Annotated in this window: 116 protein-coding genes and 1 tRNA gene (1 of these 117 running past the window's edge); 56 read left to right on the forward strand and 61 right to left on the reverse strand. The window is 73.2% G+C overall.

Features of this window, described 5'->3' with window-relative positions:
* The 3 genes in view from AC3ANM_RS11415 to AC3ANM_RS11425 are tightly spaced (at most 13 nt apart) and all read right to left on the reverse strand, a layout consistent with a single transcriptional unit that may run on beyond the window.
* On the reverse strand, positions 1–1,743 hold the 5' portion of the coding sequence (locus AC3ANM_RS11415; protein ID WP_488284533.1) for a heavy metal translocating P-type ATPase. 441 nt of this gene lie to the left of the window's left edge; only the first 1,743 of its 2,184 coding nucleotides appear in the window; its start codon is at positions 1,741–1,743; the stop codon falls past the left edge of the window.
* Positions 1,740–1,958 carry a cation transporter gene (locus AC3ANM_RS11420; protein ID WP_488284534.1) on the reverse strand — a complete coding sequence of 73 codons (219 nt, stop codon included), beginning with the start codon at positions 1,956–1,958 and terminating at the stop codon, positions 1,740–1,742. Before AC3ANM_RS11420 ends, AC3ANM_RS11415 begins: the two co-directional genes overlap by 4 nt.
* Positions 1,959–1,971: 13 nt before the next feature.
* The gene (locus tag AC3ANM_RS11425; RefSeq protein ID WP_488287947.1) at positions 1,972–2,253 is read right to left on the reverse strand and encodes a metal-sensitive transcriptional regulator; all 282 of its coding nucleotides are present in this window, start codon (positions 2,251–2,253) and stop codon (positions 1,972–1,974) included.
* Between the two features lie 248 nt (positions 2,254–2,501).
* Between AC3ANM_RS11425 and AC3ANM_RS11430 the strand changes: the two genes are divergently transcribed.
* Positions 2,502–4,217 (forward strand): NAD(P)/FAD-dependent oxidoreductase, encoded by a 1,716-nt coding sequence (locus AC3ANM_RS11430; RefSeq protein ID WP_488284535.1) that lies wholly within the window; start codon positions 2,502–2,504, stop codon positions 4,215–4,217.
* A gap of 7 nt (positions 4,218–4,224) precedes the next feature.
* The gene (locus AC3ANM_RS11435) at positions 4,225–5,598 is read left to right on the forward strand and encodes an adenylate/guanylate cyclase domain-containing protein (protein WP_488284536.1); all 1,374 of its coding nucleotides are present in this window, start codon (positions 4,225–4,227) and stop codon (positions 5,596–5,598) included.
* Here the strand turns inward: AC3ANM_RS11435 and purB are convergent.
* Both purB and AC3ANM_RS11445 read right to left on the reverse strand, forming a co-directional pair.
* Positions 5,595–7,004, reverse strand: a complete 1,410-nt coding sequence (gene purB / locus AC3ANM_RS11440; protein ID WP_488284537.1) for an adenylosuccinate lyase — start codon at positions 7,002–7,004, stop codon at positions 5,595–5,597. The genes AC3ANM_RS11435 and purB overlap by 4 nt on opposite strands.
* Before the next feature lie 72 nt (positions 7,005–7,076).
* On the reverse strand, positions 7,077–7,871 hold the full coding sequence (locus tag AC3ANM_RS11445; RefSeq protein WP_488284538.1) for a VOC family protein: 795 nt from the start codon (positions 7,869–7,871) through the stop codon (positions 7,077–7,079).
* A 161-nt stretch (positions 7,872–8,032) separates the two neighbouring features.
* Between AC3ANM_RS11445 and AC3ANM_RS11450 the strand changes: the two genes are divergently transcribed.
* Positions 8,033–9,346 (forward strand): amidase, encoded by a 1,314-nt coding sequence (locus AC3ANM_RS11450; RefSeq protein WP_488284539.1) that lies wholly within the window; start codon positions 8,033–8,035, stop codon positions 9,344–9,346.
* Here the strand turns inward: AC3ANM_RS11450 and AC3ANM_RS11455 are convergent.
* The 6 genes from AC3ANM_RS11455 to AC3ANM_RS11480 form a co-directional block, all read right to left on the reverse strand.
* Entirely contained in the window at positions 9,343–9,651 is a 309-nt protein-coding gene (locus tag AC3ANM_RS11455; RefSeq protein WP_488284540.1) for an EamA family transporter, read from the reverse strand. The genes AC3ANM_RS11450 and AC3ANM_RS11455 overlap by 4 nt on opposite strands.
* A 48-nt stretch (positions 9,652–9,699) precedes the next feature.
* Entirely contained in the window at positions 9,700–10,311 is a 612-nt protein-coding gene (locus AC3ANM_RS11460) for an EamA family transporter (RefSeq protein WP_488284541.1), read from the reverse strand.
* Positions 10,312–10,324: 13 nt separating this feature from the next.
* Positions 10,325–10,837 (reverse strand): low molecular weight protein-tyrosine-phosphatase, encoded by a 513-nt coding sequence (locus AC3ANM_RS11465; RefSeq protein WP_488284542.1) that lies wholly within the window; start codon positions 10,835–10,837, stop codon positions 10,325–10,327.
* A gap of 4 nt (positions 10,838–10,841) precedes the next feature.
* Positions 10,842–11,543, reverse strand: coding sequence for a dethiobiotin synthase (bioD, locus tag AC3ANM_RS11470; RefSeq protein WP_488284543.1), 702 nt, complete (start codon positions 11,541–11,543; stop codon positions 10,842–10,844).
* On the reverse strand, positions 11,536–12,666 hold the full coding sequence (locus tag AC3ANM_RS11475; RefSeq protein ID WP_488284544.1) for an 8-amino-7-oxononanoate synthase: 1,131 nt from the start codon (positions 12,664–12,666) through the stop codon (positions 11,536–11,538). The genes bioD and AC3ANM_RS11475 overlap by 8 nt, the downstream gene beginning before the upstream one ends.
* A 66-nt stretch (positions 12,667–12,732) precedes the next feature.
* Positions 12,733–14,067: an adenosylmethionine--8-amino-7-oxononanoate transaminase gene (locus AC3ANM_RS11480; RefSeq protein ID WP_488284545.1), complete on the reverse strand. Its 1,335-nt coding sequence runs from the start codon at positions 14,065–14,067 to the stop codon at positions 12,733–12,735.
* Positions 14,068–14,187: 120 nt separating this feature from the next.
* On the opposite strand from AC3ANM_RS11480, the gene AC3ANM_RS11485 reads away from it, so the two are divergent.
* The 5 genes from AC3ANM_RS11485 to AC3ANM_RS11505 all read left to right on the forward strand — a co-directional run bounded on the left by AC3ANM_RS11485 (position 14,188) and on the right by AC3ANM_RS11505 (position 17,664).
* Positions 14,188–14,967: a hypothetical protein gene (locus AC3ANM_RS11485; protein WP_488284546.1), complete on the forward strand. Its 780-nt coding sequence runs from the start codon at positions 14,188–14,190 to the stop codon at positions 14,965–14,967.
* A complete protein-coding gene (locus AC3ANM_RS11490; RefSeq protein ID WP_488284547.1) occupies positions 14,964–15,335 on the forward strand; it encodes a GntR family transcriptional regulator in 372 nt (123 codons plus the stop codon). The genes AC3ANM_RS11485 and AC3ANM_RS11490 overlap by 4 nt, the downstream gene beginning before the upstream one ends.
* Before the next feature lie 183 nt (positions 15,336–15,518).
* Positions 15,519–15,869, forward strand: coding sequence for a YciI family protein (locus AC3ANM_RS11495; protein WP_488284548.1), 351 nt, complete (start codon positions 15,519–15,521; stop codon positions 15,867–15,869).
* A gap of 4 nt (positions 15,870–15,873) precedes the next feature.
* The gene (locus AC3ANM_RS11500) at positions 15,874–17,118 is read left to right on the forward strand and encodes an RNA polymerase sigma factor (RefSeq protein ID WP_488284549.1); all 1,245 of its coding nucleotides are present in this window, start codon (positions 15,874–15,876) and stop codon (positions 17,116–17,118) included.
* Positions 17,119–17,244: 126 nt separating this feature from the next.
* Positions 17,245–17,664 carry a hypothetical protein gene (locus tag AC3ANM_RS11505; protein WP_488284550.1) on the forward strand — a complete coding sequence of 140 codons (420 nt, stop codon included), beginning with the start codon at positions 17,245–17,247 and terminating at the stop codon, positions 17,662–17,664.
* A gap of 7 nt (positions 17,665–17,671) precedes the next feature.
* Here AC3ANM_RS11505 and AC3ANM_RS11510 read toward each other — a convergent pair whose 3' ends face one another.
* The 3 genes from AC3ANM_RS11510 to bioB all read right to left on the reverse strand — a co-directional run bounded on the left by AC3ANM_RS11510 (position 17,672) and on the right by bioB (position 20,038).
* Positions 17,672–18,625 (reverse strand): magnesium transporter CorA family protein, encoded by a 954-nt coding sequence (locus tag AC3ANM_RS11510; RefSeq protein WP_488287948.1) that lies wholly within the window; start codon positions 18,623–18,625, stop codon positions 17,672–17,674.
* Between the two features lie 178 nt (positions 18,626–18,803).
* Positions 18,804–19,025, reverse strand: a complete 222-nt coding sequence (gene bsaP / locus AC3ANM_RS11515) for a biotin synthase auxiliary protein BsaP (protein ID WP_488284551.1) — start codon at positions 19,023–19,025, stop codon at positions 18,804–18,806.
* A gap of 5 nt (positions 19,026–19,030) precedes the next feature.
* The gene (gene bioB, locus AC3ANM_RS11520) at positions 19,031–20,038 is read right to left on the reverse strand and encodes a biotin synthase BioB (RefSeq protein WP_488284552.1); all 1,008 of its coding nucleotides are present in this window, start codon (positions 20,036–20,038) and stop codon (positions 19,031–19,033) included.
* A gap of 85 nt (positions 20,039–20,123) precedes the next feature.
* Here bioB and AC3ANM_RS11525 point away from each other — a divergent pair, with 85 nt between their 5' ends.
* Positions 20,124–21,062 carry an MBL fold metallo-hydrolase gene (locus AC3ANM_RS11525; RefSeq protein ID WP_488284553.1) on the forward strand — a complete coding sequence of 313 codons (939 nt, stop codon included), beginning with the start codon at positions 20,124–20,126 and terminating at the stop codon, positions 21,060–21,062.
* 86 nt (positions 21,063–21,148) lie between these two features.
* On the opposite strand, the gene AC3ANM_RS11530 is transcribed toward AC3ANM_RS11525, so the two are convergent.
* From AC3ANM_RS11530 to AC3ANM_RS11540, 3 genes are all read right to left on the reverse strand, one after another.
* Positions 21,149–22,351 (reverse strand): ABC transporter permease, encoded by a 1,203-nt coding sequence (locus AC3ANM_RS11530; RefSeq protein WP_488284554.1) that lies wholly within the window; start codon positions 22,349–22,351, stop codon positions 21,149–21,151.
* Positions 22,348–23,304, reverse strand: a complete 957-nt coding sequence (locus AC3ANM_RS11535) for an ABC transporter ATP-binding protein (protein WP_488284555.1) — start codon at positions 23,302–23,304, stop codon at positions 22,348–22,350. Before AC3ANM_RS11535 ends, AC3ANM_RS11530 begins: the two co-directional genes overlap by 4 nt.
* Before the next feature lie 69 nt (positions 23,305–23,373).
* A complete protein-coding gene (locus AC3ANM_RS11540) occupies positions 23,374–23,604 on the reverse strand; it encodes a hypothetical protein (protein ID WP_488284556.1) in 231 nt (76 codons plus the stop codon).
* A gap of 244 nt (positions 23,605–23,848) precedes the next feature.
* Here AC3ANM_RS11540 and AC3ANM_RS11545 point away from each other — a divergent pair, with 244 nt between their 5' ends.
* Positions 23,849–24,457 (forward strand): biliverdin-producing heme oxygenase, encoded by a 609-nt coding sequence (locus tag AC3ANM_RS11545; protein WP_488284557.1) that lies wholly within the window; start codon positions 23,849–23,851, stop codon positions 24,455–24,457.
* Entirely contained in the window at positions 24,454–26,748 is a 2,295-nt protein-coding gene (locus AC3ANM_RS11550; protein ID WP_488284558.1) for a SpoIIE family protein phosphatase, read from the forward strand. The genes AC3ANM_RS11545 and AC3ANM_RS11550 overlap by 4 nt, the downstream gene beginning before the upstream one ends.
* 19 nt (positions 26,749–26,767) lie before the next feature.
* Here the strand turns inward: AC3ANM_RS11550 and AC3ANM_RS11555 are convergent, their stop codons facing one another.
* The 11 genes from AC3ANM_RS11555 to AC3ANM_RS11605 form a co-directional block, all read right to left on the reverse strand.
* Entirely contained in the window at positions 26,768–27,670 is a 903-nt protein-coding gene (locus tag AC3ANM_RS11555) for a M56 family metallopeptidase (protein ID WP_488284559.1), read from the reverse strand.
* A gap of 3 nt (positions 27,671–27,673) precedes the next feature.
* Positions 27,674–28,090 (reverse strand): BlaI/MecI/CopY family transcriptional regulator, encoded by a 417-nt coding sequence (locus AC3ANM_RS11560; protein WP_488284560.1) that lies wholly within the window; start codon positions 28,088–28,090, stop codon positions 27,674–27,676.
* A 1-nt stretch (position 28,091) separates the two neighbouring features.
* The gene (gene cydC, locus AC3ANM_RS11565; protein ID WP_488284561.1) at positions 28,092–29,732 is read right to left on the reverse strand and encodes a thiol reductant ABC exporter subunit CydC; all 1,641 of its coding nucleotides are present in this window, start codon (positions 29,730–29,732) and stop codon (positions 28,092–28,094) included.
* Entirely contained in the window at positions 29,729–31,294 is a 1,566-nt protein-coding gene (gene cydD, locus AC3ANM_RS11570) for a thiol reductant ABC exporter subunit CydD (RefSeq protein WP_488284562.1), read from the reverse strand. The genes cydC and cydD overlap by 4 nt, the downstream gene beginning before the upstream one ends.
* Positions 31,295–31,317: 23 nt before the next feature.
* Entirely contained in the window at positions 31,318–32,397 is a 1,080-nt protein-coding gene (cydB, locus tag AC3ANM_RS11575; RefSeq protein WP_488284563.1) for a cytochrome d ubiquinol oxidase subunit II, read from the reverse strand.
* A 30-nt stretch (positions 32,398–32,427) separates the two neighbouring features.
* A complete protein-coding gene (locus tag AC3ANM_RS11580; protein ID WP_488284564.1) occupies positions 32,428–33,870 on the reverse strand; it encodes a cytochrome ubiquinol oxidase subunit I in 1,443 nt (480 codons plus the stop codon).
* Between the two features lie 233 nt (positions 33,871–34,103).
* A complete protein-coding gene (gene galE, locus AC3ANM_RS11585) occupies positions 34,104–35,120 on the reverse strand; it encodes a UDP-glucose 4-epimerase GalE (RefSeq protein ID WP_488284565.1) in 1,017 nt (338 codons plus the stop codon).
* Positions 35,121–35,242: 122 nt separating this feature from the next.
* Positions 35,243–36,082: a hypothetical protein gene (locus tag AC3ANM_RS11590; RefSeq protein WP_488284566.1), complete on the reverse strand. Its 840-nt coding sequence runs from the start codon at positions 36,080–36,082 to the stop codon at positions 35,243–35,245.
* 140 nt (positions 36,083–36,222) lie between these two features.
* Positions 36,223–37,536 (reverse strand): phenylacetate--CoA ligase PaaK, encoded by a 1,314-nt coding sequence (paaK, locus tag AC3ANM_RS11595; protein ID WP_488284567.1) that lies wholly within the window; start codon positions 37,534–37,536, stop codon positions 36,223–36,225.
* A gap of 4 nt (positions 37,537–37,540) precedes the next feature.
* Positions 37,541–37,951 (reverse strand): hydroxyphenylacetyl-CoA thioesterase PaaI, encoded by a 411-nt coding sequence (gene paaI / locus AC3ANM_RS11600; protein ID WP_488284568.1) that lies wholly within the window; start codon positions 37,949–37,951, stop codon positions 37,541–37,543.
* Positions 37,948–39,150: a 3-hydroxyacyl-CoA dehydrogenase NAD-binding domain-containing protein gene (locus AC3ANM_RS11605; RefSeq protein WP_488284569.1), complete on the reverse strand. Its 1,203-nt coding sequence runs from the start codon at positions 39,148–39,150 to the stop codon at positions 37,948–37,950. Before AC3ANM_RS11605 ends, paaI begins: the two co-directional genes overlap by 4 nt.
* Positions 39,151–39,207: 57 nt before the next feature.
* Between AC3ANM_RS11605 and paaN the strand changes: the two genes are divergently transcribed.
* Together paaN and AC3ANM_RS11615 are read left to right on the forward strand one after the other, a co-directional pair.
* The gene (gene paaN, locus AC3ANM_RS11610; RefSeq protein WP_488284570.1) at positions 39,208–40,917 is read left to right on the forward strand and encodes a phenylacetic acid degradation protein PaaN; all 1,710 of its coding nucleotides are present in this window, start codon (positions 39,208–39,210) and stop codon (positions 40,915–40,917) included.
* A 205-nt stretch (positions 40,918–41,122) separates the two neighbouring features.
* Positions 41,123–42,142, forward strand: a complete 1,020-nt coding sequence (locus AC3ANM_RS11615; protein ID WP_488284571.1) for a type IV toxin-antitoxin system AbiEi family antitoxin domain-containing protein — start codon at positions 41,123–41,125, stop codon at positions 42,140–42,142.
* Positions 42,143–42,214: 72 nt separating this feature from the next.
* Here AC3ANM_RS11615 and AC3ANM_RS11620 read toward each other — a convergent pair whose 3' ends face one another.
* A complete protein-coding gene (locus AC3ANM_RS11620) occupies positions 42,215–42,604 on the reverse strand; it encodes a phage holin family protein (protein ID WP_488284572.1) in 390 nt (129 codons plus the stop codon).
* 161 nt (positions 42,605–42,765) lie between these two features.
* Here AC3ANM_RS11620 and hisC point away from each other — a divergent pair, with 161 nt between their 5' ends.
* The 5 genes from hisC to AC3ANM_RS11645 all read left to right on the forward strand — a co-directional run bounded on the left by hisC (position 42,766) and on the right by AC3ANM_RS11645 (position 48,687).
* On the forward strand, positions 42,766–43,860 hold the full coding sequence (gene hisC / locus AC3ANM_RS11625) for a histidinol-phosphate transaminase (protein WP_488284573.1): 1,095 nt from the start codon (positions 42,766–42,768) through the stop codon (positions 43,858–43,860).
* Positions 43,861–44,040: 180 nt separating this feature from the next.
* Entirely contained in the window at positions 44,041–44,646 is a 606-nt protein-coding gene (locus AC3ANM_RS11630; RefSeq protein ID WP_488284574.1) for a hypothetical protein, read from the forward strand.
* A gap of 296 nt (positions 44,647–44,942) precedes the next feature.
* On the forward strand, positions 44,943–46,151 hold the full coding sequence (gene pdhA / locus AC3ANM_RS11635; protein WP_488284575.1) for a pyruvate dehydrogenase (acetyl-transferring) E1 component subunit alpha: 1,209 nt from the start codon (positions 44,943–44,945) through the stop codon (positions 46,149–46,151).
* 2 nt (positions 46,152–46,153) lie between these two features.
* Positions 46,154–47,131, forward strand: a complete 978-nt coding sequence (locus tag AC3ANM_RS11640; RefSeq protein WP_488284576.1) for an alpha-ketoacid dehydrogenase subunit beta — start codon at positions 46,154–46,156, stop codon at positions 47,129–47,131.
* Between the two features lie 20 nt (positions 47,132–47,151).
* Entirely contained in the window at positions 47,152–48,687 is a 1,536-nt protein-coding gene (locus tag AC3ANM_RS11645; RefSeq protein WP_488284577.1) for a dihydrolipoamide acetyltransferase family protein, read from the forward strand.
* Positions 48,688–48,828: 141 nt separating this feature from the next.
* On the opposite strand, the gene AC3ANM_RS11650 is transcribed toward AC3ANM_RS11645, so the two are convergent.
* The 3 genes from AC3ANM_RS11650 to AC3ANM_RS11660 all read right to left on the reverse strand — a co-directional run bounded on the left by AC3ANM_RS11650 (position 48,829) and on the right by AC3ANM_RS11660 (position 52,194).
* A complete protein-coding gene (locus AC3ANM_RS11650) occupies positions 48,829–50,544 on the reverse strand; it encodes an MDR family MFS transporter (RefSeq protein WP_488284578.1) in 1,716 nt (571 codons plus the stop codon).
* Positions 50,544–51,050 (reverse strand): MarR family winged helix-turn-helix transcriptional regulator, encoded by a 507-nt coding sequence (locus AC3ANM_RS11655; protein WP_488284579.1) that lies wholly within the window; start codon positions 51,048–51,050, stop codon positions 50,544–50,546. Before AC3ANM_RS11655 ends, AC3ANM_RS11650 begins: the two co-directional genes overlap by 1 nt.
* Positions 51,051–51,330: 280 nt before the next feature.
* The gene (locus AC3ANM_RS11660; protein WP_488284580.1) at positions 51,331–52,194 is read right to left on the reverse strand and encodes a maleylpyruvate isomerase family mycothiol-dependent enzyme; all 864 of its coding nucleotides are present in this window, start codon (positions 52,192–52,194) and stop codon (positions 51,331–51,333) included.
* A gap of 27 nt (positions 52,195–52,221) precedes the next feature.
* Here AC3ANM_RS11660 and AC3ANM_RS11665 point away from each other — a divergent pair, with 27 nt between their 5' ends.
* From AC3ANM_RS11665 to AC3ANM_RS11685, 5 genes are all read left to right on the forward strand, one after another.
* Positions 52,222–54,336 carry a bifunctional copper resistance protein CopD/cytochrome c oxidase assembly protein gene (locus AC3ANM_RS11665; protein WP_488284581.1) on the forward strand — a complete coding sequence of 705 codons (2,115 nt, stop codon included), beginning with the start codon at positions 52,222–52,224 and terminating at the stop codon, positions 54,334–54,336.
* A gap of 1 nt (position 54,337) precedes the next feature.
* Positions 54,338–55,162 carry a carbon-nitrogen family hydrolase gene (locus tag AC3ANM_RS11670; protein ID WP_488284582.1) on the forward strand — a complete coding sequence of 275 codons (825 nt, stop codon included), beginning with the start codon at positions 54,338–54,340 and terminating at the stop codon, positions 55,160–55,162.
* A complete protein-coding gene (locus tag AC3ANM_RS11675; RefSeq protein ID WP_488284583.1) occupies positions 55,159–57,003 on the forward strand; it encodes an NHL domain-containing thioredoxin family protein in 1,845 nt (614 codons plus the stop codon). Before AC3ANM_RS11670 ends, AC3ANM_RS11675 begins: the two co-directional genes overlap by 4 nt.
* Before the next feature lie 119 nt (positions 57,004–57,122).
* On the forward strand, positions 57,123–57,785 hold the full coding sequence (locus tag AC3ANM_RS11680) for a GNAT family N-acetyltransferase (RefSeq protein WP_488284584.1): 663 nt from the start codon (positions 57,123–57,125) through the stop codon (positions 57,783–57,785).
* 145 nt (positions 57,786–57,930) lie between these two features.
* Entirely contained in the window at positions 57,931–58,374 is a 444-nt protein-coding gene (locus AC3ANM_RS11685; RefSeq protein ID WP_488284585.1) for an SRPBCC family protein, read from the forward strand.
* 152 nt (positions 58,375–58,526) lie between these two features.
* Here AC3ANM_RS11685 and AC3ANM_RS11690 read toward each other — a convergent pair whose 3' ends face one another.
* The gene (locus AC3ANM_RS11690; RefSeq protein WP_488284586.1) at positions 58,527–59,792 is read right to left on the reverse strand and encodes an HNH endonuclease signature motif containing protein; all 1,266 of its coding nucleotides are present in this window, start codon (positions 59,790–59,792) and stop codon (positions 58,527–58,529) included.
* A 404-nt stretch (positions 59,793–60,196) separates the two neighbouring features.
* Complete coding sequence (locus tag AC3ANM_RS11695; RefSeq protein WP_488284587.1) at positions 60,197–61,807, reverse strand: phytoene desaturase family protein; 1,611 nt, start codon at positions 61,805–61,807, stop codon at positions 60,197–60,199.
* A gap of 139 nt (positions 61,808–61,946) precedes the next feature.
* Here AC3ANM_RS11695 and AC3ANM_RS11700 point away from each other — a divergent pair, with 139 nt between their 5' ends.
* Together AC3ANM_RS11700 and AC3ANM_RS11705 are read left to right on the forward strand one after the other, a co-directional pair.
* On the forward strand, positions 61,947–62,174 hold the full coding sequence (locus AC3ANM_RS11700; protein WP_488284588.1) for a DUF6458 family protein: 228 nt from the start codon (positions 61,947–61,949) through the stop codon (positions 62,172–62,174).
* Positions 62,175–62,411: 237 nt separating this feature from the next.
* Positions 62,412–63,074 (forward strand): ParB N-terminal domain-containing protein, encoded by a 663-nt coding sequence (locus AC3ANM_RS11705; protein ID WP_488284589.1) that lies wholly within the window; start codon positions 62,412–62,414, stop codon positions 63,072–63,074.
* 98 nt (positions 63,075–63,172) lie between these two features.
* Here the strand turns inward: AC3ANM_RS11705 and AC3ANM_RS11710 are convergent, their stop codons facing one another.
* Positions 63,173–65,047: an acyl-CoA dehydrogenase gene (locus tag AC3ANM_RS11710; RefSeq protein ID WP_488284590.1), complete on the reverse strand. Its 1,875-nt coding sequence runs from the start codon at positions 65,045–65,047 to the stop codon at positions 63,173–63,175.
* Between the two features lie 306 nt (positions 65,048–65,353).
* On the opposite strand from AC3ANM_RS11710, the gene AC3ANM_RS11715 reads away from it, so the two are divergent.
* A complete protein-coding gene (locus AC3ANM_RS11715) occupies positions 65,354–65,869 on the forward strand; it encodes a YcxB family protein (RefSeq protein WP_488284591.1) in 516 nt (171 codons plus the stop codon).
* 61 nt (positions 65,870–65,930) lie between these two features.
* On the opposite strand, the gene AC3ANM_RS11720 is transcribed toward AC3ANM_RS11715, so the two are convergent.
* On the reverse strand, positions 65,931–66,356 hold the full coding sequence (locus tag AC3ANM_RS11720; RefSeq protein ID WP_488284592.1) for a hypothetical protein: 426 nt from the start codon (positions 66,354–66,356) through the stop codon (positions 65,931–65,933).
* 92 nt (positions 66,357–66,448) lie between these two features.
* On the reverse strand, positions 66,449–67,039 hold the full coding sequence (locus AC3ANM_RS11725) for a hypothetical protein (protein ID WP_488284593.1): 591 nt from the start codon (positions 67,037–67,039) through the stop codon (positions 66,449–66,451).
* A 277-nt stretch (positions 67,040–67,316) separates the two neighbouring features.
* Between AC3ANM_RS11725 and AC3ANM_RS11730 the strand changes: the two genes are divergently transcribed.
* A complete protein-coding gene (locus AC3ANM_RS11730; protein WP_488284594.1) occupies positions 67,317–67,640 on the forward strand; it encodes a YciI family protein in 324 nt (107 codons plus the stop codon).
* A complete protein-coding gene (locus tag AC3ANM_RS11735; RefSeq protein WP_488284595.1) occupies positions 67,637–68,869 on the forward strand; it encodes an RNA polymerase sigma factor in 1,233 nt (410 codons plus the stop codon). The genes AC3ANM_RS11730 and AC3ANM_RS11735 overlap by 4 nt, the downstream gene beginning before the upstream one ends.
* A gap of 89 nt (positions 68,870–68,958) precedes the next feature.
* Here AC3ANM_RS11735 and AC3ANM_RS11740 read toward each other — a convergent pair whose 3' ends face one another.
* Both AC3ANM_RS11740 and AC3ANM_RS11745 read right to left on the reverse strand, forming a co-directional pair.
* Positions 68,959–70,749: a GAF domain-containing sensor histidine kinase gene (locus AC3ANM_RS11740; protein WP_488284596.1), complete on the reverse strand. Its 1,791-nt coding sequence runs from the start codon at positions 70,747–70,749 to the stop codon at positions 68,959–68,961.
* A gap of 64 nt (positions 70,750–70,813) precedes the next feature.
* Entirely contained in the window at positions 70,814–71,257 is a 444-nt protein-coding gene (locus AC3ANM_RS11745) for a universal stress protein (protein ID WP_488284597.1), read from the reverse strand.
* 185 nt (positions 71,258–71,442) lie between these two features.
* Between AC3ANM_RS11745 and AC3ANM_RS11750 the strand changes: the two genes are divergently transcribed.
* The 3 genes from AC3ANM_RS11750 to AC3ANM_RS11760 all read left to right on the forward strand — a co-directional run bounded on the left by AC3ANM_RS11750 (position 71,443) and on the right by AC3ANM_RS11760 (position 73,478).
* Positions 71,443–72,102 (forward strand): response regulator, encoded by a 660-nt coding sequence (locus AC3ANM_RS11750; RefSeq protein WP_488284598.1) that lies wholly within the window; start codon positions 71,443–71,445, stop codon positions 72,100–72,102.
* 37 nt (positions 72,103–72,139) lie between these two features.
* Positions 72,140–72,601: a DUF4396 domain-containing protein gene (locus AC3ANM_RS11755; RefSeq protein ID WP_488284599.1), complete on the forward strand. Its 462-nt coding sequence runs from the start codon at positions 72,140–72,142 to the stop codon at positions 72,599–72,601.
* Between the two features lie 118 nt (positions 72,602–72,719).
* Positions 72,720–73,478, forward strand: a complete 759-nt coding sequence (locus tag AC3ANM_RS11760; protein ID WP_488284600.1) for a biosynthetic peptidoglycan transglycosylase — start codon at positions 72,720–72,722, stop codon at positions 73,476–73,478.
* Positions 73,479–73,511: 33 nt separating this feature from the next.
* Here AC3ANM_RS11760 and AC3ANM_RS11765 read toward each other — a convergent pair whose 3' ends face one another.
* The gene (locus tag AC3ANM_RS11765) at positions 73,512–73,982 is read right to left on the reverse strand and encodes a MarR family winged helix-turn-helix transcriptional regulator (protein WP_488284601.1); all 471 of its coding nucleotides are present in this window, start codon (positions 73,980–73,982) and stop codon (positions 73,512–73,514) included.
* 97 nt (positions 73,983–74,079) lie between these two features.
* Between AC3ANM_RS11765 and AC3ANM_RS11770 the strand changes: the two genes are divergently transcribed.
* Genes AC3ANM_RS11770 through AC3ANM_RS11800 form a run of 7 tightly spaced genes read left to right on the forward strand, consistent with a single transcriptional unit; the run spans position 74,080 to position 79,452 of the window.
* Complete coding sequence (locus AC3ANM_RS11770; RefSeq protein WP_488284602.1) at positions 74,080–74,970, forward strand: DMT family transporter; 891 nt, start codon at positions 74,080–74,082, stop codon at positions 74,968–74,970.
* Positions 74,971–74,989: 19 nt separating this feature from the next.
* On the forward strand, positions 74,990–76,201 hold the full coding sequence (locus tag AC3ANM_RS11775) for an acyl-CoA dehydrogenase family protein (protein ID WP_488284603.1): 1,212 nt from the start codon (positions 74,990–74,992) through the stop codon (positions 76,199–76,201).
* A 46-nt stretch (positions 76,202–76,247) separates the two neighbouring features.
* Positions 76,248–77,441 carry a low temperature requirement protein A gene (locus AC3ANM_RS11780; protein WP_488287949.1) on the forward strand — a complete coding sequence of 398 codons (1,194 nt, stop codon included), beginning with the start codon at positions 76,248–76,250 and terminating at the stop codon, positions 77,439–77,441.
* 40 nt (positions 77,442–77,481) lie between these two features.
* On the forward strand, positions 77,482–77,754 hold the full coding sequence (locus AC3ANM_RS11785) for a DUF7218 family protein (protein WP_488284604.1): 273 nt from the start codon (positions 77,482–77,484) through the stop codon (positions 77,752–77,754).
* Between the two features lie 29 nt (positions 77,755–77,783).
* Positions 77,784–78,107 (forward strand): divalent-cation tolerance protein CutA, encoded by a 324-nt coding sequence (gene cutA, locus AC3ANM_RS11790; RefSeq protein WP_488284605.1) that lies wholly within the window; start codon positions 77,784–77,786, stop codon positions 78,105–78,107.
* The gene (locus AC3ANM_RS11795) at positions 78,107–79,006 is read left to right on the forward strand and encodes a CHAD domain-containing protein (protein ID WP_488284606.1); all 900 of its coding nucleotides are present in this window, start codon (positions 78,107–78,109) and stop codon (positions 79,004–79,006) included. The genes cutA and AC3ANM_RS11795 overlap by 1 nt, the downstream gene beginning before the upstream one ends.
* 11 nt (positions 79,007–79,017) lie before the next feature.
* Positions 79,018–79,452, forward strand: a complete 435-nt coding sequence (locus AC3ANM_RS11800) for a nitroreductase/quinone reductase family protein (RefSeq protein WP_488284607.1) — start codon at positions 79,018–79,020, stop codon at positions 79,450–79,452.
* Between the two features lie 7 nt (positions 79,453–79,459).
* On the opposite strand, the gene AC3ANM_RS11805 is transcribed toward AC3ANM_RS11800, so the two are convergent.
* Genes AC3ANM_RS11805 through AC3ANM_RS11815 form a run of 3 tightly spaced genes read right to left on the reverse strand, consistent with a single transcriptional unit; the run spans position 79,460 to position 81,325 of the window.
* Positions 79,460–80,023: a hypothetical protein gene (locus AC3ANM_RS11805; RefSeq protein WP_488284608.1), complete on the reverse strand. Its 564-nt coding sequence runs from the start codon at positions 80,021–80,023 to the stop codon at positions 79,460–79,462.
* Positions 80,024–80,034: 11 nt separating this feature from the next.
* Entirely contained in the window at positions 80,035–80,700 is a 666-nt protein-coding gene (locus AC3ANM_RS11810; protein WP_488284609.1) for a TasA family protein, read from the reverse strand.
* Complete coding sequence (locus AC3ANM_RS11815) at positions 80,690–81,325, reverse strand: signal peptidase I (RefSeq protein WP_488284610.1); 636 nt, start codon at positions 81,323–81,325, stop codon at positions 80,690–80,692. The genes AC3ANM_RS11810 and AC3ANM_RS11815 overlap by 11 nt, the downstream gene beginning before the upstream one ends.
* 175 nt (positions 81,326–81,500) lie before the next feature.
* Between AC3ANM_RS11815 and AC3ANM_RS11820 the strand changes: the two genes are divergently transcribed.
* Positions 81,501–82,046, forward strand: coding sequence for a hypothetical protein (locus AC3ANM_RS11820; RefSeq protein WP_488284611.1), 546 nt, complete (start codon positions 81,501–81,503; stop codon positions 82,044–82,046).
* A gap of 86 nt (positions 82,047–82,132) precedes the next feature.
* Positions 82,133–83,101, forward strand: coding sequence for a non-homologous end-joining DNA ligase (ligD, locus tag AC3ANM_RS11825; protein ID WP_488284612.1), 969 nt, complete (start codon positions 82,133–82,135; stop codon positions 83,099–83,101).
* A gap of 94 nt (positions 83,102–83,195) precedes the next feature.
* Here ligD and AC3ANM_RS11830 read toward each other — a convergent pair whose 3' ends face one another.
* A complete protein-coding gene (locus AC3ANM_RS11830; RefSeq protein ID WP_488284613.1) occupies positions 83,196–83,342 on the reverse strand; it encodes a hypothetical protein in 147 nt (48 codons plus the stop codon).
* A 208-nt stretch (positions 83,343–83,550) separates the two neighbouring features.
* Positions 83,551–84,162, reverse strand: coding sequence for a class I SAM-dependent methyltransferase (locus AC3ANM_RS11835; protein ID WP_488284614.1), 612 nt, complete (start codon positions 84,160–84,162; stop codon positions 83,551–83,553).
* Positions 84,163–84,309: 147 nt separating this feature from the next.
* On the opposite strand from AC3ANM_RS11835, the gene AC3ANM_RS11840 reads away from it, so the two are divergent.
* The 5 genes from AC3ANM_RS11840 (at position 84,310) to AC3ANM_RS11860 (ending at position 87,449) form a co-directional block, all read left to right on the forward strand.
* A complete protein-coding gene (locus AC3ANM_RS11840; RefSeq protein WP_488284615.1) occupies positions 84,310–85,131 on the forward strand; it encodes an isocitrate lyase/PEP mutase family protein in 822 nt (273 codons plus the stop codon).
* A gap of 220 nt (positions 85,132–85,351) precedes the next feature.
* Positions 85,352–85,777, forward strand: a complete 426-nt coding sequence (locus AC3ANM_RS11845; protein WP_488284616.1) for a phage holin family protein — start codon at positions 85,352–85,354, stop codon at positions 85,775–85,777.
* Entirely contained in the window at positions 85,758–86,057 is a 300-nt protein-coding gene (locus tag AC3ANM_RS11850) for a DUF3618 domain-containing protein (RefSeq protein ID WP_488284617.1), read from the forward strand. The genes AC3ANM_RS11845 and AC3ANM_RS11850 overlap by 20 nt, the downstream gene beginning before the upstream one ends.
* The gene (locus AC3ANM_RS11855) at positions 86,054–87,163 is read left to right on the forward strand and encodes a YihY/virulence factor BrkB family protein (RefSeq protein ID WP_488284618.1); all 1,110 of its coding nucleotides are present in this window, start codon (positions 86,054–86,056) and stop codon (positions 87,161–87,163) included. The genes AC3ANM_RS11850 and AC3ANM_RS11855 overlap by 4 nt, the downstream gene beginning before the upstream one ends.
* Entirely contained in the window at positions 87,135–87,449 is a 315-nt protein-coding gene (locus tag AC3ANM_RS11860; protein ID WP_488284619.1) for a DUF4235 domain-containing protein, read from the forward strand. The genes AC3ANM_RS11855 and AC3ANM_RS11860 overlap by 29 nt, the downstream gene beginning before the upstream one ends.
* 119 nt (positions 87,450–87,568) lie before the next feature.
* Here AC3ANM_RS11860 and AC3ANM_RS11865 read toward each other — a convergent pair whose 3' ends face one another.
* Together AC3ANM_RS11865 and AC3ANM_RS11870 are read right to left on the reverse strand one after the other, a co-directional pair.
* Positions 87,569–88,354: a 3-hydroxybutyrate dehydrogenase gene (locus AC3ANM_RS11865; RefSeq protein WP_488284620.1), complete on the reverse strand. Its 786-nt coding sequence runs from the start codon at positions 88,352–88,354 to the stop codon at positions 87,569–87,571.
* Between the two features lie 11 nt (positions 88,355–88,365).
* Positions 88,366–89,103 (reverse strand): acetoacetate decarboxylase, encoded by a 738-nt coding sequence (locus AC3ANM_RS11870; RefSeq protein ID WP_488284621.1) that lies wholly within the window; start codon positions 89,101–89,103, stop codon positions 88,366–88,368.
* 148 nt (positions 89,104–89,251) lie between these two features.
* On the opposite strand from AC3ANM_RS11870, the gene AC3ANM_RS11875 reads away from it, so the two are divergent.
* Both AC3ANM_RS11875 and AC3ANM_RS11880 read left to right on the forward strand, forming a co-directional pair.
* Positions 89,252–90,112: a LysR family transcriptional regulator gene (locus AC3ANM_RS11875; protein WP_488284622.1), complete on the forward strand. Its 861-nt coding sequence runs from the start codon at positions 89,252–89,254 to the stop codon at positions 90,110–90,112.
* A 72-nt stretch (positions 90,113–90,184) separates the two neighbouring features.
* Entirely contained in the window at positions 90,185–90,361 is a 177-nt protein-coding gene (locus AC3ANM_RS11880) for a hypothetical protein (RefSeq protein ID WP_488284623.1), read from the forward strand.
* A 15-nt stretch (positions 90,362–90,376) separates the two neighbouring features.
* Here AC3ANM_RS11880 and AC3ANM_RS11885 read toward each other — a convergent pair whose 3' ends face one another.
* Positions 90,377–91,222, reverse strand: a complete 846-nt coding sequence (locus tag AC3ANM_RS11885) for an acyl-CoA thioester hydrolase/BAAT C-terminal domain-containing protein (RefSeq protein ID WP_488284624.1) — start codon at positions 91,220–91,222, stop codon at positions 90,377–90,379.
* A gap of 261 nt (positions 91,223–91,483) precedes the next feature.
* On the opposite strand from AC3ANM_RS11885, the gene AC3ANM_RS11890 reads away from it, so the two are divergent.
* Positions 91,484–92,638 (forward strand): alkaline phosphatase family protein, encoded by a 1,155-nt coding sequence (locus AC3ANM_RS11890; RefSeq protein ID WP_488284625.1) that lies wholly within the window; start codon positions 91,484–91,486, stop codon positions 92,636–92,638.
* Between the two features lie 73 nt (positions 92,639–92,711).
* On the opposite strand, the gene AC3ANM_RS11895 is transcribed toward AC3ANM_RS11890, so the two are convergent.
* The 6 genes from AC3ANM_RS11895 to efeU all read right to left on the reverse strand — a co-directional run bounded on the left by AC3ANM_RS11895 (position 92,712) and on the right by efeU (position 96,655).
* Positions 92,712–93,404, reverse strand: a complete 693-nt coding sequence (locus tag AC3ANM_RS11895; RefSeq protein WP_488284626.1) for an SRPBCC family protein — start codon at positions 93,402–93,404, stop codon at positions 92,712–92,714.
* Between the two features lie 4 nt (positions 93,405–93,408).
* Positions 93,409–93,681, reverse strand: a complete 273-nt coding sequence (locus AC3ANM_RS11900) for a Smr/MutS family protein (protein ID WP_488284627.1) — start codon at positions 93,679–93,681, stop codon at positions 93,409–93,411.
* On the reverse strand, positions 93,678–94,730 hold the full coding sequence (locus AC3ANM_RS11905) for a class I fructose-bisphosphate aldolase (protein ID WP_488284628.1): 1,053 nt from the start codon (positions 94,728–94,730) through the stop codon (positions 93,678–93,680). The genes AC3ANM_RS11900 and AC3ANM_RS11905 overlap by 4 nt, the downstream gene beginning before the upstream one ends.
* 145 nt (positions 94,731–94,875) lie before the next feature.
* Positions 94,876–95,241, reverse strand: coding sequence for a VOC family protein (locus AC3ANM_RS11910; RefSeq protein WP_488284629.1), 366 nt, complete (start codon positions 95,239–95,241; stop codon positions 94,876–94,878).
* Positions 95,242–95,343: 102 nt separating this feature from the next.
* Entirely contained in the window at positions 95,344–95,760 is a 417-nt protein-coding gene (locus tag AC3ANM_RS11915; protein WP_488284630.1) for a cupredoxin domain-containing protein, read from the reverse strand.
* 52 nt (positions 95,761–95,812) lie between these two features.
* Positions 95,813–96,655, reverse strand: coding sequence for an iron uptake transporter permease EfeU (gene efeU, locus AC3ANM_RS11920; RefSeq protein ID WP_488284631.1), 843 nt, complete (start codon positions 96,653–96,655; stop codon positions 95,813–95,815).
* Positions 96,656–96,751: 96 nt separating this feature from the next.
* Here efeU and AC3ANM_RS11925 point away from each other — a divergent pair, with 96 nt between their 5' ends.
* A complete protein-coding gene (locus AC3ANM_RS11925) occupies positions 96,752–97,039 on the forward strand; it encodes a DUF1905 domain-containing protein (protein WP_488284632.1) in 288 nt (95 codons plus the stop codon).
* 12 nt (positions 97,040–97,051) lie between these two features.
* On the forward strand, positions 97,052–97,522 hold the full coding sequence (locus tag AC3ANM_RS11930; RefSeq protein ID WP_488284633.1) for a Cif family virulence factor: 471 nt from the start codon (positions 97,052–97,054) through the stop codon (positions 97,520–97,522).
* 66 nt (positions 97,523–97,588) lie between these two features.
* On the opposite strand, the gene AC3ANM_RS11935 is transcribed toward AC3ANM_RS11930, so the two are convergent.
* From AC3ANM_RS11935 to AC3ANM_RS11950, 4 genes are all read right to left on the reverse strand, one after another.
* On the reverse strand, positions 97,589–98,629 hold the full coding sequence (locus AC3ANM_RS11935) for a phosphotransferase enzyme family protein (protein ID WP_488284634.1): 1,041 nt from the start codon (positions 98,627–98,629) through the stop codon (positions 97,589–97,591).
* A 100-nt stretch (positions 98,630–98,729) separates the two neighbouring features.
* The gene (locus AC3ANM_RS11940) at positions 98,730–100,877 is read right to left on the reverse strand and encodes an acyltransferase family protein (RefSeq protein ID WP_488284635.1); all 2,148 of its coding nucleotides are present in this window, start codon (positions 100,875–100,877) and stop codon (positions 98,730–98,732) included.
* A gap of 153 nt (positions 100,878–101,030) precedes the next feature.
* Positions 101,031–101,414, reverse strand: a complete 384-nt coding sequence (locus AC3ANM_RS11945; protein WP_488284636.1) for a nitroreductase family deazaflavin-dependent oxidoreductase — start codon at positions 101,412–101,414, stop codon at positions 101,031–101,033.
* 17 nt (positions 101,415–101,431) lie between these two features.
* Positions 101,432–102,397 (reverse strand): RNA polymerase subunit sigma-70, encoded by a 966-nt coding sequence (locus AC3ANM_RS11950; RefSeq protein ID WP_488284637.1) that lies wholly within the window; start codon positions 102,395–102,397, stop codon positions 101,432–101,434.
* Between the two features lie 107 nt (positions 102,398–102,504).
* Here AC3ANM_RS11950 and AC3ANM_RS11955 point away from each other — a divergent pair, with 107 nt between their 5' ends.
* Complete coding sequence (locus AC3ANM_RS11955) at positions 102,505–102,897, forward strand: SgcJ/EcaC family oxidoreductase (protein WP_488284638.1); 393 nt, start codon at positions 102,505–102,507, stop codon at positions 102,895–102,897.
* Positions 102,898–102,983: 86 nt separating this feature from the next.
* Here the strand turns inward: AC3ANM_RS11955 and AC3ANM_RS11960 are convergent, their stop codons facing one another.
* Positions 102,984–103,373 (reverse strand): (R)-mandelonitrile lyase, encoded by a 390-nt coding sequence (locus AC3ANM_RS11960; RefSeq protein ID WP_488284639.1) that lies wholly within the window; start codon positions 103,371–103,373, stop codon positions 102,984–102,986.
* Positions 103,361–104,284, reverse strand: coding sequence for a helix-turn-helix transcriptional regulator (locus AC3ANM_RS11965; RefSeq protein WP_488284640.1), 924 nt, complete (start codon positions 104,282–104,284; stop codon positions 103,361–103,363). The genes AC3ANM_RS11960 and AC3ANM_RS11965 overlap by 13 nt, the downstream gene beginning before the upstream one ends.
* 100 nt (positions 104,285–104,384) lie before the next feature.
* On the opposite strand from AC3ANM_RS11965, the gene AC3ANM_RS11970 reads away from it, so the two are divergent.
* The 5 genes from AC3ANM_RS11970 (at position 104,385) to AC3ANM_RS11990 (ending at position 109,598) form a co-directional block, all read left to right on the forward strand.
* Positions 104,385–105,806, forward strand: coding sequence for an MFS transporter (locus AC3ANM_RS11970; RefSeq protein ID WP_488284641.1), 1,422 nt, complete (start codon positions 104,385–104,387; stop codon positions 105,804–105,806).
* Between the two features lie 167 nt (positions 105,807–105,973).
* On the forward strand, positions 105,974–107,020 hold the full coding sequence (locus AC3ANM_RS11975) for a zinc-binding dehydrogenase (RefSeq protein ID WP_488284642.1): 1,047 nt from the start codon (positions 105,974–105,976) through the stop codon (positions 107,018–107,020).
* Positions 107,021–107,194: 174 nt separating this feature from the next.
* Entirely contained in the window at positions 107,195–108,019 is an 825-nt protein-coding gene (locus AC3ANM_RS11980) for an ABC transporter ATP-binding protein (protein WP_488284643.1), read from the forward strand.
* Entirely contained in the window at positions 108,016–108,789 is a 774-nt protein-coding gene (locus AC3ANM_RS11985; protein ID WP_488284644.1) for an ABC transporter permease, read from the forward strand. The genes AC3ANM_RS11980 and AC3ANM_RS11985 overlap by 4 nt, the downstream gene beginning before the upstream one ends.
* 35 nt (positions 108,790–108,824) lie before the next feature.
* On the forward strand, positions 108,825–109,598 hold the full coding sequence (locus AC3ANM_RS11990) for a MerR family transcriptional regulator (RefSeq protein WP_488284645.1): 774 nt from the start codon (positions 108,825–108,827) through the stop codon (positions 109,596–109,598).
* Positions 109,599–109,812: 214 nt separating this feature from the next.
* Here AC3ANM_RS11990 and AC3ANM_RS11995 read toward each other — a convergent pair.
* Positions 109,813–109,886, reverse strand: a tRNA-Gly gene (locus tag AC3ANM_RS11995).
* Positions 109,887–110,208 lie beyond the last annotated feature (322 nt).

A 110,208-nucleotide genomic window follows, 5' to 3' on the forward strand; every position in this document is an offset into this window, starting at 1 on the left:
GACGCGCGCGGTCTGCGCGTTGTCCCCGGTCAGCAGGTATGCCGTGAGCCCCAGCTCCCCGAGGTCGCGCACCGCCTCGTGGGAGGACTCGCGGACCTCGTCGGCGACGGTCAGCGCGGCCCGCGCCGCGCCGTCCCAGCCGACGTAGGTCGTCGTGCCGGGGGTGCTGATCCGGGTGATGTCCTCCGGGACGGTGTCGAACAGCTCGGCCTTGCCGACCGTGACCAGGGTGTCCTTGATGAAGGCGCGGGCGCCGGACCCGGCCAGGGCCTCGAAGCCGGTCACGCGGGGCACGACCAGGCCGCGGTCGCGGGCGGCGGTGACGATGGCGTGGGCCACCGGGTGCTCGCTGCCGGCCTCGACCGCCGCGGCGGCTCGCAGGGCGGCCGTCACCGACAGCCGGCCGGAGGCCCGCACATGGGTCAGCCGCGGGGCGCCGACGGTGAGGGTGCCGGTCTTGTCCAGCAGGACGGTGTCGATCCGGCGGGTGCTCTCCAGCACCTCCAGGCCCTTGATGAGCACGCCGAGCTGGGCCCCCCGGCCCGTGCCGGCCAGCAGCGCGGTCGGCGTGGCCAGGCCCAGGGCGCACGGGCAGGCGATGATCAGCACGGCGACGGCGGCGCTGAGCGCGTCGGTCACGGCGTGGCCGGTCAGCATCCAGCCGGCGAAGGTCAGCGCGGACACGGCGAGGACGGTGGGCACGAAGACCGCCGAGACCCGGTCGGCGAGCCGCTGCACGGGCGCCTTGCCCTGCTGGGCGCGCTCGACCAGGCGGGTGATGCCGGCCAGGGTCGTCTCGGCGCCGACCCGCTGGGCCTGCACCACCAGGCGGCCGCTGGTGTTGATGGTGCCGCCGGTGACCTCGTCGCCGGGGCCGGTGTCCACCGGCATCGACTCGCCGGTGACCAGGCTGCGGTCGACTGCGCTCGTGCCGTCCACGACGACGCCGTCGGTGGCGATCTTCTCGCCGGGACGCACGATGAAGTGGTCGCCGACGGCGAGCTCGCCGATCGGGATGCGCACCTCGGTGGTCACCCGCGAGCCGGGGTCGATCCGCTGCACGGCGACGTCCTTGGCGCCGAGGTGCAGCAGCGCCTGGAGCGCCGACCGGCCCGAGGCCCGGGCCCGCGACTCCGCCCAGCGGCCGCCGAGCAGGAACGTCGTCACGACGGCGGCCACCTCGTAGTAGAGGTGCATCGTGTTGCCGGTGACCGTGGCGACCACGGACCAGCCGTAGGCCGCGAGGACGCCGAGGGAGACCAGGGTGTCCATCGTGGAGGCGCCGTGCCGGGCGTTGACGGCGGCGGCGCGGTGGAACGGCCACGCGGCCCACGCCACCACCGGGGTGGCCAGGACCAGCTCCAGCCAGGGCCACAGCGCCGACTCCGGCAGCGGCGCCATCGCCAGCACGACGATCGGCACGGTCAGCGCCAGGGACACCAGCGCGCGCGTCCGCAGCTGGCTGGTGCGCAGCAGGTCGTGGCCGGCGTGGTCGTGGCCGCCGGGCCGCTCGGGCTCGAGGACCGTGGCCGTGTAGCCGGTCTGCTCGACCGTCGCGACGAGGTCCGCGGGGGTGAGGGGCACGGCATACCGCACGTGGGCCCGCTCGGTGGCGAGGTTGACGCTGGCCTCGACGCCCTCGAGCCGGTTGAGCTTGCGCTCGATCCGGGCCGAGCAGGAGGCGCAGGTCATCCCGCCGATGGCGAGCTCGACCTCGTGCGCGTGGTCCGGGGCGGTGGTCATGTCCGGACCGCGTAACCCGCCTCCTCGACGGCGGCCTGGACGGCAGCGGGGTCGAGGGAGGTGGCGCTGGTGATGGTGACCGGCGAGTCGGCGCCGGCGTGGAGGTCGACCGCGACGTCGGTGACGCCGGTGAGGGCGCTGAGCTCCTCGGTCACGGCGTGCACGCAGTGGCCGCAGGTCATCCCGGTCACGGTGATCGTGGTGGTCTGGGTCATCTCGTGTCGCTCCTCAGCTGCGGACGAGTCGGGCGATGGCGGCGGAGGCCTCGGCGACCTTGGCTGCGGCGGCCTCGTCGGACTCCCGGGCCGCGTCGACGACGCAGTGGCCGACGTGGTCCTCGAGCAGGCCCAGGCTGACCGCGTGCAGGGCCTTGGTGATCGCGCTGACCTGGGTCAGGACGTCGATGCAGTAGGTGTCGTTCTCCACCATCTTGTGGACCCCGCGGACCTGGCCCTCGATCCGGCGCAGCCGCTTGAGGTAGTCGTCCTTGCTGCCGGTGTAGCCGGCCATGGCGCCTCCCGTGCCCGTGTGGTTCGTGTCCACGAGAACGCTATACCCCTATGGGGTATTTCCCCGAGGCCAAGGTCCCGACGTCGGCGGGCGTGTCGCGGCGGCCGCCGGTGCGACAAACGGCCGAGGCCCGGCAGGGGGCGGCGAACCTATCCTGACCGCGCCCCGGCGACCACGACCCCGCCCCACCCCCGACCCCGCCCCACCTCCGACCCCGCCCCCGTCCCGTCGCCGGTCCGGGAGGACGCATGACCCGACCCCTGCTGCTGGCCGTGGACCCGGACCCGGGCTCGCTCGACCGGATCGAGACCGCCCTGCAGCGCCGGTTCGGGGCGGACTTCCGGGTGCGGGGGGAGCTGACCTCGGCCGACGCCCTGCGCCAGCTCGAGGGGGCGCTCGAGCGGGGGGACCCGGTCGCCGTGGTGCTCGCCGACCAGTGGCTGCCGGGGCTGTCCGGCACCGAGCTGCTGGCCCGGGCCCGGGTGCTGCACCCCGACGCCCGGCGGGCGCTGCTGGTGGAGTGGGGCGCGTGGGCGCACCGGCCCACCGCGGAGGCGATCCTGCGGGCGATGGCCCTGGGGGACATCAACTACTACGTGCTCAAGCCGTGGACCAGCCCCGACGAGCTGTTCCACCGCGCCGTGGCCGAGTTCGTCCAGGAGTGGTCCCGCTCGGCGGTGACGGCCGAGCGGGAGGTGGTCGTCGTCGCCGGGCGGCACGACCCCCGGGCGCACGGCGTGCGCAGCCTGCTCACCCGCAACGGCATCCCGCACGCCTTCCTGGAGCGGGGCTCGGCCGAGGGCACCGCCACGCTGCGCCGGCTGGAGGTGGAGTCCGCCGGGGACCCCGACGGGCCCACCGTGGTGTGGATGGCCGCGCTCGGCGGGAGCGTGCTGGAGGACCCCACCGACGCCGAGATCTGCGAGGCGTGGGGCATCCGCACGACCCTGCCCGAGGACGAGCCGCGGTATGACGCGCTCATCGTCGGCGCGGGGCCAGCGGGTCTGGCGGCCTCGGTCTACGGGGCGTCGGAAGGGCTGCGGGCGCTGACCGTCGAGCGGGAGTCCCTGGGCGGGCAGGCCGGGTCGAGCTCGCTGATCCGCAACTACCTCGGCTTCTCCCGCGGCCTCAGCGGCGCCGAGCTCGCCCAGCGCGGCTACCAGCAGGCGTGGGTCTTCGGGGCGCGGTTCGTCCTCACCCGCGAGGTGCGGTCGGTGCGCCCGGCGCCGGACGGCGGCTTCGTCGCGACCCTCGCCGACGTCGGGGAGGTGGCCGCGACGTCGGTCGTGCTCGCCACCGGTGTCTCCTACCGTCGCCTCGGCATCCCCGACCTCGAGGCCCTGGCCGGCGCCGGGGTCTACTACGGCGCCAGCGTCTCCGAGGCGCACGGCCTGACCGGCCTGCACGCCGTCGTCGTCGGGGGTGGCAACTCCGCCGGCCAGGCCGCCCTGCACCTGCAGCGGTATGCCGCGCACGTCACCCTCGTGGTGCGCTCCGCGGCCCTGTCGGACGGGATGTCGGCCTACCTCGCCGACGAGATCGGCGCCAGTGCCCGGATCACCGTGCGCACCGACGCCGAGGTCGTCGGGGGCGGCGGGGCCGGCTGGCTCCAGGAGGTGCGGGTGGCCGACCGGTCGAGCGGGGAGGCCGAGACGGTGCGGGCCGACGGCCTGTTCGTCATGATCGGCGCCGAGCCGCACACCGACTGGCTGCCGCCGCAGGTGGTGCGGGACCGGCGCGGCTTCGTGCTCTGCGGGGCGGACGCCCTCGGCGCGGGGGCATGGCCGCTGGAGCGCCCGCCCCTGCCCTACGAGACCGGCCTGCCGGGCTTCTTCGCCGTCGGCGACGTCCGGGCCGGGTCGGTCAAGCGGGTCGCCAACGCCGTCGGCGAGGGGTCGGTCGTGGTGTCCCAGCTGCACGAGTACCTCGCCGGGCTGCGGGCGGCCGCAGCGACCCCACAATGAGCCCGCGGTGAGCACGGTCCTGCGCGGGGCCGCCACCCGGCGGGTCGCGGTGGCGGTAGCGCTGGTGCTGCCCCTGGCCGGGCTGCTCCTGCTGCTGCGCCGCCCGAGCCTGGACCTGGTGTGGGAGCACCACCCGTCGCACTTCTGGCTCGTGCTGGGCGCGGCGGCGGTCAGCGCGGTGATCGCCTACGGCACCGGGGCGGCGGCGCTCAACCGCGGCGACGCCCGGGTGATGCTCGTGTCGCTGGCGTTCCTGTCCGCGGCCGGCTTCCTGGGACTGCACGCGCTCGCCACCCCGGGGGCGGTGCTGGACCACCCCAACGCGGGGTTCGTCCTCGCCACCCCGGTCGGCCTCGCGATCGGCTCGGGCTTCGCCGCCTGGTCCAGCGCCGACCTGGAGGGCGAGCGTGGCGTCCGGGTCATGGCCCGCGCGCGGGTCCTGCGCCTGGTCCTGCTGGCCGTGATGCTGCTCTGGGCGGTGGCCTCCCTCGCCCAGCTGCCCCCGCTGAGCGCCCACTCGGCCCCGGAGCGGGCCTCCGGCCCGCTGGTGGTCACCGCAGTGCTGGCGATCGCCCTGTATGCCGCGGCGGCCGCGCGATACCTGTCGTTGTGGCGCCACCGGCGCGTGGTGATGCTGCTGGCGATGTCGGCCGCGTTCGTGCTGCTGGCCGAGGCGATGATCGCCGTGGTGTTCGCGCCCAGCTGGCACCTGAGCTGGTGGGAGTGGCACGTGCTGATGCTGCTGGCGTTCGCGCTGGTGGCGTGGGGCGCGCAGCTGCAGTGGCACGAGGAGCGCTTCGCCGACCTCTACCTGGACCAGACGCGGTCGGGGGCGCGGCAGATGAGCATCCTGTTCGCCGACCTGCAGGGCTTCACGACGTTCTCCGAGAAGCACGAGCCGCAGGACATCACCGCCATGCTCAACGCCTACTTCGAGGTGGCGATCCCGCCGGTGGTGCGCCAGCACGGCGGGGAGATCGACCGGATCATCGGCGACGCGCTCATGGTCACGTTCAACAAGCGCGGCGACCAGCCCGACCACGCCCGGCGGGCGGCGCAGGCGGCGCTGGCCCTGCAGGAGGCCACCGGCCGGGTCGCCGACGCGCACGGGGACTGGCCCCGATTCCGGGTCGGGGTCAACAGCGGCGAGGTCTCGGTCAGCCTGCTCGGGGCCTCCGGCGGGCGCACCCACACCGTCATCGGCGACACCGTCAACGTCGCCTCCCGGCTGGAGGGCAAGGCCCCGGTCGGCCGCGTGGCGATCGGGTCGGCGACCCGGGACCTGCTGCCCGGGGCGGTGACCGAGCGACTGGGGTCCCTGGAGCTCAAGGGCAAGAGCGCGCCGGTCGAGGCGTGGGTGCTGGTGTCCCTGGAGGACTAGCCGTCCAGGTAGTCGACCAGCTGCGGGGCCAGCCCGACGTAGGTGGCCGGGGTCAGGTCGAGGAAGCGCTTCTCCACCTCGGCCGGCAGGCCCAGGCCGCGGACGAACTCGCGCAGGTCCTCGCCGGTGATCCGGCGGCCGCGGGTGAGCTCCTTCAGGCGCTCGTAGGGGTTCTCCATGCCGGCGACACCCTGCGCGGCGAGGGCGCGCATCGCCGACTGCACCGGCTCGCCGAGCACCTCCCAGTTGGCGTCGAGGTCGGCGGCCATGGCCTCCGGCACGGCGTCGAGACCGGCCAGGCCGCGGGCGACGTTGTCGATCGCGAGCAGGCTGTGCCCGAGGGCCGTGCCGATGTTGCGCTGCATGCTGGAGTCGGTCAGGTCCCGCTGGAGGCGCGACTGCACCAGGGTCGAGCCGAGCACGTCGAGCAGGGCGTTGGAGACCTCGAGGTTGGCCTCGGCGTTCTCGAAGCGGATCGGGTTGACCTTGTGCGGCATCGTGCTCGAGCCGACGGTGCCCTGGCCGCGCACCTGGGCGAAGTAGCCCATCGAGATGTAGGTCCAGACGTCGGTGCACAGGTTGTGCAGCACCCGGTTGAAGCGGGCGACGTCGGCGTAGAGCTCGGCCTGCCAGTCGTGGCTCTCGATCTGGGTGGTGAGCGGGTTCCAGGTCAGCCCCAGGCCCTCGACGAACGCCTTGCTGACGGCCGGCCAGTCGGCCTCGGGCACGGCGGCGAGGTGCGCGCCATACGTGCCGGTCGCGCCGTTGAGCTTGCCGAGGAACTCGGCCCGGCCGATGCGGGCGAGCTGGCGGCGCAGGCGGTGCGCGAGCACTGCCAGCTCCTTGCCCATGGTCGTCGGCGTGGCCGGCTGGCCGTGCGTGTGGGCCAGCAGCGGCACGTCGCGCAGGTCGTGGGCCATCGCGGCGATCGCGTCGACCAGGGCCGTGGCGCGGGGCAGCCACACGTCGGTGATCGCGCCCTTGACCATCAGCGCGTAGGAGAGGTTGTTGATGTCCTCGCTGGTGCACGCGAAGTGGACCAGCTCCGAGAGCTGCGCGACGTCGGACTCGGCAGCCTCGGTCAGCCGGCGCTTGAGGTAGTACTCGACCGACTTGACGTCATGGACGGTCTCCCGCTCGATCGCGGCGAGCTCGGCCACGTCGTCCGGGCCGAACTGCTCGACGACAGCCCGCAGCCGGGCCTGCTCGCCCTCGCTGAGGGCGCGCACGCCCGGGATCACGCCGTGGGTGGTCAGGTGGATCAGCCACTCGACCTCGACGCGCACGCGCTCGCGGTTGAGCGCCGCCTCCGAGAGGTGGTCGACGAGGGGGGCGACGGCTCCGCGGTAGCGGCCGTCGAGGGAGCCGAGGGCGATGGGCGGGGTCGCGTCAGCAAGCGAGGCCATGGTGGCCATCCTCCCAGACGCCTGAGGGCGCCCGGGACGACGGCCACCTGCCGGCCCCCTCGGCGGTGCGGCTCAGGACTGCGAGGCGTCCGGCACCGGCACCGGCCTGACCAGCGCGAACATCTCGCCCTGGCCGCCCTGCACGACGGCCATCCGGCCGTAGGGGGTGTCCCACGGCGCCATGGCGATCCGGCCGCCGAGCTGCTCGACCCGCTGCGCCGCGCCGTCGGGGTCGTCGACGGCGAAGTAGGTCATCCAGTGCGCGGGCACCTCGGCCGGCGTCTGGTCGGGCAGCTGGCCGACCCCGGCGACGTTGTCCTGGTCGCCGTTCCTCACCACGGCGTAGTGGAAGTCGCCCTCGCCGATCTCGGTGTAGGTCCAGCCGAAGACGGTGGCGTAGAACGCCTTGGCCGCCTCGTAGTCGCGGCTCATCGCCTCGTGCCAGGCCATGCTGCCGGGCTCGCCCACGAGGCCGGAGCCGAGGTGGTTGCTGCCCTGCCACAGGCCGAAGTGGGCGCCGGTGGGGTCGATGCCGAAGGCGAAGCGGCCCACGTCGAGGACGTCCATCGGCTCGATGGTGATCGTCGCGCCGGCCTCCCGGGCCCTGGCCGTCGCGGCGTCGACGTCGTCGACGGCGAGGTAGAGCGACCACGCGGCGACCGGCACGCCCTCGGGCTTGGGGGCGATGCCCGCGACGGGGCGGCCGTCCAGCAGGGCCATGGTGTAGCCGCCCGCCTCCGGCGGACCGTCGTGGGTCTCCCAGCCGAACAGGGCGCCGTAGAACTCGCGGGCCTTCGGGACGTCGTCGACCATCAGGTCGACCCAGTTCGGGGTGCCGTTGGGGTAGCGGCCCTCGTGGACGGGCATGTCGCGCTCCTTGGGTCAGGGCCCGCGCCGGTATCGCGGGCCGCTGGCGAGGGTGCCCCCTCGCCGGCAAGCCAAGCAGGGCGGACCGGGCGCCGCCACCGACACGGCATACCGGGTCCGGCGTCCCTGACCGTCGACGGCCGCGGGCCTAGCCTGCGGGGATGACCCCACCCTTCCCGCCGCCGCGGAGCCTGACCGACGACGCGGCGCACCTGCGCTGCGGGACGCTGGACCCGGTGGCGCACGCCGCCGGGACGGTGGACCTGCTGGAGCGGCACGACCCGGTGCTCCAGGCGTTCGTGCGGGAGCCCGACGTCCGGGCCCGGCTGTGCGCGGAAGCCGTGGCCGTCGGCCGGCGCTGGAGCGACCCGGCCCGGCGGCCCTCGCTGTTCGGCGTGCCGGTCGGGGTCAAGGACGTCATCCGGGTCGACGGCCTGCCGACGAGCGCGGGGTCCCGGCTCGACCCGGCCGTCCTCGCCGGACCGGAGGCGGGCGTGGTGCGGCGGCTGCGGGCCGCCGGCGCCGTGGTCGCGGGCAAGACCGTGACCGCCGAGTTCGCCCACGCCGCACCGGGGCCGACCCGCAACCCGCACCACCTGGACCACACCCCCGGCGGCTCCAGCAGCGGGTCGGCGGCAGCCGTGGCCGCCGGGATGGTGGCGCTGGCCGTCGGGACGCAGACGGTGGGCTCGACCATCAGGCCGGCCGCCTACTGCGGGGTGGTCGGGTTCCGGCCGACGCACAGGCGCATCCCGGTCGACGGGGTGGTCGCCAACGCGCCCAGCTTCGACACCATCGGCCTGTTCACCCGCTCGGTCGCCGACGTGGCCCAGGCCGCGGCGGTCCTCGTCGACGACTGGACCCCGCCGGCTCCGCCCGGGCGGCCGCTGGTGGTCGGCGTCCCGGAGGGCCCTTACCTGGACCTGGTCAGCTCCGAGGGCGCCGCCGCCTTCGCCGCCCAGCTGCGCGTCCTCCAGGCGGCCGGGGTGGAGGTACGCGTGGTGCCGGTGCTCGACGACCTCGAGGCGGTAATGGACCGGCAGATCTCGGTCGGCCGGTTCGAGCTCGCGCGGACCCACGAGCGCTGGTTCGCCGAGCACGGCAGCCGCTACCACGAGCTCACGGCCGCGGCGGTGCGCCAGGGGCAGACCGTGCGGGTGGAGGAGTACGACGCGGCGCGGGTGGCCTGCGGGGTGTTCCGCGCCGGGCTCGTCGCCCGGATGGACGCCGAGGGCCTGGACGCGTGGGTGGCCCCGTCGGCGGTGGGGTCGGCACCCGAGGGCCTCGCCGGCACCGGGAGCCCGGCGATGAGCCTGCCCTGGAGCCAGGCCGGGCTGCCGGCGGTTGGCGTGCCGGCAGGCGTGACGGCGGCGGGGCTGCCGCTGGGGCTGCAGTGCGTCGGGCGCCCCCGGGGTGACGAGCGGCTGCTCGCCCTGGCGGTCGTCGTCGAGTCAGCCCTGTCCGGGGCAGGTTAGGGGGCGACGCCCTCGGGGAGGGGAGCCTCCTCGGTCGGCGGGGCGACCTGCTGCCGGGCCGTCTCGGCGAGCACGATCCCGACGAGCACCACCACCGAGCCGACCACCTGCACCGGCGCGAGCGCCTCCCCGAGCACCACCCACGCGATGATGCCGGCGCCGACCGGCTCGAGCATGCCGACGAGCCCGACCCGCGCCGCGCCCAGCCGCGTCACGGCCAGGAGCACCAGCAGGAACGGCGCGACGGTGCCCAGCAGGATCACCCACAGGACCAGCGCCCACAGCGGCGCCGAGCCCGGCACCACACCCGGCAGCTCCACCGCCTGGCCGAGCCGGTCCGCCGGGAAGAGCCATCACGGCTGCACCACGGCCCACAGCACCGCCGAGAAGCCGAAGCTGAAGCCCATCAACGAGATCGGGTCGCGCCGGCGCTGGCCGGCCTCGCCCATGAGGTAGTACGTCGCCAGCGCGGCGCCGGCGCCCACCGCCGAGACCAGGCCGAGCGGGTCGAGGACCAGCCCGCGCCAGAACTGCGCCACCAGGGCCAGCCCGCCGAGGGCGCAGGCCAGCCCGAGCCAGAGCCGGGAGCGCACCGGCTGCCGCTGCACGAACCGCACCCACAGGGCGACCATGAGGGGCGCGGTGTACTCGAACAGCAGGGCGATCCCGACCGGGAGCCGTTGCAGCGCAACGAAGTACAGCCATTGCACCATGGCGATGCCGGTAACGCCGTAGGCGACGAGGAAGCCCAGCTCGCGCCACGACACCCGCAGGGCCGAGGGGCGGGTGGCCGCGGTGATCGCCAGCAGCACCAGGGCGGTGCCGGCGCTGCGCACGGACACCAGCTCCAGCGAGGACAGCCCGTGCAGCAGCACGACCTTGCTGACGTTGCCGTTGACGGCGAACAGCACCGCCGCCAGGACGGCGATGAGCAGGCCGGAAGACGCGCGCGACGCCACCCTCATCGACGTGGCGCCCTCACCGGCGCGCAGCCGACAGCTCGCGGCTCAGGTGGGCGACCAGCCCGCGGCAGGCCGCCTCGACCTCGGCCAGGCAGCGCTGGAACTCCGCCTCCCCGCCGTGCCACGGGTCGTCGACCTCGACCGTCCCGGCGGCGACGGCCGCCTCGTCGAACTCCCGGATGAGCCGGATCTTGTCCGCGTCGGCGGCACTCGGCGCCCAGCGGTGCAGCTGGCGGACGTGGCCGAGGTCCGCGGCGAGCACCAGGTCCAGCCCCGCGAACCACTCGGGGAGGAACTCGTGCGCGACGTGGGCCGACCCGTCATACCCGTGCTCGTCCAGCATGCGCACGGTGCGCGGGTCCGCGCCCTCCCCCTCGTGCCAGCCGCCGGTGCCGGCCGAGGACACCTCGACCGCGCCGTCCAGCCCGGCCTCCTCCAGCAGCGCGCGCAGGATGACCTCGCCCATCGGCGAGCGGCAGATGTTGCCGGAGCAGACGAAGCAGATGCGGTATGCCGTGGCGTGGGTCATGCGGTCATTCAACCCTGAGCCAGGCCGGGGCCTCGGCGCGGAACCGCTCCGGCTCCCAGCCCCCGGCGCCCGCGGGGACCCAGCCCAGCAGCGGGGCGTCGGTGACCGACGGCAGGTCCTCGAGGTTGCACCGCATGGCCAGGTCGGGGTGCTCCGGCCACGAGCCGATGACGAAGCCGAGGCAGTCCAGTCCGCGGTGGCGCAGCGCCTCGGCGGTCAGGGCGCTGTGGTTCAGCGTCCCGAGCCCGGCCGGGGCCACGACGATGAAGCCCACCCGCGCGCCGCGCGCCTCCAGGGCGGTGCCGAGGTCGGCGATCGTCCCGCCCTCGGCGTCCATCCGCACGAGCAGCCCGCCGGCGCCCTCGAGCAGCACGACGTCGGCGCCGCCGTCCCTGACGATGTGCATCACGTCGTCGGCGTGCTCGCTCACGGTGGGGATCTCCACGCCGGCCACGCGGGCGGCGGCGTCGGGGGCCAGGGGGTCGGGCAGCCGGAGCAGCTCGCGGGTGCGCACGTCCCCGGCGAGCGCGGCGACCTCGTCGACGTCGCCGGGCTCGCCGGGCTGAAGGCCGGTCTGGGTGGCCTTGACGACCGTGACGCGAAGTCCCTGGTGCCGCAGCGAGACCGCCAGCGCGGCGGTGACGACGGTCTTGCCGATCTCGGTGCCGGTGCCGGTGACGACGATGACGGGGGGCAGGTCAGCCACGGGTCACCTCGCGCAGCACCTTGGCGGCCAGGTCCATCTCCTCGGGGGTGTGGTGCGCGTGCGCGGTCAGTCGCAGCCGGGAGATGCCGTCCGGGGTCGACGGCGGACGGAAGCAGCCGATCCGTATGCCGTGCTCCGCCGCCTCCGCGACGGCGGCCAGGGCCTCGAGCGGCCCGGGCATCGGCACCGACAGGACGGCGCCGGCCGGGGCGTCGACCCCGCACGCCTGCGCCAGCGTCGCGGCGTTGGCGCGCACGCGGGCCGGCAGGACGGGGTCGTGGTCGAGCGCCCGGAGCGCGGCGAGGGCGGCGCCGGCGGAGGCGGGGGCCAGCCCGGTGTCGTAGATGAAGGTGCGCGCGCTGTTGACCAGGTGCTCGCGGACCGCGGCGTGGCCGAGGACGACCCCGCCCTGCGCCGCCAGGGACTTGGACAGGGTGGCCGTGAGGACGACGTGGTCGAGCCCGGACAGGCCCAGGCTGGCGGCCAGGCCCTCGCCGCGCTCGCCGACCACGCCCAGGCCGTGGGCCTCGTCGACGAGCAGGACCGCCTCGTGGCGGGCCGCGAGCTCGGCCAGCTCGGCCAGCGGTGCGGCGTCGCCGAGCACGCTGTAGACGGACTCGACGACGACCATCGCCCGGGCCTGGGTGCGGCCGGCCAGCAGGCGCTCGACGTCGGCGAGGTCGTTGTGGGCGGCGACGGCGACGCTCGCGCGGGAGAGCCGGGCCGCGTCGATGAGCGAGGCGTGGACGTGGGCGTCGGAGACGATGAGCGTGTCGGCGTCGGTCAGCGCGGTGACCGCGCCGAGGTTGGCGGCGTAGCCGGTGGAGAACACCAGCGCGCTCGGGGAGCCCATGAGCGAGGCCAGCGCCTGCTCGAGCCGCTCGTGCACGGCCAGGGAGCCGGTGACCAGGCGGGAGGCGCCCGCGCCGCCGCCGTACTGCCGGGCCGCGGCCACCGCGCCGGCGACCACGTCGTGGCGGTGCAGCAGGCCGAGGTAGTCGTTGCCGGCCAGGTCGAGCAGGCCGCCCTGGCTCGCCGGGGTGTGCGACACCAGGCGCCGGGTCAGGCCCCGGCGCTCCCGCTCGGCGGCCCGGGCCGCCAGGTCATCGAGGAACCAGCTCACCACCCAAGGTTGCCGCACCGTGGCCGCGGCGCCGCCGACGGGGTCAGCCCGTGGACCGGCTGCCGGTCAGGCGGGGTGGACCTCGGCGACGGCGCCGACCAGGGCCGAGCAGATCGCCGCGACGTCCTCGGCGGTGCTCACGTAGGGCGGCATCGTGTAGACGAGGTCGCGGAACGGGCGCACCCACACCCCGCGCTCCAGCGCCGCCGCAGCGACCTCGGCGGTGCGCACCGGCTCGTCGAGCTGGATGACGCCGACGCCGCCGAGCACGCGCACGTCCCGGACGTGCGGCAGGTCGGCGGCCGGCTTCAGCCCCCGGGTGAGGCCGGCCTCGAGCCGGGCCACCTGCGCCGTCCAGTCGTTGGCGTCGAGCAGGTCCAGGCTCGCCAGGGCCACGGCGCACGCCAGCGGGTTGGCCATGAACGTCGGCCCGTGCATCAGCGCGCCGGATGCCCCGCCGCTGACGCCTCGAGCCACCTCCGGGGTGCACAGCACGGCGGCCAAGGTCAGGTAGCCGCCGGTCAGCGCCTTGCCGACGGTCATCACGTCCGGCACCACGCCGCAGCGCTCGGCCGCCCACAGCGTCCCGGTCCGCCCGAAGCCGGTCGCGATCTCGTCGAAGATCACCAGCGCGCCGTGCTCGCGGGCCAGGCTCGCGAGCACCTGCACGGCATACGGGCTGTAGACGTGCATCCCACCGGCGCCCTGGAGCAGCGGCTCGACCACGACGGCGGCGATGTCCTCGGCGAACTCGGAGTAGAGGGCCCGGGTCGTGCGCTCCCACGCGACCATCGCGGGGTCGTCCGGGCCGACGTCGAGGCCGGCCGGCGGGCGCGGGGCGAAGACCTGCTCGGGCAGCACCCCGGTGAACAGCGTGTGCATGCCGCCGACCGGGTCCGTGACGCTCATCGGCGCGAACGTGTCGCCGTGGTAGCCGCCGAGGATCGTGAACATCTTGCGGCGCGGGCGCCCGGCGTTGACGTGGAACTGCCAGGCCATCTTCAGTGCGACCTCGACCGAGACCGAGCCGGAGTCGGCGAAGAACACGTGCTGCAGCGGCGACCGCGCGGCCCCCTCGGGACGCGGCGCCATCTCGATGAGCCGCCGGCCGAGCTCCACCGCCGGCTCGTGGGTCAGCCCGCCGAACATCACGTGGCTCATCCGCGACAGCTGCTCGTGGGCCGCGGCGTCGAGCTGCGGCACGGCATACCCGTGGACCGCGCACCACCACGACGACATCGCGTCCACGACCTCGCGGCGCTCGCCGGACGGCAGGCGAAGCCGCAGCCGCACGCCGGAGGCCGACTCGACCAGGTGCGGGGTCGAGGGCGTCAGCGCCGAGGAGTACGGGTGCCAGAGGTGGTCGCGGTCGAAGGCGAGCAGGGCGTCGAGGTCACTCATCGCCCCCGATTCTCCTGCATGCCGTACCGCCCCCAGTTTGTGCCACATGGTTGACACAAGCATTCCGACGACGGAGACTCCATCTTGTATCAGTGACTTGACACAAGCTGGGGGATGGCGATGGGGCGGACGATGGTCGGGGCACGCTGGGCGGGCCTGCTCGTCGGGGTGGTCGCGGCGGTGCTGGTGCTCGGCTCGGGGTCCCTCGGGGTGGGCGTCCTGCTGAGCGCCCCGGCGCTCGGGCTCGGCGTCCTGCTCGGCGTGGTCGTGGGGGAGCTGATCGGCTCGCGCGTCTCCCGCGATCGGGTCCGGGTGGCCGCACTGGAGGTGCGCCGGGTCCGGGACTACCTGCCGCGGGGCCTGACGGCGACGGTGGCCACGGCCGGCAGCCTGCTCGCGGCCCTGCTGGCGCTCACGACGGCCATGGCAGCCCCGGATGACATGGGCCGGTCCGGGCGCGCGCTCTTCCGGCGCTGCTCCGCCGCGATGGGCGAGAGCCACGGCCCCTGGCCCGGCAGCTTCTACAGCCTGCCGCTGGCCGTGGTCCTGCTGGTCGGCGCCGGCATCGCCCTCGTCGCGCTCCGCGTCGTGGTCCTCCGCCCGCGCAGCTCCGGCCCGGGTGACCCCCTGGAGGATGACGCCTGGCGCCGCCGGTCGGTCACCGCGGTGGTCGGCTCGCTCGGCGTGCTGGTCGCGCTCCCGCTGGCCGGCGTGGCCTTCCTGGCGGCGGCCGGCCTGGGCGGCATCGGCTGCCGGCCCGTGGCGTGGACCGTGGGGGCCTGGGTGCTGGGACTCACCGTCCCGGCCGCGCTCGCCGTCGCGACCTGGTCGGCCCTGGCGATCGTTGCCCCCGGGATGGTCGGTCGCGGTGTGGTCGGCAGCGGGCCAGGGCCGCGGTGACGGCCACGCTGCGGGTGGCGGCCGAGGACCCACTGCCGCCCTACGAGCAGCTGCGCCGGCAGCTCGCTGCCCTGATCGAGGGGGGCGAACTGGTCGCCGGGGATCGCCTGCCGCCGCTGCGCCAGCTGGCGGCTGATCTCGGCCTGGCGGTGGGCACCGTGGCCCGCACCTACCGCGAGCTCGAGGCCGCGGGCCTGGTCCGCTCGCGGCGCGGCGGCGGCACCACCGTGGTCGGCGGCGCCGTGCTCCCGGTGTCGGAGCGGCGCCACCGGCTGGAGGAGCTGGCCGCGGACTTCGTGGGTCGCGCCCGGACGCTGGGCGTCGAGCCCGGCGACATCGCGGCCGCCGTGGACCGGCAGCTGCGCTGAGACCTCCGATGCCGACGGCCTGACCTCGCCGGAGCGCCCGGATCATGGACCTGCCGGAGTGGTGGCATCCGGCGCCCCGCGCGCCGAGACTGGGGTCGTCGACTGCCTTCGGGTGCTGTCGATTCCGGCGCGGCCCGTTCGTCGAGGTCATGTCCGAGCAGCTTCGAGCGGAGGAGAACCGCGATGGCTCAGTACCTGGTCCTGATCTACGAGAACGAGTCCGGCTACGACAACCCCGACCCGGCGGTGTGGGAGCAGGCGATGAAGGCGCACAACCGGTTCGCCGAGCAGGTGGGCGAGCTCGGCGGGCAGATCCTGGGCGGCAACGCCCTCCAGCCGACCGCGACGGCCACCTCGATCCGCGGCGACGTCGTCACCGACGGCCCGTTCGCCGAGACCAAGGAGGCCCTCGGCGGCTTCTACCTCATCGAGGCACGCGACCTCGACCACGCGCTCGAGATCAGCAAGCTGTGCCCGGCGCCGTTCGGCGGGGTCGAGGTCCGCCCCGTCATGGAGTTCCCCGAGGAGAGCTGAGCGCTTGGCTGCCGAGCGGGACCAGGTCCGGGCGGCCCTGGCCGAGGCGCACCGGCGCGAGTGGGCAGCGGTGCTCACGGCGACGGTGCGCCTCACCCGCGACCTCGACCTCGCCGAGGAGTGCGCCCAGGAGGCGTTTCTCACCGCGGTCGAGGCGTGGGAACGGGACGGGGTGCCGCGCAACCCGGGCGCGTGGCTGACCACGACGGCCAAGCGCAAGGCCCTCGACGCGCTGCGCCGGGCCACCACCCTGCGGGCCAAGCTGCCGCTGCTCATCGAGCCGGACGTGTCCCCCGAGGAGGAACCGGGCGGCGCCGGCGTCATCGCCGACGACCGCCTGCGGCTGGTGTTCACCTGCTGCCACCCGGCACTGGCCCGGGAGGCGCAGGTCGCCCTGACCCTGCGCCTGGTCTGCGGGCTGACCACTCCGGAGATCGCCCGGGCCTTCCTCGTCAGCGAGCCCACGATGGCCGCGCGGGTCACCCGGGCCAAGAAGAAGATCACCGCAGCCCGGATCCCCTACCGGGTGCCCGGGGCCCACGAGCTGCCCGAGCGGCTCGACGCCGTGCTGACCGTCGTGCACCTGGTCTTCACCACCGGGCACACCGCGCCCTCGGGCGACACCCTCGTGCGGGCCGACCTGGTCACCCGCGCCCTGGACCTGGCTCGCGTCCTGCTCGACCTCATGCCCGACGAGCGCGAGGCGCGGGGGCTGCTCGCGCTGATGCTGCTCACCGACGCCCGACGGGCCACGCGGGTCGACGAGCACGGCGCCCTCGTGCTGCTGGAGGACCAGGACCGCCGCCGCTGGGACGAGGCGGAGGTCGCCGACGGCCGCACCCTCGTCGTCGAGTCGCTGCGGGGCGGGCGGCCGGGCCGCTTCGCGCTCCAGGCGGCCATCGCGGCCCTGCACGCCGAGGCGCCGAGCTGGGCCGACACCGACTGGGGCCAGATCGTCGGCCTCTACGACCTGCTGCTCCTGGCCTGGCCATCGCCGGTCGTGGCGCTCAACCGGGCCGCGGCGCTCGCCATGCGCGACGGGCCCGCGGCCGGGCTGGCCGCCCTCGACGAGCTCGACGCCGCCGCCCTCGCCGGCTACCCCTACCTGCCCGCCGCCCGGGCCGACCTGCTGCGGCGGCTGGGCCGCGCGCCCGAGGCGGCCACGGCATACCGGCAGGCCCTGGAGCTGACCGGCAACGCCACCGAGCGCGCCTTCCTGCAGCGGCGGCTCACCGAGGTCGGTGGCTGAACCGCTCGGCGGCGCTGGTGAAGACTTCACCACACCCGGGTGTGGTCAACCCTTCACCGAGGCCGGGGTGCACCGGTCGTCCTTGTGGTTGATCCGCGCTCCGGCCGCCGTGCCGAGGCTGGCCCCATGGTCGTGCGACGACGGCACACGGTGGCGTTCGGCGGGGCGGTCGGCCTGGTCGCGGTCTGCGGCCTCGGGGGCTACCTCGGCGGCTGGGCGTGGACCGGCTTCCGCGGCAACACCCTCTGGGACTGGCTGCACCTGCTGGTGCTGCCGGTCGTCCTGGCGCTGCTGCCGCTGTGGCTGCGCACCCACCGCCGGCTGGAGATGGTGTGGCTGCTCGGGCTCGGCGTGGCCGCGCTGGTGTTCGTCGTCCTCGTCCTCGGCGGCTACGTCCTGGGCTGGGCGTGGACCGGCTTCCGCGGCAACACGCTGTGGGACTGGCTCGAGCTGCTCGTCGTGCCGTTCGTGCTGCCGGTGGTGCTGCTCCAGCTGAGCCGCGAGGAGGAGCGTGGCACCGTCCCCGGAGCGCCCCGCACCGGGTGAGGACCGCTCACCACCAGCCCTGGCGCTTGGTCCAGCGCAGCAGCCAGCCGCTGATCGCCAGCATCACCGCGAGCACGGCGAGCAGCTGGCCGACGTGGGTGCTCTGGTTGACGATCATGTTCATGCCGTAGACCGAGGCGATGGCGGTGATCGGCAGGGTGATCGCGGCGATGACCGCGAGCCGCTCCATCGCGACGGTCATCTTCGTGGTGACCCGCGTCTGGTAGAGGTCGATGACCCCGAAGAGGAACTGGCTCTCGCCGTCGGCGACGCTGCGCACCCGGTCGAACTGCTCGGTCAGGTCCCTGGCCAGGTCGCGGTCCTCCTCGGCGATGAACCGCGACAGCGACTGGACCCGGGCGTAGATGTCGGCCGACTGGGCCGCCATGGTGCGGGCGATGAGCAGCTCGTGACGCAGCAGGAACAGCTTGTCCAGCAGCTCCTCGGGCCGGCGGAAGTTGGAGTCCATGACCTCCTTCTCCAGCTCGGGCAGCCGCTCGGCGACCGCGCTGACCAGCGCCCGCTGGCGTCGGGCGATCGCCGAGCCGACGGCGTAGGACAGCTCGGCCGGGCTGCCGGGGTGGAACCGCCCGCGCGCCACCCGGTAGTGCACGGACACCGTCTCGCGGGTCACCTCGTCCTCGGCGACGACCGGGTTGCGCGGGCCGTGCACGGTCACGAGGTAGTTGGCGCCGATGACCTGGTCGAGCTCGAGCAGGTGGACGTGGCCGCCCTCGCCCTGCAGCGGGGCATGGATGACGACGAAGAGGTGCTCCTCGTAGCGGTGCACCGTCGGCACGTGGTTGCGCGTCCGGCACGCGTCGAGCACCAGTGGGTGGCAGTGCAGCACGTCGCGCAGCAGGTGCTCGGCCGCCTCGTCCCACTCCGGCACGTCCACCCAGACGAACCCGTCGTCCTTGGCCAGCAGCGCCTCGACCTCACCGGCGTCGTGGTCGGTGATGCCGTCGCTGCGGACGACGACACGTCCATGCGCTCAGGGTGACACGCGGCCCGCCGTCCGGGGACGCCTCCCGCCGACACGACGGCCGACACGGGGCCGACACGATGGCCGTCACGATGGCCGACACGGTGAAGGGTTGACCACACCGGAGTGTGGTCAACCCTTCACCGGAGCCCGGTCAGCTCTGCCAGGTCGAGGCCTGGCTGACCCCGTGCTCGACGCACGAGGCGCTCCAGCCGCCCGGGGTCACCTGCACCTTCATCCGTCGCCGGCAGGCCACGCAGTATCGCGGTGGCTCCAGCTCCAGCGCCCGTCGGCACACGCCGTGGTCACCCTCGGCCACCGCGGCACCGCAGTGGCCGCACCAGACGGGGGCACCCGTCATACCGGTCGTGGTCACCGCGGTCAGAGGGTGGCGTTGAGCGCCTTGATCGGCATCTTGAGGTCGTCCAGCAGCGACAGGTCGTCCTTGGGGTCGCGGCCCAGGGTCGTCAGGTAGTTGCCGACGATGACGGCGTTGATGCCGCCGAGCAGGCCGTCGCGGGTGCCCAGGTCGCCCAGGGTCAGCTCGCGGCCGCCGGCGTAGCGCAGGATCGTGCGCGGCAGGGCCAGGCGGAACGCCGCGATGGTGCGCAGCGCGTCGTTGGCCTCCATGATCGGCAGGTCGCCGAACGGCGTGCCGGGGCGCGGGTTGAGGAAGTTCAGCGGCACCTCGTGCGGCTCGAGCTCCCCGAGCTGGGCGGCGAGCTCGGCGCGCTGCTCGACCGTCTCGCCCATGCCGACCAGGCCACCGCAGCACAGCTCCATGCCGGAGTCCTTGATCATCTGGCAGGTCTCCCAGCGCTCCTCCCACGTGTGGGTGGTGACGACCTGGGGGAAGTAGGACCTGCCGGCCTCGAGGTTGTGGTTGTAGCGGTGCACACCCATGTCGCGCAGGTCGTCGACCTGTTCCTGGGTGAGCATGCCCAGGCTGGCGGCGACCTGGATGTCGACCTCGGCGTGGATCGCCTTGACGCCCTCGCGCATCTGGCTCATCAGGCGCTCGTCCGGCCCGCGCACGGCGGCGACGATGCAGAACTCGGACGCACCGGTCTCACGCGTCTGCTTGGCGGCCTTGACCAGCTCGGGGATGTTCAGCCACACCGAGCGCACCGGGGAGGTGAACTGGCCGGACTGGCTGCAGAAGTGGCAGTCCTCGGGGCAGCCGCCGGTCTTGAGCGAGACGATGCCCTCGACCTCGACGTCGGGCCCGTTGTACTTCATCCGGACCTCGTGGGCGAGCGCCAGCAGCGCCTCGAGCTGCTCGTCCGGGGTGTTGAGCACCGCGAGGATCTGCTCGTAGCGCAGCGCCTCGCCGCGCTCCAGCACCTGCTCGCGGGCGACGGCGAGAATGTCGGTCTCAACTGCAGTCATGGTCACCGATTGTGGACCACGCCGCCGGTATGCCGTGCCGCAGGTCCGCTGGATGGCCACCCCGAGGGGGTGGCGAGGAGGTCGCGTGGAGCCCGGACGGGTCGACTTCACGGCCGGGACACCGGTCCCGACGGACCTCGACGTGGCGTGGGTGCACGGGTCGCGGCGGGGGCACACGGACCCTCCGGTGCAGGTGCACTGGGCCGACCGGCACACCGCGGTGCTGCGCCAGAGCAAGGACGTGCACTTCGAGGGGCCGTTCCTGTTCCTGCTGTTCGGCAACGAGCGGGCGGTGCTGTTCGACACCGGCGCGACAGCCGACCCGGCGCGGTTCCCGGTCGCCGACACCGTCGAGGCCCTGGTCGTGGCGTGGCTGCGCGAGCACCCGCGCGAGGACTACGAGCTGGTGGTGGCGCACACCCACGCCCACAGGGACCACGTCGCCGGCGATGCGCAGTTCCTCGGCCGGCCGGGGGTGACCGTGGTCGCCACGGACGTGGACGCGGTGCAGGCCTTCTTCGGGTTCACGTCCTGGCCGGCGCAGGTCGTCCCGTTCGACCTGGGCGGCCGGGTGCTGGAGGTGACCGGGATCCCGGGCCACCAGGAGACCTCCGTCGCGGTCCACGACCCGTGGACCGGGTGGCTGCTGACCGGCGACACCGTCTACCCGGGGCGGCTCTACGTGCGGGACATGCCCGCGTTCCTCGACAGCCTGGACCGGCTGGTCGACCTGAGCTCGAGCCGGCCGGTCACCGCAGTGCTGGGCTGCCACGTCGAGATGACGTCGACCCCGGGCCGGGACTACCCGGTCGGCGCGACGTGGCAGCCGGAGGAGGCGCCGCTGCCGATGACAGTGGGGCAGCTCGTGGCGGTCCGGGACGCGGCCCGCTCGGTCGCCGACCGGCCGGGGGCGCACGCGTTCGAGGACGTGGTGATCTGGAACGGGCCGTGCCGGGGAGCCGCGCTGCGGCACCTGGCCCGGCTCACGGCATACCGGCTGCGGACCGCGCTCTCGCGCGGCTGAGGGCCCTTTGCGCAGGGTGGTGTCGCTGCGCTCCCCTGGAACGGCCCCTCCAGCGACCACTGCTTGCGTAAGGCGCGGACGTCAGGTCAGTGGGCCGCGGAGCCGCGCCAGGCGTCGGTGAGGTGGACCCGGGCGCCGGTGCGCAGGATGGCTCCGCGGTAGAGCCGGCCGCCGACCCGCACGAGCAGCACCGTGCCGGCCAGGGTGCTCGCCACGGCCGCGGCGACCTGCCAGACCGGCACGACGGTCAGGCTGGCGCGGACCGGCATGAACAGCGGCGCGGTCGGCGGCAGGAAGGACAGCACCGTGGCCCACGGGGCGTCGGGGGTCGCAGTGGCGGCGAACGCCGCGAGGTAGACCCCGATCAGCAGCATCGACAGCGGCATCACCGCGGCTTGGGCGTCCTCCGGCCGTGAGGCCAGTGACCCGAGGGCGGCGTAGAGCACGCTGTAGAACGCGAACCCCAGGACGAACCACAGCAGCACGCCGGAGATGGTCCAGCCGGTCGTCGACGGCAGGTCCGCGGGCTTTGTCAGCCGCAGCGTGATGCCGGCGGTGAGGGCCAGGACCAGCAGCTGGGCCAGCCCGAGCAGGCCGATGCCGAGGACCTTGCCGGCCAGCAGCTCGGTCGGGCGCAGCCGGGCAAGGAGCACCTCGACGACGCGGTTGGACTTCTCCTCCACGACGCCGCCGAGCACCTGGGCGCCGTAGACGTTGATCGCGGTGAACAGCAGCACGACCCCGACGAGGGCCACGAAGTACGCCGGTCCGCCCTCCCGCCCGGCGTCGAGACGGGTGGCCCGTGGCGCGACCGGTGCCAGCAGGGCGGGGAGCCGGCCCGGGTCGATCCCGAGCGCGGTGGCCCGGCGCACGATCGTGACCTGGGTGAGGGCGGAGGTCAGGACCGGGCCCAGGGTCCGGTCCTCGGGGCCCTTCCAGACGACCTCGGCGGTGCCGACGAGCGCGGCGGCTGCCCGGTCCGAGCGCACGGCCGCCACCGCGGCGGCCCGGTCGACGGGGTCGCTGACCCGCACGCGCACCCCGGCCGCCGAGGCGGCACCGTGCAGGGCGGAGACGAGGGAGGCCCGGTCCGGGCCCGGGGTCACGGCCACGGTGTAGGTCGTGCGGCCGCCGCTGAGCGCCGCCGGCACGGCGATCGCGGCGGCGACGCCCACCATGAGCAGGATGGTCGTGACCCGGAAGGCCGTGGTCCTGGCCCGGGTGACCATCTCGCGGCGGGCGACCACCAGCGCGCGCACGGCCGACGCGCGGGCACCCCGCCCGGTCACCGCCCCACCGCCTCGCGGAACAGTTCCTCCAGGGAGGGGGCGTCGAAGGTGAACCGCACCAGCTCGCCGGCGCCGCGGGCAGCGCCCAGCAGCGGACCGAGGTCGGCGTCGCGGTCCACGAGCAGGCGCACCCCGTGCCCGTCGGCCTGCTGCACCACGGCTCCCTCGGGCACGGGCCAGGCCACCGGAGCGGGGGCGTCGTCCCGGGCGAGGACGACCTCGACGTGTCGGCGGCGGGTGGCGGCGCGCAGGTCGGCGAGCGCGCCGGAGAGCACCACCCGGCCCGCGTCCAGGATCACGACGTCCTCGCAGAGGTCCTCCACGAGGTCGAGCTGGTGGCTGGAGAAGACCACGGTGCGGCCGTCGCGGGCGAGCTCCTGCAGCACCTGGCCGAGGTGGTCCACCCCCAACGGGTCCAGCCCGGCGAACGGCTCGTCCAGCACCAGCAGCGCCGGGTCGTGGGCCAGCGCGACGGCGAGCTGGGCACGTTGCTGGTTGCCGTGCGAGAGCTGGTCCACCCGCCGGTCGCCCTGGTCGGCCAGGCCCACCCGCTGCAGCGTCACGGCGGCGGCCACCCGCGCCTCGTGGTGGCCCAGCCCGGACAGCCGGGCGAAGTGGACGACCTGCTCACCCACCCGCATCGCCGGGTAGAGCCCACGCTCCTCGGGCATGTAGCCGACCCGCCGCCGGGCCTCGTCGTCGATCGGGCGCCCGTCCCAGCTGATCGCGCCCGCGTCGGGCCGGACCAGGCCGAGGACGGCGCGCATCAGGGTGGTCTTGCCGGCGCCGTTGGGGCCGAGCAGCCCGAGCAGGCGCCCGGGGACGGCCCGCAGCGAGCAGGCGTCCAGGGCCACGGCGGCGCCATACCGCTTGGTCAGGGCGATGGCCTCCAGCACGCCCGTGGCGGGCGGCGGGGTGGCGACCGGTGGCGAGGACGCCGTGGTGGACGTCATGTCCGCAGGGTCGCGGCGCGGGCGCTTCGGGGTCAGAGGCGAAGGTCCCCGCGGTGCGGAGCGCCCCGGTCACTCCGGCTCGGCGGCCGCTCCGGCGTAGAAGTCCTCGTCGTCCGGCAGGCCCTGGCTCTGCTCGATCACGTCGGCCTCGTTGGCGTCGTCCGGCACGCTCGTCAGCGGGCGGTCGGCGTCGGCCTCGGCCTCCTCGTCCTCGGGCTCCTGGCGCCACGGCTCCTGCTGCTCGGCGGCGTCGGGCTCGGGGACCTCCTGCTCGACGTTGTCGTCGGGGGACGGGCTCACGGTGACTCCTTCCGTCGGCGTAGCGGTGAGGCGCTCCGACCCATCGTGCGCCCGGGCGCGGGTGCACGCCACCGGCCGATCGTCCCGTCCTGCCGCCGGGACCATTGGCCCGTGGTGCCACCCGCGGGGACCGCCGATGGTTGAAGGTGTCGGTTCCCGCCTGGGCCGTGGGCCGCCACCGCCGAGGCGGGGGCGTGGCAGCACGTGCGGCGGTCGACGGCGGCCCGCGTGCACGGACCCTGACGTGACCTGGCCTGACTGCGACGTCCTCGCGCCGGTGACGCTGCGCCTGAGGGAAGAGACGCGCGAGGCCCACGAGCGCGTCGACACGGGCCTCCACCTCCTGGACGGCTCGCTCTCGCGGGAGCGTTACCGCCACGTCCTGGGCCGGTTCCGTGGTTACTACGCCCTCCTGGAGCCGGCGCTGGACACCTGGCACGAGAGGGAGGGGCTGCTCGACTGGCCGGCCCGTCGCAAGCTCCACCTCATCGACTCCGACCTGCGGGCGGTGGGATGCGGCCCGCGGGACATCGGCCGGCTGCCCCTGTGCCCGGACGTCCCTCCGGTCGCGACGACGGCACAGGCGTTGGGAGCGCTGTACGTCGTCGAGGGCGCCACCCGGGGCGGCGCCGTGATCGCGGCACGGCTGCGCGGGGGCCAGGTCCCGGTCGCCGCCCTGTCGTTCTTCTCCTGCTACGACGGCGACGTCAACCGTCAGTGGCGCCGGTGGGCGGCGGTCACGACGGCGTGGGTCGGGGACGACGTCGAGCGCAGCGATGCCGTGCTGGTGTCGGCCCGTGCGGTGTTCCACGGGTTGGGTGAGTGGCTGCTGGGTCCCCGGGCGGGACCATGAGCGAGCTGCTCGACCCGTCGCAGGCGGTCGACCTGTCCAACTGTGAGCGGGAGCCGATCCACATCCCGGGGTCCATCCAGCCCCACGGGGTGCTGCTCGCCTGCTCCGAGCCGGGACTGGTGGTGCAGGTCGCGTCCGGGAACTGCGCAGCTCTGCTGGGGCTCGGGCCGGGTGACGTCCTCGGGCGGACGCTCGGGGAGGTCATGCCCGGCGCGCTCGCCGGCGCCGTGGCCTTCGCCGCTGCCGCCGGCGGGACGGCGGAGCCCCGGCAGGTGTCCGGAGCCGTGAGCATGGGTGGCGAGCCGGTCGAGGTCGATGCCGTGGTGCACCGGTCCGACGGCCTCCTCGTGCTCGAGATCGAGCCGGCCGACGGACCACTGACCGTCCCGAACAGCTTCGGCCTGACGCGTGCGGCCCTGGCACGGATCACCCGCACCACGGACCTGCACGAGCTCTGTGCGATCGCGGTGGAGGAGGTGCGACGCCTCACCGGCTTCGACCGCGTCATGGTCTACCGCTTCGACGGGGACTGGAACGGGGAGGTGGTTGCCGAGGACAGGGCCGAGGGCCTGAACACCTTCCTCGGCCTGCGCTACCCGGCCTCCGACATCCCCTCGCAGGCCCGGGCGCTGTACCGGCGCAACTGGCTGAGGCTGATCGTGGACGCCGGCTACCGGCCCTCCCCGCTGGTCCCGGCGCAGAACCCGCTCACCGGCACGCCCCTGGACCTGAGTCGTTCGATGCTGCGCAGCGTCTCGCCGATCCATCTGGAGTACCTGCGCAACATGGGCGTCCGTGCCTCGATGTCGATCTCGCTGCTGGACCGGGACGAGCTGTGGGGGCTGATCGCCTGCCACCACTACGCGGGCCCGCACCGGCCGCCGTACGAGACCCGGGTGGCTGCGGAGCTGCTCGGCCAGTCGCTCTCGCTGCGCCTCGCCGAGGCCGTGCGCCTGGCGGAGGGCAACCGGGTCCGCGAGGCCCGGGCGGTCCAGGTGCGCCTGACGGCCGCGGCGACCAACGAGACCCGGCCGGCGGCGCTGTCGCTGACCGAGGACCCCGTCACCGTCCTGGACCTCATCCCGTCGGAGGGTGCCGTCGTCTCGCTGGAGGGGATCGAGGCCTCCGTCGGCACCGTCCCGCCCACGTCGGCGCTCGGTCCTCTGGCGGGGTACCTGCTGGCCGCGGAGACCGACGTGCTGCGGCTGGACTCCGTCCCCGGGGTGCTGGCCGGGCTGGCGGCGTACAAGGACACGATGTGCGGGGCGTTGATGGTGCGCCTGCCGGGACGCCAGTTCGTGGCGTGGTTCCGGCCGGAGCTGGTGCACACCATCAGCTGGGGCGGGGACCCGCACAACAAGGCCCTGGCCATCGCCGAGGGTGACGAGGTGCGGATCGGCCCGCGCCGGTCCTTCGAGCGGTGGCAGGAGATCGTCCAGGACCAGGCTGAGCCGTGGACCCCCACGGACGTGGTGCTGGCCACGGACTTCCGCAGGGACCTGGTGAACGCGCTCTACGCCCGCTCGCGCCACCTCGCCTCGATCGCCGCGACGCTGCGGCGCAGCCTGCTGCCGGACTCCCTACCGCGCGTGCCGGGCTGGAGCCTCGCGGGGGAGTACCGCCCGTCGCTGGACGGGGACGTGGGCGGTGACTGGTACGACGCCATCCTCCTGCCCTCGGGCCGGATCGCCTGCGTGATGGGGGACGTCGCCGGGCACGGCCTCGATGCGGCGGGCCCCATGGGGCAGCTGCGCAACGGGCTGCGTGCCTACCTGGTCGAGGAACCCAGCCCCGGACGGGTGCTCCAGCGGTTGAGCCGGCTTGCGGGCGAGCTGCTCCCGACGGTGTTCGCCACCGCCACCATCGCGGTCGTCGACCCCGCGACGGGAGAGGCGAGGATCGCCTCGGCGGGCCACCCTCCCGTCTGCCTCGCCCCACCGGGCCGGGACGCCGTCATCCTCCCGGTCGAGCCCAGCCCGCCGCTGGGGGCCCTGGCCGAGATGCCGGTTCCTGCCGAGGTCCGGGTCCAGGTCGCGCCGGGAGCGGCGCTGGTGCTCTACTCCGACGGCATGGTCGAGCGACGCGCGGAGCCGCTCGAGACCGGGCTGGCCCGTCTCGTCGCCGTCGTCCAGGGCGGTGGGGAGGCCACTCGCCTGTGCGCGAGCCTGATCCAGGACTGCCGGGACCCCTCCGCCGAGGACGACGCCACCGTGCTGGTGCTGCGCCGCGACCCCGGCACGGGGATCGGCGTGGGCGCGCGCGGCAGCCGCCACGGCGTCGCCGTGCGGTGACCGCGGCAGGCGCCGCCGGCTAACCGCTGAAGGCCACCGCCACGAGCACCACCGGCAGGGCCAGCACGGCCGCCCCGAAGGCGTACATCACGACCGGCAGCCACGGCCCGGGCCGGTGGGCGTCGACGAGCAGCTCCATCCGGGCCCGCGCCGTCGAGCCGCCCGCGGCCATCGCCGCCTCGGGGTGGCCGCCCTGCGCCAGCGTGAGCAGGGCCCGGGCCACCGGGGCCACCCCGGCGGCGCGCACGGCCACCCGGTCGGCGAGCACCTCCACGAGCAGGCGCACCTCCGCCAGGGCGGCCTCCGAGCGCAGGAACCCGGGCACCGCCTGGTGCAGCACGGTGAAGAACTCCAGGACCAGGTCGTGCCGCGCCCGCAGGTGGGCGCGCTCGTGCGCCAGCACCGCCGCCAGCTGCTGCGGCGGCAGGGAGCGCAGCGCGCCCTCGGTCAGCACGACCCGCTGGTGCAGGCCGGGCAGGCAGTATGCCGTGGGCGTGGGGTGCGCGAGCACCCTCACCGAGCCGTCCTCCCACCCCGGGGCGGAGGGGTAGGTGTCCCGGCCGCCGGTGTCCCGGCCGCCGGGCGTCCCGAGCAGGTCGACCAGCTCGCGGTGCTCCCGGCGCACGGCCCGCAGTCGCGTGCCGACCCGGTGCCCGGCGTAGAGCAGCCGCAGCACCATCCCCGCCGACACGGCCAGGGCGAGGACGGTCACCAAGGCGCGACCGGCACCGGTGCGGGTCGTCGCCGGGAGCAGGGCCGGCCCGGCCGCGACGGCGGACAGGACGGCGGCCAGGGACACGCACTGCCAGACCACCAGGGCCGCGCGGGGCGAGCGCCGGAAGCCGGTGCGCCGGGCCATGACGCGAGGTGCCGGCCACGCCAGGGTGACGGCCAGCAGGACCAGCGCGCCGACGACCAGCACCGGTCAGGCCGGCGCGGCGCCGGGTGCCTGGCGCGCCTCGAGCTGGGCGAGGGCGGCGCGCAGGTCGTCGACCTCCTCGGGGGAGGCCTCGTCGAGGAAGTGCAGCATCGCGGCGCGGCGGTCGGGGGACTCCAGCCCGCCGAGGGTGTCCCGCAGCGCCCGGGCGGTGAGCTGCTCGCGGGAGCCCACGGGTGCGTAGCGCCACGCCCGGCCGTCGCGCTCGCGCTCGACCATGCCCTTCTTGGCCAGGCGGTCCAGCACGGTCATCAGCGTCGTGTAGGCCAGCTCGCGCTCGGCGCCGACGTGGTCGTGCACCTCCCGGACGGTGACCGGGCCGGCGCCGGCCTCGGCGTGCGCCCACAGGTGCTCCATCACGGCGCGCTCGAGCTCGCCGAGCCGCGGGGTGGGGGACGTGGCCATGTCAGGAACCTACCTCGGCCCGGTGGGCGCTCCCGCTGAGGTCGACGACCCGGTCGAAGCCCTCGATCCCGTCCGGGCGGTGGCTGACCATCACCACGGTCCGGTCCCGGGTCGCGTCGAGCAGGTCCGCGACGACGGCCACCGCGGTCGGGTGGTCCAGGTGCGCCACTGGCTCGTCGAGCAGCAGCACCGGACGCCCGGACAGCAGGGCGCGCGCCAGGCCGAGCCGGGCCCGCTCGCCGCCGGAGACCCCGCGCCCGCCGGCGCCGAGGAGGGTGTCGAGGCCCTCGGGCAGCCCGGCCAGCCAGTGCCCCAGCCCGGCGTCGAGCAGCGCCCGGCCGACCTCGTCGTCGGTGCAGCCGGGGCGGGCCAGGCGCAGGTTCTCCCGCAGGGTCGTGGCGAACACGTGCGGGTTGTCGTCGACCACGGCGAACAGCGCCCGGGTCTGCTCCAGGTCGAGCCCGCGGACGTCGTCCCCGCCGAGGGTGTAGGTCCCCGAGCGCGGGTCCAGGGCGCGGGCCAGGACCGCCAGCAGCGTCGACTTCCCGGAGCCGTTGGCGCCGACGACGGCGACGTGCTCGCCGGGCGGCAGCTCCAGCTCGACCGGGCCGAGGTGGCAGTGCCGTCCCTCGGTCCACGAGGCGGTCACGTGCTGCAGGCGCAGCCGGGGGACCGTGCCGGGCGCCGTCGGCACCGGCCAGTCTCCCTTGGCGTCGACCGCGGGTCGCTGGTCGAGCAGCTCGGTGAGCCGGACGCTCGCCGCGTCGGCGCGCGCCCGGGCGCCCATGGCGTCGGGCAGGACCCCGAGCGCGTCGCCGACGGCCAGCGGTGTCAGCACCAGCAGGGCGGCGACGGGGGCCCCGAGGCCTGCCGGCACGACGAGGGCCGCGGTCCCGACCGTGGCTGCGGCGGTGAGCAGCAGCATCGAGCCGGCGCCGAGCGCGCGCACCCGTGACTGCCGGGCGGTGGCCCGGGCGAGGTCGCCGTGGGCCGCCCGCAGCCACGCCGCGGACTGTGCGGTGCCGCCGATCGCCTGCAGCTCCAGGGCGTTGCCGGTGACCAGGGCCGCCACCCGGGCGACCTCGGCGCGGGCCCGCAGCGACACGACATACGTGTCGCGCTCGGCCCGCCACAGGAGCTGGGCGAGCAGGGCGGCGAGGCCCACCTCGGCCGCCACGGCCAGCCCGGCGCCGGTGTCGACCAGCGCGGTCAGGGCCGCCGCGAGCACGCCGGCGACCATCGTGGAGACCACCGGCACGGTGACCCGCACCTGGGCGTCGACCTCGTCGTCGAGGTCGTGCACGACCCCGGTCAGCACCTCCGCGCGTCCGCGCCTCCCGAGGCGGGCAGGCGTGAGGGGGACCAGCCTGCGGTATGCCGTGGTGCGCCGGTCCGCGAGGTCGGCCAGGGCCGCGTCGTGGGAGCGCAGCCGCTCGAGGTAGCGGAAGGCGGGGCGGGCGATGCCGAACGCGCGCACGGCGACGATGGCGGTCAGCAGGGTGAGGATGACGGGACGGGCGCTGGCCGAGACGATCAGCCACCCGGCCGTCGCGGTCAGGGCGATGCCGCAGGCGGTGGCGGCGGCACCGATGAGGGCCGCGCGGATGATCGCGCGACTCGGGGCCTGGCGGCGCTCGGTCACCGGGCCACCTCCAGCGGCTGCGGCCGCAGCGTGACGTGCTGGTCCGCCTGGGCCAGCAGTTCGGGGCGGTGGGTGACCGCCACGACCGCCCGGGTGTCGGCCAGCTCGCGGATCGCCTCGTGCACGAGGGCGCTGGCGCCGGGGTCCAGGTGAGCGGTCGGCTCGTCCAGCAGGACCAGCCGCGCAGGGCTGAGCAGCGCGCGGGCCAGGGCGAGCCGGGCCCGCTGGCCCGCGGACAGGCCGAAGCCGTCGTCCCCGATGCGGGCCGCGAGCCCGTGGGGCAGGCCGGCGACGAGGCCGTCGAGGCCAACGGCCCGCAGGGCCTCCCACAGCCGCTGGTCGCCCTGGCCGGGCAGAGCGCCGAGGAGGAGGTTGTCGCGGACGGTGCCGGCGGCCAGGAACGGGGTCTGGGTGACCAGGTGCGCCGCCGGGGCGGAGAGCTCGCCCGCGGTCGGTGTGCGCAGCCCGGCGAGCAGCTCCAGCAGGGTCGACTTGCCGCAGCCGGAGGGCCCGGAGACGACGGTCAGCCCCCGGCCGACGGCGAGGTCGAGCCCGGCCAGCGTGTCGTGCGCGGCGCCGGGGTGGCGGTAGGCCAGGTGGGTGGCACGGGCGGCGGGGCCGCGGCCGGCGGGGGCGTCCACCCGACCCGCGGGGCGTTGCAGCTCGCCGAGGGACTCGGCCAGCGCGGCGGCGCCGTCGGCGGCGGTGTGGAACTCCGCGCCGACCCGCCGGATCGGCCAGTAGGCCTCCGGGGCGAGCAGGATCACGGTCATGGCGACGCCCAGCGGCATCGACCCGCCGGCCAGCCGCAGGCCGACCGTCACGGCGACGAGCGCGACCGAGATCGTGGCCAGCAGCTCCAGCGCCGCCGAGCTGAGGAAGGCCAGCCGCAGCGTCTGCACCGTGGCCCGGCGGTGCCGCTGGCTGACGGCGCCGATCGTCTCGGCCTGCGCCTCGGCGCGGCCCCACGCGACGAGGGTCGGCAACCCGCGCACGACGTCGAGGAAGTGCCCGGACAGGGTGGCCAGCGCCCGCCACCGGGTGGCGGTCGCGTCGGCGGTGGTCCGGCCGATGAGGGCCGCGAAGAGCGGCAGCAGCGGCACCGTCAGCACCACGACCACCGTGCTCGGCCAGTCGACCACCGCCATCGTCGCGATGGCGAGGACCGGCAGGACGGCTCCCTGGACCAGGGCCGGGAGGAAGCGCGCGACATACGGCTCGATGCTGGTGGCGCCCTCGGTGGCGAGGGTGTGCGCGCGGGCCGCCTCGGGCCGGTCCTCGGCCGGCCGGGTGAGCCAGGTGGCGAGCAGCTTCTCGCGCAGCCCGGTCGAGACCGTCGTGCCGGCCCGCCCGGCGGTCGCCTCGATGGCGGCCGCGAGCAGGGCGCGGGCCGTGAACAGGCCGGCCATCGCCAGGGCGGGGCCGGCCAGCGGGGTGCCGTCCACGACCGCGACCACGAGGGCGGAGATCGCGAACGCCGTGGCCACCGTGGCCGCGCCCTGGGCCACGCCGAGCGCGCCGAGCGCCGCCACCGGCCGGCGGGAGGCCGGCAGGAGGCGCACGAGGCGTGGGTCGAACGGGCGCATCAGCGGGTGGGCGCGGGGGCCGGAGGCGTGGCCGGGGCGGTGGGGGTGGTCGGTGCCGCGGGCGTCGGCCCGCCGGCCGAGGGGATGTGCCGGGTGCCGATCCGCTTGCGGAACACCCAGTAGGTCCAGCCCTGGTAGAGCAGCACCAGCGGGGTGAACACCGCGGCAACGACCGTCATGATCTTCAGCGTGTATGCCGTGCTCGCGGCGTTCGTGACGGTCAGCGAGAACGCGGGGTTCGTCGAGCTGGGCATCACGTCGGGGAAGAGGGCCAGGAACAGCGAGCCGACCGCGGCGCCGATGGCGATGAAGGTGCCGATGAAGGCCCAGCCCTCCCGGTCGCGGGCCGAGGCGGCGAGGCCGGCCAACAGGGCGACCGCGGCGACGCCGGCCGCGACCCACGAGGCGGCAGAACCGGTCTGCGCGTTGAGGATCCCGAGCAGCGCCACGGCCAGCACCGCGGCGACGGCGCCGAGGCGCAGGGACAGGCGCCGGGCGTCGTGGCGGACCGGGCCCTCGGTCTTGAGGGCGACGAACACGGCGCCGTGGGTGAGGAAGAGCGCCACCGTCGTCAGCCCGCCGAGCAGCCCGACCGGGTTGAGCAGGGTGAACAGGTTGCCGGTGTACTCCTTGGCGGCGTTGATCGGCACGCCGCGGACCAGGTTGGTCAGGGCCACACCCCACAGCAGGGCGGGCACCAGGGAGCCGACGAAGATCGCCGCGTCCCAGCGCCGGCGCCAGACCGGGTCGTCGACCTTGCCGCGGTAGTCGAAGCCGAGCGCGCGCACGATCAGCGCGACGAGGATGAGCAGCAGCGGCAGGTAGAACCCGCTGAACATCGTGGCGTACCAGTGCGGGAACGCCGCGAAGGTCGCGCCGCCGGCGGTCAGCAGCCACACCTCGTTGCCGTCCCAGACCGGGCCGATCGTGTTGAGCAGCACGCGCTTGCGGGTCTCGCCGTCCTCGCCGCGGCCCAGCACCGGCATGAGCATGCCGACGCCGAAGTCGAAGCCCTCGAGGACGAAGTAGCCGGTCCACAGCACCCCGATGAGGATGAACCAGACGGTGGTGAGCTCCATGGTCGTTGTTCTCCCGTTCCTGGTGGGCGCTCAGTAGGCGAAGACGAGGGGGGCGTCCTCGTCCCGGTCGGCGGGCAGCACCGGGGGCGTGACCGGCTCGGCGCCCTTGGCGATGTAGCGCAGCAGCAGCTTCAGCTCGACGACGGCGAGGACGCCGTAGAGCAGGGTCAGGACGATGACCGAGGTCCACATCTCGCCGGCGGAGACGCCCGGGGAGACGCCATGGGCGGTGGTCATGACGCCGAAGACGATCCACGGCTGCCGGCCCATCTCGGTGAAGATCCAGCCGAAGCTGTTGGCGAACAACGGCATCAGCGGCACGGTGTAGACGGCCCACAGCCAGCGGCGGTCGACCGGCAGGCGACCGCGCCGGGTGGACCAGATCACCGCCAGGGCGAGGATCGTGGCCGCGATGCCGAGCCCGATCATCAGCCGGAACGACCAGTAGGTCACCGGGATGACCGGCGTGTAGCCCGAGGTCCCGGTCAGCCCGTCGATGCCGCCGGCGCCGTACGTCTGCTGGTAGGACCGGCGCAGCTCGTTGATGCCCTGGACCCGGCCGTCGAAGTGGCCCGTGGCGAGGAAGCTGAGCAGGCTCGGCACCGTGACGGCGAACTTCTCCTGGCTGCCGTCGAGCGAGCCGATCGTGAACAGCGAGAACGGCGCGTTGTGCGCGGAGGTCGTGTACAGCGCCTCGGCGGCGGCCATCTTCATCGGCTGCACCTCGGTCATGACCTTGCCCTGCAGGTCGCCGGTCACCATGACGGCGAGGGCGGACGCAAGGGTCACCCAGGCTCCGGCGCGGGTGGCGGTGCGGTACATCGGGCGCTCGTCGCCGGGGGTGCGGCGGCGCAGCACGTGCCACAGGCCGACGGCCATGACGAACGCGCCACCGACCATGTATGACGCGATGACGGTGTGCGGGAACGTCACCAGCTGCACCTTGTTGGTCAGGACGGCGACGAAGTCGGTCAGCTCGGCGCGGTGGGTGACCGGGTTGTAGCGGTAGCCGACCGGGTGCTGCATCCACGAGTTGGCGGCGAGGATGAAGTAGGCCGACATCAGCGTCCCGACGTGCACCAGCCCGATGCAGGCGGCGTGGAGCTTGCGGGGGAGCTTGTCCCAGCCGAAGATCCACAGGCCGAGGAAGGTGGACTCGAGGAAGAACGCGAGCAGCGCCTCGATCGCCAGCGGGGCGCCGAAGATGTCGCCGACGAAGCGGGAGTAGTCGCTCCAGTTCATCCCGAACTGGAACTCCTGCACGATGCCGGTGACCACGCCCATCGCGAAGTTGATCGTGAAGAGCTTGCCGAAGAACTTGGTCAGCCGCAGGTACTCGTCCTTGTGCGTCCGCAGCCAGGCCACCTGCATCCCGAAGACGACGGCGGACAGGCCGATCGTCACGGGGACGAAGAAGAAGTGGTAGACGGTCGTGATGGCGAACTGCCATCGGGCGATGTCGACGGTGTCCAAGGCGCGCTCCCGCGATCGGTCATTTACTACCGGACGTAGTAGATACTACGACCGGTAGTAGAACCCCCGTCGCAGCCTCCGGGACAACCGTGGCGGAGATCACCGCGGCCGTCGCCGGACCAAGGTCCTCAGGGGCCGGGACCACGGTCACCGGTGCTCTGCAAGGGCCCTGGTATGACGACGGGCCGGTCCTCCGGGTGGAGGACCGGCCCGTCGTGGGAGCCGCGGGGGGCTCAGGCGTCCGGGAAGCCGGTGGGGTTCTGCTCCTGCCAGCGCCAGGAGTCGGCGCACATGTCGTCGATGGTGCGGTTGGCCTTCCAGCCCAGCTCGGCGTTGGCCCGGGAGGGGTCGGCGTAGGAGACCGCGATGTCGCCGGCGCGGCGGCCGACCACCTCATAGGGCAGCTCGCGGCCGATGGCCCGCTCGAAGGCGTGCAGCATCTCGAAGACGCTGGAGCCCTTGCCGGTGCCGAGGTTCCAGGTGCTGACCGGCTCGTCGGTGGCGGCCAGCTTGTTCAGCGCCGCGACGTGGCCGGCGGCGAGGTCCTCGACGTGGATGTAGTCGCGCAGCGCGGTGCCGTCCGGCGTCGGGTAGTCGTCGCCGAAGACCTGCAGCTTCTCGCGGCGGCCCACCGCGACCTGGGCGATGAACGGCATGAGGTTGTTCGGGATGCCCTGCGGGTCTTCGCCGATGGTGCCTGAGGCGTGGGCGCCCACCGGGTTGAAGTAGCGCAGCAGGGCGACCCGCATCGTCGGGTCGGCGGCGGCGATGTCGCGCAGGATCTGCTCCTGCATGACCTTGGTCCAGCCGTAGGGGTTGGTGGCCGAGGTCGGGCGGTCCTCGGTGGCGGCCTCCTGGTCGGTGCCGTAGACCGTGGCCGAGGAGGAGAAGACGAGCCTGTGCACGTCGTGGCGCGACATCGCCCGCACCAGGGAGAAGGTCGAGACCAGGTTGTTCTCGTAGTACTCCAGCGGCTTCTCCACGCTCTCGCCGACGGCCTTGAGCCCGGCGAAGTGGATCACCGCGTCGATCTGCTCGTGAGCGAACAGGTGCTCGGTCTTGTCGTGGTCGCGCAGGTCGAACGCGTGCACCGGCAGGTGCTCGCCGGTGATCGCCTCGAGGCGGTTGATGACGGCCGGCTTCGAGTTGGCGAAGTTGTCGACGATGAGGACGTCGTGACCGGCGGCGATGAGCTGGATGACCGTGTGGGAGCCGATGTAGCCGGCCCCTCCGCTGACGAGAACGCGCATGCCGACACCGTATTGCGTGCCGTTGCGTCCCGCCCAACTCCCGCCGCCGGTCGCCCGGCGGTCAGCACCTGCCCCTGGCGGGTCAGTACCGCGCCCTGCGGGTCAGTACCGCCCCCTGCCGGTCAGTACTTGTGGAACCAGGTCTTCATCGCGACCGGCGTCGCGTAGCGGGCGCAGACCACGTCGTAGTCGCGCAGCGGCGACCACCACTGGCCCATGACGACTCGGCCGCCCTGGAACGGGCTGGCCGAGCAGGTGCGCTGGGCGGCGGCCAGCGTGGACTGCCCGGACGTGTGCCACTCGGGCAGCCCGAAGCGGACCGGGCCGACGATGCCCTTCCACATCGAGGACGTGGAGTAGAAGCCGACGCGGAACCCCGCCGAGGTGTAGCCCTTCACGGCACCGGTGACCACGGCGCGGTTGCCCGAGGTGCTGCGCGACCACGGCGCCCAGCGGTAGGGCTCGACGTCGACCCACACGATCGGGCTCTGCAGGCCGGCCTTGCGCATCGTCGCCACGTTGTAGCGGGCCTCGGACCAGCCGGCGTTGCGCAGGCGGGTCGCCAGGTCGGTGCCCTTCCACGGGCCGTGGTGCCCCCAGACCTTCAGCTCGGTGGCGGTCGGGTACGTCGTCATGGCGTAGGCGGCGGCATACACGTGGTGGGCCTTGGCCCAGCGCACCTGGCTGGCGATGCACGGGTTGGGGATGAAGCCCGGGCCGTTGGTCAGGCCGATGACGGCGAACCGGGCCGTCGCCGGGGGCAGCGGCTTGCCCTCGCTGCGCCGGCTGGGGATGCCCATGCCCTTGGGGCAGTTCGGCCACGAGATGTCGTTGCCGACGACGGGGGCCGTCGTCGCGGCGCGGGCCGGTGCCGGGTGGATGACGCCGGTCAGGGCGCCGGCGGTGAGGGCGGTGACCGCCGTGAGGGTGAGCAGGGCACGGCGGATGGGGGTGGTTCGCATGGTGATGGGTTTCCTTCGAGACGTGCAGGGTGGGCGTCCGGATGCAGTCCGGATGCACGGCTCGCCCCCCGAGGACCCATCGAGATTAGCGGCCAAAACCGGGTGAACGCAGGCAAATGGGCGAATCTGCGCTGAAACGCCTACTTCGGTCGCTCGTCGACGATCCGGCGGGCCTTGCCCACGGAGCGCTCGATGCCGCCGGGGTCGAGGATGGTCACCCGGGCCGAGGTGCCGATCCGCGACTTGATGTGGTGCTGCACCTCGCGCGCCACGGCCTCGCGATCGAGGTCGACGGCGTCGGGGGCGGCCTCGACGTTGACGGTCAGCTCGTCGAGCCGGCCCGGGCGGGTGAGCACGCACTGGAAGTACGGCGAGAGCCCCGGGACCGCCAGGACGATCTCCTCGACCTGCGTGGGGAAGACGTTGACCCCGCGCACGATCATCATGTCGTCGGTGCGACCGGTGACCTTCTCCATCCGGCGGAAGCCAGGGCGGGCGGTGCCGGGCAGCAGCCGGGTCAGGTCGCGGGTGCGGTAGCGCAGCACCGGCATCGCCTGCTTGGTCAGCGAGGTGAAGACCAGCTCGCCGACCTGGCCGTCCTCGACCGGCTCGTCGGTGAGCGGGTTGACCACCTCGGGGTAGAAGTGGTCCTCCCAGATGTGCAGGCCGTCCTTGGTCTCCACGCACTCCTGCGCGACGCCGGGGCCCATCACCTCCGACAGGCCGAAGATGTCGACGGCGTGCATGCCGGCGCGCTGCTCGATCTCCTGGCGCATCGCCTCGGTCCACGGCTCGGCGCCGAAGACGCCGATCTCCAGCGAGCTGTCCCGGGGGTCGATGCCGACGCGCTCCATCTCGTCGAGGATCGACAGGAAGTAGGACGGGGTCACCATGATCACGCGCGGTCCGAAGTCGGTGATCAGCTGCACCTGCTTCTCGGTCTGCCCGCCCGACATCGGGATGACGGTGCAGCCCAGCGCCTCGGCGCCGTAGTGGGCACCGAGCCCGCCGGTGAACAGGCCGTAGCCGTAGGAGACGTGCACGGCGTCCCCGGGCCGGGCACCGGCCGCGCGCAGCGACCGCGCCACGATGGCCGACCAGGTGCGGATGTCCCCGGCGGTGTAGCCGACCACCGTCGGCTTGCCGGTCGTGCCGCTCGAGGCGTGGATGCGCGAGACCTGGGCGCGCGGCACCGCGAACATCCCGAACGGGTAGTTGGCGCGCAGGTCGGCCTTGGTCGTGAAGGGCAGGTGCCGGATGTCGCCGAGCGACTGCACGTCACCGGGGTGGAACCCCTTGGCGTCCAGGGCGTTCCGGTAGTGCGGCACGTTGTCGTAGGCGTGCTGCACGGTCCACTGCAGCCGCTCCAGCTGCCGGGCGCGCAGCTCGTCCAGGCTCCACAGCTCGGCCTCGTCGAGCAGGTCCGGCCGCGGGGTGACGGTGGGCAGGCTCATCGGCTCACTCCTTGCTGTGCAGCGACCGCGAGCGGCCGCGGAACTCCGCGATCGTGGACCCGTCGGACTCCCGGGTCACCGTGACGTCGGTGATGCCGCTGCGCCCGTATGCCGTGCGCTGGGTCGCGTCCGCGACCAGCACGTCGCCGCGGCGTGCGGGGGCGACGAAGGTGATGTCCGCCCCGGCGGCGACGGTCAGCCGGCCGCCGGAGTTGCACGCCAGGGCGAAGGCCGAGTCGGCGAGGGTGAAGATGTAGCCGCCGTGGGCGATGTCGTGCCCGTTGACCATGGCGTCGGTGACGGTCATCCGCACCCGGGCCCGGTCGAGGGCGATCTCCAGGGCCTCCATGCCGAGGGCGCGCGAGGCGTCGTCGTCCTCCCACATCCGCCGGACGTGGGTCAGGTCGACGCTCACGCGTGGACCGCCGCGGCCAGGGCGGGGCTCAGCCGGTAGCGGCCCCCGGGGAACAGCGTGTCCAGCTCGAGCAGCTGCGTGGCGACGGTGTCCAGCCCGACCTCGCGCCCCCAGGCGATCGGCCCCTTCGGGTAGTTGGTGCCCAGCTGCATCGCGGTGTCGACGTCCTCGGCGCTGGCCTCGCCGCGGTCGACCAGGTCCAGCGCCTCGTTGACCAGCATCGCGACGGTCCGCGCGACCGGGTTGGTGGCCACCGGCCCGGTCGCGAGCTCCCGGGCGAGCTGGGCGTCCGGTGCGGCGTCCAGCGGCTGCCCGGACGCGTCATACCGGAAGGCGCCGTGGCCGCTCTTGCGGCCGAGGCGCCCCTCGGCGACGAGGCGGCGCTGGTAGCCGGTGGGCTCGTAGCGCGGGTCGTGGCCGGTCTGCTCCCAGACGCTGGTTCCGACGGCGAGGTTGACGTCCTGGCCGATGAGGTCGGTCAGCTCCATCGGGCCCATCCGGAAGCCGCCGTGCTCGCGCAGGGCGAGGTCGATGGTGGCCGCGTCGGCGACGCCCGCCTCGACCATGCGCTGGGCCTCGCCGTAGAACGGCCTGGCGACACGGTTGACGATGAAGCCGGGGGTGGAGGTGCAGCGCACGGGGGTCTTGCCCCACGACCGCACCAGGACGGTCGCGCGGGACAGCGCGTCCTCGTCGGTGGCCTCGCCGTGGATGACCTCGACGAGGCGCATCAGCGGCGGCGGGTTGAAGAAGTGCAGGCCGAGGACGCGGCCGGGGTGCGGCAGGCCGTCGGCGATGGCGCCGATGTCGAGGCTGGAGGTGTTGGAGGCGAGCAGCGTGTCCGCCGGCTGTCCGTCCGCGAGGTCGGCGAAGAGGGCGCGCTTGTCGTCGAGGTCCTCACGGATCGCCTCGATGACCAGGGCGCAGGGCGGCAGGTCCGCGGGGCGGTCCACCACGTGCAGGTTCGCCGTCGCGGAGGCAGCATGGTCCTGGGTGATCTTCCCGCGCTCGGCGAGCCGGCCCAGCGTCGCGACCAGCCGGTCGCGGGCCGCCTCGGCGGCACCGTCCACGGCGTCGACGAGGTGCACCGGGTGCCCCGCCTGGGCGGCGACCTGGGCGATGCCCGAGCCCATGGCCCCGGCGCCGACGACGGCGACGGGGGCGCGGCGGTCGAGGGTCTCGACGGTCGGGGAGGTCATGTGACACATGCTTGCATCTTTGTCGTTGTCGTGTAAGACCGTGGTTAGGATTGAGCCGTGACCCAGACGCAGACGCCGACCCTGCACCCGCTGGCCGAGAAGCACGCCCAGGCGCTCACGGAGGCGCGCGAGGCCCTGGCTGCCCGCAGCTTCCACTCGCGCTACCCCGAGTCGCCCTCGCCCCGCGTCTACGGCGAGACCGCCGCCGCCGACGGGCAGTCGGCGTTCGAGGGGATGCTCGGGGAGGACTTCCGAGGCCTCGGCGACCAGCCGACCGATGGTTCGTTCGTCGGCAGCGAGGTCTCGCCCTACGGCCCCAAGCTGCGCATCCGCTACCCCCGCCTGGACGTCGAGGCCGCGGTCGCGGCCGCCCGGGCGGCGATGCCGGCCTGGCGTGACGCCGGCGCGCTGACCCGCGCCGCGGTGTGCGTGGAGATCATCGACGCGATCAACGCGCGGTCCTTCGAGATGGCCAACGCCGTGATGCACACGACCGGCCAGCCGTTCGTCATGGCGTTCCAGGCGGCCGGGCCGCACGCGCAGGACCGGGCCCTGGAGTCCGTCGTCGCCGCGCTCGTCGAGCAGGAGCGCGTGCCGTCCTCGGTGGTCTGGGAGAAGCCGGCCAAGGGCGAGCCGATCCGGATGCAGAAGGACTACCGCATCGTCCCGCGCGGCATCGCGCTGGTGATCGGCTGCAACACCTTCCCGACGTGGAACGGCTACCCGGGGCTGTTCGCCTCGCTCGCCACGGGCAACCCGGTCATCGTCAAGCCGCACCCGCGCGCCGTGCTGCCGCTGGCGCTCAGCGTCGCCGTGGCCCGCTCGGTGCTGCGGGACGCGGGCTTCGACCCGGCGCTGGTGCAGCTGGCGGCCGAGGACGACGGCGAGGGCCTGGCGAAGGAGCTCGCCGAGCGGCCCGAGGTGGCGATCATCGACTACACCGGCGGCCCCGGCTTCGGCGGCTGGCTGGAGCGCGAGGCGGCCGGTGCCGGCAAGCTCGTCTACACCGAGAAGGCCGGGGTCAACTCGATCGTCGTCGACTCGACCGACAACCTGCGCGGCGTGCTGGGCAACCTCGCCTTCTCGCTGTCGCTCTACTCCGGCCAGATGTGCACGACGCCGCAGAACATCTACGTCCCCCGCGAGGGCATCGACACCGACGAGGGCCACGTGTCCTTCGCCGAGCTCGGCGACAAGCTCGGTATGGCGATCGGTCGCCTCACCGGCGACGACGCCAAGGCCGTCGAGCTGCTGGGCGCCACCGTCAACGCCGACGTCCGTGCCCGGGCCGGGGCCCTGCCCGAGCTGGCGTCGAAGGTCGGCGGCTCGGTCGTGCTCGACACGCGGGCGGTCGACCACCCCACCTACCCCGACGCGGTGGTGCGCACCCCCGGACTGGTGGCTGTCGACGTCGCCGACGACACGGCATACACGCAGGAGTGCTTCGGGCCGGTCACGTTCCTCATCGCGACCGACTCCACCGGTCAGTCGCTGGAGCGGATGCGCGACACGATCCGCGAGCACGGCGCGATGACGGCGGCGGTCTACTCGACCTCGGAGACGGTGCTCGACCAGGCGCGCGACGCGGCGGCCGACGCGGGTGTGGCGCTCTCGGAGAACCTCACCGGGCCGGTGTTCGTCAACCAGACGGCGGCGTTCAGCGACTACCACGGCACCGGCGCCAACCCGGCGGCCAATGCGGCCTACGTCGACGCGGCGTTCGTGGCCAACCGCTTCCGCGTGGTCACCTCCCGCCGCCACGTCTGAGCGCCCACCCACCCCCTCTTTCTCCCACCTCTCTTCTCCCACCGGACGCACCACATGGCCCGAATCGGCCCCTGACGGGACCTGATTCGGGCCATGTGGTGCGTCCGGATGAGTTATCCCCATGGGGTCGCCGCTTCGTCACGCCATCCACAGAGACGTCGGGAGGGCTCGTGGACGGGCACAGGGCCCCGTCACCGTCGTGGTCATGCATGACGTCTCGCTCGCGCTGTCACGTCTCGCGTCCCCCTTCACCAAGGAGGACGCGGAGGCCTCCGGCATCTCGCAGAAGGTGCTGCGTCGGCTCGTGCAGCACGGTGAGGTGGTACGGGTGCGCCACGGTGTGTACGTCTCCCGCGCGGCGGCGCTCGCTTCCTACGATGCCGCCTATCGCCGAGACATCGCTGCCGCGGCGACGTCCTTTGGGCCCGACTACGCCGTCAGCCATCTGTCGGCTGCCGCCCTGCACGGCCTGCCCCTTCCGCTGGGACCCCCTGGCCCGGTGCACCTGACCCGCCTCACCGCATGCCACCGGTCCCGCCAGTCTCGCCGCGGGGTGGTCATCCACCACGCCGACTCCTCGATCACGCCGGTCGAGTCTCTCGCCGGCCTCATCGTCACCTCGATCGACCGGACCTTGGCCGACTGCCTCAGGTCCCTGCCGTTGACCGGATCGGTGCCCATCGTGGACGCAGCGCTGTTCCGGGAGAGGACGACGGAGGAGCGGGTCCGTGACTACCTCGAGGTGCAACGCCGGTGGGGCGGTGTGCCGCTGGCCCGCCGCGGTCTTGCTCTGGCGGACGGGCGCCGGGAGACCTGGCTCGAGTCCTACTCCTTCGTGCGGCTCGACCAGCTGGGAGTGGAGCTGCCAACGCCGCAGGTGTGGGTCTATGACGAGTGGGATCTGCGCGTCGGCCGTGTGGACGGGATCTGGTGCGAGGGGGCGACGGTGGCGGAGATGGATGGCAAGGGCAAGTACCTCGTGGATGGCCCCCACCAGGTCGCCGTGGCGGAGATCCTGATCGCCGAGAAGGAGCGTGAGGACCGACTGCGCGACCTCGGTCTGGAGATGGTGCGCTGGGGACTGGACGACCTGCGCCGCAACCCCGGCCTGCTGGTCTCGCGCATCCACGCTGCGCGGGCCCGTGGCGACTGGAGGCGGTTCCGCGGGCGAATCCTGCCTCACCGCCCCGACCGAACGCACCAAACGGCCCGTTTCAGCGCCTGAGAAGGGCCGAAACGGGCCGTTTGGTGCGTTCGGTCGAGGAAGAGAGGGCTTGGCGGGGTGGGGCGGGAAGGGTCAGTCGCGGCTGTCGGGGAGGACGATCCCGAGGACGACGCTGACGACGCTGATGATCACCGCGCCGACGAGGGCGTCCCAGAAGAAGTGGTCGACGTGGAACGCCAGGTTGAGCCCGCCGGCGACCCAGGACGTCAGCTGGAGCATCAGCGCGTTGACGACGATCGTGAACAGCCCGAGCGTCAGGACGATGAACGGGAAGGAGAAGAACTTCGCGACCGGCTTGATCACGGCGTTGATGACTCCGAACACCGCCGCCACCAGCAGCACGGCGACCAGGCGCTTGCCGAGGGGCTGGTTGTCGTCGGCCAGGTGGATGCCGACGACGAGCCAGGCCGCGACCCAGAGCGCCACGCCGTTGATGAGGATCTTGATCGCGATCGACTTCATGTCGGTCATCGTGGCACGGGCAGCCTGTGGTGCCGCTGATGCCACGGGGCGTGCGGACGCGACGGGGTGCGGTCGACGCCACGAACGAGGAGGATTGCGGCGAATGCCACATTTCGTGGGCCCACTCGGCGCAAACCCTGTAATGGCAATAGGGTTCCGCCATGACGGACGCAAAGGCCGGAGTGCGGCTACGCCGTGCCCTCGATGCGGTCCCGGCCTATCGACCCGGCAAGCCGGCCGCCGCTCGTGACGGGGTCACGACGTACAAGATCAGCAGCAACGAGAACCCGTACCCGCCGCTGCCCAGCGTCCTGAAGGTCGTGCACGACGCCGCGACCCAGATGAACCGCTACCCGGACATGGCGGTCACCGACCTGACGCAGGCCCTGGCCAACCACCTCGGCGTGCCGGTCGAGCACATCGCCACCGGCACCGGCAGCGTCGGCGTCCTGGGACAGCTCATCCAGGCCACCTGCGACCCGGGCGACGAGGTCATCTACGCCTGGCGCTCGTTCGAGGCCTACCCGATCGTGGTCGCCCTCGCCAGCGCCACGTCGGTCCAGGTCCCGCTCGACGAGCACGCCCGGCACGACCTCGACGCCATGGCCGACGCGATCACCGACCGCACGCGGCTCATCCTGGTGTGCACCCCCAACAACCCGACCGGGCCGGTGGTGCACCAGGACGAGCTCGACGCGTTCCTCGACAAGGTCCCCGACGACGTCCTCGTCGTCATCGACGAGGCCTACCTCGAGTTCGTCCGCGACGGGCAGGCGCCGGATGCGATCGCCACCTACGAGGAGCGGCACAACGTCGCGGTCCTGCGCACCTTCAGCAAGGCCTACGGCCTCGCCGGCCTCCGGGTCGGGTATGCCGTGGCCCACGAGCCGGTCGCCCAGGCCTTGCGCAAGACCGCAGTCCCGTTCGGGGTGAGCACCATCGCCCAGCAGGCGGCGATCGCCAGCCTCGAGGCGTGGGACGAGCTCGCCGAGCGCGTCGACGCCCTCGTCGCCGAACGGGAGCGTGTGGTCAGCGAGCTGCGCCACCAGGGCTGGCACGTCCCCGACACCGAGGCCAACTTCGTCTGGCTCCCCCTGGGGCCGGACACCGAGGCGTTCGCCGCTGCCGCCGACAAGGCCGGTCTCGTCGTGCGCCCCTTCGCCGGCGAGGGTGCCCGGTGCACCATCGCCGAGACCGGGGCCAACGACCGCCTGCTCGAGGTCGCCGGCTCGTTCCTGACCGCCCGGACCTTCTGAGGCGGCCCACCGACATCCCACCCTGCAGCACCCAGCACCACCCCTGCGGCGCGCCGTTCCCCCATAGGACACCCGTCGCTGTCCCACATCACCCAAACGACGGAGGATTGACTAGTCATGTCGGGGGATATCACCCGCACCCGCTCGACGCACAAGGGTCGTCATCGCCAGAGTGCCCTTGTGGCCACCAAGGGGACGTCCAACCGGTTGACGCGCGGCAGCACCATCGGTGCCTCTGTCTGGGCGCCGACGGTCGGCTTCGCGACCCTGGGGATGGCCACGGTCGCGGCGATGACCATGGTCAGCCTCGACCAGAGCCCCCACCACGTCGCCGACGGTGCGCCGTCGATCGACGCCACCCGGACCAACGGGCAGGCCACGCCGCAGCAGACGGCTGCCGGTGAGGCGGCGGCCAAGCGTGCGGCGGCCAAGCTGCACGCCCGCAACGCCTCGCTCGAGACGTCCATCGCCGACGCCACCTCCACGGGCAAGGCGCGCACCGCTCCCGTCACGGTGACGCTCCACCAGGTCGCGAAGGTCGTCACGAAGACGGTCCCCAAGACCAACCCCGCCCCGCTGCCGGCGCCCAAAGGGGACTCCACGCCCCCCAAGAGCGGCGGCGACGGATCCGGCGGCAGCACCGGCGGCGGCAGCACCGACCCCGCCCCGGCACCAGTCCCCGCACCCGCGCCGGTCCCCACGACCCAGCCCGTCGTCGGCGTGACCCTGCCGACCGGCACCGGGACGTCGGTCGACGTGGGCGGCCTGGTCCACCTCGGGCTCTGAGCCCGGACCGGCTCCGCGCGACGACCCGGACCCGGATGACACGCCAGGGGCCGGTCCGGCCCAGCCCTGACGAAGGTCAGGACTGAGCACGGACCGGCCCTTCGTGCGTCCGCCATTTGGAACACCACGTCCCCCTGCCGGTAGCGTGTGCACCGCTAGGCCTGTGAGCGCCGCCACATGCGTGCGTGACCGTCCCCGCCGTGGACCGACGGGCGGAGACCCCGCCCGACGTCCGCGGCCCAGAGCCGAGCCGGCCAGCGACCGCTGCGCCGGATCGCGAAGAAGGAGTAGTGCCTGTGAGCGACATCGACGTCGCCTCGAGTGCCGGTGCCGAGGGCACCGAGCACCTCGACGAAGCCGCCGTGGCGGCCCTGACAGCCCCCGTTCCCGAGACGATCGGTGACGGCGGACCCGAGCTGGTCCAGCTGCTCACCCCCGAAGGTGAGCGGGTCGACCACCCCGACTACTCGGCATACGTCGCCGACCTCGACGCGGACGACCTGCGCGGCTTCTACCGCGACCTGGTCCTCGTGCGTCGCGTCGACGCCGAGGCGACCGCGCTGCAGCGGCAGGGCGAGCTGGGCATCTGGGCCAGCCTGCTCGGCCAGGAGGCCGCCCAGGTGGGCTCCGGCCGCGCGCTGCGTCCGCAGGACTACGCCTTCCCGACCTACCGCGAGCACGGCGTGGCCTGGTGCCGCGGGGTCAACCCGCTGAACCTGCTGGGCCTCTTCCGTGGCGTCAACCACGGTGGCTGGGACCCGGACGAGAAGAACTTCCACCTCTACACGATCGTCATCGGCGCGCAGACGCTGCACGCGACCGGCTACGCGATGGGCATCCAGCGCGACGGCGCGGTCGGCACCGGTGACGCCGAGCGTGACGCGGCCGTCGTGGCCTACTTCGGTGACGGCGCCACCAGCCAGGGCGACGTCAACGAGGCGTTCGTCTACGCCGCGGTCAACAACGCCCCGGTCGTGTTCTTCTGCCAGAACAACCAGTGGGCCATCTCCGAGCCCAACGACCGCCAGACCCGGATCCCGCTCTACCAGCGCGCCCGCGGCTTCGGCTTCCCCGGCGTGCGGGTCGACGGCAACGACGTCCTCGCGGTCTACGCCGTCACCAAGGCCGCCATGGACGCGGCCCGCAGCGGCCAGGGCCCGATGCTCATCGAGGCGTTCACCTACCGCATGGGCGCCCACACCACCTCGGACGACCCGACGAAGTACCGCGTCTCCGCCGAGGTCGAGGTCTGGAAGCACCGCGACCCGATCGCCCGCCTCAAGGCCTACCTGACGGCCCACGCGATGGCCGACAGCGACTTCTTCGACGCCGTCGACCGCGAGGCCGACGAGCTCGCGGCGACGGTCCGCGAGGGCTGCCTGACCATGCCCGACCCCGAGCCGCTGTCGATGTTCGACCACATCTACGTCGAGGAGCACCCGGTCGTCGAGGCCGAGCGCGCCGAGTTCGCGGCCTACCACGCCAGCTTCGAGGGAGGCCACTGATCATGAGCACCCTGACCATTGCCAAGGGCATCAACAACGGCCTGCGCCGCTCGATGGAGCGCGACAACAAGGTCATCCTCATGGGTGAGGACATCGGCAAGCTCGGTGGCGTCTTCCGCGTGACCGACGGCCTGCAGAAGGACTTCGGCGAGGACCGCGTCATCGACACCCCGCTGGCCGAGTCCGGCATCATCGGCACCGCGGTGGGCCTGGCCCTGCGCGGCTACCGCCCGGTCTGCGAGATGCAGTTCGACGGCTTCGTCTACCCGGCCTTCGACCAGATCGTCTCCCAGGTCGCCAAGATGCGGGCCCGCTCGCTCGGCGCGGTCAAGCTGCCGATCGTCATCCGCATCCCGGTCGGTGGCGGCATCGGCGCCGTGGAGCACCACAGTGAGTCCAACGAGGCCTACTTCGCCCACACCGCCGGCCTGCGGGTCGTCGCGTGCTCCAACCCCGCGGACGCCTACTGGATGATCCAGCAGGCCATCGAGACCGACGACCCGGTGGTCTTCTACGAGCCCAAGCGCCGCTACTGGGACAAGGGCGAGGTCGACGAGGACGGCTCCGCCGAGCTCGGCCTGTATGACGCGCGCGTGGCTCGCGCGGGCGAGCACGTGACCGTCGCGGCCTACGGCCCGATGGTCCGCGTCGCCCTCGAGGCCGCGCAGGCCGCCGAGGAGGAGGGCAAGTCGATCGAGGTCGTGGACCTGCGCTCGCTGTCCCCGCTCGACATGGACACCCTGGCGGCGTCGGTGGAGAGGACCGGCCGTCTCGTCGTCACCCACGAGGCCTCGACCTTCCTGGGCATGGGCGCCGAGATCGCCGCGGAGATCACCCAGCGCTGCTTCTACCACCTCGAGGCGCCCGTGCTGCGGGTCGGCGGCTACAACCTGCCCTACCCGCCGAGCAAGCTCGAGGAAGACTTCCTGCCCGACCTCGACCGCGTGCTCGACGGCGTCGACCGCGCGCTCGCCTACTGAAGCGAAGGGGCCCGACAGCAATGTCCGCAAGCATCAAGCGCTTCAACCTCCCCGACCCCGGTGAGGGCCTGACCGAGGCCGAGATCGTCACCTGGAAGGTCAAGGCCGGCGACACGGTCAAGGTCAACGACATCATCGTCGAGATCGAGACGGCCAAGTCCCTGGTCGAGCTCCCGGTGCCGTTCGCCGGCACCGTCAGCGAGCTGCTCGTCAGCGAGGGCGAGACGGTCGAGGTCGGCACGCCGATCATCGCCGTCGAGACCGGCGCCGGCGGCGCCCCGGCCCCGGTGCAGGACGCCCCGGCCGCCGGTGCGGTCGAGCCCGGCCTCGAGGGCAGCCCCGCCCCGAAGCTCGCGGCTGCGGCCGCGGCGGCGGAGGAGGAGATCGAGGAGGGCAAGATCGGCGGCACCACGTCGACCGGTCGCACCGCCGTCCTCGTCGGCTACGGCGTCAAGCAGACCGAGGCCAAGCGCCGCCCCCGCAAGGGTGGCACGACCGCGGCCCCGTCTGCGGCTCCGGCGGCAGCCCCGTCCATGACGGCCGCGTCGGCTCCCGCTGCGGCCGCTCCGGCCGCTCCTGCTCCCGCGGCCCAGGCCCGCACCCTCGGCCAGGCCCGGGCGCTGACCAAGCCGCCGGTGCGCAAGCTCGCCAAGGACCTCGGCATCGACCTGACCCAGGTCACGCCGAGCGGCGAGGGTGGCATCATCACCCGCGCCGACGTCGAGTCCCACGCCTCGGGCGCCACAACCACGGCGACCACGACGGCCGCCGCGGCTGCCCCGGCAGCCGGCACCCCGGCATTCCCCCGCGAGCGGGAGGTGCCCCCAGAGGCTCCCGTCTTCGCCCGCTCGGGCGAGCGCGAGACCCGCGTGCCGATCAAGGGCGTGCGCAAGATGACCGCGCAGGCGGTCTCGGCGTCGGCGTTCACCGCGCCGCACGTCACGGAGTTCATCACCGTCGACGTGTCGCGCACGATGAAGCTGGTCGACCGACTGCGTGAGGACCGCGAGTTCCGCGACGTCAAGGTCAGCCCGCTGCTGATCGTGGCCAAGGCGCTGCTCATCGCGGCCCGCCGCAACCCCGAGATCAACGCGCGCTGGGACGAGGCGGCCGGCGAGATCGCCATCGCCAACTACGTCAACCTCGGCATCGCGGCGGCCACCCCGCGGGGGCTGATCGTGCCGAACATCAAGGACGCCGACCAGATGTCCCTGCGGCAGCTGGCCGACGCGATGGCGGCGCTGGTCTCGACGGCCCGCGAGGGTCGCACGCCCCCGGCCGACATGGCCGGCGGCACGATCACGATCACCAACGTGGGCGTCTTCGGCGTCGACAACGGCACGCCGATCCTCAACCAGGGTGAGGCCGCGATCCTGTGCTTCGGCGCCGTGCGTCAGATGCCCTGGGTCGTCAAGGGCAAGATCAAGCCGCGCTGGGTCACCCAGCTCGCGCTGTCCTTCGACCACCGCCTCGTCGACGGTGACCTCGGCTCGCGCTTCCTGGCCGACGTCGCGGCGGTCCTGGAGGACCCGAGCAAGGCGCTCGTCTGGGGCTGAGCACCCTTACGCAGCAACGCGAAGCGGGCGGTGGGATCTGGTCCCACCGCCCGCTTCGTCGTGTCAGCCGACCGTGTCAGCCAGCCGTGTCAGCCGGCCGTTGTCCATCGGCCGCCGTCCATCGGCCGTGTGCCCGGTGGCTCAGTGCGCCATCGGCGGTGCCGCCGCGGCTGCCGCCTCGGCGTCGGCCGCGTCGGACTTGCCGCGCTCGGAGTAGGACGAGCCGCTGCGCAGCTCCACGTGCGGCAGGAACCACAGCACGATGAACGCCACGACCATGACGGCCGAGCCGACCAGGAAGACCCGGTCCATCGCCTCGGAGAAGCCGACGAGGAACGGCTTGGCCAGGCGCGGGTCGATCTGCTGGATGAACGAGGAGTCGCTCAGCGGGTTGACGCCGCCGCCCGAGCCGCCGCCCTGGTGGCTCTTGAACGAGGCGATCACGTTGGCGTTGGCCGCAGCGTTGCCCGTCGGGTTGCGCAGGGCCGCCTGGAAGGCCGGGGTGGGGTAGATGGCCTTGAACGCCTCGGCCAGCTTGACCGGCACCGCGGAGAACAGGATCGACAGGAACACCGCGGTGCCCAGGGTGCCGCCGATCTGGCGGGTGAACGTGGCCGAGGAGGTGGCCACGCCGATGTCCCGCGGGGAGACGGCGTTCTGCACGGCCAGCGTCAGCGGCTGCATGTTGAAGCCCAGGCCCAGGCCGAAGACGACCATCAGGACCATGACCTGCCAGATCGCGGTGTCGAACGCGACGTAGTGGAACATGAACAGGCCGATGACGAGGAGCGCCGAGCCGATGATCGGGAAGTGCCGGTAGCGGCCGGTGCGGGAGATGGCCTGGCCGGAGATGATCGAGCCGGACATGATGCCCAGGGTCATCGGGACCAGCATGAGGCCGGCCTGCGTCGGGGTCGCGCCCTTGACGATCTGCAGGTAGAGCGGCAGCGAGACCAGGCCACCGAACATCCCCATGCCGAGGATCACCGAGGCCATGGAGGCCACGCCGACGGTCCGGATGCGGAACAGGTAGATCGGCAGCAGCGCCTCGTGGCCCATGGCCCGCTCGATGAGGAAGAAGGCGATCAGGCCGAGGCCACCGACGACGTAGCAGGTGATCGAGCTGCCCGAGCCCCAGCCCCAGCCGCGACCCTGCTCCGCCACGATGAGCAGCGGGACGAGCCCGACCGTGAGGGCGACGGCGCCCCACCAGTCGATGCGGTGGTCGAGGCGGGTGTGGCGCAGGTGCAGCGTGCGGGCGACGACGAACAGCGCCGCGATGCCGATCGGCACGTTCACCAGAAAGACCCAGCGCCAGCCGGCGATGCCCATGATGCTCTCCTGGCCGGCGAAGAAGCCGCCGATGACCGGGCCGAGGACGCTGGAGGTGCCGAAGACGGCCAGGAAGTAGCCCTGGTACTTGGCGCGCTCCCGCGGCGGCACGATGTCACCGATGATGGCCAGGGCCAGGGAGAACAGGCCGCCGGCGCCGAGGCCCTGCACGGCGCGGAAGGCCGCGAGCATCGGCATCGAGGTGGCGAAGGTGCACAGCACCGAGCCGATGATGAAGATCGTGATGGCCGCGGTGAAGAACTTCTTGCGGCCGTAGATGTCGGAGAGCTTGCCGTAGAGCGGCGTGACGATCGTCGAGGTGATCAGGTAGGCCGTGGTCACCCACGCCTGGCCGGCGAGGTCGTTCAGGTCGTCGGCGATGACGCGCATCGCCGAGGCCACGATCGTCTGGTCCAGGGCGGCCAGGAACATGCCCATGAGCAGGCCGACCATGATCGTGAGGATCTGCTTGTGCGTCAGCGGCCCGTCGGTGGCGGTCGCTGGCGCAGGAGTGGCGGATGCCATTACTGCTCCTTGGGTGCTGAGGTGTGGACGCCACTCATGGCGTCGGCGAAGTGCTTGATCATCTGGTCGCGCGAGGACTCCAGGGCCCCGGCGAACCGGTCGAGCAGTGCGACGAGCTGGTCGGCCTCGGACTGCTCCCAGTCCTGCAGCATGCTGCGGAACCACTCCCCCCGCTGGGTGCGGAGCCGTTCGATGAGCGCCTTGCCCTCCGGGGTCAGCGAGAGCATCGCCGCCCTCCGGTCGTCGGGGTCGGGAAGCTTCTCGACGAGGCCGTGCTGGGCCATCGTCGAGGCCTGCCGGCTCACCGTGGACACGTCGGAGTGCACGCACTCGGCCAGGGCCGACACCCTCTTGGGTCCCCCGTCGAGGGTGAACAGCACCGGGTAGGCGGTGGCGTCCACGGCCGGGTGCAGCCGCGGCGCGTGCTGGCGCATCGCCTGGAACAGCTTCATGACCCGGATCAGGTTCGTGCTGAGCTGGTTGGCTGCCTCATGGCTGATCGCCACCGGGCCCCCCGTTCTCGCGTCGTCACTTGCTTGCGGCATACAACTATCACACAGAACTTGCGTGACGCAAGCAAATAAAGACGTATGCCGGGTCGTCCCCTCCCGCCCGTCTCCTCACCCCCATGGACGAGCGGGCACGCGTCAGCCCGCGTTCCCGGGCGCGATCCGGCCCGTCACGCGGGCTGAGCGGGGTCCGGTTGCGGGCGCCAGTCTGTGGGTGCCGCTCGGGGAGCGCCGCCCAGGCGGAGCAGGTCAGGCGGAGGAGGTCAGGCGGAGGAGGTCAGTGCGTGAAGGCGAGGGCCTCGAGGACGCGCCGGGCCATCGCCTCGTCGCCGACGACGCTGTAGGCCGTGTCCGCCACCGAGCGCCGGCCGGCGGCGCGGCGGGTGAACGCGTCGGTGGACATGCTGATGCTCACCGTCGGGCCCTCCACGTGGGGCACGCTCTCGTCGACGTGCTCGCCGGTGAACATCGCGTGCCCGTGCGGGCGCCCGTCCTCGCCGGCGTCCACGCGCACGCCTGCGCGGGCGACCACCGGCCCGGTGACGTCGATGATCACCGTGCTCCCCGGCTCCAGGCCGGCGCCGCGGGCCACGAGCCTGGGCAGCTGGATCATCGCCGCGTTGACGAAGACGGCGGCGGCGGGGGAGTCCAGGTTGCCCGGCCGGTTGAGCGCCGTGCGGATGTCCTGCTCGTGGGCCCACACGTCGAAGGCCCGCATGAGCGCGACCGTCGCCGCCCGCTCCGGCCCGAACGGCCCGGAGATGATGCTCGAGTCGGTCAGGCCCGGGCTGCGCAGCGTGGCCAGCCGCTGGGGCAGGACGTGCTCGAGCTCGGCGACGACGTCGGGGCCGCTGCGGCCGCGGCGCACCTCCACGGCGGACTCGACCTTCTGCCCCAGCTCGTTGCGCACGTGCTCATAGGGCGGGACCTCGACCTTGGGGTCGCGGTGGCCCTCCAGCCAGGCCTCGACGCCGGCGACGTGGGAGATCTGGTCCTTGACCGTCCAGCCCGGGCACTCGGTCTCGCGCTCGAAGTCCTCCTCGGTGCAGCTGCGGCCGAGGTCGATGACCGCCTGCGTCGTCTGGGCGAAGGCTTCGACGAGGCCGTGCAGGTCTGAGGGTGCTGCCGGGTGCATGGGCATGGCGTCACCCTACTTAGGCTGGTCCCCATGGCCACCCAGAAGTCCGACCCGCAGACGCCGGCACCCGCCCCCCTGGTGCTGGTCGCTGCGGTCGCGCTCGCGGTCGCCGTCCCGGCGGCGGTCCTGGGTGGTGCGGTGGTCGCGCCGGTGGCGGGGCTGCCCGACCCGGGGGCCGTCGTGCGCTGGGGCGTCGTGCTCGTGCGCACCCTCCACGACCTTGCCGCGGCGCTGACGGTCGGCCTGCTGGTGCTCGCGGCGTTCATCGTGCCCGAGGCTCGCAGCACCTCCCGCCGACTGACCGCCACCCGCTGGGCCGCGGCGGCCGCCACCGTCTGGGCGGTGTCAGGCCTGGTCGGGCTGGTGTTCTCCTTCGCCGACCTCGCTGGCGTGAAGGTCAGCGACCCGGGGTTCGCCCAGCAGCTCCAGACCTTCGTCTTCAGCATCGACGTGCTGCGGGCGGCGGCCATCTCCCTGGGGCTCGTGCTCGTCGTGGCGACCGGGGCCGCCCTGGCCCGCACCCGCGCCGCGATGGTGGCCCTCGCCCTGCTCAGCCTCCTCGCGGTGCTGCCGCTCGCCCTGGCGGGCCATGCTGCCGGCTCCAGCGACCACGACACCGCGGTCAACTCTCTCGGCGCGCACCTGGTCGGGGCCGTGCTCTGGGTCGGCGGCCTGCTCGGCCTCGTCGTCCTGCGCCCCCTGCTGGGCAAGGCGCTGGCCGTCAGCGTCGAGCGCTACTCCACGCTCGCCGGCTGGTGCTTTGCCATCGTGGCCGTCTCCGGCGCGCTGAACGCCTGGCTGCGGGTCGGCTCGGTCAGCGGGCTGGCCACCTCCTACGGCGCCCTGGTGCTCGGCAAGACCGCCGCCCTGGTGCTGCTCGGCCTGGCCGGGTGGCGCCAGCGCCGCACCGTGATCGGCCGGCTCCGCACCGACCCGGCCGCACCGGGCGCCTTCGCGCGGCTCGCCGTCGCCGAGCTCGTGGTGATGGGCGCGGCGTTCGGCCTGGCCACCGCCCTCTCGCGCAGCGCCCCGCCGGTCCCCCAGAAGGCGGAGGGCAACGTCTCCACGGCGATGTCCCTGACCGGCTACCCCGCGCCGCACCTGCCGGTGGCTCCTGACGCGTGGCTGACGGTGTGGCGGGTCGAGTGGCTGTGGCTGGCGGTGGCACTCGTCGCCATCGGCCTCTACCTCACGGGGATCACGCGGCTGCGGCGCCGCGGCGACCGGTGGCCGGTCATGCGGACGGTGAGCTGGGTCGCCGGCTGGGTGATCTTCCTCTACTCCACCCAGGGCGCGCCGATGGTCTACGGCATGGTGCTGTTCTCGGCGCACATGACCTACCACATGGTCATCTCGATGGCCGTGCCGATCCTGCTGGTCCTGGCGGCCCCGGTGACCCTGGAGCTGCGCGCCCTGCCGGCCCGCACGGACCGCACCCTCGGCCCCCGCGAGCTGCTCCTGGGACTGGTCCACTCGCGATACCTCAATGCCCTGGGCAACCCGGTGGTCGCGGCGCTGCTCTTCTTCGGCAGCCTCGTGCTCTTCTACTTCACGCCGCTGTTCGGGCTGTCGCTGCGCACCCACACCGGGCACGTCCTGATGACCGTGCACTTCCTGCTCACCGGCTACCTGTTCGCATGGGTGCTGGTCGGCGTCGACCCGGGGCCCAGGCGGTGGCCGCCGTCGCTGCGGCTGGTCGTGCTCTTCGCGACGATCTCCTTCCACGCCTTCTTCGGGGTGGCCCTCACGACGGGGTCGACCCTGCTCGCGCCGGACTTCTTCCGCCAGCTGCACCTGCTCGACGACGCCGCGTTGCTGGCCGACCAGCGCAACGGCGGCGCCATCGCCTGGGCGGTGGGCGAGCTGCCCACCCTCGTCCTCGCCCTGCTCGTCACCGCCGCGTGGGTGCGCTCGGACTCCGCCGAGGCCAAGCGTCGCGACCGGCAGGCCGACCGCGACGACGACGCCGAGCTGCGCGCCTACAACGCCCGGCTCGCGGCGGCGCACGCGCGCAGCGCGGGGCGGCCGACGACCGGCCCGACGAGCCCGCCCACCGGCTCGACGACCGGCTCGAACACCGGCCAGACCTCCGGCACGGTGGTGCCTGCCGACACGACCGCCACCTCGCAGACCCCGGGAGAGTGACATGCGCATAGCCGTGATCCAGCTGGCCTACGGCGACACCGAGGGCGTGGCCGAGCGCACCGAGCGGGTCGCCGCGATGGTGCGCGCGCAGGCCGGGCACGACCTCGTGGTGCTGCCCGAGCTGTGGTCCGCCGGCGGGTTCGCCTACCAGGACTGGGAGGAGCGGGCCGAGACCGTCGACGGGCGGGTGGCGCAGGCGATGGCGGACGCCGCCCGCGACGCAGGGGTGATGCTGCACGCCGGGTCCATCGTCGAGCGCCCCGGGGACGGGCAGCGCGGCCCGGAGGGCAAGGACCTGTGGAACACCTCGCTGGTCTTCGACCGCGACGGTGGCCTCGCCGCGACATACCGCAAGATCCACCGGTTCGGCTTCGGCGCGGGCGAGCCCAAGCTCATGGAGGCCGGTGACCGGCTGGCTCTGGTCGACGTCCCCGCGGCCGACGGCGAGGCCGCCCGGGCGGCCCTGTCCACCTGCTACGACCTGCGCTTCCCCGAGCTCTACCGCGCCCAGCTCGATGCCGGCGCGACGATGTTCGTCATCCCCGCCGCGTGGCCGGCCGCCCGCGTGCGGCACTGGACGCTGCTCGCCCACGCGCGCGCCATCGAGGACCAGTGCGTCGTCGTCGCCTGCAACACCGCCGGCACCCACGCCGGCCACGAGATGGGCGGCCACAGCCAGGTGGTCCTTCCCACAGGCGATGTGCTGGCCGTCGCGGGAAGCGGGGAGCAGGTGCTCAGTGTTGAGGTCGACATGAGTTCCGTCGAGACCTACCGCGAGAGCTTCCCGGTCCTGCGCGACCGCCGACTGCCCTTCGATCGCGCATGAGCACCGGCACCACCAAGCGCCTGCGCGTCCGCGCCCCGGAGCTGCGGGGCCGCGGGTGGCTCAACACCGGCGGCAAGGAGCTGACCCTGGAGGACCTGCGCGGCCGCGTCGTCGTGCTCGACTTCTGGACCTTCTGCTGCGTCAACTGCCTGCACGTCCTGGACGAGTTGCGGCCGCTGGAGGAGAAGTACGCCGACTCCCTCGTCCTCGTCGGCGTCCACTCCCCGAAGTTCGAGCACGAGGCCGACCCGGACGCGCTGGTCGCCGCTGTGGAGCGGTATGCCGTGCACCACCCGGTCCTCGACGACCCCGAGCTGGTGACGTGGAAGGCCTACACCGCCCGGGCGTGGCCGACTCTGGTCGTCATCGACCCGGAGGGCTACGTCGTCGCGTCGATGTCCGGTGAGGGCCACGCCCATGGGCTGTCCGTCCTCATCGAGGAGCTCATCGAGGAGCACGCCGCCAAGGGCACGCTCCGCCGCGGCGACGCGCCCTACGTCCCGCCGCCGCCGGCCGAGACCGCGCTGCGCTTCCCCGGCAAGGCGGTCAGCCTCGCCGACGGCTCGTTCCTGGTCTCCGACACCGCCCACCACCAGCTGGTCCACCTCGAGGCCGACCTGGTCACCGAGCGGGCCCGCGTGGGATCGCGGGCAGACTTCCAGGAGCCGCAGGGGCTGGCGCTGCTGCCGGCCGAGGTCGCCGCTCGCGTGGGCTACGACGTGGTCGTCGCCGACAGCGTCAACCACCAGGTCAAGGGTGTCCGCCTCGCCGACGGCGCCATCACCACGCTCGCCGGCACCGGCCGGCAGCTGCGCGAGCGCTCGGGAAGCGGCCCGGCCCTCAAGCAGGACCTGTCGACGCCGTGGGACGTGGCGTGGTTCGCCGACCGGGTCGTGGTGGCGATGGCCGGTGTGCACCAGCTGTGGGCCCTGCACCTGGCCACGGACCCTGCCGAGAACACCGTTGCGGTCCTGGCCGGCACCTCCGCCGAGGGCATCCGGGACGGCGTGGCCGACGAGGCGTGGTTCGCGCAGTCCTCCGGACTGGCCACCTCCGCCGACGGCAGCCGCGTGTGGGTCGCCGACTCCGAGACCTCGGCCCTGCGCTCGCTCTCGTTGACCGACGACGGTTTCGAGGTCGAGACCCACGTCGGCCAGGGGCTGTTCGACTTCGGGCACCGCGACGGCGCGGCCGACCAGGCGCTGCTGCAGCACCCGCTCGGCGTGACCGTGCTGCCGGACGGCTCGGTCGCCATCAGCGACACCTACAACGGCGCTATCCGCCGCTTCGACCCGGTCGCCCGCGAGGTCAGCACGCTCGCGACAGGGCTGCGCGAGCCCAGCGACGCGGTCGTCGAGGTCGACGGTGACGAGGCGCGCCTGGTGGTCGTGGAGTCCTCGGCGCACCAGCTGGTGCGGGTGCCGATCCCGGCCGAGGCCCAGGTCGTCGACGGCCTGGCCCGCCAGACCCAGCGCCCGCCCACCGAGCTGTCCTCCGGCGACGTCGAGCTCGTCATCGGCTTCACCCCGCCGACCGGGCAGAAGCTGGACTACCGCTGGGGCGACCCGACGCAGCTCATGGTGTCCAGCTCGCCCGAGGCGTTCGTGCGCGAGGGCTCCGGCACCGCGACCGGCCTGACCCGCACGCTCCACCTCGACCCGGCTGTGGGCAGCGGCATCCTGCACATCTCGGTGCGCGCCGCCGCCTGTGACGGCGACCCGGTCACCGGCGAGGTGCCCGAGCACGCCGCCTGCCACCTCTACCAGCAGGACTGGGGCATCCCGGTCGTCCTGGCCGAGGGTGCCGACCGCGAGCTGCGACTGGACCTTCGCGGCGTCTGACGCCACGCCGCATCGACCTTCCGGCGCCCGCGCATCCGGCGATGCTCGGGCGCCGGCGTCTTCGAGCGGTGCGAAAACCCGTTGCCGCAGTGCCGCCCTGGCCGGAAGCCTGACTCCCCGTGCTGACCCTCGAGGACCTGTGGCCACCGTTCGGCCTGTCGATCACCTGCGGCCCGCTCAGCCTTCGCGCGATGCGGGACGAGGACCTGCCCGACCTCGTTGCCGCTGCCGCGGACGGGATTCACGCGGACGACCTCCGGCCGTTCCCGCGGGCCTGGGCCGGGCTCCCCGCCGTGGAGCTGGGTCGGGACCTCGCGAGTCGCTACTGGAAGCACCGGGCGACTCTGCCCTCCGATGACTGGGGACTTCCGCTCGTCGTGCGGCTCGATGGGCGGATCGTGGGGGTCCAGGGGGCTGAGGCCGTGCGATACCCGGTCCTCCGCACCCCGGACACCTTCTCCTGGCTCACCCGCGCCGCCCAGGGGCGAGGCCTGGGCACGCTGATGCGGCAGGCGATCTGCGCGTTCCTCTTCGACGAGCTCGACGCCCATGCCGTCACCAGCGGCGCCTATGCCGACAACCCGGCCTCGGCAGCAGTGAGCCGCAAGGTCGGCTACGTCGCCAACGGCACGAAGCTGGAGCTGCGCGACGATGCCGCGGCCGAGCACCACAAGTTCATCCTCACGCGCGACCGCCTCGTTCGTCCGGAGCAGCCGGTCGTGGTCGAGGGCGGCGCTGCTCTCCGGCGGTTCATCGGCGTCCCTCGACCCGAGGACGGATGACTGGACCGCTCTCGAGCGACGGCTCGCTGCTGAGGAGACCCCATGGTCACGGTGCGGCCGCCCGGCCGCCTGAGGGTGCACCACGACGGGCGCGAGGAGCCGATCCCGGTGAGACTGGGGGCACGGCCCGACCAGGAGGTTCCCTGTGATCACCGTGACGCGCCACACCAGCGCCAGCCCCGAGGACGTCTGGGCGGTCATCGCCGACGGCTGGACCTATGCCGCCTGGGTGGTGGGCGCCTCCCGGATCCGTGACGTCGAGCCCGACTGGCCGGCCGAGGGCTCGCGCATCCACCACTCGGTCGGCTCGTGGCCGCTGCTGCTCAGCGACGAGACCGTCGTCACCCGGGCCGAGCCCGGCCACCTCATCCGGCTCCAGGCGCGCAGTCGTCCGGTCGGGGAGGCGTTCGTCGAGCTGGAGCTGATGGCGGAGGGCGACGGGACGCGGATCGAGATGCGCGAGGATGCCGTCGCCGGCCCTGCCACCTGGGTCCCGCGCCCGCTGCGCCAGCTCGCCATCGGGCCGCGCAACGGAGAGACGCTGCAGCGCCTCGCCCTCATCGCGGAGGGTCGCCACCGGCCTTTGTGAATGTCCGCTGACGCGTCGCCGCCCCTGTGACTGTCCGCTGACGCGTCGCCGGCCCCTGTGACTGCCCGCTGACACGTCGCCGGCCCTGGGGTCGCGCGGGAGCTGGCATACCACTGGCCCGGCCGTCTCCGGCCGGGGGCGGGGCGGGCGCCCTAGAGGTGCCAGGTGACGCGGGTGTCGGTGACGGTGGCGGTCCAGCCCTTCTGGTGGGCCAGGGTGTGGTGTCGGCCGCAGAGCAGGGCGGCGTTGCGCACGTCGGTGGGTCCGCCGTCGGCCCAGTGGGTGACGTGGTGCCCGTCGCACCACCACGGTGGGGCCTGGCAGCCGGGGATGGTGCACCCGCCGTCGCGTTTCCACAGGTGGGCGAGCTGTGCCGGGGTGAACAGGCGCTTGGTCCGGCCCTGGTCCAGGATCTCTCCCTTGCTGCCCAGGACCATCGGGATGATCGCGGCGTCGCAGGCGATCCGGCGCACCGTCTCCGGCGCGATCAGGACCTCGTTGCCCAGCACCGTCCCGGCTCCGGTGCCGGCGCCGGTGGTGCTCGCCACGCCGCACGACCTCTTCAGGCTCTCGAAGTCCATCGTCAGGAACAACAACGCCTTCGCCTGCGCCGGCACCCCTTCCGCGGCGGCGGCCGACCTGCGACACACCGCCACCAGCGCATCCCCGCGCCGTTGGTCCGAGCTCCGCAAGTCACTGACCCCGTCGGTGGGTTGCGGGGCGGACAGCGGCCCGATTGCCGCCTCCAGCACGCTCGCGCCCTCGGGGTCCAACCGCAGCAGGTACTCCACCATCCCGTCGTCGCTGCGGGGCTGGGACAGGCTCACCCCGTGCTTCAAACGGTCCTGCCTCACCTGGAACTCACCCTCGCGGCCGTGCTCGGCGATGAGCCGCTCCCGCAACCCCCGCACCCCCGACGGCCCCTCGGTCGCGGCCAGGTGGAGGAACCCCTCCCACACCGTCGGGACCGCCGCCGGGGTCAGGCGCGGACCAAGCTTGTGCATCTCGGCCAGCGCCACCGCCGCGCCACGCACCCCGACCCGCCCGGACAGCACGCACGACCGCAGCCGCTGCACCGACCCGTGGTCGATCACGTGCCCGGCTGCGACCGGCCGTCCGGTGCACGCGGTGGCCACGGTGACCAGGTCCTTGACCCCGCCGCACCGGTACGACGGCGCCCACTCCAGCACCCACGCCGACGCCGAGGCATGCGTCGCGGTCACCTCACCGCGCTCCACCGCCTCGGCCAGCACCGTCACCTGCGCCGCCTCGACCAGTTGCCGCAACGCGTCCAGGCGCTGCAACGCCGGTCCCAGGTCCGACCCCTGGCACTGGTGGACGACCTCGACCAGCCCGGCCAACGACCCTGCGGCGGCATCAACCGCCCCAAACCGCTCGGCGAACGAGGCCACCGGCACCGACGCCGAGTCCCCAGCCCCAGCGGCCGGCACACTCGAGGCCCGCGCACCCAAGGCCGTGAGCTCGTCGCCAGACCCTGTCAGCTCACCAGACCCTGTCAGCTCACCAGACCCGGGCACGCCGCCGGACCCGCTGGCCGCGGCCCCCTGTCGACGATCCCCCTGATGCATGAATCAAACATATGTTCGACCACTGACAGGTGATGCGACGACGTTCAAGCCCAAGGAGCAGCTCGCGGGAGAGTCCGCGCCCTCAATCGGGCTCAGATCAGACCCGCCAGCTGAGGTCGACGAAGAGCACACCTCCGGGTTGCGGGAGGTGTGAGGTGTGGTCGACCTCGGCGAGACAGGGACTGGGTGGGCTGCGGTGCCGGGCCCTCGGCCGGCAACCCGGGCAGGGGGCTTCAGCTGCCGGGCTTGCCCTGTATGCCGTGCAGCGCGGCCAGCGCGAGCCGTCGCCGTGGTGCGCCCCACCACTGGTTGTCGGCGAGCGCACACCGGGCGGCGAGGTAGCCGCAGGCGCCGTGCACCCCGCCGCCGGGGTGGATTGCGGCGCTGCCGAGGTAGAGCCCCTCGATGGCGGTGCGGGGTCCGCCGAGCCCGGTGACCGGTCGGAACACCAGCTGCTGGAACGGTTGCTGCGTGCCGCCCCCGACGGCGCCGGTGCCCAGGTTGGCGTCGGCCGCCTCCAGGTCCCCGGGTCGCTGCACCCAGCGGTCCAGCACCAGGTCGCGCCAGCCCGGCGCGAACCGGTCGAGCATCGCCTCGCTGTGCCCAACCAGCCGGTCGGCGCTCGCGGAGTCGTGCACGCCGCGGGGCAGGTGCGTGTAGAGCCAGAGCGCCTCGGTGCCCGCGGGCGAGCGGGTGGGGTCGATCGTCGACATCTGCCCCACCAGTGCGAACGGCTGCTCGGGCACCCGCCCGGCGTCGAGGTCCGCCGACCACTGCACCAGTCCCGCGCCGTCGGCCCCGACGTGCACCACCCCTGCGCCGCGCGCGGCGGACGCCGTCCACGGCATCGGCCCGCCGAGACGGTAGTTGAGCTTGACCGTCGGCAGGTCCCACGCGAACCGACGGCGCAGGTCCTCGCGCACGCGCCGCGGCACCACCGCCTCTGGCAGCAGCCGCTCGTACAGCGCCGGCGCGCTGGTGTCGGCGATGACCGCCCGGCGGGCGCGGACCCACCGCCCGCCGTCCGTCAGCACGGCCCCCGCCCGCCCCCCACGCACGTCCACCCGGGCAACCGCCTGACCCACCTCGATGCGGGCCCCGCACCGGCGGGCCCGCTCGGCCAGCGCCTCGGCCAGCCGCCCGGAACCCCCCACGGGAGAAGGGAACCCGACGTCCTGGGCGAGCATGCTCATGACCCAGCCGAACATCCCGCTGCCCAGCGAGGACGGCGCGATGTCGGCGTGCATCGCGTTGCCCGCCAGCAGCATCCGGCCCCGCTCGCCGGCGAACAGCTCCTCGCCCATCCGCGTCACCGGCAGCGTCAGGAACCGCGCGAACCGTGGCAGGTCGCGCCCCAGTGTCGACGCCAGCCGGGCCCCCGGCGCCAGGGGTGGCCAGCGAGTGAGCAGCGTGTCGAGGAACGGCCCCCGGACACGCGACCAGTCCTCGACCAGCCGCAGCCATGCATCACCGTCGCCCCGGTGCTCGTCGTCGAGCCAGGCTGCGGTCCGGGAGGGGTCGGCGTGCAGCAGCGCCCCCTCGGGGTCCTCCGGGGACCCCGCGTGAGCGAGCACCCGCTCGGCCCGAGCCCAGGACAGCCCGACCTCCTCCAGCGCCAGGGCGGCCAGGACCGGGGAGGCCGCGGCGAGCGGGTGACAGGCGCTGAACTCGTCCATCACCCAGCCGTCGCGCTCCACCGAGCCGACGGCGCCCCCGACCCGGTCCCGCGCCTCGAGCACGAGGACGTCCCAGCCGGCGTCGGCCAGCACGGCGGCGGCGACCAGCCCGTGGTGGCCGGCGCCGATCACGACGGCGTCGACGGACTCGCCTGGCGTGGGGGGCACCCGCCCATCCTCACCCACTGCGCGCCCGGGTGCGCGGGGACGCGCGCATCCCCCCGCTCGGGGTCACCCGGGCGTATCGTCCGAGGCCTGTGACGGGCCCGCGACACCCGGTCGCCGGTCCTGATGAAGGAGGACGTGCATGGGCATCGGCCTGGGGATCTTCCTGCTGGTCGTCGGAGCGGTCATGAGCTTCGCGATCCGCGACAACTGGTCCGCCGTCGACCTGACGATGGTCGGCTACATCTTCATGGGGGCCGGCGCCCTCGCCGTCATCCTCGCGCTGGTCATGAACCAGCAGCGCGCCAACACCTCGCACACGGCGGTGGTCGAGCACCGCGAGACGGGTGTCCCGCCCGAGGAGCGCTGACCGCACCACTCGCTGACCGCACCACCTTGTATGCCGCGGGGCCGGCTCCCAGCGCTGGGAGCCGGCCCCGCGGCATACCTGTGTCTGCGGACCACTCCCGGGCTGGGGCTCTGCGTCGCACCGGGTGACCCGAGGGGTCACCAGGTGCGCCGGTGGGGTGCGTGGAGGGGGCGGGGGCCGGCGCCGGCGCGGTAGTGTCCCGCCCCGGGCGTGTGCCCAGGACGAAAGGACCCGGCAGTGCAGGACGAGCCGACGCTGGTGCACCTCGACCCCACGGAGCTGCTGCTCCACGAGGAGGTCGAGCCCGCCCGCATCGAGGCGCTCGTCGCCGTGCTCGCAGCCGAGCGGCGGCAGCGCGAGCCGGTCCTGGTCACCCCCACCGAGCACGGCATGTTCCTGCTCGACGGGGCCCACCGCACGACCGCGCTGAGGCAGCTCGGCGTCCCCCGGATCGCGGCGGTGGTCGTGCCGGCGTCGGCGGGGCTGGCGCTGACCGGCTGGACCCACGCGGTCGTCGAGGAGCCGGCCCGCGCCTGCCTGGCCGACCTCGCCGACGCCTCGAGCGCGCGACCGGGGCCAGTCGTGGCCTCGATCCGGACCGTCCACCGCGAGGTCGGCGTGCACGCCTGCGACGACAGCCCGGCCGCCCTGGTCGAGGCCTACCGGCGGGTCGCTGCCTGCTACCAGGCCGGGCCCTACGCCCGACTCACCGACCCCGTGCCGGCCGTCCCGGAGCAGACCGAGGTGGTCTGGCACGTGCCGGACCTGGCCACAATCGTCACGATCGCCGCCACCGTGGGCGTGCTGCCCGCCGGTGTGACCCGCTTCCGGGCCGCCCACCCGGCTCCCACCGTGGACATCAGGTTCGAGGAGCTCGGCGCCACCCGCCACGTGTCCTAGGCGGACACGATGGAGGGCCGGCACCCCTGTGCGCCGGCCCTCCATCGGTCCAGGTCACCCGACAGCACCCCTGCGGTATGCCGGGTGGTCGTGACCCCTTAGAACGCGTCCTCGGCGACGTCCATCAGGGAGTTGTCCGTGGCCTCGGCGATCTGGCGCTCGGCCGCGATCTTGGGCAGGACGGTGCGGGCGAAGAAGGACGCCGCGGCGACCTTGCCCTCGTAGAAGGACTTGTCCTTGCCGGACGCGCCATCGGCCAGGGCGGCCTTGGCGATCTCGGCCTGGCGCAGCAGCAGCCAGCCGACGACGAGGTCACCGGCGGCGAGCAGGAGACGCGTGGTGTTCTGGCCGACCTTGTAGAGGTTGGCGACGTCGCCGCCGTCCTGGCGCGGGTCGGACTTCATCAGCTCGCCGACCATGTAGCCGAGGATGCCCTGCACGTCCTCGAGGGCCTTGCCGAGCAGCTCGCGCTCGGTGTCGAGCGCGCCGTCGGTGGCGCCGAGGTTCTTGGCGAACTCCTGGATCTGCATGGCGACGTAGCCGAGCGCTTGGCCCTTGTCGCGGATGATCTTGCGGAAGAAGAAGTCCAGGCCCTGGATCGCGGTGGTGCCCTCGTAGAGGGTGTCGATCTTGGCGTCGCGGACGTACTGCTCGATCGGGTAGTCCTGCAGGAAGCCGGAGCCGCCGAAGGTCTGCAGCGACTCGGTGCCCAGCAGCACCCACGCCCGCTCGGAGCCGACGCCCTTGACGAGCGGCAGGAGCAGGTCGTTGACCCGGTTGGCCATCGCGGCCGGGGAGTCCTTCTCCAGCTCGTCGGTGCCGCTGCCCAGCTGGGCCTGGTTGACGATGTCCTGCTGGCTGGCGGTGTAGATGACCAGCGCGCGCAGGCCCTCGGCATAGGCCTTCTGGAGCATCAGCGAGCGGCGCACGTCCGGGTGGTGCGTGATCGTCACGCGCGGCGCGGCCTTGTCCGTCATCTGGGTCAGGTCGGCGCCCTGGACGCGCTCCTTGGCGTAGTCGCGGGCGTTGAGGTAGCCGGTCGACAGGGTCGCGATCGCCTTGGTGCCGACCATCATCCGGGCGAACTCGATGATGCGGAACATCTGGGCGATGCCGTCGTGGACCTCGCCGAGCAGGGTGCCGACGGCCGGCTCCTTCTCGCCGAAGCGCACCTCGCACGTGGTGGAGACCTTCAGGCCCATCTTGTGCTCGACGTTGGTGACGTAGGCGCCGTTGCGCTCGCCGAGCTCACCGGTCTCGAGGTCGACGTGGTACTTGGGGACGATGAACAGCGACAGGCCCTTGGTGCCGGCGCCGGCGCCCTCGGGGCGGGCCAGCACGAAGTGCACGACGTTGTCGTAGATGTCGGCCTCGGCGGAGGTGATGAAGCGCTTCACGCCGGTGATGTTCCAGGTGCCGTCCTCGTTCTGGACGGCCTTGGTGCGGCCGGCGCCGACGTCCGAGCCGGCGTCGGGCTCGGTGAGCACCATCGTCGAGCCCCACTTGTTGTCGACCAGGTGCTTGGCCAGCTTCTTCTGGTCGTCGGTGCCCAGATGCCACAGCACGGTGGCGAAGGCGAAGCCGGCGGAGTACATGTGCACGGCGGGGTTGGAGCCGAGGACGAGCTCGGCGACGGCCCAGCGCAGCGACGGCGGGATGACCGTGCCGCCGAGCTCACCGGGGACGTCCAGGCGCCACCACTCGGCGTCCAGGTAGGCCTTGTAGGACTTCTTGAAGGACTCCGGCAGCTTGACCGTGTTGTCCTCGGGGTTGAACACCGGAGGCGTGCGGTCGGAGTCGAGCAGGCTCTCGGCCAGCTCGTTCTCGGCCAGCCGGCCCACCTCGTGCAGGATCTCCTTCGCCGTGTCCTGGTCGACCTCGGCGTACGGGCCGCTGCCCAGGATCTCCTGGCGGTTGAACACCTCGAACAGGTTGAACTCGAGGTCGCGCAGGTTGCTCTTGTAGTGGCCCATCGGTGGGTCCTCCGCTGCTCGCATCAGTGGCCAGGGGATGGCCGAAAGGGGAGCCCGCCTGTTACCGGCGGGTAACTTCCATGATGCTACCGGCCGGTAACCCGCGCAAGTGTCCCGGGTGCCTCCCGGTGTGAGGCGGTGCTCACTCCGGTGTGCCCGGCCTCAGGTGGCCCCACTAGGGTCTGGCGCGGCCGCGACCGGACCGCCGGCACACATGTCACACGAGGACGCCCGAGGGGGACCGTGGAGACCGGGACACCGATCACCGACAGTGCCGGTGGCGAAGTGCAGGACGAGGTCACCTCCATGACGGGGATCCAGCCCGTGGGCGACGTCGCGGCGGTGCGGGTCGACACCTCGTCGTTCACCCTCGCCGAGGTGCGTGGGGCGATGGTGCGGCTCAACGGGGGCCGGGTCGCCCCCGGCGTCGTGATGTTCGTGCTGGCCCTGTGGTTCGTGCTCGCCAGCATGCACATGAGCGACGCGGTGCGGCTCGCCGCCATCGCGGCGCTGCTGCTGTTCTTCGCCTGGAAGGTGGCCTTCCAGCTGCCGCGACGGCAGGCGGCCTCCGTGCCCCCGGGCTCGTGGTCCATCTCGGCGGACGGGGTGCGCATCGAGCAGCCGGGCCATGAGGCGCTGCTGGGCTGGGCGTCCTTCGCCCGCGTGAGGCTGACCTCCGGCTACCTGATGCTGCACCAGGAGGGGCGAGCGGTGATGTTCGTCCCGGTGCGCCGCCTCGCCACCGGCGCCGCCGACCGCGTCGGCGCGATCGCCGCCGCGGCAGGTGTTGCCACGGAGGGCTTCCCGACGCCCCGCCACTGACAGCGGTATGCCGCGTGCCCGGGTGGGCACGCGGCATACCGGTGGCTGTGGTTGCGGGCGGTCAGCCGCGCTCGGGACGGCGGGGGACGACGACCACGTCGCAGGCCGCGCGCTGCGCACAGTCGCGGGCGACGGTGGCGCCGGCGACGTCCTCGCCGACGACGAGGGCCTGCGCCCCGCGGCTGCGGTCGAGCAGGACCTCGGCCGCGTCGCCGTCGGCCGCCTCGAAGCTGAAGGACACCCGGCCCCGCCCGCGCAGCGCCTCCACCGCGGCGCGGAAGGTCAGGTCGTCGGCGTCGGCGCGCTCGGCGGCGTCCAGGCCCGGGGGGAGGACCTGGACGAAGGTGACGCGGCAGCCGCGGCGCCCGGCTTCGGCCACGGCTGCGCGGGCGACGTCGCGCGGGTCGCCGTGGGGGACCATGCCGGCCACCACCGTCGGGGCGGTCGTCGCGAGAGGGGTGGGGGTGTGGCTGGGGTGGGTGGTCATGGCCGGCTCCGCTTCCGGGAGAGGTGGGGGGGAAGGCACGGCGCCGGGTCCAGCGCCTGAGGAGCTGGACCCGGCGTGGGGTGCCCGAGGGGTCAGGCGGTGGCGGGTGCCGGCACGTGCCGGCCCTCACCGACGTGCAGTTGCTCGGTCGCGGGGACCCGCCGCAGGTGCATGAAGCCCAGCAGGCTCATCACCAGCAGCAGCCCGGCGGCGACGAAGGAGACCACGGCGCCGACCAGGGCGATCTGGCCCATCTGCCAGAACGCGTAGGCGTTGAGCAGCAGGCCGCGCAGGGTCTCGCCACGGAACACGGTCTGGACCTGGCCGGCCAGCTTGGTGTCGGTGGGGTTGGCCAGCGACTTGCCGCTGAGCTGGGCGTAGGTCTGGCCGCCGGTCATCTCGTTGAGGTGCACGGCGATGAAGTGGTCGGCGTAGACCTTGGCCTGGGCGCCGTTGGTCAGCTGCTGCCCGGCGTACTGGCTCAGCCAGGGCTTGACGGCCGGGTCGTTGAGCGACTCGCTGCCCGCCTTCGGGAAGTAGATCTTCTGGGCGCTGAGCTGGCTGGTGACCTCGGTCTGGACGAACGAGTGGGCCCAGGTGAGCAGGCCGCCTGCGACCAGGAGCATCGCCGCGACGATGAGCCCCACGGTGGTCAGCAGCGCGTCAAACGTCTTGCGTCGCATGGCTACGTCTCCTTGCCCGGGCCGGTCGGCCCGATGGTTTCTCTGCCGTTGTTGGCAGTTCAACCATCCGGCAGGGACCCTCGGCCGGTTCAGGGTCGCCGGACCCCGGTCCCGATGGACCTAGGTCCTCAGTCCTTGCGGCCCAACGGCCCGGCCACGGTTGTGCCTGAAGTGCTTGAACGAAACCGCAGAGGGGTGTCGGATCGGGGCAGAGCCGTTCGTAGCAGGGGTGAGCGGCGCCCAGGCGGGGCGCCCTGGACCACAGGAGATGATCCCGATGCAGTACCTGGTTTCCGTGATCGACGACGGCACCGGCCCGGCCACCCCGAAGGAGGACGCCGCCATCGACGCGTTCAACGACCGGCTCCGGGCCGACGGCCACTGGGTCTTCGCCGGTGGCCTCGGGTCGCCTGACCCGGCCACCGTCATCGACAACCGGGGCGAGGAGGCGGTCATCACCGACGGCCCCTTCCTGGAGTCGAAGGAGTACCTCGCCGGCTTCTGGATCATCGACGCCGCGGACCTCGACGTGGCGATCCGGCTCGCCACCGAGGGCTCGAGGGCCTGCAACCGCAAGATCGAGGTGCGACCGTTCCTGTGAGCGGCGACGCGGCCAGGGAGGCGCTCGCCACCGCCCACCGCGAGGAGTGGGCCCGGGTGGTCGCCTCCCTGGCCCGGCGTTTCGGTGACCTCGACATCGCCGAGGAGGCGTCGGCCGAGGCGTTCGCGACCGCCGTCGAGCGCTGGCCGGCCGACGGGGTCCCTCCCAACCCGGGCGCCTGGCTGACCACGACCGCCACCCGCAAGGCCATCGACCGGATCCGGCGCGAGCACAAGCGCGACGACAAGCAGAAGGAGGCTCAGGTGCTCCACGACGACGAGCCACCGGGGCCGCGCGGCGCCATCGAGGACGAGCGGCTCCGGCTGATCTTCACCTGCTGCCACCCGGCGCTCGCGATGGAGGCCCGCGTCGCGCTGACGCTGCGCATGGTCGGCGGCCTGACCGTGCCCGAGATCGCCCGCGCCTTCCTGGTGCAGGAGACCACCGTGGGGCAGCGGATCACCCGCGCGAAGGCCAAGATCAAGGCGGCTCGCATCCCCTGGCGGGTGCCGTCTGCGGAGGACCTGCGGGCGCGCGTCTCCGGAGTGCTCGCCGTCCTCTTCCTGGTCTTCAACGAGGGCTACCTGGCGAGCGGCCCCGGCACCGACCCCGTGCGGCACGAGCTGACGGCCGAGGCGATCCGGCTCACGCGCCTGATCCGCGCGCTCCTGCCGGAGGACGGCGAGGTGGCCGGGCTGCTGGCGCTGATGCTCCTCACCGAGGCCCGCCGCACCGCCCGGGTCTCGCCGGGCGGCGAGCTGGTCGCCCTCGCCGAGCAGGACCGGGGTGCCTGGGACGCGGCGATGCTCGCCGAGGGGCACCGGCTGGTGCGCGAGCGGCTGGCCGCCGGGGTGGCGCCGGGTCGCTACCAGGTCCTCGCCGCCATCAACGCCGTGCACACCTCCGCCCGCGACGTGCGCGACACCGACTGGTCGCAGGTCGTCGCCCTCTACGACCAGCTCGTCCGCCTCGACCCCTCGCCGATCGTCGTCCTCAACCGGGCGGTCGCCGTCGCCGAGCTCGACGGCCCCGAGGTGGCCCTGGCCGCCGTCGACCGCCTCGAGGACGCCTTGGCCGGCTACCACGCCTACCACGCCACCCGCGCCGACCTGCTGCGCCGGCTGGGCCGCAGTCAGCAGTCACGCGCGGCCTACGACACGGCCATCGAGCTGGCGGGCAACACCGCCGAGACCGCCTACCTGACCCGCCGCCGCGACCAGCTGCGATGAGGCGGCCGGCTGCGATAAGGCGGCCGGCTGCGATGAGGCGGCCGGCTGCGATGAGGCGGCCGGCCGCGATCACGGGGCGGTGAGCCGGGTCAGCCGGGGATGAGGGGCACGACCCAGCGCACGACCGTGCCGGACTCCGGGCCCGGGCCGATCTCGCAGCTGCCGCCGTGGGCCTCGGCGCGGGCCTTCATGTTGGCCAGGCCGCTGGAGCGCTCGGGGGTGCCGAGGCCCCGGCCGTCGTCGCGCACCTCGAGGCTGACCTCGCGGCCGGCGCTGACGGTGACGGTGACGCTGCGGGCCTCGGCGTGCCGTGCGACGTTGGACAGCGCCTCCCGCAGGACGGCCTCCAGGTCGGCCCCGACCTCCGGCGGCACCACGGTGTCGATCGGGCCGGAGGTGTGCAGCCGGGGGGTGAACCCGAGCGTCTCGCCGCCCTGCATCACGAGCATCGTCAGCTTGGCGCGCAGCGTGGGAGCGCTCGTCGGGCGCGTCTGGAGCGTGAAGATGCTGTTGCGGATGGCCTTGATGGCGTCGTCGAGCCGGTCGACGAGCTCCATGAGGCGTGTCGCCTCCTCCGGCGCCGCGCGCGTGGCCATCCCGTTGAGCCCCAGGCCCACCGCGAAGATCCCCTGGATCGCGTGGTCGTGCAGGTCGCGGGCGATCTTGGCCCGCTCCTCGGCCATCTCGTGCTCCTTGGCCGCGGCCTGCGTCGCGGCCAGGGTCAGCACCAGCGCGGCCTGCGAGGCGAAGTCGCTGACGAGCTCGACGTCCTCGGGGGTGAACCGGCGGCCGCCGGGCAGGTTGCCCACCGTGAGGACCCCGAGGACTCCCTCGGCCGTCGACAAAGGGACCGCCGCGAGCGGGCCGATGCCGAGCGACCGGACCGGCCCGTGGGCGCCCTGCTCCGCCTGCAGGTCCTCCAGGATGACCGGGGCGCCGCTGCGCATGGTCCGCCCGGTGGCGGAGGCCTCGGCGGGCACCCGCTCGCCGACGAGGGTCTCCCCGGCCAGGCCGTCGGCTGCCGCGACGACCAGCTCCCCGCCCTCCGGCACCACGACGCCGGCGAAGTCGGCGCCCGCGGCGGCGCGGACCGAGCGCGCCACCAGGAGCAGCGCCTCGGTGCGGTCCAGGACACCCAGCAGGGAGTTCGTGATGGACCGTGAGGCGTGCAGCCACTGCTCCCGCCGGGAGACGGCCTCGAAGAGCCGGGCGTTGTCGATGGCGGCGGCGGCCGCGGCGGCGAGGGACTGCGCCAGCTCCTCGTCCTCGGCGGTGAACTCGCTCCCGCCGACCTTCTCGGTGAGGTAGAGGTTGCCGAAGACGTGGCCGCCGACGCGCACCGGGACCCCGAGGAAGGACGTCATCGGCGGGTGGTTCGGCGGGAATCCCGAGGAGCTGTCGTGGGCGGCCAGCGTGCTCAGCCGGAGCGGGCGGGGGTCGGAGATCAGCTGGCCGAGGATGCCCCGCCCGGTCGGCAGTGACCCGATCCGCTCCACGGTGTCCGCGTCCATCCCCGAGTGGACGAACTCCACCAGGGTGCTGTCCTGCCCGACCACGCCGAGGGCGGCGTACTGCGCCCCGATGAGCGTGCGGGCCTCGTTGACGATCCGCTGCAGCAGGCTGGTCAGGTCGAGGTCGCTGACGATCGACTGGAGGGCGCGCAGGAGGCCCTGCATCCGGTCCTGGGTGCGCATCACCTCCTGAGCCCGCTCGACGAGCTGCTCGAGCAGCTGGTCCAGCTCGAGCCGGGCCACGGAGGGGAACGTCAGGGGCTCGCCGCCGGCGCGGTCGTCGGGCGCGGCCGGCCGGCTCTCGGCGGCGTCGGGCAGCTGTGCGGCGATCGGGGGCCTCCTCCTGCGGCGCGGTGGTCCGACCACCATAGGAGCAACGCCGCCGCGAGGCACCCGTTCCCGGGAGTGACAGCGCCCTGGGCCTAAACCGCTCCTAGGCCGGGACGGTCTCCTCGGCCGGGACCGCGACGACGGGGCACACGGCGTGCGTGAGGCAGTAGTGGCTGACCGAGCCCTCCAGCAGGCGGCGGACGCCGACGTGGTCCCCGGTGCCCACGACGAGAAGGGTCGCGTCCTGGGAGCGCCGGGTCAGGGCGGGGCCGGGGCGCCCTTCGTCGACCTCGAGCACCCACGGGGTGTGCCCGACGTCGGGGCCGAGGGTGTCCTGGACGAAGCGGGTGGCCCGGGCGCGGGCATCGGTCATGGCGGCCACGAGGTAGGGGTCGCTGGCCGTCAGCACCAGCCCGGCGGGCAGCCCCCAGGTGTGGACCACGCGCAGGGTGGCGCCGGTCAGCGTGGCGAACTCCGCCGCCCAGCGCAGCGCGGCCGCGGAGCTGGCGCTCTCGTCGACGCCCACGAGGACCTGTTGGCGCTCCATGACGACCTCCACCTTCGGAACCGCCCCGGAAGGGGCCCTGTCCCGACCCTGCGCCACGGGAGCTCGACGACGTCACCCCCGTTGGACACTGCCTGTCGGGTCCTTGGTCCCGAACGTGACCGGCGAGGGTCCCGATCCCCGCGTTCGCATTGTCTGGCGGCCCGCGGTGCGTGATGCTTCGGACCATGACCGTGTCAGGTGGGGCCGCTGAGCCGATCCGTGTCTTCGTGCTCGACGACCACGAGGTCGTCCGTCGGGGGCTCAAGGAGCTGCTGGAGGGCGGGGGTGACATCGAGGTCGTCGGGGAGTCGGGTCTGGCCGCGGAGGCCGCCCGCCGCATCCCGGCCCTGCGCCCGCACGTGGCCCTGCTCGACGGCCGCCTGCCCGACGGCTCCGGCGTCGACGTCTGCCGCGAGATCCGCTCGCGCCACCCCGAGATCGCGGTGCTGATCCTGACGTCCTACGACGACGACGAGGCGCTCTTCGCCGCCATCATGGCCGGCGCCTCCGGCTACCTGCTCAAGCAGGTCGGCGGCACCGACCTCGTCGACGCCGTTCGCCGGGTGGCCGCCGGGCAGTCGCTGCTCGACCCCGGCGTCACCCACCAGGTGCTCGAGCGGCTGCGCCAGGGCCCGCCCAAGGACGCGGCGCTGGCCCCGCTGACCGACCAGGAGCGTCGGCTGCTGGAGCTCATCGGCGAGGGCCTGACCAACCGCCAGATCGGCGAGCGGATGCACCTGGCGGAGAAGACGATCAAGAACTACGTCTCGGCGCTGCTGGCCAAGCTGGGCCTGGAGCGCCGCACCCAGGCAGCCGTGTTCGCCAGCAAGCACCTCCCGTCCTAGGGGAACATACCCCCTGGGGGTATGTGTTGACCCCCTCATGACCACTCACACGCACCCTGCGCCGACCTCGTTGACCCGCCAGGCCGTGGCGGCGACCCTGCACTGCCTCACCGGCTGCGCCATCGGCGAGGTCCTGGGCATGGTCCTCGCGACCTGGTGGGGCTGGGGCAACACCGCGAGCATCGTGCTCTCGGTCGTCCTGGCGTTCGGCTTCGGCTACTCCCTGACCCTGCTGCCGCTGCTGCGTGCCGGGCTGGGCCTGCGCCGGTCGATGCAGCTGGCCCTGGCGGCCGACACCCTCTCGATCGTGACGATGGAGCTCATGGACAACGCGGTCGTGCTCGCCGTGCCAGGAGCCATGGACGCCGGCCTCGCCGACGCGCTGTTCTGGGGCAGCCTGGCGGCCTCGCTCGTGGTCGCCTTCGCGGTGACGGTGCCGGTCAACCGCGCGCTCATCGCCCGCGGCCGGGGCCACGCCGTGGTCCACGCCCACCACTGACCCGCCGCCGACCGCACTGCACCACCCCCTGGTATGCCGGGTGGCTGGGACCCAGCCACGCGGCATACCCCCAGCGCGCACCCACCCCGCTCCCAGCCGGGGTTCCTACCGTGACCCCATGGCCAGTCCTGTCGCCGCCGCCGCGGGCGTGCGCCGTGGCCCGGGACGGCGGCGCCGGTTCCGGTGGCTGAGGCGGGCCGGCGCGCTGCTGGTCGCCGTGGTCCTCGTGCTCCTTGCGGGCCTCGCCGTCCTGTGGGTCCGCACCCCCGGGGTGGCGGACGCGATGGCCCGGGTGCGCGCCGTCGAGGTCGCGCACCACGCCCCGCACCTGGGCGTGCTGCCCCGCTCCGACCGGGTCGCGCAGGCCCTGGTGGCCACCGAGGACAGCCGCTTCTGGTCCGACCCGGGGGTGGACCCGCTCAGCGTGGTGCGCGCGGGCCTGGCCACGGCCGTGGGCAGCAACGACGTGGGCGGGGCGAGCCTGGAGCAGCAGCTGGCCAAGAACCTGTGGTTCGGCGGGCGCCGCGACCGCGTCGCCCAGGCCGAGGAGGTCGTGGTCGCGCTCAAGCTCGACCGCACGTGGACCAAGGACCAGGTGCTGCGGATGTACCTCGGGCAGGTGTACTTCGGCCACGGCTACTACGGCCTCGACGAGGCGGCGCACGGCTACTTCGGGCTGGCGCCCTCGCAGCTGTCGTGGGCGCAGGCCAGCATGCTCGCCGGGCTGGTGCAGGCGCCCTCGGCCTACGACCCCGTGACCCACCTGGCCGCCGGCAAGCAGCGCCAGCGCCACGTCCTCGACCGCCTGGTCAGCACCGGGGTGCTCACGGCCTCGGCCGCGGATACGGCGTACGCGGCGCCCCTGCACCTGCGCTGAGGAGCGGAAGCGTCGTCCGCACGGGTGGTCGCCTCACCCGCAGCCGGGCACGTCCACGTCGAACTGCTCCAGCAGCCGGCAGGAGAGGGCGTGCAGCTGCTCTCGCTGGCGCGGGTCGAGCCGGTCGAGCACCAGGGAACGGACGGCTGCCACATGCCGGGTGGTCGCCCGGCGCACCGTCCTCAGCCCCGAGTCGGTCAGCCGGGCGAGGTTGCCGCGCCCGTCCTCGCTCGTGGGGCTGCGCTCCACCCAGCCCTTGTCCTCCAGCCGCCGCACCATGTGCGAGAGCCGGGAGGGAGAGGAGTGCACCCGGTCCGCCAGCTCGCTCATCCGCAGCGTGCGGGCGGGCGCCTCGGCCAGGGCGGCCAGCAGCCCGTAGGAGAACAGGGTGAGCCCGGCGTCGTGCAGCTCGCCGTCCAGGGCGGAGGGCAGCAGGTCCAGGAGGGCGGCGAACGCCCCCCAGGTGCGCTGCTCGTCCTCGTCGAGAGGGCGGTCCGTCGGCATGCGGACACTGTTCGGTCGGCGCGTCTGACGCGTCAATCACCCGAATGGGTGACAGGGCCGGTCCACGTCCCCTCCGCTGGGCGGCGACAATCGCCGGGTGCGCACCCTGCTCCTGCTCGCCGTCGGCGTCGTCGCGGTCTCCCTGTCCGGGCCCCTGATGGCCGCCGCCGTGGTGCCGCCACTGGCGATCGCCTTCTGGCGCAACGCGTTCGCGACGGCGGTGATCGCCCCGACGGCCATGACCCGACAGGGCCCCGAGCTCCGCGCCCTGACCGGTCGTCGGCTCGGGCTCGTCCTCGCCGCCGGTGCGACCCTCGCGCTGCACTTCGCGACCTGGGTGACCTCGCTGACCCTGACCTCCGTCGCCTCGGCGACCGCGATGGTCTGCCTCCAGCTGGCGTGGGTCGTGTGCTGGCAGCTGCTGCGGGGCGAGCGCTTCGGCCGCAGGGTCGTGGTCGGCCTGGCCCTGGCCTTCGCCGGGGTGCTCGTGGTCTCCGGGGTGGACCTGAGCCTGTCGCCCCGGGCGCTGGCCGGTGACGGCCTCGCGCTCGTCGGGGGCGTGGCCGCCGCGGCCTACACGGTCATCGGGTCAAAGGCCAGGCAGTCGGCGACGACGACGACCTACACGTTCGTCTGCTACGGCTCCTGTGCCGTGCTGCTGGCGATCGCCTGCCTGCTCACCGGGCAGCACCTGGGCGGCTACCCGCTCGGCCAGTGGGGGCTGCTGCTGCTCATCACCGGCACCGCGCAGCTGCTCGGTCACTCGGTCTTCAACCACCTGGTCGCCACCACGGGGCCGCTGCTGGTCTCCCTCGCCCTGCTGCTGGAGGTGCCGGGCGCCGCGCTGCTCGCGGCCGCGATCGTGCACCAGACCCCGCCGGTGACGGCGGTGGCCGGGCTCGCGGTGATGCTCGTGGGCATGACTGTGGTGGTCGTCAACCAGATGCCGGCCCGCCGTGCCACGGCGGTCGAGGCGCCGGTCGACTGACGGGCCTAGCCTGAGGCGCATGACCTCCAGCACCGCCCCGCGCCGACCCCGCACCCTCGACCCGCTCGACCTGCTCGCCACGGACGCGCTGCTCGACGAGGAGGCGCGCGCGGTGCGGGACACCACGCGGGCGTTCGTCGGCAAGCGGGTGCTGCCGGACGTGGGGCAGTGGTTCGAGGACGCCACGATGCCGCGGGAGCTGTTCCCCGAGCTGGGCAGCCTGGGGCTGCTCGGCATGCACCTGACGGGCTACGGCTGCGCCGGGACCAGCGCCACGTCATACGGCGTGGCCTGCCGCGAGCTGGAGGCGGGCGACTCGGGGATCCGCAGCTTCGTCTCCGTGCAGGGGTCGCTGGCGATGTTCCCCATCTGGGCCTACGGCTCGGAGGAGCAGAAGCAGGAGTGGCTGCCGCGGATGGCGGCCGGCGAGGCCGTCGGGTGCTTCGGGCTGACCGAGCCCGACCGCGGCTCCGACCCCGGTGACATGCAGACCCGGGCCAGGCGCGACGGCTCCGACTGGGTGCTCACCGGGCGCAAGATGTGGATCACCAACGGGCCGATCGCCGACGTCGCCGTGGTCTGGGCGCAGGCCGAGGCCGATGACGACAACCCGGCCGGGGTACGCGGGTTCGTCGTGCCGACCGCCACGGAAGGGTTCTCCGCCAACGAGATCCACCACAAGATGTCGCTGCGCGCCTCGCTCACCGGCGAGCTCGTGCTCGACGGCGTGCGCTTGCCGGCCGACGCGGCGCTGCCCGGGGTGCGCGGGCTCAAGGGGCCGCTGTCCTGCCTCACCGAGGCACGGTTCGGGATCATCTGGGGGGCGCTCGGCGCGGCCCGGGCGTGCTTCGAGGCGGCCCTGGACTACGCCGGGACGCGGCAGCAGTTCGGCCGGCCGATCGCCGGCTTCCAGCTGACGCAGGCCAAGCTGACCGAGATGGCGGTGCGGATCGGCACCGGCTCGCTGCTGGCGCACCACCTGTCGGGGCTGAAGGAGCGCGGCGAGCTGGCGCCGGAGCAGGTCAGCGTCGGCAAGCTCAACAACGTGCGGCTTGCCATCGACATCGCGCGCACCGCCCGGACGATCCTCGGCGCCAACGGGATCTCGCTGGAGTACCCCGTGATCCGGCACGCCAACAACCTCGAGTCGGTCCTGACCTACGAGGGGACCGAGGAGATCCACACCCTGGCGATCGGCAAGGCGCTCACCGGCATCGACGCCTTCCGCTGAGGGTGGGTGTCCCGGGAGCCCCGGGTGGTTTGATCGGCGGGTGAGCATGAGCGCCGGGGTCCCGTGGCGGCGGCCGATGTCCGGGCGGGACCAGGACGAGGAGCACCGGGCCTCGACGCCGCTGGAGCTGCTGTTCGACCTGTGCTTCGTCGTGGCCGTGGCGGCCGCCGCGGCGCGGCTCCACCACGGGCTGGCCGACGGTCACGCCGCCTCGGCCCTGCTCGGCTACCTGATGGTGTTCTTCGCGATCTGGTGGGCGTGGATGAACTTCACCTGGTTCGCCTCCGCGTACGACACCGACGACGTGGTCTACCGCCTGCTCACGTTGTGGCAGATGGCCGGCGTGCTCGTCCTGGCGGCCGGCGTGCCCGCCGCGTTCGAGCAACGGGACTACCTGCTGGTCACCATCGGCTACACGATCCTGCGCGTGCCGCTGGTGCTGCAGTGGTGGCGGGTCAGCCTGGAGCACCCCGAGCGCCGCCGCACGGCTCGTCTCTTCGCCGGCGGTGTGGCCGTGTGCCAGGTCCTGTGGCTGGCCCGGCTGCTGCTGCCGGCATCGTTGGCGTTGCTGGCGTTCCCGGTCCTCGTCGCACTCGAGGTGACCGTGCCGGTGGTGGCCGAGCGCGTCGGCGGCGCCACGCCGTGGCACCCCGGCCACATCGCCGAGCGCTACGGCCTGTTCACCCTCATCGTGCTCGGAGAGGTCATCCTGGCTTCCTCCACCTCGATCCAGGTCGCCGTCGACCAGCACGGGCTCTCCGGCTCCCTGCTCCTCGTCGCCGTCGGCGGCCTGCTGACCGTCTTCGGCATGTGGTGGCTGTACTTCAAGCGCTCGGCCGAGGACACGCTGCGCCTCTCGCCCCGCTCGGCGTTCGGCTGGGGCTACGGGCACTACGCCGTGTTCGCCTCCGTGGCGGCGGTGGGGGCCGCCCTCGGCGTCGTCACCGACGTCGCCCGCCACGACGCCCACGTCGGGACGCGCGCGGCAGGGCTGACGCTGGGAGCGGCCATCGCGGCATACCTGCTGGTGCTCGGCCTGCTCCACGCGCGCGCCGCGGGGACGCCGGTGATCGCGGTCCGCGCCGCGGTCAGCGCGGGCGCGCTGCTCCTGGTCGGTGTGGCCGGTCTCGACGCCGGGCTCACCGCGATGCTGGACGGGCTGCTGGTGGCCGGCACCGTCGTCGTCCACGTCGTGCTCGACCGCCCGTCTCCGGTTGAGGTCGGCGCCGTCGAGGGGTAGGCATGAGGGGACACCGTCTGCCCCGAGGAGCGTGACCGCCATGCCGCGTCGCAAGGATCCCGGCCCCAGCGTGAAGGACTCCGACTTCTACGAGGCGCTGCGGGAGGAGGGCAACAGCAAGGAGAAGTCGGCGCGGATCGCCAACGCCGCGGCCGGCAGCTCCCGCTCCGCGGTCGGGCGCAAGGGCGGCAAGGCCGGCGACTACGAGGAGTGGACCAAGGACGAGTTGCTCCACCGTGCCCGGATCATCGGCATCGAGGGGCGCTCACGGATGACCAAGGCCGAGCTGGTCAGGGCCCTTCGGCAGCACTGAGGGGCGGCGACCCGGCATACGGTGGTGGGGTGAGCGAGCTGCTCGAGGTGAGGGTGAGTGTCGGTGCCCCCGACGAGGCCGACCGCATCGCGGCGGCCCTCGTGGCCGAGCGGCTGGCGGCGTGCGTGCAGGTCGTGCCGGGGGTGACGTCGGTCTACCGCTGGGAGGGTCGGGTCGAGCGTGCGGCCGAGCTGCTGCTCCTGGCCAAGACGACCGAGGACCGTTTCGACCGGCTCGTCGAGCGGGTCACCGAGCTGCACCCCTACGACACCCCGGAGATCCTCGCCGTGCCCGTCGCGCGGGTCAGCGACGCGTATGCCGCGTGGTTGCGGGAGTCGGTCGGCGGCCCCTGATGAGCCTGGCCGCGGACGCGCCGACGGCGGCCTCGGTGGTCGTCGACTACCTGTCGGTGCAGGTCTCGGTGCTTCGCCGGCTCGAGTCGTCGCTGGTGCGCGGGTCACCCGAGGCGGTCCATGACACGCGGGTGGCGGCGCGGCGGATCCGCTCCACGCTCAAGACGTTCGGCGGGCTGCTGGGGGTCGCGGACCTCGACCCGCTGCTGGAGGACCTGCGCTGGTGGGGAGCCGTGGTCGGGGCCCGGCGGGACGTGCAGGTGCTCCACCTGCGCTGGCAGCCGATGCTCGCCGAGCTGGCCGACGTGGTGGCCGCGGACGGCGCGTCCTGGCTCGAGTCCGAGCTGGGCGCCCGGGCACAGACGGCGCTGGCGCAGCTGCGGACCGCCCAAGGCACTGAGCGCTACACCGGGCTGGTGGACCGGCTCGTCCCGCTTGCCGGAGGTTTGGCGCCCACTCCGGACGGGGTCCGGCCGGCCGAGGCCGTGCTGCCGACCCTGGTGCGGCGGGCCTGCCGCCGGATGGACCGGGCTGCGCGCCGCGCCGACGCGGCGGAGACCGAGCACGCGCGGGCGCACCGGCTGCACCAGGTGCGCAAGTGCGCCAAGCGCGCGCGGTATGCCGCCGAGCTGTGCGCCCCCGTGCTGGGGGCGCCGGCCGCCGACCTGGCCGAGCGGATGGAGAGCGTCCAGGAGGTGCTCGGCGAGCGCCAGGACAGCGCCAAGGCCCAGGAGGTCCTGCTGGAGCTGATGGCCGCCCCGGGCACCCGGGGCCCGGAGGGCTTCGTGTGCGGGGCACTGTGGTCGGCCGAGCGGCAGCTCGCCGACGCGGCCGAGGAGGTCTACGACCTGGCGCTGACCCGGGCCGAGGAGCGGGAGGTGCGGCATTGGCTCGGCTGACGGGGCGGTCGATGACCGCGCGGTTGATGACGCAGGGGCAGCGCTTCTTCACGGGGCTGCACGCGCGGGTCTACCGCCTCAGCGGTGGGCGGATCGGGTCCCGGATGGGGTCCGTCGAGAACGTCCTGCTCACCACGACGGGCCGGCGCACCGGGCGGACGCGGACCACGCCGCTGGGAGTCCTGCCGGACGGTGACCGGCTCGTGCTCGTGGCGTCCAACGGTGGTGCGCCGCGGCACCCGGACTGGTACCTCAACCTGAGCGCGAACCCCGAGGTCACCGTGCAGCGGGGCGCAGCGGTCCTGCGGATGCGCGCCCGGACCGCGACGCCGCAGGAGCGGGACGTCCTCTGGCCGCGGGTCGTGGCGCGGTATGCCGGGTACGCCCGCTACCAGCGCAACGCCCGCCGCGAGATCCCCCTCGTCATCTGCGAGCCCGCGGGTTGAGGGGTGCTCACGCGTGGCGGGTCTCCGCGGCGACCTGGGCGCTGGAGACCTCGATCGACACCGTCGCTGACACGTCCGCGCCCGTCGGTGGACTGATCCGCAGGGTGACCGAGGCGCCCACCGCCAGACCACCGGGAGGCGTGAACTCCCTCAGTCCCATCGTGGTGTCGACAGTGAACTCGGGCTGGCCTCCCGGGTTGGCGCACGCTCCGAGGAGCCCCCTCCAGCCGGCGCTGCAGTACTCGACCTTGGCTGACCCGACGGTGACGGTGCCCGACTGGGACACCCTGATGCCCACGCGGTTGAGACGGCGGCCGCCGGTGTTGAAGACGCTGAAGCTCTGCGGCGTGAGCCCCAGCACGCCGAAGTCGACCACCATGGCTCCACCCTGCGTCGGGGCCGTGGACCCGAGGGTGGCCACGGCGGACCACGTGGCCGCGGTGACGTTCTGCGCATTCGAGTGCGCCGCCGCTGTGAGCGAGGCCTGCGCCGGCCCCGCCCCCGACGAGAGCAGCACGAGGAGGGCGGCCGTCGTCGCGGTCGCCCTCCTGGTGCCGGAGGCCCCGGGCACTGCTCCCCGGATCAGCCGTGGGTCGTCGAGGCCGTGCGCTGGTCCTCCGTGAAGGTCCAGGTCAGGTTGGCCGACCTGTTCTGGACGGTGCCGGTGGGAGGTGTCCCGTTGGTCGTGGTCTCCGTCGCCACGAGCGTCACCGCGACCTGGAAGTGGCGCGTGCCGCCCTTGGCCTGGGTCCCGCCGAGGGTGGCCGCCGAGGACAGGCTGCTGACCCAGCCGAGCGCCAGCGGAGTGGAGGTGGTGCCGCCGCAGCTCCCGGTCCCCAGGCCACCGTTGGCGCTGGTGTCCACCGTCCAGGCCGCCGAGCACTCGACGACGCCGGCCTTGAGCCCGGTGGTGGTCCCCGTCGTCAGCGGTTGGCCCGAGGCGCCGTCGCTGACCTTCAGCGTGAGGTTCTGGACGTCGATGGTGCTGGCGTCGGTCAGGTCGACGTAGCGGTACACGGTGTCGCCGGGGGCGAGCCCCGTGATGGCGGTGCTGAAGCCCGCCGAGGGGGTGGCCGCGGACAGCTGCAGGTCCAGCTTGCCCGCGGTCACCGTCTGGTCCTTGGTGGCCTCGGCCTGGAGGCCGGCGTAGACACCCATGGCGGTGACACTGAGGCCGACGGCGCCGAAGGCGGTGGCCGCGACGAGCCGCGGGTCGCGGCGCAGCACGGCGAGACGGTCAGACAGCATGTGGGACTCCTTCGAGGGCATCGGGCGCAGGCGCCGACGGGTCGGTGGACGAGGTCGACGGACGGTGGGCGCCGGGACGGCGGCGCAGGATCAACCCGAGCCCTCCGGCGGTGAAGGTCAGGCCCATCAGGGCGTTGAATCCGGCACGGAATCCCGGGTCCTGCAGCCTCACCAGCCACGACCCGACCGCCGGGAGGTGACCGATGACGATCGCGACCTGCGGCCCGGGCAGCACCGAGCGGTCGCGGTCGGGGGAGGGGTTGGCATCGCCCTTGGTGGTGATCGTGAGGTGCCCGGGCGCGCCCTCGACGGCGACGACGCGGTGCGCATAGGCGGCGGAGCGGCCGGGCGGCACGAACACCGCGACCTGCCCGGCACGCAGCGACGCCACGTCGACAGCGCGGGTGAGCACCGCGTCGCCGGGGTCGAACGTCGGGCTCATGCTGGCGCTGAGCACCGGTGCCAGGCCGTAGTGCAGCACGTGCCCGCCGATGACGTTGAGCAGCATGACGGCCGTCGCGGCCAGGGTCACCGCCCAGCTCAGCAGCCGCCAGAGGTGCCGGGCCGGGGCGCGGACGGTCCGCGCCCGAGCGCGCCGGCCGGATCGGCCCGCAGCCTGTGCCATGCAGCCCCCCGGCGACACGCAGTGCGGGGCCCCCGCCCCGCACTGCCCCCTGAGGCGCGCAGTCGGCGCCTCGGCACCAAAGGTAAAGACCTGAGCCGAACAATGTCAGCATTTGGTCAAGATCGTGTGGCGGTGTCTGACTCTGAGTGGTCGCCCCACCGGCAGGATGTATGCCGTGCCCCCCACCTCCGCCGCGCCGCTGAAGTACGCCCACGTCGAGCGGGAGCTGCGGTTCCTGCTGCCGTCGGTCCCCCGGTCGCTGCCGGTCGCGCGCACGCGGCGGATCACCGACCGCTACCTGCCCGGGACCGGCCTGCGCCTGCGCCGGGTCGAGGAGGACGGGCGACCGGTCGTCCTCAAGCTCGGGCAGAAGGTGCGGGTCGACCCGGACACCCCCTCCACCGTCGCCCACACGACGATGTACCTCAGCCTGGCGGAGTACGACACCCTGCAGGTCCTGGCCGCTCACACGCTGGAGAAGACACGGCATACCGTCGTGGCGGGGGACGGGCGGCACCTGGCCGTCGACGTCTTCGGCGGCGAGCTGCGCGGCCTGGTGACCGTCGAGCTCGACCTCGGGGTCGACGGCGAGCGGCCGGACGACCTCGGCCTGGACGTCCTGGCCGAGGTGACCGCCGACGAACGGTTCACCGGCGGCGCGCTCGCGCGCACCACGGCAGAGCGGCTCCACGAGCTGCTCGCCGAGCACGGGATCGACTGACCGTCGAGTGCTCCGGCGGCCGGCCCTGGGCCCACATGAGTGCCGAACAGGGCGCAGGAGCGCCGCCCGGCGTCTAGGTTGGCGGCATGGCAGCCGCGGATGGCAGGAGCCCGGCGGTCGAGGTGGAGGTCGGACCCCACACGGTGCGGGTCTCCAACCCCGACCGCGTCTACTTCCCGGCCCGGGGGGAGACCAAGCTCGACCTGGTCAACTACTACCTCTCGGTCGGTGACGGCATCGTCAACGCGCTGCGCGAGCGGCCGTGCATGCTGCACCGCTTCCCCGAGGGGGTGGCCGGGGAGAAGGTGCACCAGAAGCGACTGCCGCACGGCGCGCCGCCGTGGGTGGAGACGGTGCGCGTGCACTTCCCCCGCTACAACCGTCACGCCGACGAGCTGTGCGTGACCGAGCTGGGCAGCGTGATCTGGGCCGTCCAGATGTCGACGGTGGAGTTCCACCCCTGGAACTCGCGCCGGGCCGACACCGAGAAGCCGGACGAGTGGCGCATCGACCTCGACCCCATGCCCGAGTGCGGGTTCGACACCGTGCGTCGGGTCGCCCACGTGGCGCAGGAGGTGCTCGACGAGCTCGGGGCGGTCGGCTGGCCCAAGACCTCGGGCGGCAAGGGGATGCACGTCTACGTGCGGATCAAGCCCGAGCACGGGTTCAAGGACGTGCGGCGGGCGGCGCTCGCGTTCGCCCGGGAGGTGGAGCGGCGGGCCCCGGACGATGTGACGACGACCTGGTGGCGCCGGGACCGCGACCCCCGGATGCTCTTCGTCGACTACAACCAGAACGCCCGCGACCACACCATCGCGGCGGCCTACTCCGTGCGCGGCCTGCCCGACGCCCGCGTCTCCACGCCGATCCGCTGGGACGAGGTCGACGACGTCGACCCGCAGGACTGCACCATCGCCACCGTCCCGGAGCGGTTCGCCCGCCTGGGGGACCTGCACGCCGGCATCGACGACGCCGTCTTCGACATCGCGCCGTTGCTGGAGTGGGCGGACCGGGACGAGCGCGAGGGGGCCGAGGACCCCGGCATCCCGGAGTGACGCGCTTCCCTAGCGACCACGCAACGACAGCCCCGGTCCTGAGGACCGGGGCTGTCGCAGGGGCCGTGCCCGGGCCGGAGCCGCGGACGGTCGGTCAGTACAGGCGGCGGCGCCGGCCACCGATCGGCACGAAGTTCAGGACCAGGCCGACGACCAGGAGGATGATTCCGATGGTCAGGAGGACCTTCAGGCTGGCGACAAGCAGGCCGAGGATGATCAGGATGAGTCCGAGGGCAATCACAGGGTGCTCCTTCGTTGGGGATCTTGCCCGAGGACGGTAGCCCTCTTCGGCGCTCGCGCAAGTGGAACGCGGCGATGTTTGGGATCAGGGCATCTGGGCAGGTAGCACGCCCCGTCGACGTGGTGGGGATCACTCCGCGACGACCCGCTCCGCCGGGTGCCGGCGGGGCCGGGCCGCGATCCCCGGCCACCCCCTGAGGTCGGCGGCATCAGTCCACGTCCGGCCGGCGGGCGATGACGTCGAAAACGTGCCAGTGCTTGGGCCCACTGAACGCCTGACCGTCCTCGTCCTCCTCCTCGAAGCGCACGACCTCCAGCCCCTCGAGGAGGCGAAGAGCCTGCTCACGCGGCAGGAACGTGCCCTCGCGCACCCCGGCCCACGAGTCGTGGTCGCCGAAGAAGTTGCCGACGAACCAGCCGCCGGGGCGCAGGCCGGAGCGCACCATCTGCCACACCGCGGCGAACGCGCCCGGAGCGGCGAACGGCAGCGAGTAGCCGGCGTACACCAGATCCGCATCGGGGAGCCCGTCCAGTGACGCGAACTCGCAGGTGCGGATCGTGAGCCGGCCCGCTGCGGCGCCCCCGGTCGTGGCGAGCACGTGCTCCTGCGTCGTGGGGGCGCCGTCGATGGCGGTCACCTCCCACCCGGCGTCGAGCAGGGCCCGGGTCTCGACGCCTGCCCCGCACCCGAGGTCGATCGCCGCGCGCCCGTCACCTGGACCGGCGAGCGCGAGCGCCTCGATGAGGAGCGGCCGAGGGGGGCGGTCGCCCTGCGCCGCGTTGAACCGGGGCCACTGGGCGTCATCAGGGGCAGCCGGCATGCCGCGATCCTGCCAGCGGCGGGCGTGTCCGGCAGTCCGGGCGCGCCCGGCCTCCCGGGGCCGGCAGCGCGGAGCACACCCGGTGCGCCCGCTCGTCGATGACTCCTCCGGCGGACAGGTGCCCCACCGGAGTGGTTGGCTCGCACCATGACGACCTCCCCGGGGCCCGTGCCCAGCGACGCAGAGCGGTTCCACCAGCTGCACCAAGGCCCGATCCTGGTCCTGCCCAACGCCTGGGACGTCGCGTCCGCCCGTCTCGTCGAGGATGCCGGGGCGCCGGCCGTGGCGACGACGAGCGCCGGGCTGTCGTGGGCATGGGGGGTCGCGGACGGGGAGAGGCTGGGCCTCGAGCGCATCCTGGATTTCACCCGGCGGGTCGTGGACGCCGTCGGGGTGCCGGTCTCGACCGACCTCGAGGCCGGCTACGCGCAGGACCTCGACGAGCTCGCGGCGCACGCGCGCGCCGTGCTCGACACCGGTGCGGTGGGGGTCAACTTCGAGGACGGGTTCGAGGGCGGTGTGCTCCCGGTTGCGGAACAGGTTGCGCGGATCGCGGCGATCCGTCAGGCGGTCGGCGCGGGGTTGTTCCTCAACGCCCGCACCGACACCTACTGGCGTGCCGTCGGTGAGCCCGACGGCCGGCTCGAGGAGACCGTGCGCCGGGCCGAGGCCTACCTCGAGGCCGGGGCGTCGGGCGTCTTCGTCCCGGGCGTCAAGGACCTGGGCGTCATCGAAGCCCTGGTCGCCCGGATCCCGGGGCCGGTGAACATCCTCGTCGGCCCGGGCTCACCGACCATTCCCGAGCTGGCCGACGTCGGGGTGGCGCGGGCCTCGGCCGGCTCCGCGATCGCGCTGGCCTCCTACGGGTTGGTCCGGCGCGCGGCGACCGAGCTGCTCGGCCCCGGCACCTACACCGAGCTCGCGGGGGCCGAGGGCTACCCGACCATGAACGCACTGCTCTCCCGCTGAGCCCCGCGCGGCCAGGGGTGGCCGACACGCGTGGGCAGGTGTGGCTGTCGTCGCCATGCCTGCGCAGCACCGGCCGCGCCGCTGGTGTGGTGTCCGTCATGCGGCAGGGGGCGTTTAGGGGTGCCCGGATCGGGCACGGGTCCACCACGCGACCCAAGGAGGCTGTCCATGAAGAGCACCCACAGGCGCCATCACCGGCCCGCCGTGAGCGGAGGCCGCCGTGGCTGAACCCGGCTCCGTCGTCCATGACGACCCTTCGGTGGCCGAGCTCCTGACGAGGCTGTCGGAGCAGTCGACCCGCCTCGTGCGCGACGAGCTGCAGCTCGCCAAGGTCGAGATCAGCAGCAAGGTCAGGCACGCCGGTGCCGGTGCCGGGATGTTCGGTGCTGCCGGGGTCCTGGCCTGGTTCGGTCTCGGGTCCCTCATCGCCACCGCGATCCTGGCCCTGTCCCTCGCGCTGCCGGCGTGGCTGGCTGCGCTGGTCGTCACCGTGGTCGTCTTCGCCGCGGCGGGCGTCGCCGCGCTGGTCGGCCGCCGGCAGGTGCACGAGGCCGCGCCGCCCATCCCCCGAGAGACCATCGACAGCGTCGAGCGCGATGTCGCCGAGGTGAAGGAGGCAAGCCACCATGGCCGCCACACCGTATGACGAGACCGGCACCGCCGGTTCCTCCCTCGACCCCCAGCCGTCCCCCGCGACGAAGACCGAGCTCGAGCGGGACATCGCGCTCACCCGCGAGGAGCTGGGCCAGACGGTCGAGGCGCTGAGCGAGCGGCTCGACGTGCCGAGCCGGGCGCGGGTGGGGGTGTCCCGCGGCCTCGCCCGGGCCCGCGACGCCGTGCGGACCCACACGGTGCCGGCCGTGGCGCTGGGCGCAGCGGCCACGGCCTCGCTGGCGGGGCTGGTCGTGTGGCGGCGCCGGCGGTGAGCCGGACCTCGGCCCGGCACGCCCGGGTGGGCCCGGACCACCCCGCCAAGCCGCAGGCGCCGACCGACCTGACCAAACCCTCGTGGGGCTACGTGCTGCGCAAGACGGCGCGCGAGTTCTCCACCGACCAGTGCACCGACCTCGCCGCGGCCCTGACCTACTACTCGGTGCTGGCGCTGTTCCCGGCGGCCATCGCCCTGCTGTCCCTGGTCGGTCTTGTCGGACAAGGTCAGCAGACGGTCGACACCCTGCTGGGCATCCTGCGCCAGGTCGGTGCCGGCACGGCGGTCCAGACGCTCAAGCCGGCGCTGGAGTCACTGAGCCAGCACTCCCACACGGCCGGGTTCGCCCTCGTGCTGGGCCTGCTGACCGCCCTGTGGTCCGCCTCGGGCTACGTCGGCGCGTTCGGTCGCGCGATGAACCGGATGTACGGGATCCGCGAGGGCAGGCCGTTCTGGAAGCTGCGCCCGGTGCTGCTCCTGGTCACGCTCGTCGCCGTGGTCCTCTCGGCGGTGGTGGCGCTGGCGCTCGTGATGACCGGCCCGGCGGCGAGAGCCGTGGGCAACGCCATCGGCCTGGGCAGCACCGTAGTGCTCGTGTGGGACGTCGCCAAGTGGCCGCTCATGCTCGTGGCCGTCGTCGTGATCGTGGCGATCCTCTACTACGCCACGCCGAACGTGGAGCAGCCGAGGTTCCGCTGGATCAGCGTGGGGGCCGTCCTCGCCATCGTCGTGTGGGTGGCGGCGTCGGCGGCGTTCGGCTTCTACGTGGCCAACTTCTCCAGCTACGACAAGACCTACGGCACCCTCGCCGGGGTCGCGGTGCTCCTGCTGTGGCTGTGGATCACCAATCTGGCGCTGCTCTTCGGTGGCGAGCTGAACGCCGAGCTGGAGCGTGGGCGGGAGCTGCAGGCCGGCCTGCCCGCCGAGCGCAGGGTCCAGCTGCCGCCCCGCGACACCCGCAAGATCGACAAGGCCGAGGCCAAGGAGGCCGAGGACGTCGAACGCGCCCGCCGGCTGCGGCAGAGCCGCGGCCGGGAGGCCGACGTCCCCGGTCATGACACGAAGGAGGACCCGCATGACCGCTCGCCAGCACATGAGGGCTGAGCAGAAGGGGAGCACCGCGGCCAAGGTGCTCTACCGCCCCGTCGGGCTCGCCGGAAGCATCATCGGCGGCATCGTGGCCGGCGCGGTGTTCAAGCAGGTGTGGAAGCGTGCCGCGGTCGGGTCCGACGGTGACGCGCCCAAGGCGCTGGAGTCCGAGTACCCGATGCGCCAGGTGCTCCTGGCGGCGGCCGTCCAGGGCGCGCTGTTCGCGGTCGTCAAGGCAGCGATCGACCGCTGCGGGGCGCGCGCCTTCGAGCGTTGGACCGGGGAGTGGCCCGGAGACTGACCGGCCGTGCCGCCGCGCCGTGGGTGGGGACGACCCAAGGGCGCCGCGGAAGGGCACACGGGTGCCGGGTGGTCGCGGCGGCGGCCACCCGGCATACCGGGAGCGGTAGGTGGCGCGACTCAGCGGGCGCTCCAGCCGCCGTCGACGACGAGCGAGGTGCCGGTCATCGACGCCGCGGGCGGGCTGCACAGGAAGAGCACCATCTCGGCGACCTCCTCGGACTCCACGAGGCGTTTGAGGGCGGCCTTCTCGAGGAAGACCTTCTCCAGGACCTCGGTCTCGCTGATGCCGTGGGCGGCCGCCTGGTCGGCGACCTGCTTGTCCACCAACGGGGTCCGCACGTAGCCGGGGTTGACGCAGTTGGAGGTCACGCCATGGGCGGCACCTTCGAGGGCCACCACCTTGGACAGGCCCTCCAGGCCGTGCTTGGCCGAGACGTAGGCGCTCTTGAACTCCGAGGCGCGCAGCCCGTGCACCGAGGACACGTTGATGATGCGGCCCCAGCCCTTCTCGTACATCGAGGGCAGTGAGCTGCGGATGAGGCGGAACGGCGCCTCGAGCATGATCCGCAGGATCGTGGAGAACATCGCCGGGTCGAAGTCCTCGATCGGGCGCACGTGCTGGATGCCGGCGCAGTTGACCAGGATGTCGGCCCTGAGGTCCAGGGCGTCGAGCGCGTCGAGGTCGGACAGGTCAGCGACGACGGCGTCGCCGCCGGTGATCTCCGCGACCTCGCGGACGGCCTCCTCCTTGAGGTCCACGGCGATGACGTGGGTGCCGGAGCGGGCCAGGCGCAGGGCCGTCGCCCGGCCGATGCCGCTGCCGGCGCCCGTGACGAGGGCGGTCCGGCCGGTGAGGTCGACCTGCACCGTGTCCTGGGGCTGGGCGAGGGGTGAGGTGGTCATGAGGTGCTCCTTCAGGCGGCGAGGTAGTCGTGGACCAGCTCGGCCCGCGGCAGGGTGAGGTCGGTGATGATGTGGCTGGCGCTGACGACCTCGCGCACCGGCAGGTCGGCCAGGGGCGCCAGGGCGTGCTCGAACAGCTGGAGGCGGGCCGGGCCGACCCAGGCGCCGCGGATGCTCAGGTCGCGGATCTGCGTGCGGATGAGCTCGGCGATCCGCGGGCGGCCGTCGTAGCCCGGCATCAGCTTGAGCATGTAGGTCGGCATCGCGATCTCGGCGCGGGCGGCCTCGGGGTCCATGACCGCGTGCTTGAAGCCCATGGTGGCCATGGCCACGCGCAGGCTGCCGTAGTCCAGGGTCCCGACGAGGGTGTCTGAGTCGGTGAACAGGCTCGGGTGGCCCAGCTTCTTGGGGTAGGCGCTGCCCTCGCGCCCGAGCGCGATGGCGGGGGCGTTGTCGAGGTACATCGAGTGGATGTAGTCGGGGGCCCGGCCCTCGTGGCGCACCCGCAGGACCTGGCCGGACTCGGTGTAGTCACCCAGGCCGGAGCTGTCCGGCATCTTGATGACCTCGAAGCGGACCAGCGGCTCGTCGACCTCCAGCGGCTCCGGGACGACGGCGCGCATCGCGTCGGGGTCCGTGCGGTAGGTGATGTTGAGATACTCCCGCCGCAGGAAGCGGTAGGGGCCGGAGGGGTATGCCGCGCCACCGAGCGGGGTGGTCGTGGCCTGGAGAACGTCCTGGCTGCGCACTGTGATGCTGGTGTCCCATCGCGCGATCCGGGGGTCGACCGGGGCGGTCCTCGCGCTGTGGATGCCGTCGGGTCCTGTGCCCTACGACGGTAGGCAGTTCCGCGAGCCAGGAGAAATGCAGGTGGGACCGCATTCATACACTCGGTGCATGGATGTGGAGCTGCGCGACCTGAGGCTGTTCATGGCGCTGGCCGAGGACCCGCACTTCTCCCGCGCGGCCGCCGCCCGTCGGGTGAGCCAGCCGACGCTGACGCGCTCGCTGGCCCGGCTGGAGCGGGCCGTGGGGGCGCGGCTGGTCGACCGCACCACCCGCAGTGTTGCGCTGACCCAGGCTGGGGAGCGGCTCAGCGACGAGCTGGCGGCGATCCTGCCGCGCCTCGACGCCGCCGTGCGCGCCGTCAGCGCCCACCCGACGCTGCGGCTGGGCTTCACCTGGCTGCTGCCGAGCGAGCTCGTCCGCGAGGTCCTGGCGGAGTTCGAGGCGGTGACCGGCGGCCGGATCGACCTCGTCCGGCGCGACGACCGGGCAGCCGGGGTGACCAGCGGCCAGACCGACGCCGCCGTCATCTACGGCACCGTCCGGCGCAGCCCGACGTTGCGCATCGTCGAGCTCGGCACCGAGTCGCGGGTGGCCGCGGTCTCCCGCAAGCACCCCCTGGCCGCACGGCGCCGGCTGCACTGGTCAGAGCTGGCCGAGCACCCGCTGGTCGTCAACGCCGTGAGCGGCACGGTCGGCCCGGCGATGTGGCCTGCGGGGTCGCGTCCCGAGGTGGCCGTGAGCAGCCGGACCTACGACGAGTGGATCGAGATGGTGGCGGCCGGGCGCGGCGTCGGGGTGCTGCCGGAGTCGGCCCGGCGGCACCCGCACCCCGGCGTCCGCTACGTCACCATCACCGACGCCCCGCCGGTCTCGCTGCTGCTGGTGCGGCCGGCCCGCGCCGCCCACCCGCTGGCGGACGAGCTCGAGCGCCTGGTCGTCGAGGCCGCGCGCCACCGCAACCAGTCGTGACTCCACGGTCGGCAGCCTCGACATCTATACCCCAGGGGGTATCCTTGTCGGACCCGACCAGAGGAGCAGCGGATGTGCCAGCCGGCAGTGTGCAAGCAGTGTGCGAAGGTGACGTGGAGGGGGTGTGGCATGCACGTCGAGCAGGTCCTCGCCGGCGTCCCGGCCTCGAACCGGTGCACGTGTGAGCGGACCAGCGGTGGTGGCGGTGGCGTCCTCGGGGCGTTGAAGGGCCTGTTCGGCCGCGGCTGAGACCCCGCCCCGGGCTCAGGGCTCGAGGCGCAGAGCTGTGGCCACCGCGGGCCAGGCGAGGGCGCCCAGCTCGGCGTCGGCCGCCGGCGTGCCCCCGCGCGCCATGGCCATCCCGCCGGACACCGCGGCCTCGCCGGGCAGGACGACCCGGTGCCCGGCCTCCGGGTGGGTGACCACGGTCGTGGGGAGCCCGTGCTGCTCACGGCGAGAGGCGACGGTCCTCGCGAAGTCCGCACCCGGCCATACCTGGTCGTCCTCGCCCCCGATGACCACCACCTCGCCGCGGATGCGCTCGACCGGGATGGCGGCCTGCGCCGCCTCGTCGGCGAAGGTGGCGAGGCTCTTGGCGTAGAGGTCGCGGAAGGCCGGCGGCGTGCCTGCCGGCTCCCACGACTCCAGGAACGGCACGAACGGCAGCGGTATGCCGTCCAGCGTCCAGTGCGAGGTCTGCCGGGTCGTCCCGTCCGCGCCGTCCTCGACCACCCCCGCCCAGACCACCGGGCTGGGCGCGAAGGCGACGACCGCGTCGACCCGGTCGTCGTGTGCTGCCGTCAACAGTGCGGCCTCGGCGCCGAAGGACACGCCCGTCACGACGAGGCGGTCGCAGACCGGGGCCAGCCGGTCCAGGGCGTCGAGGAAGGTCTCCAGCGGCACCTCCCAGGGGCCGGGCTGCTGCCCCTCGCCGCCGAACCAGCGGATCGCCATGGCGAGGGCGCCGTGCCGCGCGAGCAGGCGCGCCCGGCCGGAGTCGACCCTTCCGCTGGAGCCGGCGAGCACGAGCACGCCTGTGCCGCAAGGCTTCTCGGGTCGGATCAGCAGACCCTCGGGGTGGTGCAGCTCCTGCTCCGAGATCTCCCCCATGGCATCGACGCTATCGAGCCGCACCCGGGGTCCGCAGCCTGAGCGCCCGGGGCGCCCGGGACCGGCGCGTCGTACGAGGTCAGACACGCCCTCTGCCCCTCTTGCCTACTTTGTCCGGCGCTGCTTGACTCCGCTGCGGTGGGGCCTCGTCCGGACGCAGACATGTCGAAGCCCGACTTCCGGTGCTCTGCCGGCCGCTTGACCCGTCGATCCGCCCCTGGCCGGACCCTGTCCGCGGCCCAGGTCTGAAAGGAACCCGTCGTGCGACGACTCACCACCCTTGCCACGGCCGCGATCGCTGCCGGCGGCCTGGCCTGCATCGCCTCCGGCATGGCCGTGGCCGCGCCCGCCCACTCCGGCGGCCAGCCCGGCCACGAGGGCCACCACGCCCCCGCCCCGGCCCTCGACCACATCTTCGTGATCATGCTGGAGAACCACTCGCAGTCCAGCGTCGTCGGCGACGCGAACGCGCCGTTCCTCAACACGCTGGCGTCCAGCTACACGATGGCCGACCACTACTACGGCGTCACCCACCCCTCGATGCCGAACTACATCGCGAGCATCGCCGGCGACAACTTCGGCATCCAGGACGACGAGGACGAGAACATCGTCAACCTCGACCGCAAGAACCTCGTCGACCAGCTGGAGTCCAAGGACATCAACTGGGGCGCCTACATGGAGGACCTGCCGGCCAACAAGCTGGACCGGTTCGGCCCCGCCCGTGCGGATGGGTCCCTGATCAAGCTGTACGCCAAGAAGCACAACCCGTTCGTGCTCTTCGACGACGTGAAGAACAACCCGGCGCGGATGGCGAAGGTCAAGGACTACACCGCCCTGGGTGCTGACCTCAACGGCAAGGGCGCGCCGCAGTTCGTCTGGATCACCCCGAACCAGTGCAACGACATGCACGGTGGCGTCTACGACACGGTGGCCGGTCACCCCGAGACGCCGTGCCCCTACGGCAGCGCCAAGGACGACGCCAACGACGCGGCCCTGAAGCAGAAGGCCGACACGTTCGTGAAGGGCGCGGTCACCACGATCATGTCCTCCAAGGCGTGGACCAAGAAGTCCGCGATCGTCATCGTCACCGACGAGAACGACTACACCGGCAACAAGACGAACGGCGGCTGGGAGAGCACTGACGGCTGCTGCGACTCGCCCTACGTCGCCAAGGGCGACGCGCGGGTCAGCGCCGACTGGCCGGGCGGCACGTATGGCGGTGGGCTGATCCCCGCGATCATCGTCACCGGGTCGGGTGCGCACCACAGCGTCGACCACACGCCGTACAACCACTACTCGCTGCTCACGACGATCGAGGACAACTGGGGCCTGGGCCACCTCGGCCACGCCGGTGACACCGCCGGTGGCGTCGTGCCGATGTGGAAGTCGATCGCCAAGTCGATCGCCAAGCACTGACCCGGCATCGGGCTCTGCGACCGCCCCGCGCCCCTGACGGAGCGCGGGGCGGTCGCATGCCCGGCCGGTGCCCTCAGGTGGGCTCGTCGCCGGTGGCCTGGGCAGCCGCCGGGCCGGACGCTGCCGACCGCTCCACGCGCTGCTCGATCCCGTGCAGCATCCCCCGGGCCATCACGTAGTCGGCCGGGACGATGGTCGCGAGGTAGAGCGCCGTGAGCCAGCCGGGCGAGGTCCGGCCCCGGACGCGCAGGTGCAGCCGGGTGCGCCCGCCCGGGTGGGGCGTCAACCGGAAGCACCAGGTCCAGCTGATGGCGGCGCCGTACCGCTCGCCCCAGCCTGGTGGCAGGTGCGTGGTCGAGTGAAGGACGAGGGTGGCCGGCGCGTCGACCTCGCGCACCACGTAGAACGCCGTCCCCGGTGGGCCGTCCGGGATGGTGTCCCCGACCTGGAGTGTCCGGACGAGGGCCTGGTCGAGGTGGTCCAGGCTGGGCCGGTTCTTCGGGAAGAGCAGCCGGTCGACCCACCCGGGCGTGTAGTAGCCGCCGCGGTGCCAGCCCATCTGGGTCAGCCACGGCCAGACCTCCGCCGGCGGGGCGTCGATCGTCACTGCGTGGTTGGTCAGCAGCTGGGGCCGCCGCACCAGCGCGTCGCCGGGCAGCCTCGCGGCCCGCTCCGCCGCCGTGGAGCCGGCCCTGCGGCCCACCACCTGGAGCCAGCCGTAGGCGCCGATCAAGCCCAGCGCGACAACCCGGACCACCCGTCCCATGAGGTCACCTCCTGCCGGAGGACTGCTTCCAGCGGAAGTGGACGAAGATGCGCCCGAAGTTGTCGGAGTCCTTCTCCACCCGGTGGTACAGCGCCTTGATCTCCTTCTGGTCCAGGAACCGCAGCACGCGCTTCTTCAGCGCGCCGGACCCCTTGCCCGGGATGATCTCCACCAACGGTGCCCGCTTGGCCACGGCCTCGTCGATGATGCCGCGCAGCGCGCGGTCGATGTCGGTGCCGCGGTTGTAGATGTCGTGGAGGTCCAGGGTGAGCTTCACCCGGCCATCGTCCGCCCCCGGGCGGCGCCGTGCACCCGTTCCTCCATCTGCGGCCGGTAGGTGCCGTGCCGGGCGGCGCCGTTCAGCCGCGCCCGGTGGAGCAGGGCAGCCTGGGCGGCCTCGCGGTTCGCGTCCTCGCCGGCCCAGGCGTGCAGGACCGGTGCCTGGAGGGCTCGGCCGTAGGAGAAGCCCAGCTCCCAGGGCTGGGGCGTCCGCCGGTTCATGGCGTCCAGCCGGGCGGTGGCCTGCTCGTCGGACTGCCCGCCGGAGAGGAACACCGCCCCCGGGACCGCCGCGGGCATCGCCTGGCGCAGCACCGCGATCGTCGCCTCGGCGATCTCCTCGTCGCCGGCCTGGGTCGGGCAGTCCTTGCCGGGCAGGACCATGTTGGGCTTGAGGAGGGTCGCCTCCAGCACGACGCGGTGCTGGCCGAGCTGTTCGTACACGGAGCGGAGCGTCTCGAGCGTGACCTCGGCGCACCGCTCGAGGGTGTGCGCGCCGTCCATCAGCACCTCGGGCTCCACGATCGGCACCAGCCCGGCCTCCTGCGCCAGGGCCGCGTATCGCGCCAGGGCGTGCGCGTTGCTCGCGACACACGTCGCCGTGGGCCGACCGTCCCCGATCCGGATGACGGCCCGCCACTTGGCGAAGCGGGCGCCCATCGCGGCGTACTCCGCGAGCCGCTCCCGCAGGCCGTCCAGCCCCGCGGTCACCACCTCGTCGGGGAAGCCGGCGAGCGGCCTGGTCCCGGCGTCGACCTTGATGCCCGGGATGACGCCGCCGCGTCGCAGCACCTCGGGGAACGGCGTGCCGTCCAGGCCCTGCTGGCGGATCGTCTCGTCGAAGAGGATGACGCCGCTGATGTGCTCGCCGATCCCCGGCGCGGTGAAGAGCAGGTCCCGGTAGGCCCGGCGGCGCTGCTCGGTGGACTCCAGCCCCACCCCGGCGAGTCGCTTCGCGATCGTCGGGCTGCTCTCGTCCGCGGCCAGGATCCCCTTGCCTGGCGCGACCAGCGCTCGTGCGGTCTCGATCATCGGTCCGAGGTCCACGGTGCACCCACCTTCTCCGTGTGCTGTCTCCCCAGAGCGTGGGTGGGCCGGGGGCGGGTGACCACGGGAGTTGGTCCCGGATCTCCGGGCACCCGGCCCTTGGAGATCAGCCGCCGCGGGGCGGCGTGGTGGCGGAGGTCGTGGCTCAGCTGCGCTGGCAGACCATCAGCGGGTTGCCGTCCGGGTCCTCGAACTGGACGAAGAACACGCTGCCGATGTCCTCGACGTCGGACGTCGTCTTGATGCCCAGCACCTGGAGGTGCGTCAGCGTGGCCCGCATGTCCTGCGTCCAGAAGAAGAACCGGGGCGGCCCGCTGGGGTCGAAGTCCGGCCGGTTCGCGTCCAGGGCCAGCCGGGTCTCCCCGTCGGTCGGGATGTCGAAGATGGTGCCCTCGTGGGACACCGCACCGGGCTCGAAGCCCAGCAGGTCGGCGTACCACCGGATGGCCGCGGTCATGTCGCGGACCGGGATGAAGACCTGGCCGATGGTGCGCTGGATCGGGCTGCTCATGTCCGGAAACCTATGTGCCGCAATCGTGCTGACCGGGTAGCGAGCAGGCGGACACGCCGAGGGCCCGGCCTTCCGCGGCAGCCGGGCCCTCGGGGTCCCCTCCTACTGGGGCGCGGTCGAGGCCGCGCCGCTCGTCACGGTGAGGTTGGTGCGGATGCCGCTGCCCGTCATACCGGGCTTGCAGGCGACCTGGTAGTCGCCCGCCGCGAGCTCGAGCTCGAGGCGCTGGGAGGTGCCCGGGCCGATGTTCTCCTTCTCGGCCATGATCCGGCTGAACTGCTGGCCGCTGCGGCCGTAGACGTAGACCTCCGTGGCGTCGGAGCCGACGTTCTCCACCGTGAAGGTGTGACGGCCGGCCGCGAGGGTCGTCTTGGCGAGGTCGCAGGTGCGGTCGCCGGCCTTGACGTGGTTGGACGGCGCGGCGGCGGTGCCGCTCCCCGCGTCCGTACCGCCACAGGCGGCCACCCCCGCGGTCAGGGTGAGGGCGGCCAGGAGGCCCAGCGGTCGGGACAGGTGCATCGGGAGGAGTGCCTTTCGTGCGTGGGGGTTCGTGGGTGTGGGATGGACGGGCTCAGGCGTCCGCGGGGACGGCCGGCCGGGTCGTGGCCGGGGTCGCCTTGGCGCGGGCGGGCCACAGGAACGCGGTCATGACGACGACGAGGTAGGTCGCCCAGGCGGCGAGCTCGACGGCGGTCGGCGCGGGGTTCCAGTTGACCGTGCCCTTGAGCAGGGCGCCGTACCACGAGGACGGCGGGACCTGCTGGCTCACGTCGAAGACGGTGCTGTGCAGGCCCGGGATGACGCCGGCCTCCTGCAGGTCGTGGAAGGCGTAGGCCAGCACGCCGGCGGCGACGACGACCAGGCCGATGCCGGTCCAGCGGAAGAACGTCGCGAGGTTGATCTGGACGGCGCTGCGGTAGAGCAGGTAGCCGAGCGCCGCGGCGGTCAGAAGGCCGAGCATGGCCCCGAGGAAGGGCTGGGTGCCGCTGGTCGCCTGGGTGGTGGACCAGATGAACAGCGAGGTCTCGATGCCCTCGCGGGCCACCGACACGAAGGCGATCGCCACGAGGGCAGCCGGGCCGACGGCGAGGGCGCCGGCCAGCTTGCCCTCGAGCTCGCGCTTGAGGAACCGCGCGGTGCGCTTCATCCAGAAGACCATCCACGTGACCAGGCCGACGGCCAGGATCGACATCGCGCCGCCGAACGCCTCCTGCGCCTCGAACGACATCGTCGAGCTGGTGAAGGTCAGCAGGGCGCCGACCCCGAAGCTGAGGACCACGGCGGCGCCGACGCCGACCCAGACCTGCCGCAGCCGGTCGGTGCGCCCGGTCCGGACCAGGTAGGCGATGAGGATCGAGACCACGAGCGCGGCCTCGAGGCCCTCGCGAAGGCCGATGAGGAAGTTGGCAAGCACGGAACACCCTCCAGTGGGATTAGGTGAGCCTTACCTTACTTCATCGGCCGGGGTGTTCCGCGACCTGCGGGTGTGGTGCGCTCCTATCCTGAGCCGATGGACCTGAAGTTCAGCGGGGAGATCTGGTTCTGGAAGGGCCCGGCGCCGTGGCACTTCGTCACCGTCCCGGAGGAGGAGTGCGAGGCGATCGCCGCGACGTCCGCCCTGGTCAGCTATGGGTGGGGCGTGATCCCGGTCCACGCCCGGATCGGGCGCACCGGGTGGACCACGTCGTTGTTCCCCAAGGACGGGGCCTACCTGGTGCCGTTGAAGGTGGGGGTGCGCCGGGCCGAAGGGCTGGAGCTCGGCGACGTTGTGACCGTCCGGTTGGCCATCGAAGCCTGAACAATGGGGGCCATGACCTCCCACGAGCCGCCGGTCGCCACCGTCGCCACCGTCGACGCCGACCGGGCCGCCATCGCGGACGTCGTGCGCACGTTCTTCGCCGCCTTCACCTCCGGGCCGGACTGCGCCGCCCGCCTCGACGCGCTGCGGGCCGTCTTCCTGCCCGAGGCGGTGATCGTCCGGACCTGCGGGCTGACGCCGGCCGTCTACGGGGTCGACAGCTTCATCGCCCCGCGGCAGGCGCTGCTCACCGGCGGCAGCCTGGTCGACTTCCGGGAGTGGGAGCTGTCCGGGCGCACCGAGGTGTTCGGCGATATCGCCCAGCACTTCTGCAGCTACGCCAAGGCGGGCGTGCAGGACGGCGCGCCGTTCACCGCGCGGGGGATGAAGACCCTGCAGCTCGTCCGGACGCCTGCCGGATGGCGGATCAGCGCCGCCGCCTGGGACGACGAGCGGGAGGGCCTGGCGGTCGAGCCGGACTAGGGGCGCGAGGCGCCCCCGGGCTGCCCGGAATACCGGCTTGTCCCCCGGGGTATGCCGGTGGCGCGGCTACCGGGTCAGCGCGCCGGTCCACCGCGACAGGTCCGCAACGACGGCTTGCGCGGTGGGCAGCCGGGCGGCCAGGTCGCAGGCCAGGGAGTGGGCGCGGGCATCGTCGAGCGCGGGGATCCAGCCCCCGGCCAGCCAGGCCGGCTGGCGGGCGATGGCCAGGGGCAGCCGTTCACGCTCGGCCGCGGTGAGCTTCAGGCCGGCGGCCGTGTCGTAGGCGTCGACGAGGTCCTGGACCTGCCGGACCTGTCGGTCCCCGGGAGGGTGGTTGCCTGGTTCGAGGAGGAAGAACCACAGCGTCAGGGCCAGGTCCTCGATGCGGTCCCGCTCACCCATGAAGTCGAAGTCGAGCAGCCCGGCGAGCCGCTCGCCGCGGAAGACGACGTTGTTGTCCCAGAAGTCGCCGTGGACCAGCTGGCGCACCTGGTCGTGACGGAGCCGCTCCTCCCTGCCGGCGACCGCCTCGCAGTGACGCTCGACGTCGTCGGCGAGGGTGGCCAGACGCGGGTCGCCCCAGGTGCGCATCCTGCGGGCGCCGCGGCGCACCCCGTCGACAGCGGCGGCGGGGTCGATCCAGGTGGCATGCGGTGGGGAGGCCACGGGTGAGGCGGGCCGGAGGGGGCGCAGGGCGTCGTGCAGCTGCGCCAAGGCCCCGAAACCCTTGCGGAGCAACGGGAAGGTCTTCATCGGCGCGTCCCAGTCGACGTGCTCCTCGACCTCGACGAGCGTCCCGTCCGGCAGGCAGGAGTGGCGGTGTCCGTCGGGTGCCGGGATCGACGCCGGCACCGGGAGCCCCGACCTTCGCGCGGCGTCCCTGGCCGACTGGATGGCGGTGAGCCGCTCGGCCGTGGTGGACGCCCGATGGGCCCGAGCCACGAGCGCGGTGCCGTCGGGGTAGTCGAGCCGCAGGTTCGTGGACCAGAGGCCGCCCAGGTCGACCCAGTGGGCCGGCCGGGGGAGGACGAACGCGGACACCACGGCCGCCACGAGCCCGGGGCCGGGTGCCGCGCGGGGTGGCACGGGGGTGCTGTCGGCGGTCACGAGGCGACCCTAGGTCCACCTCACCGAGCAGCGCCGGGGTGTTTTCGTGACCGTGTTTCGTGGCCGCCGGCTGGCGGGACCGGTTGGGGTCCGGGCCGGTTCAGCTGCGTGACTGGCCGGCCGCCTGGGTCGCCCGGCGCGCCACGCCGGGTGCCTTGTCGGTCACCGCCTTGTACAGGTAGGGGCCGAGTGTCCGCGAGTAGATCGCGCTCAGGTGGTTGGTGTCATGCAGGAGGTTGACGCCACCGACGACGCTGCGACACGTCTGCGGGTCGCAGATGTGGTCCACCAGCGAGATGCGGCTGAGGCCGGGCGTCGACCTGGACAGCGTGTCCACCGCCCGCTCGAAGTCCCACGCCTTGATGACCTGCGCCCGGGGTGCGGAGCAGGCGGAGAGGTTGGTCAGGTGCTGGTTGGTGCACTCCGAGTCGAGCCGTCCGCGCAGGAAGGGGTTGTCGGTCAGGCCCAGCACCGTGGTGCCCTGCTTCGTCCACGCGGCGATGGTGGGCGCCATGTGCCGGACGTACTGGGCCTCCTGGCTGTCGCCGGACCCGTCGTCGAGGTCCTCGTGGCGGCTCGCGACGGCCACGAGCACGACGTCCGGGCGCTCGGCCCGCACGGCCGCGTCGATCGCGGGCCCGAAGCCCGGGCAGACCTTCTCGGACCGGTTGGGGATGCCACCGGGGGCCTCACGCACCCGGAACGGCACGCAGCCGCCGATCGCGATGCCCGTTACCTGCCAGTGGCCGATCCGCGCCGCGCGGCCCAGGGCGGGGAAGAGCTGCTGGGCGTGGGAGTCCCCCACGACCCAGACGCGAGGGGCCTTGGCCCGCCCGCCGGACAGGTCGCAGTCAGAGCGGGGGTGCAGGCCGCCGACGACCATCGCGGGGTTGGCGTCCGTGCACGACGGGTCGAGGGTGAAGGTCTTGTCCGCCTTGGAGACCGGCGCGATCAACGGCATGGCGTAGGGGTTGCCGCACTTCGGGGCCAGAGCGGCAGCGCCCAGACAGGGCTGGGTCTGTATGCCGTGTGCCAGCAGCTCCTGGGCGGTCGCCTCGCGGTGCTGACCCTCCTGGCCCAGGGACCAGGCGGCCAGGACCACCAGGGTCATGGCGGCGGCGGTGACGGGGAAGACGCCCCATCGCGAGCGTCGTGTCGAGCCGGAGCGCTGCAGGGGGAGCTCGACGAACCGGCGCGTCAGCCACGCGAGGACCAGCGTGAGGGCGAGCACCGCGAGCTCGGCCCGCAGGGTGCGGCCGCCGAGGACGTACGGGAGGACGACGATCAGCGGCCAGTGCCAGAGGTAGACCGAGTACGAGATGTCACCGACGAGCTGCACCGGCCTGAGGTCCGTCCCCGGGCTCAGGGGGGTGGGGCGCACGCCCTCACCTGCGGCAATGACCGCGGCGGCGCCGAGGGCGGGCAGGAGCGCTGCGGCGCCGGGGAAGGCGGTGTGCGCACTGAACAGGACCATGGCTGCGGCCATCGCGGCCCAGCCCGCGAGCGCGACGGCCCTGGCTGCGACGGGCCCGACGAAGGGTGCCTCCCGGTGCGCCCGGGCGAGGATCGCCACCAGGCCGCCGCAGGCGAACTCCCACGCCCTGGTCCACGTGAGGAAGTAGGCCGCGGGCTGGTTGCGACCCGTCTCGATGACGCTCGCACCCAGCGAGAGGACCAGCACGACGACCAGCGCCGCGATGGTGAAGGTCAGCAGGCGCCGGGCGGCGGAGCCGTCCGTGGCCCGACGGCGGGCCGCCACGGCGACCGCCGTGAGCAGGATCGGCCACACGAGGTAGAACTGCTCCTCCACGCTCAAGGACCAGTAGTGCTGGAAGGCGCTCGCGGCGTCGTCGTGGGCCATGTAGTTCACGGACAGCGCCACGAGGTGGAAGTTCTCGAAGTAGCACGTCGCCGCGATCGCCTCGCCGACGTTGCGGCTCCACACGCTGAAGGGCACCCACGCCCAGAGCGCCACCACCGTGCTCACGGTCACCAGGAACGCGGCGGGGAGGAGCCGACGGATCCGGCGCCCGTAGAACGCGGGCAGGTCGACCCGTCCGGACCGGGCGATGTCCCGCTCGAGGTGGGAGGTGATGAGGTAGCCGGAGATGACGAAGAAGACGTCGACCCCGACGAAACCACCTGGCAGGAGGCCGGGCCAGAGGTGGTTGACCACCACTCCGCTGACGGCGAGGGCTCGCAGTGCCTGGATGTCGCCACGGAAGCGACCGCCACCCTGGTATCGCAAGAAACGAGTCCCCTTAGTCCGCGGGCCTCACGCCCTTGCTGCCGTCCGAGCCGCGAAGTCTACGGCGGGGGCACGGCGCTTCGGGGACGCGGGACCCCCTCGGGGGTGACCGCAGCGACGGCCGGCCGGAGCTCCCGTGATGCGTCGCCGGGCTCAGAGCGGGGCGCGTTGCAGCTGGAGGAACGCGGGGAACGTGACCACCGAGATGACGCGGCGCTCGAAGCGGTTGGCGGCGGCCACCGCGACGTCGCGGTCCACCAGCGCCGGTTCGGTGCACGTCCACTCCCGCGACCGCCACGTCACCGTGCACTCCCCGGCCGCCTGGACGTTGCGCACCCAGTCGGTGTGCGGACCCCACGGCAGCCCGATCACGAAGGTCTCGGGCGTGACCAGCACTGCGACGGGAGTCGCGTAGGTGCGACTGCTGCGGCGCCCCCGGTGGTGGAGGACGGCCCACACCGGCACCCACCGATGTCCCGCGAGGCGCAGCGCGAGCGGGTTGAACAACCGGGTGACAGCCTTCGGCGGGCCGGCCATACGTCCAGCATGGCCCGTCAGGGGTGTGCCTGCTCGGCTGTTCGGCTGATCAGCTCGAAGAGGCCGGGGTCGTGGTAGACGAGGACATGTCCGATCCGGCCGTCGGGGTCGAGGTCGAAGACCTGGATGCTGTGCGGTTCGGGGACCCCCTGGACCCGATGGCTGACAGCCAGCCCGTGCTGACCGTTGATCAGGAGGGGAGCGGTCAGCCACTCGGTGCCGCGCCAGGCGAAGAGGTGACGCATGAACGCCGCATAGGCGTCGGACCCGATGCTCCAGGCGGGCACGGGCGGCATCTCGAAGCGGACGTCGTCGCTGACCAGGCGGACGAGCGCCTCGACGTCGGCGTCCATGAATGCGGCGGCGTAGGCCTGCACGGCTTTCCGCTGTTCCTCCGACGCGGGGCCGTGTTGCTGCTGTTTCAGCGGGAGCAGGGCTCGGGCCCGCTGGAGGGCGCTGTTGCAGGCTGCCTCCGTCGTGTCCAGGAGGTCGGCCGTCTCGCGGGCGGTGAAGCCGAGCACGTCGCGCAGGATCAGCGCGGCCCGTTGGCGGGCGGGGAGCTGCTGGAGCAGCGACGTGATCGCGATGCGGAGGTCGCCGCGTGCCACCGCCCGGGCCGCCGGTTCGTCCTGGCCTGAGGCGAACCACGAGGTGGGCGCGGGCTGCAGCCAGGGCGTCTCGAAGTCGGGGACCAGCGGCGCCGTGGGGTCGAGCCCGGGTGGGTTCACGTCGGCCGGCAACGGGCGGCGCTGCCGTGCGGCGAGCATCGTCAGGCACACGTTGGTGGCGATGCGGTGCACCCACGTACGCAAGGACGCGCGGGAGGCGTCGTAGCTTGGACCGTGTCGCCATGCCCGTAGAAGGGTCTCCTGCGTCGCGTCCTGGGCGTCGAAGGGCGACCCCAGCATCTGGTAGCAGTACAGGAGCACCTGGGGCCGGATGGCCTCGAGCTGGTCGGACCTCACGCCCACCGCCTCTGGCATGGGCCGCACCTTAGCCAAGCAGCGCGATGAGTTCAGGCGGGTTGCCGAGTACATCACTGTGCAGGCCCGAACGCGGTCTGTCCCCGATGAGTGGAAGGCCCAGCAGCATGAGCATCACCTCGCTTGAGTCCGACGTCCGCGCGTTGCTCGACACCCTGTACCAGGCGTGGCAGGCCAATGACGCCGACGCGTTCGTGCAGGACTACCTGCCGGACGCCACGGTCTCCATGGCCGGCTCCTACGCCGCCGACCGGGAGCAGGTCCGCCAGCACATGAGTGCGGCCTTTGCGGGCCCGCTCAGGGGCAGCCGGGGCATCGACGACCCGCGCTCGGTCAGGTTCGTCACGGATGACGTGTGCGTGGTCAACAGCGTGGCCGGCATCCTCATGGCAGGTGAGACCAGCCTGCCCCGCGAGCGGGAGAGGCTGGCCACATGGGTGCTGGTGCGCACCGATGACGGGTGGAAGGTCTCGGCCTACAGCAACTGCCCCGCGCACTGAGCCGCGGCTGGGAGAAGGTTCAAGGGCCCAGGTCACGGTCTTCGCGTAGTCGGTGCTCCGCGCTGCGGCGCCGTGGCCGGCCGCGCTCACGCCCCGGTGGCGGCGGCGTACTCCTCGTCGGTGACGTGCGAGCCCCACGTGGCGTCGTCGTCCTCCCACATCGCCAGGTGGGTCATGAAGTGGTCGGGGAGCGCACCGTGCCAGTGCTCCTCACCGGGCGGGGTGTGGACGGTCTCGCCGGGGCGCATGACGATGACCCGGTCGCGGGTGGCGACGACGCCGATGCCCTCGGTGACGTGCAGGGTCTGGCCGAGGCTGTGGCTGTGCCAGGCGGTGCGGGCGCAGGGCGAGAACCGCACGGCGTTCACGCGCATCCGTGACTCGTCCTCGCCGCGGGCGATGACGTCGAACCACACGTTCCCGGTGAACAGCTCGGCGGGGCCCTGGGTGGTGGGCTGCGGGGTCAGGAGTTCCACGTTTCCTCGTTCTCTGGGGGGCGGACGGTCGAGCCGGTCGCCTCTTCGCGTGAGCGCGAGGGAGTGGACCAGCTGGCGAGGAGGTCGAGTGCCTCCGCGGAGGGGGAGCCGGGTGGGGCGGTGTAGATGTTGATCCGCTGGCCGGGATCGCCGGGGAGCTCGAAGGCCTCATAGTCGAGCTCGAGGTCGCCGACGAGCGGGTGGTGGAACCGCTTGCGGCCGGTGCGGTGGTAGCGCACGTCGTGGGCGGCCCAGCGGCGGCGGAAGTCCTCGCTGCGGGTCGAGAGCTCCCCGATGAGGTCGGTGAGGTCCTTGTCGTAGGGGTCGCGGCCGGCCTCCGCGCGCAGGAACGCGACACAGTCGTTGGCGGCCTTGTCGTGGTCGAGGAAGAAGTCCGGTGCGGCGGCGTCGAGGAAGATGAACCGCGCGCTGTTGGGGTGCTCACCGGCGTCGGCCTGCTCGTAGAGCGGGCTGTAGAGGGCGCGCCCGAGGGTGTTGGCGGCCAGGACGTCGAAGCGCCCGTTGCGCAGGTATGCCGGCATGGGCATCTGCTCGAGGATGCGCTGGATGCTCGGCCGCACCCGTGTCCTGGCCGGTGCGCGACGCGGCACCTGCCGGCTTCGGGGCGTGCCGAGGGCTCGGACCAGTCGGTAGAGGTGGTCGCGTTCGGCTTCGTCGAGCTGCAGGGCGTGGGCGATGCCGTCCAGGACGCCGTCGGAGACGCTGCCGACGCTGCCGCGCTCGAGCCGGGTGTAGTACTCGACGCTGATGCCGGCGAGCAGGGCGACCTCCTCGCGGCGCAGCCCGGTCACGCGGCGGTTGGCGCCGTACACGGGCAGGCCCGCCTGCTCGGGGGTGAGCTTGGCGCGGCGGGTGGTGAGGAAGTCGCGCAGGTCGCTCTTGCCGGGCATGTCTTCACGGTACGGGCCCTGCTGTGCTGTGACAGGCCCTGTCAGTACCCCTCTCGACAGGGCCTGTTGACGGCTCGCGCCTTGGCGTTCTCTTGGGGGCGTGACCACGACAGCGACTTCCCCCGGCACCCCGACTGCTCCGTCGACAGCAGTGTCGGGCGGCCCGGCTCACCCCCGCGCCATCCTGGCCATCATCCTGGTCAGCTACTTCCTCATCCTGCTCGACAACTCGGTCATCTTCACGGGGCTGTCCTCGATCGCCGCGGCTCTGCGTCTCGACGCGACCGGGCTGTCGTGGGTGCAGGACGCCTACACACTGGTGTTCGGAGGGCTGCTGCTGCTCGGCGCGAGGCTCGGTGACCTGCTCGGTCGCCGGAGCGTCTTCATCGCCGGGTTGGCCGTGTTCGTCACGGCGTCGTTCCTGGTCGGCATCGCCCCGACCGGGTGGTGGCTCATCGCTGCGCGCGCACTTCAGGGGGTCGGCGCGGCAGTTGTCGCCCCCTCGGCGCTGTCGCTGCTCACCGCCAGCTTCCCCGCGGGACCCCAGCGTTCACGTGCGGTCGCTTGGTATGCCGCGACCGCCGGCATCGGCGCCAGCCTCGGCCTGCTGGTCGGCGGCGCCGCCGCCCAGTGGGTGTCGTGGCGGGCCGGCTTCTTCATCAACGTCCCGCTGGGCATCGCCATGGCCGTCCTCGCCCCGCGCTACCTGCCCGCAGTGGACGGGCAGCGTGGCCGCTTCGACGTCACGGGAGCAGCGGCGGCGACCCTGGCGGTCGGGTCGCTGGTCTTCGGGGTGCTGGAGTCCGTTGGCCGCGGTTGGGCCTCGCCGGTCGTGCTGTCCTCGCTGGTCCTCTCCAGCGTCCTGTTCGTCGTGCTGGTCCGGCACGAACGGCGGGCCGAGCAGCCCATCATGCCGCTGCACCTGTTCGGCGACCGCCGCCGCTGGGGCGCCTACGCCGCCCGGGCGCTGTACCTGGGCGCGATGATGGGCTTCTTCTTCTTCACCACCCAGCTGATGCAGGGCGTCCTCGGCTTCACCCCCTTCGATGCCGGGCTGGGGTTCCTGCCGATGACCGCGGTGAACTTCGCCGTCGCCACGACCGTGCCGAGGCTGACCGCCCGCGTCGGCGACGCGTTCACGCTGCTCGCCGGGGTTGCCCTGACCCTGGCGGGCATGGCCTGGCTCGCGCAGGTCGACCAGGGCAGCTCCTACCTCACCGCCGTCGCGTTGCCCATGGTCCTCATCGGGGCCGGGCAGGGCCTGGCCTTCGCGCCGCTGACCAGCTTCGGTATCGCCGGAGCAAGCGCGGCCGACGCCGGCGCCGCCAGCGGGCTGGTCAACACCGCGCACCAGCTCGGCACCGCCGCCGGCCTCGCCGTACTGGTTGCTGTCTCGGCGACCACCGCGCACCTGGCCGACCGGGTGTCCACGGCGTTGACCTGGGGTACCGGCCTTCTCGTGGCCTGCCTCCTGGTGGCGCTGGCCGTCATCCTCCCCGCTGAGAGGAGGAACCACGCCTGACTGGAGTGCCGAAGCCCCGCACGCGCACAGCCCGACCCCGGAGGTCCATCTCGTCGCCACCGCCGCCGGCGGCGGGCGGGCCTGAGCCCGCGACACGGCATACGACCCTCCCCCCAAACACCCTCAGCGACCCTCCATCACCCGTGCAAGCAAGGAGAACGACAACCGTGAAGGCAGCCATCTTCAAGGGCAAGAACAGCATCGAGATCGGGGAGCGCCCCGATCCGCAGATCCAGAACCCCACCGACGCCGTCGTCCGGGTCGTCCGCGGGTGCGTGTGCGGTTCCGACCTCTGGTACTACCGCGGCATCAACCAGCACAAGGTCGGCAGCATCGGCCACGAGTACATCGGCGTGGTCGAAGCCGTCGGCGACGACGTCAGCACCCTCGCCGTCGGTGACTTCGTGATCGCCCCGTTCACCTACAACGACGGAACCTGCCCCGCCTGCCGGGCCGGCTTCGAGTCCAACTGCGTCCACGGCGGCGCGTTCGGCGACGGCGACGTCGACGGCGGGCAGGGCGAGAAGGTCCGCGCCCCCTACGCCGACGCCACCCTCGTCAAGGTCCCCGGCACCGAGGCCGACTTCACCGACGAGCAGCTCGCCTCGTTCACCGCCCTGTCCGACGTCATGTGCACCGGTTACCACGCCGCCGTCAGCGCGGGGGTGAAGGAAGGCGACACCGTCGCGGTCGTCGGCGACGGCGCCGTCGGGCTCTCCGCCGTGCTGGCGGCCAGGAAGCTCGGCGCTCGGCGCATCATCGCCCTGTCCCGCAACCCTGCGCGCCAGGCCGTCGCGAAGGAGTTCGGAGCCACCGACGTCGTCGAGGAGCGCGGGGACGACGCCATCCAGACCGTCCTGCGACTCACCGACGGCGCCGGCGTGGACGCCGCCCTGGAGTGCGTCGGCACCGACCAGTCCATCCACACCTGCGCCGGCATCGTCCGGGCCGGCGGCATGATCGGCGCAGTCGGCGTCCCTCTGTATGGGGACTTCGAGTACACGACGCTCTTCTGGAAGAACATCGGCATCAAGGGCGGCGTCGCACCCGCCCGCCGGTACATCCCCGAGCTGCTCGAGGACGTCCTCGCCGGCCGCATCAACCCCGGTCGCGTCTTCGACTACACCACCGACCTCGACCACGTCGCCGACGCCTACGCCGCCATGGACGAGCGCCGCGCGATCAAGTCCCTGCTCACCATCCCCCAGCAGTAACGGCACGTCACGTCACGGCCGGAAACGACCAAGGCCCAGGTCATCCCTGAGGGGCTCTGACCTGGGCCTTGTCGTGGAGCAGGTGCCGGAATCGCACCCGCAGCTGGAGAACCTCCGTCGATCCGGACAACAGGTGTTGACCTTGACGCAGGGTCAGGGTTGCAGGCTCCTCGCATGACATCGACACCAGCCATCGAGATCGCGGGGCTCACCAAGTCCTACGGCGACAACCCGGTGCTCCGGGGGGTGGACCTGCGCGTCCCCTCGGGCACCATCTGCGCCCTGCTCGGCTCCAACGGCGCGGGCAAGACGACCGCGGTACGGATCCTGTCCACGCTGCTGAAGGCGGACGGTGGCTCTGCGTCCGTGAACGGGTTCGACGTGGCAACGCAGGCGGTGCGGGTCCGGGAGTCGATCAGCCTGACGGGGCAGTTCGCCGCCGTGGACGAGGTGCTCACCGGACGGGAGAACCTCGAGCTCATCGCGCAGCTGCGACGCGTGAAGGACCCGGGCGGCGTGGCGGATGCACTGCTGGCCCGGTTCGACCTGGTCGAGGCCGGTGGGCGGAGGGTGGGCACGTACTCGGGGGGCATGCGGCGCCGACTGGACATCGCCATGAGCCTGATCGGTGGGCCGGCCGTCCTCTTCCTCGACGAGCCCACGACGGGCCTGGACCCGCAATCCCGCATCGAGGTGTGGAACACCGTGCGCGAGCTCGCCGGGCAGGGCACCTCGGTCCTGCTCACCACGCAGTACCTGGAGGAGGCCGAGCAGCTGGCGGACCGGATCGCGGTCCTGCACGAGGGCCTGATCATCGCCGAGGGCACCCTCGGCGAGCTCAAGGCGCTGTTCCCGCCGGCCACCGTGGAGTACGTCGAGAAGCAGCCGTCCCTGGAGGACATCTTCCTGGCGATCGTCGGCCATGACGCCACCGCCAAAACCCCCACCACTACCCAGGCCGAGGCCAGCGCCGTGGCCGAGCAGGGAGCCCACCGATGACCACCATCGTCCCCAGCCCCACCGCGGTCCTGACCAGGCGCTCCCTGCGCCACGTCCTGCGCAGCCCCGACACGATCATCACCACGGCCATCACGCCGATCGCCATGCTGCTGCTGTTCGTCTACGTCTTCGGCAGCGCCATCCAGTTCGGTGGCCGCGCCGGCGGCGGCAGCTATGTCGACTACCTGCTGCCGGGGATCCTGCTCATCACCGTCGCCTCCGGCATCGCCTATACCGCGTTCCGGCTGTTCACCGACGTCTCCGGCGGCATCTTCGAACGGTTCCAGTCCATGCCGATCGCCCGCTCGGCGGTGCTGTGGGGCCACGTCCTGACCTCGGTCGTGGCGAACCTGGTCTCGCTGGTCCTGGTCGTGCTCGTCGCCCTGGCGATGGGGTTCCGCACCGGCGCCGGGCTCCTGGCCTGGCTCGCAGTGCTCGGGATCCTCGTGCTGTTCACCCTGGCCTTGACCTGGCTGGCCGTGATCCCCGGGTTGACCGCGAAGTCCGTCGACGGCGTGAGCGGGTTCTCCTACCCGTTGATCTTCCTGCCGTTCGTCAGCTCGGCCTTCGTGCCCACCGAGGGCATGCCCGCACCGGTGCGCTGGTTCGCCGAGCACCAGCCGGTCACCTCGATCGTCAACACGATCCGCGACCTGTTCGCCCAGCAGCCGGTCGGCGCCGAGGTCTGGGTCGCCCTCTCCTGGTGCGTCGGCCTGCTCCTGGTCGCCTACGCCCTGGCCATGCGCACCTTCCGCCGCAAGATCGCCTGACCCCGGAGATGCCGCCGACCTCGCAGAATAGGGCCATGCTCACCATTGGCCAGCTCGCGACGTATGCCGGTGTCACGGTGCGGGCGGTTCGGCACTACCACGTCAAGGGGTTGCTGCCCGAGCCCGAGCGCGACCGCTCGGGGTACCGACGCTACGACGCGGCGGCGGTGGTCGAGCTCGTGAAGATCCGCACCCTGGCCGACGCCGGCGTGCCGTTGTCGAAGGTGCGCGGACTGCTGCTGGCGGGCGATGCGGAGTTCGCGGCGGCGGTCGCGGACATCGACCGTCGCCTTCGCGCCGAGATCCGGGAACGCCAGTGTCACCGTGAGCGGATCGCCCGGCTCGCGGCCGGCGACAGCCTGGCCCTGCCGCCCGAAGTGGTCGCCTACCTCGACCGGATGCGCGAGCTCGGTTTCCGGGAGCGGCTCATCGAGGTCGAGCGGGACAGCTGGATCCTGGTCGCGGCCCAGATGCCGGACGAGACGCCGGCTCTCATGGCGATCAAGCACGCGCAGCTCGAGAACGAGGAGCTGCGGCGCCTCTACCTCGACGTTGGTGACCTGGTGGACTGCGGCCCCGACGACCCGCGACTGCCCGCCCTCGCGGACCGGGTGGCCGCCTTCATCGAAGCAGCGGCCGCCGAGGGGGAGGGGATCGAGGACGAGTACCCCGTCAGCGACGACCTCGTCGCGCTGCTCGATGCCACGTTCATCGAGTCCTTCCCGTGCGCGCCTCGCCTGCTCGAGCTCCTGGAGGAGCGTGGATGGACCGGCTGGACCAACATCAGGCGCACCGACTCCGTGCGCTGACTCGAGGCATGCCGCACGGAGGATCCCCCGGACTCCGTCGCGAAGAGGACTGGCAGGAGGACCCCCCACCCGGGACGTTCCGGGTGCGCCCGGGCGACTGGCCCTGGGGCGGGTTCTGACGGGACTGCGCAACGGGCCCGACTAATGCCGACGGGCGCTGTCTCCGGGACGGAGTCAGCGCCCGTTTTGCCTGTTCATGCTGGGCTTCTGCGTGTGGAGCGGGTGACGGGAATCGAACCCGCACTGTCAGCTTGGGAAGCTGATGTTCTGCCATTGAACTACACCCGCGAGCGCCCGAGGGGCGGCATACGACCCGGGCGCGCGCTGAAGTCTAGCCCAGCCGGTGGAGGCGCCCGCCACCCGACAGGCAGACCGCCCCCCGGCAGGGGTGAGACACCGCGGGGCCGGGGGCGGAGCGCCCCGCCAACCGTCCCGCCGACCGTCCCGCCAGCCGCTGCGACACGGCGCCGCAGACCTGCCCACCGCGACGTGCCTCGGCGACCCGGTGCTGTGGGGCGCGGGTCCGCGGGGCGGGGCAGCTAGGTGTGCCAGACGACGCCGGTCGCGGTCACGGTCGCCGTCAGCCCCCGCTGGTGCACGATCCTGTGGT

The organism is Oryzihumus sp. JJN4-3R, from assembly GCF_057747915.1.

Bases quoted from the DNA above. Each gene is read 5' to 3' on its own strand.
- AC3ANM_RS11420 (WP_488284534.1), bottom strand. From the start codon at position 1,958: ATGACCCAGACCACCACGATCACCGTGACCGGGATGACCTGCGGCCAC.
- AC3ANM_RS11425 (WP_488287947.1), bottom strand. From the start codon at position 2,253: ATGGCCGGCTACACCGGCAGCAAGGACGACTACCTCAAGCGGCTGCGC.
- AC3ANM_RS11430 (WP_488284535.1), top strand. From the start codon at position 2,502: ATGACCCGACCCCTGCTGCTGGCCGTGGACCCGGACCCGGGCTCGCTC.
- purB (WP_488284537.1), bottom strand. From the start codon at position 7,004: ATGGCCTCGCTTGCTGACGCGACCCCGCCCATCGCCCTCGGCTCCCTC.
- AC3ANM_RS11445 (WP_488284538.1), bottom strand. From the start codon at position 7,871: ATGCCCGTCCACGAGGGCCGCTACCCCAACGGCACCCCGAACTGGGTC.
- AC3ANM_RS11450 (WP_488284539.1), top strand. From the start codon at position 8,033: ATGACCCCACCCTTCCCGCCGCCGCGGAGCCTGACCGACGACGCGGCG.
- AC3ANM_RS11460 (WP_488284541.1), bottom strand. From the start codon at position 10,311: ATGAGGGTGGCGTCGCGCGCGTCTTCCGGCCTGCTCATCGCCGTCCTG.
- AC3ANM_RS11465 (WP_488284542.1), bottom strand. From the start codon at position 10,837: ATGACCCACGCCACGGCATACCGCATCTGCTTCGTCTGCTCCGGCAAC.
- AC3ANM_RS11480 (WP_488284545.1), bottom strand. From the start codon at position 14,067: ATGAGTGACCTCGACGCCCTGCTCGCCTTCGACCGCGACCACCTCTGG.
- AC3ANM_RS11485 (WP_488284546.1), top strand. From the start codon at position 14,188: ATGGGGCGGACGATGGTCGGGGCACGCTGGGCGGGCCTGCTCGTCGGG.
- AC3ANM_RS11495 (WP_488284548.1), top strand. From the start codon at position 15,519: ATGGCTCAGTACCTGGTCCTGATCTACGAGAACGAGTCCGGCTACGAC.
- AC3ANM_RS11505 (WP_488284550.1), top strand. From the start codon at position 17,245: ATGGTCGTGCGACGACGGCACACGGTGGCGTTCGGCGGGGCGGTCGGC.
- bioB (WP_488284552.1), bottom strand. From the start codon at position 20,038: ATGACTGCAGTTGAGACCGACATTCTCGCCGTCGCCCGCGAGCAGGTG.
- AC3ANM_RS11535 (WP_488284555.1), bottom strand. From the start codon at position 23,304: ATGACGTCCACCACGGCGTCCTCGCCACCGGTCGCCACCCCGCCGCCC.
- AC3ANM_RS11550 (WP_488284558.1), top strand. From the start codon at position 24,454: ATGAGCGAGCTGCTCGACCCGTCGCAGGCGGTCGACCTGTCCAACTGT.
- AC3ANM_RS11560 (WP_488284560.1), bottom strand. From the start codon at position 28,090: ATGGCCACGTCCCCCACCCCGCGGCTCGGCGAGCTCGAGCGCGCCGTG.
- cydB (WP_488284563.1), bottom strand. From the start codon at position 32,397: ATGGAGCTCACCACCGTCTGGTTCATCCTCATCGGGGTGCTGTGGACC.
- galE (WP_488284565.1), bottom strand. From the start codon at position 35,120: ATGCGCGTTCTCGTCAGCGGAGGGGCCGGCTACATCGGCTCCCACACG.
- AC3ANM_RS11590 (WP_488284566.1), bottom strand. From the start codon at position 36,082: ATGCGAACCACCCCCATCCGCCGTGCCCTGCTCACCCTCACGGCGGTC.
- paaK (WP_488284567.1), bottom strand. From the start codon at position 37,536: ATGAGCCTGCCCACCGTCACCCCGCGGCCGGACCTGCTCGACGAGGCC.
- AC3ANM_RS11605 (WP_488284569.1), bottom strand. From the start codon at position 39,150: ATGACCTCCCCGACCGTCGAGACCCTCGACCGCCGCGCCCCCGTCGCC.
- AC3ANM_RS11615 (WP_488284571.1), top strand. From the start codon at position 41,123: ATGCATGACGTCTCGCTCGCGCTGTCACGTCTCGCGTCCCCCTTCACC.
- AC3ANM_RS11620 (WP_488284572.1), bottom strand. From the start codon at position 42,604: ATGAAGTCGATCGCGATCAAGATCCTCATCAACGGCGTGGCGCTCTGG.
- hisC (WP_488284573.1), top strand. From the start codon at position 42,766: ATGACGGACGCAAAGGCCGGAGTGCGGCTACGCCGTGCCCTCGATGCG.
- AC3ANM_RS11640 (WP_488284576.1), top strand. From the start codon at position 46,154: ATGAGCACCCTGACCATTGCCAAGGGCATCAACAACGGCCTGCGCCGC.
- AC3ANM_RS11645 (WP_488284577.1), top strand. From the start codon at position 47,152: ATGTCCGCAAGCATCAAGCGCTTCAACCTCCCCGACCCCGGTGAGGGC.
- AC3ANM_RS11650 (WP_488284578.1), bottom strand. From the start codon at position 50,544: ATGGCATCCGCCACTCCTGCGCCAGCGACCGCCACCGACGGGCCGCTG.
- AC3ANM_RS11660 (WP_488284580.1), bottom strand. From the start codon at position 52,194: ATGCCCATGCACCCGGCAGCACCCTCAGACCTGCACGGCCTCGTCGAA.
- AC3ANM_RS11665 (WP_488284581.1), top strand. From the start codon at position 52,222: ATGGCCACCCAGAAGTCCGACCCGCAGACGCCGGCACCCGCCCCCCTG.
- AC3ANM_RS11670 (WP_488284582.1), top strand. From the start codon at position 54,338: ATGCGCATAGCCGTGATCCAGCTGGCCTACGGCGACACCGAGGGCGTG.
- AC3ANM_RS11675 (WP_488284583.1), top strand. From the start codon at position 55,159: ATGAGCACCGGCACCACCAAGCGCCTGCGCGTCCGCGCCCCGGAGCTG.
- AC3ANM_RS11700 (WP_488284588.1), top strand. From the start codon at position 61,947: ATGGGCATCGGCCTGGGGATCTTCCTGCTGGTCGTCGGAGCGGTCATG.
- AC3ANM_RS11710 (WP_488284590.1), bottom strand. From the start codon at position 65,047: ATGGGCCACTACAAGAGCAACCTGCGCGACCTCGAGTTCAACCTGTTC.
- AC3ANM_RS11715 (WP_488284591.1), top strand. From the start codon at position 65,354: ATGACGGGGATCCAGCCCGTGGGCGACGTCGCGGCGGTGCGGGTCGAC.
- AC3ANM_RS11720 (WP_488284592.1), bottom strand. From the start codon at position 66,356: ATGACCACCCACCCCAGCCACACCCCCACCCCTCTCGCGACGACCGCC.
- AC3ANM_RS11725 (WP_488284593.1), bottom strand. From the start codon at position 67,039: ATGCGACGCAAGACGTTTGACGCGCTGCTGACCACCGTGGGGCTCATC.
- AC3ANM_RS11730 (WP_488284594.1), top strand. From the start codon at position 67,317: ATGCAGTACCTGGTTTCCGTGATCGACGACGGCACCGGCCCGGCCACC.
- AC3ANM_RS11740 (WP_488284596.1), bottom strand. From the start codon at position 70,749: ATGGTGGTCGGACCACCGCGCCGCAGGAGGAGGCCCCCGATCGCCGCA.
- AC3ANM_RS11745 (WP_488284597.1), bottom strand. From the start codon at position 71,257: ATGGAGCGCCAACAGGTCCTCGTGGGCGTCGACGAGAGCGCCAGCTCC.
- AC3ANM_RS11750 (WP_488284598.1), top strand. From the start codon at position 71,443: ATGACCGTGTCAGGTGGGGCCGCTGAGCCGATCCGTGTCTTCGTGCTC.
- AC3ANM_RS11755 (WP_488284599.1), top strand. From the start codon at position 72,140: ATGACCACTCACACGCACCCTGCGCCGACCTCGTTGACCCGCCAGGCC.
- AC3ANM_RS11760 (WP_488284600.1), top strand. From the start codon at position 72,720: ATGGCCAGTCCTGTCGCCGCCGCCGCGGGCGTGCGCCGTGGCCCGGGA.
- AC3ANM_RS11765 (WP_488284601.1), bottom strand. From the start codon at position 73,982: ATGCCGACGGACCGCCCTCTCGACGAGGACGAGCAGCGCACCTGGGGG.
- AC3ANM_RS11775 (WP_488284603.1), top strand. From the start codon at position 74,990: ATGACCTCCAGCACCGCCCCGCGCCGACCCCGCACCCTCGACCCGCTC.
- AC3ANM_RS11780 (WP_488287949.1), top strand. From the start codon at position 76,248: ATGAGCGCCGGGGTCCCGTGGCGGCGGCCGATGTCCGGGCGGGACCAG.
- AC3ANM_RS11785 (WP_488284604.1), top strand. From the start codon at position 77,482: ATGCCGCGTCGCAAGGATCCCGGCCCCAGCGTGAAGGACTCCGACTTC.
- AC3ANM_RS11795 (WP_488284606.1), top strand. From the start codon at position 78,107: ATGAGCCTGGCCGCGGACGCGCCGACGGCGGCCTCGGTGGTCGTCGAC.
- AC3ANM_RS11800 (WP_488284607.1), top strand. From the start codon at position 79,018: ATGACCGCGCGGTTGATGACGCAGGGGCAGCGCTTCTTCACGGGGCTG.
- AC3ANM_RS11810 (WP_488284609.1), bottom strand. From the start codon at position 80,700: ATGCTGTCTGACCGTCTCGCCGTGCTGCGCCGCGACCCGCGGCTCGTC.
- AC3ANM_RS11815 (WP_488284610.1), bottom strand. From the start codon at position 81,325: ATGGCACAGGCTGCGGGCCGATCCGGCCGGCGCGCTCGGGCGCGGACC.
- ligD (WP_488284612.1), top strand. From the start codon at position 82,133: ATGGCAGCCGCGGATGGCAGGAGCCCGGCGGTCGAGGTGGAGGTCGGA.
- AC3ANM_RS11835 (WP_488284614.1), bottom strand. From the start codon at position 84,162: ATGCCGGCTGCCCCTGATGACGCCCAGTGGCCCCGGTTCAACGCGGCG.
- AC3ANM_RS11840 (WP_488284615.1), top strand. From the start codon at position 84,310: ATGACGACCTCCCCGGGGCCCGTGCCCAGCGACGCAGAGCGGTTCCAC.
- AC3ANM_RS11850 (WP_488284617.1), top strand. From the start codon at position 85,758: ATGGCCGCCACACCGTATGACGAGACCGGCACCGCCGGTTCCTCCCTC.
- AC3ANM_RS11860 (WP_488284619.1), top strand. From the start codon at position 87,135: ATGACCGCTCGCCAGCACATGAGGGCTGAGCAGAAGGGGAGCACCGCG.
- AC3ANM_RS11865 (WP_488284620.1), bottom strand. From the start codon at position 88,354: ATGACCACCTCACCCCTCGCCCAGCCCCAGGACACGGTGCAGGTCGAC.
- AC3ANM_RS11875 (WP_488284622.1), top strand. From the start codon at position 89,252: ATGGATGTGGAGCTGCGCGACCTGAGGCTGTTCATGGCGCTGGCCGAG.
- AC3ANM_RS11880 (WP_488284623.1), top strand. From the start codon at position 90,185: ATGTGCCAGCCGGCAGTGTGCAAGCAGTGTGCGAAGGTGACGTGGAGG.
- AC3ANM_RS11885 (WP_488284624.1), bottom strand. From the start codon at position 91,222: ATGGGGGAGATCTCGGAGCAGGAGCTGCACCACCCCGAGGGTCTGCTG.
- AC3ANM_RS11895 (WP_488284626.1), bottom strand. From the start codon at position 93,404: ATGGGACGGGTGGTCCGGGTTGTCGCGCTGGGCTTGATCGGCGCCTAC.
- AC3ANM_RS11910 (WP_488284629.1), bottom strand. From the start codon at position 95,241: ATGAGCAGCCCGATCCAGCGCACCATCGGCCAGGTCTTCATCCCGGTC.
- AC3ANM_RS11915 (WP_488284630.1), bottom strand. From the start codon at position 95,760: ATGCACCTGTCCCGACCGCTGGGCCTCCTGGCCGCCCTCACCCTGACC.
- AC3ANM_RS11925 (WP_488284632.1), top strand. From the start codon at position 96,752: ATGGACCTGAAGTTCAGCGGGGAGATCTGGTTCTGGAAGGGCCCGGCG.
- AC3ANM_RS11930 (WP_488284633.1), top strand. From the start codon at position 97,052: ATGACCTCCCACGAGCCGCCGGTCGCCACCGTCGCCACCGTCGACGCC.
- AC3ANM_RS11945 (WP_488284636.1), bottom strand. From the start codon at position 101,414: ATGGCCGGCCCGCCGAAGGCTGTCACCCGGTTGTTCAACCCGCTCGCG.
- AC3ANM_RS11950 (WP_488284637.1), bottom strand. From the start codon at position 102,397: ATGCCAGAGGCGGTGGGCGTGAGGTCCGACCAGCTCGAGGCCATCCGG.
- AC3ANM_RS11955 (WP_488284638.1), top strand. From the start codon at position 102,505: ATGAGCATCACCTCGCTTGAGTCCGACGTCCGCGCGTTGCTCGACACC.
- AC3ANM_RS11965 (WP_488284640.1), bottom strand. From the start codon at position 104,284: ATGCCCGGCAAGAGCGACCTGCGCGACTTCCTCACCACCCGCCGCGCC.
- AC3ANM_RS11980 (WP_488284643.1), top strand. From the start codon at position 107,195: ATGACATCGACACCAGCCATCGAGATCGCGGGGCTCACCAAGTCCTAC.
- AC3ANM_RS11985 (WP_488284644.1), top strand. From the start codon at position 108,016: ATGACCACCATCGTCCCCAGCCCCACCGCGGTCCTGACCAGGCGCTCC.
- AC3ANM_RS11990 (WP_488284645.1), top strand. From the start codon at position 108,825: ATGCTCACCATTGGCCAGCTCGCGACGTATGCCGGTGTCACGGTGCGG.